The sequence below is a fragment of the Citrobacter sp. Ce104 genome, from assembly GCF_030334595.1.
Classification (GTDB): Bacteria; Pseudomonadota; Gammaproteobacteria; order Enterobacterales; family Enterobacteriaceae; genus Citrobacter; species Citrobacter europaeus.
This window is the reverse complement of the sequence record NZ_JAOWDP010000043.1, coordinates 1-89,980: the sequence shown is the minus strand read 5'-3', so window position 1 is coordinate 89,980 and position 89,980 is coordinate 1. Positions and strand designations below refer to the sequence as shown.

The window sequence follows — 89,980 nt, the reverse complement described above, 5'->3', positions numbered from 1 at the left end:
TTGTTCCGTGTCAGTGGAGGCGCATTATAGGGAGTTATTTCAGGCTGACAAGGGGAAATTTAAAATAATCTTCCGAGTGCGTATTTTTTATTCTTTACGCTTATTTTGACAACGTTTTGTTGGTTAATTGGACGATTTCTCGCGCAAAACCTGCGACCTGTTCCCAATCGGTATACACCACTTCTTTATTCGTATCCGTTTCACCGCCAGACATCTTCATTATCAGTTGGATCATAACGCGGTCATACCAGCGATAGCGGGGATACAGCAAAGCGCCGGCAATAACCGCACTGCGATCTGGCCGCCACGGCGAACTCATCAGGAACTTACGCGCATAGCTGTTGGTTTGCGGCGTACGTTTTTCCGGTTTACGGGCAACAAGGTTTACTGAGTAGAACGCACTCGGCATCGCGTTCAGCCGCGTGGCATGCTTTTTCACAAACTCCTGAAAAGCAGCATGGTAATGGCCATAGCGAATCGAAGCGCCAATCACCACGCTGTCATAATTTTGCCAGTCAGGCTCCGCGGTACGATGCAAATTTACGACATCTGCCCAAACACCCAGCTCTTTGAGCTCAGAAGCCAGATACTCGGCGATTTCACGGGTTTGTCCGTCCCGGGAAGAAAAAAGAATCAGTGTTTTCACGTGTTACTCCATTATTCACGCCAGAAGGTAGGGGTAAAGAGTACCAGCAGAGTAAAGACCTCCAGACGACCAAACAGCATATTGGCAATCAGGATCCACTTCGCCACGGGGTTCATACTGGCAAAGTTGTCAGCGACAACGCCCAGCCCTGGCCCCAGGTTATTCAGCGTCGCCACAACGGAGGCAAACGCGGAGAAGTCATCAACACCGGTCGCAATAATCGCCAGCATACTGATAATAAAGACCAGCGCATAGGCAGAGAAGAATCCCCACACAGCTTCAAGGATTCGCTCCGGTAACGCACGGTTACCCAGTTTGATACTGTAAACCGCATTCGGGTGGACCAGTCGTTTCAATTCACGGTTACCCTGCTTAAACAGCAGCAGGATACGAATCACCTTCAAGCCACCGCCCGTCGACCCGGCACAGCCGCCGATAAAAGCAGAACACAGTAACAACACCGGCAGGAACAGCGGCCAGCGGGCAATACTGTCCGTGGTAAATCCGGCGGTCGTCGCCATCGACACCACCTGGAAAAAGGCCTGGTTGATCGTCGTGAGCGCCGATCCATAGGTATTATGTATCCACAACACCAGCGTACAGATAACTACCAGCGTCAACTGCACACCAATGAACATGCGGAATTCCGGATCGCGCCAGTAGACCTTCAGACTACGCCCACTTAATAAAGAGAAGTGCAGGCCATAGTTACAACCGGAGATCAGCAAGAAGATAGCAATAATGGTGTTAATCGTGGGACTGTCGAAATACCCCACGCTGGCATCGTGTGTGGAAAAGCCGCCGATGGCAATTGTGGCAAAGCTATGACCAATGGCGTCAAACGCGGGCATCCCGGCAAACCATAGCGCCAGCGCGCACGCCACTGTCAGTAATACATAGATAAGCCACAGCGTTTTCGCCGTTTCGGCAATACGCGGGCGCATCTTATTATCTTTCAGCGGCCCGGGCATTTCTGCCCGATAGAGCTGCATACCACCCACGCCAAGAATAGGCAGGATAGCCACCGCCAGCACGATGATCCCCATCCCGCCGAACCATTGCAGCATCTGGCGATAAAAGAGAATCGCGTGTGGCAATGAATCAAGCCCCACCAGCGTCGTCGCACCCGTGGTGGTTAAACCGGAAAAGGATTCAAAAAAAGCGTCGGTTATCGTGAGGTTAGGACTTTCCGCAAAAATGAACGGTAGCGCACCCACGCTGCCCAGCACGGTCCAGAACAAGACGACAATCAGAAACCCTTCGCGTGATTTTAGCTCGCCCTTCTCTTTACGGTTTGGCCACCACAGCATAGAGCCGATAGCCAGAGCAACAAAGAAAGTTTGGGTAAATGCACGCCCTGCCCCATCACGGTAGATGAGCGCTACCAGTCCGGGGATGATCATTGTCCCCGAGAATAAGATGACCAGTAGTCCAACGATTCGGGTGATGGCGCGAAAATGCATCTCTGCCGCTTCCTTAGTTCTTTAAAATGAGGTGGGGATTATTCTTCAATCGCTAACAATTGCAATGAACCACGACTAAAATCCGCCAGTTTTGCCGAAAATTCATCCACTTTGGCATAAGGAAGCGCCACTCTGAGCCGAACAAAAGCCTGGTAATCACTAGCAACGACTTTACCGTCAAACTGCCCCAGCAAAGCTTCAATGCCTGCCAGCTGACCGTACTCACACTGCAAAGTATATTCGGTTAATGGCGTCTTGCGCTGTGTCGTTAACTGGCGCAGCGCCTGATTCACACCGCCACCGTAGGCTTTTACCAGACCACCCGTACCGAGAAGGATACCGCCGTAGTAACGCACCACCACCGCGGTAACCTCGCCGACGCCGCTCCCCATCAGCTGCGCGAGCATCGGTTTGCCTGCCGTACCCGCCGGTTCGCCATCGTCTGAAAACCCCAACTGCTGCGAGTCGTTGGGCGCACCCGCCACCCACGCCACACAATGGTGGCGGGCGTCAGGGTGTTCCGCTTTGACTGACTCAACAAACGCTTTTGCCGCTTCTACGCCGTCCGTATGGGCGAGCAACGTAATGAAGCGGCTTTTTTTGATCTCTTCAACGACGCTAACCGGCGCCGCAGGGATTAACCAACTGTCCATTACGCCAGTTTTAAATCCCGCGTCATGTTTTCGATATTGTTCTCGTGGACCACCACGTTGTCTTCAATACGAATACCGCCGAACGGTTTCAGGGCTTCAATTTTCTGCCAGTTGAAGTGTTTGCTGAATTGCCCTTCACGCCACGGTGCCAGCAGCGATTCAATAAAGTAGATACCCGGTTCGATGGTCAGAACCATGCCCGGTTGCAGAACACGGGTGCAGCGCAGGTAAGGATACTTCGACGGCGCGGCCAGATGAGTACCGCTGTCGTCCTGCATAAAACCAGCAACATCATGTACCTGCAGGCCCAGCGGGTGCCCGATACCATGCGGCATAAACGGCCCGGTAAGATCGTTTTCCACCATCGCCTCTTCACTCATATCGGTGATGATTTGATGCTTACGCAGCAGCTTCGCGATGCGCTGATGAAACTGAATGTGATAATCCACGTAGCTGGTGCCTGCTTTCATGGTAGCAATCAGCGCCAGCTCTTCGTCGTTAACGTCTTTCACCAGATGCGCATAGTCGTTGTCGCTTTTCGCCGACCAGGTACGCGTCAGGTCTGCCGCATAGCCATTGTATTCCGCACCGGCATCCAGCAGGAAGCTGCGGATTTCAGACGGAGCCTGATGATCCAGCCTAGTGTAATGAAGTACCGAGGCATGCTCGTTAAGCGCCACGATGTTGCTGTACGGTACGTCGGTATCGCGGTGACCAGTCGCAGTCAGGTAAGCGAGGTTGATGTCAAACTCGCTCATCCCGGAACGAAACGCTTCTTCCGCGGCCCGGTGTCCATTCACCGCCATTTTCTGCGCTTCGCGCATACAGGCCAGCTCGTAATCCGTTTTATAGGCGCGGTAATAATGCAGGTAGTCGATCACCCCTTTCGGGTTGATGTTGCTGGCCGCGATGTCCAGTTGCAGCGCACGTTCCGGAACCGGGCCGATGTAACCGATATTGCCGCGAGCAGCAGGCAGTTGGCTACCGATACCATCCGCTTTTGGTAGCGCGATGATCTCAATTTCTTCCGTCCAGAAGGAGGTCGGCAGCGGCTCAACGTTGTGCCAGTAATCGACCGGTAGGTAGAACCACAGTTTCGGCTTGTTCACGCCATCCACCAGCAACCAGCAGTTAGGAACCTGCGTTACAGGCACCCAGGCTTTGAATTGCGGATTGACCTTAAACGGGTACGGATGATCGTCGAGAAAGACGTTAACAAGTTCGCCTGAGTGAATAAGTAACGCATCCAGCTTAAAGCGTTCCAGCGCGTCGCGCGTCCGTTCTTGTAAGGTAACGATATGATTTTTATAGAGTGCGGCCAGTGATTCCATTTTCTATCCTTCTGTTTTTTGACCTCAAGTCTCCGCATCTTAGCACATCGCTTTGTGAGTGCGTGATTTCTGCCGAGCGTGATCGAATCGTCATTTCTTTAATCATTCATTTGCATTTTTTTAACATAAAACACACACTTCGATTCATCTGGTATGACCAGATCACCTTGCGGATTCAGGAGACTGACATGCTTTACAAAGGCGACACCCTGTACCTCGACTGGCTGGAAGATGGCATCGCCGAACTGGTGTTCGATGCCCCTGGCTCGGTCAATAAACTCGACACGGCCACCGTTGCCAGCCTGGGCCATGCGCTTGATGTGCTGGAAAAACAACCGAATTTAAAAGGGCTGCTGCTGCGTTCTAATAAAGCGGCCTTTATTGTTGGTGCCGATATCACCGAATTCCTTTCACTGTTCCTCGTGCCTGAAGAACAACTGAGCCAGTGGCTGCATTTTGCCAACAGCGTCTTTAACCGCCTGGAAGATCTCCCTGTTCCGACCCTCTCAGCAGTTAACGGTTATGCGCTGGGCGGCGGCTGCGAGTGTGTTCTGGCAACCGATTATCGTCTGGCAACGCCGGACCTGCGCATCGGCCTACCGGAAACTAAGCTGGGTATTATGCCGGGCTTTGGCGGTTCCGTGCGTATGCCACGCATGTTGGGTGCAGACAGTGCGCTGGAAATTATTGCGGCAGGTAAGGATGTTGGTGCTGAGCAGGCGCTAAAAATCGGCCTGGTCGATGGCGTAGTGAAGCAAGACAAACTGCTTGATGGCGCGATCGCGGTATTACGTCAGGCGATCAACGGCGACCTCGACTGGAAGGCCAAACGTCAGCCGAAGCTGGAGCCGTTGAAACTCAGCAAAATTGAAGCGGCTATGAGCTTTACCATCGCTAAAGGCATGGTGGCGCAGACGGCAGGTAAGCATTATCCCGCACCGATTACCGCGGTAAAAACCATTGAAGCAGCGGCCCGTTTTGGTCGTGAAGAAGCGCTAAATCTGGAAAATAAAAGCTTTGTTCCACTGGCGCACACCAGTGAAGCCCGCGCCCTGGTTGGGATTTTCCTTAACGATCAGTTCGTGAAAGCCAAAGCCAAAAAGCTCACCAAAAATATTGAGGCACCAAAGCAAGCGGCGGTGCTGGGCGCAGGCATTATGGGCGGCGGCATCGCGTACCAGTCGGCCTGGAAAGGCGTGCCGGTTGTCATGAAAGACATCAACGACAAATCATTAACGCTGGGCATGACCGAAGCGGCCAAGTTGCTGAACAAACAGCTCGAGCGCGGCAAAATTGACGGTCTGAAAATGGCGGGCGTGATTTCCACTATCCATCCAACCCTCGACTACAGCGGTTTTGAGCGTGTGGACGTGGTGGTTGAAGCGGTTGTGGAAAACCCGAAAGTGAAAAAAGCGGTACTGGCGGAAACCGAAGATCAGGTTCGCCCGGACACCGTACTGGCGTCGAATACCTCCACCATCCCCATCAACGAGCTGGCCAGCGCGCTTAAGCGCCCGGAAAACTTCTGTGGGATGCACTTCTTTAACCCGGTGCACCGTATGCCGCTGGTTGAGATCATTCGCGGCGAGAAAAGCTCGGATGAAACCATCGCTAAGGTAGTCGCCTGGGCAAGCCAGATGGGCAAAACGCCGATTGTGGTTAATGACTGCCCCGGTTTCTTCGTCAACCGCGTGCTGTTCCCCTATTTTGCCGGTTTCAGCCAGTTGCTGCGCGACGGGGCGGATTTCCGCAAAGTCGACAAAGTAATGGAAAAACAGTTTGGCTGGCCGATGGGTCCGGCTTATCTGCTGGACGTGGTGGGTATTGATACCGCGCATCACGCACAGGCTGTGATGTCCGCAGGCTTCCCTCAGCGTATGCAGAAAGATTATCGCGATGCGATAGATGCACTGTTTGATGCTAACCGTTTCGGGCAGAAAAACGGCCTCGGATTCTGGCGTTATAAAGAAGACAACAAGGGCAAGCCGAAGAAAGAAGAAGATACCACCGTTGACGGTCTTCTGGCTGAGGTCAGCCAGCCGAAACACGACTTCAGCGATGAAGAGATTATCGCCCGCATGATGATCCCAATGGTCAACGAAGTGGTGCGTTGTCTGGAAGAAGGCATTATCGCCAGCCCGGCAGAAGCCGATATGGCGCTGGTGTATGGCCTGGGCTTCCCTCCGTTCCACGGCGGCGCGTTCCGCTGGCTGGATACGCTTGGCAGCGCGAAGTATCTCGATATGGCTCAGCAGTATCAGCACCTTGGCCCGCTGTATGAAGTTCCGGCCGGTCTGCGTGACAAAGCGCGCCATAACGAACCGTATTATCCCCAGGTTGAGCCTGCCCGCCCGGTTGGCAGCCTGAAAACGGCTTAAGGAGTCACAATGGAACAGGTTGTAATTGTTGATGCGATCCGTACCCCGATGGGCCGTTCGAAAGGGGGGGCGTTTCGTCACGTGCGGGCAGAAGATCTCTCCGCACATTTAATGCGTAGCCTGCTGGCGCGTAATCCGGCGCTGGAGCCAGCCGCGCTTGATGATATTTACTGGGGCTGTGTGCAGCAAACGCTGGAGCAGGGTTTCAACATCGCCCGTAACGCCGCGCTGCTGGCGGAAGTTCCACATTCCGTTCCGGCCGTCACTGTCAACCGTCTGTGCGGTTCGTCCATGCAGGCGCTACACGATGCGGCACGCATGATCATGACCGGCGATGCTCAGGCGTGCCTGATTGGCGGCGTGGAGCATATGGGCCATGTGCCAATGAGTCACGGCGTTGATTTCCACCCGGGCATGAGCCGCAACGTGGCAAAAGCCGCGGGAATGATGGGTCTGACCGCGGAAATGCTCTCTCGTATGCACGGCATCAGCCGTGAAATGCAGGACGCCTTCGCCGCGCGTTCACACGCCCGTGCCTGGGCAGCAACGCAGTCTGGCGCGTTTAAAAACGAAATCATCCCGACCGGCGGTCATGATGCCGACGGCGTGCTGAAGCAGTTTAACTACGATGAGGTTATCCGCCCGGAGACAACCGTTGAAGCGCTCTCCACCCTGCGCCCAGCGTTCGATCCAGTTAGCGGAACGGTCACTGCCGGTACCTCCTCCGCACTCTCCGACGGCGCAGCGGCGATGCTGGTCATGAGCGAAAGCCGCGCCCGTGAGCTGGGTCTGACGCCGCGTGCCCGTATTCGTTCGATGGCTGTTGTGGGTTGCGACCCGTCAATCATGGGTTACGGTCCGGTTCCGGCCTCAAAACTGGCGCTGAAAAAAGCGGGACTCTCCACCAGCGATATCGGTTTGTTTGAGATGAACGAAGCCTTTGCCGCTCAGATCCTGCCGTGCATTAAAGATCTGGGGCTGATGGAGCAGATCGACGAGAAGATCAACCTCAACGGCGGGGCGATCGCTTTGGGTCATCCACTGGGCTGTTCCGGGGCGCGTATCAGCACCACCCTGCTCAACCTGATGGAACGCAAAGACGTACAGTTTGGCCTGGCGACGATGTGTATCGGGTTAGGCCAGGGCATCGCGACGGTATTTGAGCGAGTTTAATCAAAGCATGCCGGGGGCGCTTCGCTTGCCCGGCCTACGAAATGTTATCTCAAAGCCATTGGTGCCAGAACAAGGCGGCAAGTGAATGACAAATTCGTCAGGAACGAATTTGAACAGCCGAAGGCTGCTTTCAGTGAGGGACACGGATGTCCCTCATTCATCCCGATGAGCTTACGTGTAGTAAGTGATTCGGGTGAATGAGCGCAGCCAACACAGTTATGGTGCCAATGGCGAAGAGAGAAAGTTTAGTTGCCGTTTTTCCCGCCTGTCAGGGGCGGGTTTTTTATTTCTCTGAACTACCGCGCACCACTAACTGCACCGGCAATAGCAGATTCTCTTCCTGCTTCTCTTCCAGCAGTAAACGCAGCGCTTCACGCCCCAACTGCTTTTTATCAACCGCAATGGTGGTCAGTGGCGGGTGCGACCAGGCCGCAGCATCGATATCATCAAACCCCACCAGCGCGAGATCTTCCGGGATACGTATACCCCGCTGTGCACACACCCGCTGAACAACCAGCGCTGCCGCATCGTTATAGGCAAAAATGGCATCAGGCGGCTCCGGCAGACTGAGCAACTCCTTCACCGCCTCCACCAGAGATTGCTCGGTATCCAGCAACGGCGGTGCAACGGCGTCGTACTCTGGCGGCATTAGCAAACGGGCCTCATACAATGCCTGACGGTAACCCTTCTCGCGCTGACGGATGCTGTAGTGCGCGAGCGTGCTGGCGAGAAAAGCAATGCGGCTGCGCCCTTGCGCAATCAAATGTTGCGTGGCCAGATAACCGCCTTGAGTGTTGTCCGGATTCACGCAAGGTAAGCCCGGCGCCCAGAGATCCACCAGTACCAACGGCAATTTCATCTGTTGCAGCAGCCCAAGCAATTCAGGCTCAAAAAATCCCGCGCAGATCAGCGCATCAGGCTGATGCAGCATCACCTGCTCACTCACTGCATCACCAGGGCCGATTGAGAGAAAACTCAGCGCAATCCCGTGTTCGCGACAACGATCTTCTATGCCCAGCAGCAGCTGAGAGTAAAACGGCAAAGCCCGGCTGATATTGTGCTGGCGATGCAGTAAAAACAGGACACGTTTGATTTTGTCTGCACGCAGGCGAGAAAAATCATAACCCTGCTGCTGCGCCACTGAAATAATGCGCAGCCGGGTGTCTTCACGCAGCCCCGGCTGCCCTTTCAGGGCGCGGGAAACAGCGCCAACCGAGACACCACAAGCTTCGGCAATATCTCTGATGCGTACAGGTTTCGTCATTTCGCTCTCATTAATTTATGCTGGCTTGTTGTGCTCCCAGCCAGGCCGCGCCGCGTACGCCGCTGCTGTCGCCGTGGCGGGCCCGAACGATCGGTGTGCGGCACTGCTTACCAAATACGTACTGCGCCACTCGTGCCTGCAAGCCTGAATACAGTGTATCAATATTAGATACCCCACCTCCCAGCACGATAACATCGGGATCGAGCGTATTCACAATGCTTGCCAACGCGCGCGCCAGTTGATCGCAATAGCGTTCCCATAACAAACAGGCATCTGCATCGCCCGATTCTACCCGTTGCATAATTTGTGGCACACCCGCATGTTGCGCGGTGTAATTCAAATACTGGCGTTCCAGCCCGCTGCCTGAAATAAAGCTCTCAATACAGTTCAACTGTCCGCAATAGCAAGTCACTCCAGCCCCGTCCTGAGATTCGTGGTAGCGCGGTAATGCATTATGCCCCCACTCACCCGCACAGGCGTTAGGGCCGGAGATCAATCGGTTATCGATGCATACTCCACCGCCGCATCCGGTACCAAGGATCACGCCAAATACCACGCTATGCCCACGCCCACTGCCGTCCATCGCTTCTGACAGGGTAAAGCAGTTGGCATCATTGGTAACCGGCACTGGCATTCCTGATGCTCGCTCAAGGTCTTGCGCAAAGGCCTGCTGATTCAGCACCAGGATGTTCGAATTCTTAATCAAACCTTCGCTATCCACCGCGCCAGGCACCCCAACGCCAACCGATAAAGGCTGATTAACGGCCAGCCTTGCCTTAGCAATCATCTCCGTCACGGCCTGGAAAAAATCGCCGTAACTCTGCTTCGGTGTCGCGCATCGCTCGCGGTAAACAATTTCACCCGCGTTATCAATCACCACCGCTTCAATTTTAGTCCCGCCGATATCCAGTCCGAGCCTCATGGATTTTCCTCGTTTGCGTCTCGCAATGTGATGCTGTCTAGTTTGCCAATTTTGTTTACTAAACAAAAAGAGGCCTGTCACAAAACCTCAGTTTTATGATTAATAGACAGAAAAAAACGTGTTTACTAAAAATGTGCTGAAAAAGAGAAACAACGAAACCGGGCTTGCACCCTGCCAGAGGAAGTAAGGTGGGTAATGGATGCGCCGGAAGGGCTCCGGCGCACAGCGCTTAAATGAACGCGAAAGCGTCGCCAAACAGGCGATCTTCACGCGCACTGCGTTCATTACAGAACAGATCGCGCGCGATTTTGGCCATTTCGAAGCGACCGGCGATGTAGATATCATGCTCCGCCAGGGTACCGTAATCCTGCAGTACTGCCGTTAACACGGTTCCCGTACGACCACGCCAACCGTCTTCAGGCTGTTCCACCACTGGCTCAACGCGCAGATTCGGGTGGTTCACTGACAGCGCTTCCAGCTCTGAGAGATCGTAGAGATGCTTCTCTTCGCGCCCGCCCCAGTAAATGGTGATATCGCGGTTTGGATTGCGCGCCAGTGCAGTAAGCAGAATAGAACGCACGTAAGAGAACCCTGTACCACCGGCAATCAGGATCAGCGGGCGCTCGTCTTCATCGCGCAGCCAGGCCTCGCCATGCGGAATGTCGACCTTGATTTCCCGGTCTTTCAGAATGCGATCCATCACGGCCATGGCATAAAGATTTAGCTCAGAGGCGCCAACGTGCAGCTCAATGAATCCTTGCTCGTCCGGCGTTGATGCCATGGAGAACGGACGCTTATCCCTTTCGTCCATCACGACCATTAGATACTGGCCGGCACGAAAGGAAAACGCCGCGTCTGGCACTAAACGAACGCGATATACGGTGTCAGTGATAGCTTCTACCGAGGTCACTTTACAGCTTAAGGTTGTCATGCGCTCTCTCTGTCGGATCAATAGGCAAAACGATCGCGCCTCAGGCGCTTTTGCCGTCATTAAAGATGGCCAGTTCATCCCAAATTGCGTCAATACGCGCAGTTACTTCAGGATCTTTTTTAATCGGACGTCCCCATTCGCGTTGGGTTTCGCCCGGCCATTTATTAGTGGCATCCAGCCCCATTTTTGAACCAAGACCGGAAACCGGCGAGGCAAAGTCCAGGTAATCAATTGGGGTATTCTCTACCAGTACCGTATCCCGGGCAGGGTCCATACGGGTAGTAATTGCCCAAATCACATCATTCCAGTCGCGTGCGTTGACGTCATCATCGCAAACAATAACAAATTTGGTGTACATAAACTGGCGCAAAAACGACCAGACACCCATCATGACGCGTTTGGCATGACCAGCGTACTGTTTTTTCATCGTCACTACGGCCAGACGATATGAACAGCCTTCCGGAGGCAGGTAAAAATCGACAATCTCCGGGAACTGCTTTTGCAGAATAGGAACGAAAACTTCGTTCAGCGCCACGCCGAGTACCGCGGGCTCATCTGGCGGACGTCCGGTATAGGTAGAGTGATAAATCGCATCTTCGTGCTGGGTAATGTGCGTGACGGTAAAGACCGGGAAGCTATCTACTTCGTTGTAGTAGCCGGTATGATCGCCATACGGCCCTTCCGGGGCCAACTCACCCGGTTCGATATACCCTTCCAGCACGATTTCAGCGCTGGCAGGCACTTCCAGATCGTTGGAAATACATTTGACCACTTCGGTCTTGGTGCCGCGCAACAGTCCGGCAAATGCGTATTCAGATAACGTATCCGGGACAGGTGTAACAGCGCCCAGAATTGTTGCCGGGTCTGCTCCCAAGGCCACAGAAACCGGGAAGCGTTCACCCGGATGCGCCGCGCACCACTCCTGATAATCAAGCGCGCCGCCGCGATGGGACAACCAGCGCATAATAAGCTTGTTTTTACCAATCAGCTGCTGGCGATAGATGCCCAGATTCTGCCGCTCTTTATGCGGGCCACGCGTTACGGTTAGCCCCCAGGTAATCAGTGGCGCGGCATCTTCCGGCCAACAGGTCATAATCGGAATTCGGTTTAAATCGACGTCATCGCCTGAGTAGATTTTTTGCTGACAAGGCGCACCGCGTAACCGCTTAGTCGGCATGTTCAACACCTGCTTAAACTGCGGCAGCTTATCAAACAGATCGCGGAATCCTTTCGGCGGCTCTGGCTCTTTCAAAAACGCCAACAGTTTACCGACTTCCCGTAGCGCCGAGACATCTTCTTGCCCCATCCCCATCGCAACACGCTTTGGTGTGCCAAACAGGTTACACAGCACCGGCATTGAATAGCCTTTCGGATTCTCAAACAGTAACGCAGGCCCACCGGCACGCAGTGTGCGATCGGCAATTTCAGTAATTTCCAGGTGGGGATCCACCTCAAGCGAAATGCGTTTGAGCTCGCCCTGCTGTTCAAGCAGCGTCAGGAAGTCGCGTAAATCGTGATATTTCATGGCGTCCATTGTGGCCTCTTCGTAAGCGCTTCATTATACGGCGTTCATCATTGCGATGCTGTATTTTTGTTAAATTAGCGTGAACTCTGGCGATACATATAAGCCCCGGGAGTATATACCCATTGGGTTTCAGCCTGCTTTGAGGCGGGTATAATTAACTTAACTCATGGCTTTTGCTATGCTGGCGCTCAGAACAAGCGGATAAGAGTTATTATGCAATCCTGGTATTTACTGTACTGCAAACGTGGGCAACTTCAGCGAGCCCAGGAACACCTGGAAAGGCAGGCGGTGAACTGCCTGACGCCTATGATCACCCTGGAAAAAATAGTGCGCGGTAAACGTACCACAGTCAGTGAACCACTATTCCCTAATTACATGTTTGTCGAGTTCGACCCGGAAGTGATCCACACCACCACCATCAACGCCACGCGTGGTGTCAGCCATTTCGTCCGTTTTGGCGCGACGCCTGCAACTGTCCCTTCTCCCGTTATTCACCAGCTTTCTATCTACAAGCCTGAAGGTATTGTGGATCCGCAAACGCCGCAGCCTGGGGACAGTGTGATTATCACTGAAGGGGCGTTTGAAGGGCTAAAAGCGATCTTCACCGAACCGGATGGCGAAGCGCGTTCCATGCTACTGCTTAACCTGTTGAATAAAGAGATTAAGCAGAGCGTGAAAAACACCGGTTTTCGAAAAATATAAGGCGGTTAGAAGGTCACTTCAAACAGCGTTCTGACGTTGGCATCAATGGTGGCTGACAGCCATTGAGGATCTTCCCCGCGCCAGTGGGCAATACGCTCAAGAATATGCGGCAGGTGCGCCGGTTCATTGCGTCGTGACGTCGGCTTAGGCGTTAAGTCGCGAGGGAGTAGATAAGGCGCATCGGTTTCTACCAGCAGTCGTTCTACCGGAATAAACGGCAGCAGCTCACGCAGTTCCATTCCCCGGCGCTCATCACAGACCCACCCGGTGATACCAATATAAAGCCCTCGGTCCACGCAGTCCTGCATCTCCTGGCGCGAGCCGGTGAAACAGTGCAGCACCGCGCCGGGCAGGCTGTCCAGCCACGGTTCCAGCAACGTCAGAAAACGCTCATGGGCGTCCCGACAATGCATGAAAATCGGCATCTGCAGTTCAGCAGCAATGCGCAGCTGCGCCTCAAAAGCACGTTCCTGCTCCTGCGGCGTGGAGAAATTTCGATTGAAATCCAGGCCGCACTCACCAATTGCAACCACCTTAGACTGGTTTGCCAGCGCGATAATCTCGTCTTCCGTTGAGGATTGCCATTGGCTGCTGTCATGCGGGTGCACGCCAGCCGTAGACCAGCAATGTGGATAATGCTGCGCCAGCTTTAAAGCCTGCTGACTTTCGTGCAAGTTTGTTCCGGTCAGAAGCATACCGTTTACGCCCGCAGCAAAGGCCCGCGCCACGACCTCATCCCGGTCTTTTGCAAATTGTGAACTGGTTAAATTAACGCCAATATCAAACATGCTTCCTCCCATATGACAACCGCCCTGACGGGCGGTTGAGTTTATTCTTCAGTTTTCTCGGTGGCTTCGGCTTCTTTTGCTTCTTCAGCCTCGTTGTCCTCATCTCGCGTACGTCGCTTACCGACATAGAAACGAGAGAAGAAAACCCCCACCTCGAACAGGCAGTACATCGGTATCGCCAACAGCGTTTGCGAGAAGACATCTGGCGGGGTCAGTAGCATCCCGACGACAAATGCGCCCACCACAACGTAAGGGCGTTTCTTGCGTAAATCATCAGGCGTCGTAATGCCCATCCAGCATAGCAGCACGATGGCGACCGGAACCTCAAAAGAGACACCGAAAGCCATAAACAGCGCCATTACGAAACTGAGATAGCTGGCAATGTCCGTCGATACCTGCACGCCTTGCGGAGCCGTGTTGGCCAGAAAACCAAACGCCAACGGAAAGACGACAAAATAGGCGAATGCCATGCCGATGTAGAACAACAACGAACTGGAAACCAGCAGCGGCACAACCAGTCGACGTTCATGTTTATACAAAGCAGGCGCAATAAATGCCCACACCTGGTAGAGGATCACTGGCGCTGACAGGATCAGCGACACCATGAAGGTCAACTTTATCGGGGTAAAGAACGGCGAGGCCACATCGGTGGCGATCATCGTTGCACCCTGCGGCATCTGTTTAATCAGCGGCGCCGCAACCATATGGTAAATATCGTTGGCAAAGTAAACCAACGCCAGAAAGATCACGATTACCGCAATGATGCAGTTCAGGAGTCGCTTACGCAGTTCAATAAGATGCGTAATGAGCGGTTGGGTATCTTCTACAGCCATGTTTACGGTTTATCACTCGACGAGGGGGAGGATTCGACAACAGGTGCGGCAGCTTTCTTTTCTGCATCCATTAACGTAGCGGAAGTGTTTTCCGTTGGCTCTGGCGTTTTAGCACCCGTGGATTCCGGTTTTTGCTCCGGCGAACTGGCCTGGTTTTCTGCGGCGGCAGGGGTAACCCCTTCTCGCTGCGCTTCCGCTTCTTTCACTACCGGGTTATGGATAGTGTGCGCTTCATCGCTCGCTTTCTCAGGATCGTGCACGCTGTAAGAACGCTTCATCGACTCTGCCGCTTCACGCAGCTCATCCATTGAGGCTTTCAGCTCCGGGGTCAGATTTGTCAGGCTCGCTTTCTCTACTTTCTTCAGGCTGTCCTGAAACTCCTGAAGCTTAAGCTCCTGGGTCAGTTCATTCTGAACAGTAGTCGCCAGGGAACGCAAAGCACGAACCCAGCCAGCAACCGTTTTTACCGCTACGGGTAATCGTTGCGGCCCCAGGACGATGAGGCCGATAACGAACACCAATAACAGTTCGCTAAAACCGATATCAAACACGGATTATACCTGCTCTTTATCTTGGCTTTTGGCGTCTTCCTTTTTCACTTCGCCCTGCTTATCGGTGATGGATTTAGCAGTAAAATCAGCGTCCTGGCTGGTTTTATCTTGCTTAGGCTCATCATCACCCATCGCTTTTTTAAAGCCTTTAATCGACGCGCCAAGATCGGAACCGATGGAGCCGAGTTTCTTGGTGCCAAATAGCAGTACAACGATGACGGCAATGATCAACAACTGCCAAATACTGATACCACCCATACATGTTCCTCTGTCATAGATGATGAATTAATAAGGCCGTAGTATACGTTACACGACCTGCCTTGGGCGATGAAAAATTCAGCGCATTTTGCGCCAGCCGACCAACCAGGCTAAGACGCCGCCTGCCATTAACCAACCCGGCATAAGCCCCCACTCAGGACGGCTTACCAGCAGGAATGTTCCACTTAGCAACAATGTTGCGCCAATGCCCAATAAATAACGGGATTGTCCCTGGCGTACATGATTAGCGTGAAGCTCGCGGGCAATCTTATCAACACTGTGCTGTAAATATTTGCCCTGGCGCAAACTGTCATACACCAGTTCAGGTATTTCTGGCATTTTTTCGACCCAGAACGGTGCTTTTTCTTTAAATGCTCTGACAAGCGCCGGAATACCGACCTGATCTTTGATCCAGGACTCGAGGAAAGGCTTGGCCGTTTTCCATAAATCTAACTGCGGGTAGAGCTGTCGTCCGACGCCTTCAACGTACAGCAACGTCTTCTGTAGTAAGACCAGTTGAGGCTGAACTTCCATGTTGAATCGGCGCGCAGTGTTGAACAGATTCAACAGCACATGACCAAAGGAAATCTCCGCCAGCGGTTTTTCAAAAATCGGTTCGCACACGGTACGAATGGCGAATTCAAACTCTTCTACGTTGGTATCCGGCGGAACCCAGCCAGAATCAACGTGCAGTTCAGCAACTTTGCGGTAGTCGCGGTTAAAGAACGCGATGAAGTTTTCAGCCAGGTAACGCTTATCTTCTTTGTTTAAAGACCCCACAATCCCACAATCAATACCAATGTATTTCGGGTTTTCAGGGTGCTCATAACTCACGAAAATGTTCCCAGGGTGCATGTCCGCATGGAAAAAGCTATCGCGGAATACCTGAGTAAAGAAGACCTGAACACCCCGTTCAGCCAGCAGCTTCATATTGGTGCCATTCTTCTCAAGCGTGGTGACATCTGAAACGGGAATACCATAAATGCGCTCCATCACCATCATATTCTGACTGCAATAGTCGGAGTACACTTCCGGGATGTACAGCATTGGGCTGTCTTCAAAATTACGTCGCAGTTGAATTGCGTTCGCCGACTCACGCAGCAGATTCAGCTCATCAATCAACGTTTTTTCATATTCACGGACCACTTCGGTTGGTCGCAGGCGGCGGCCATCTGGGAGCAGACGAGGAACCCAACGAGCAAGGCGGTAGATCAGTTTCAAATCCGCTTTGATTACCGGCAGTATGTCCGGGCGAATAACTTTGATCACCACCTCTTTGCCATTCGATTTCAGTCGCGCGGTGTGAACCTGAGCAATAGACGCAGATGCCAGCGGCGTGATCTCAAAATCATCAAACCATTCCTCGACGGGTAGCCCACCCATCGCCTCTTCGATTTGTTCTTTGGCTCTTTGCCCATCGAATGGGGCAACCCGATCCTGCAATAGCGCTAGCTGATCGGCGATGTGCGGAGGGAAAAGGTCACGACGGGTAGAGAGCATTTGCCCAAATTTGATCCACACCGGGCCGAGTTCCTGCAAAGCGAGCCTCAGCCTTTCTCCCAGCGGTTTGTCTTTATGTCGGTTGGGCATCCAGAACAGCGAGTAGCGCCATAACCGGATCGGCAGCGTGATACGCATTTTGGGGATGAGTTCATCAAGGCCGTAGCTTAAAAAAGTGCGAATGATGAAATAAAGGCGCCGTACTTCACCTGGCGTCATTTGGCCTCCAGTTTTTCCAGCCGTTTAGCCAGGGATTCGACCGCACGCTCAACGGCTGCCGTTTCCTCTGCAAACCATGCAACCTCAAGCGGACCCGGGGCCATACGCCACTCTTCGGTGATCGCTTCGGCAACATAGCGCTGCTGGCGCTGAATGTTATGGCGCAGGAACTTCGCTCCACCACGCAATACTTTGCTAACCCCTTCCGCGACAATATCGCCGGTATAGGGCGCTAACAGTTCTGCGGGATCAAACTCCGCCAGATCGGCCAGTGCGACAAAATTCTGCACGACCTGGATATCGCCCTGAACTTCCAGCTCACCGCTGCGGATAAGCGTGGTAAGTTGCTGCCGGTCGCGTAATTTCGGTAACACGCTGGCATGTGTGATTACGGTGCAATCGGCTTCGCCTTCCCATGCCCCCAGCACATCGACCTGGCGCTCACTAAACACCAGCACTAACGGTGTTGAAAATCCTTTGAGCTCAACACGCAGAACTTTGCCCTGTAAGCGCGTTCTGGCTGACTTAAGCGCAGGAGAACGGTACAGAAAGCTGTTGAGCAAATTTTCAACGCCGGCGGTCACTAAGGGTTTTAAAGGCATCCCCAATCTCCTGTCAGAACTTGTAACCACGATGCAGCGCAACGACACCTGCCGTCAGGTTGTAATAATCAACGCTTTCGAACCCGGCATCTTGCATCATAGCTTTTAAGGTGTCCTGATCGGGATGCATGCGGATAGACTCCGCCAAATAGCGATAGCTATCTGCGTCGCTTGCCACCATGGAACCAATGCGTGGCAGAACATGGAAAGAGTAGGCGTCGTAAGCTTTGCTCAGCGGTTCGATAATCGGTTTGGAGAACTCCAGCACCAGTAAGCGTCCGCCCGGTTTCAACACGCGATACATGGAGCGTAATGCTTTGTCTTTATCCGTTACGTTACGCAGACCGAAAGAGATGGTGATGCAGTCAAACGTGTTGTCAGGGAAAGGCAGTGCTTCCGCGTTCGCCTGAACGTACTCAACGTTACCCACTACGCCGATATTACGCAGCTTTTCGCGTCCCATTTTGAGCATTGAGTCATTGATATCCGCCAGCACAACTTTGCCGGTTTCGCCTACCATGCGAGAGAATTTTGCCGTCAGATCGCCGGTACCGCCCGCCAAATCGAGAACGGTTTGCCCGCGACGCACGCCACTGCAGTCAATGGTGAAGCGCTTCCACAAACGATGAATGCCAAATGACATTAAGTCATTCATAACGTCATATTTAGACGCCACAGAATGAAAAACGTGGGCCACCATGTCAGCTTTCTGCTCTTTAGCGACGGTCTGAAAGCCAAAGTGCGTCGTTTCTTGTGAATTATCCACCATCTCAGTGCCTGCTCATCCAAAAAATGTTCGAGAAGTGTAACAGATTGGGCCAATTTGCCCTACCCTTCTGCCCGGTTCAACTACCCCAAACGAACTAGTTTGATTGCTGATTTACCGCTTCATCATCAGGGTAAGGTTCATCCTGTTGCGTCTCAGGGACCGAGCGCAAGCGGTATTCTTCATCCTGCGTAGTGGCTTGTTCAGCCAGCTCAGGATTAATCTCGCGCTTAATTTCTACACCTAAACTGCGAAACGCTTCTGCCTGCGACAGGACGTTTCCACGGCCTGAAGAAAGTTTTTTCATCGCCTGTCGGTAGTTATCCTGGGCTTTATCCAGGCTTTGGCCAATTGCCGACATATCATCCACAAACAATCGCATCTTGTCATAAAGTTTGCTGGCCCGATCGGCAATTTGTTGCGCATTACGACTCTGATGCTCGTAGCGCCACAGGTTGGCGATCGTGCGCAACGCCACCAACAGCGTGGTAGGGCTCACCAGCATAATGTTATTTCTAAGCGCTTCGGTAATCAGTTCGGGCTGTCTGTCGAGCGCCAGTAAAAAAGCAGGCTCAACGGGGATAAACATCAGCACATAATCAAGCGTGCGCAGCCCCGGAAGCTGCTGATAGTCTTTGCGCCCCAGCAAACGAATATGGTTTCGCACCGAGGCAATGTGCTCCTGCAACGCGCTCTCGCGGGTGTATTCATCTTCAGCGTTAAAATAGCGTTCATAGGCGACCAGCGTCATTTTCGCATCGATCACCACATCTTTACCCTGCGGCAGCCGGACGATGACATCAGGCTGCATCCGCGAACGGGCGTCGTTCTCGATACTGACCTGGGTTTCGTATTCATAGCCTTCGCGCAGACCAGAAGCCTCAAGCACCCGCGTGAGTACGACCTCACCCCAGTTGCCCTGCGTTTTGTTATCGCCTTTTAATGCCCGCGTCAGGTTTACCGCTTCCTGCGCCATCTGCGCGTTCAGTTGCTGTAGATTACGAATTTCGTGCGCCAGGGTATGGCGCTCCTGCGCCTCTTTACCAAAGCTATCCTGAACCTGACGTCGAAAACCGTCCAGTTGTTCGCGAAGCGGTGCCAGCAGGCTGTTCAGACTTTGCCGGTTTTGCTCATCTACGCGACGGTTACTGTGCTCAAAAATACGGTTCGCCAGATTTTCAAACTGTTCGCTCAGCCGCTGTTCGCTGTTGATCATCTGGCGGATTTTATCTTCCGCATGCTGCTGCGTCGCTTCCAGCCGGGTGGTGACTTCACGGAGATCGGCTTCGAGAGAGGTGTTGATGCTGTGCAGGCTGCGCAATTCGTTATTGAGGAGTTCGCACTCATCACGCCAGTGAGCTTCCTGAGAAAGCTGCTGGCGGGCGGCGCTTAGCGCAATATCTATTTCACGTCGCTCTTCGATGAGGTCGGCACGGATCCTGTCGGCGTGCGCTTTTGTTGCGAGCCATCCCACCAACAACCCTGCGGCTAACGCCAGCACGGCACTCATCATAATTGAAATATCCACAACGCTCCCCTTACAGCAACGGCTTACCCGCACAAAATAGAATTGTGCTGTATAAACGTCCAGTTTAAAAGGAATTTCCTGCGAGGCACTACGCAAAATAAAAAGGCCGAACGCGTCGGCCTTTTTGAATAGACGGGAGAATTACAGTAAACGACGCGCGGCTTCCACCACGATTTTCACCGCGTGGCTTTCCGTTTGTTTCATCGTTTCCGCATTAGGGATCTCTTGCTGAGTACGGTTCACGATAACACCCGCAACCATACCGGCACGCAGACCCTGGCTTGCGCACATGGTCAGCAACGTCGCAGATTCCATTTCGTAGTTCATGACGCCCATAGACTGCCACTCTTCCATTGAGCCTTTGAAACGGCTCACGACGCGACCAGAGAAGGTGTCATAACGCTCCTGTCCCGGATAGAAGGTGTCAGAAGACGCGGTAACGCCCACGTGAGTGGTAGCGCCGATAGATTTCGCTGCTTCCACCAGCGCGGTGGTGCACTCGAAGTCCGCAACGGCCGGGAATTCCATTGGCGCGAAATGCAGGCTTGCACCGTCCAGACGAACAGATGCAGTGGTAACCAGTACATCACCCACGTTGATATGCGGCTGGATAGCGCCAGTCGTACCGATACGCAGGAAGGTACGAATGCCCAGTTGTGCCAGTTCTTCTACGGCAATAGAGGTGGACGGGCCGCCGATACCGGTAGAGCACACGATCACGGCTTTACCATCCAGCTCAGCACGCCAGGTAGTGAACTCGCGATGAGATGCCAGCTTAACCGGCATATCCATCAGCGCGGCGATCTTTTCCACACGCTCCGGGTCGCCAGGGACGATAGCAAGCGTAGCCCCTTGTAAATCGTTCTTAGTGAGGCCGAGATGAAAAACATCAGACTTAGACATAAAAACTCCTCTGTGAATCGGTTTTGTCAGAAGAAGCAAAAACACACTTTACCGAAGGCATAAACATATTTTCGTGACAGTCATCACTATGATGTAAATCAATTGCATTCAATTACCATAAAATGGTGATGCATATCACATAAATGATGCGATGTAAGGAAGCCTTGCACAAAAGATAGACCGTTTAAGGCAATGTGGTTCGTTGCATGTGTCTATAGTTAACAATGCGCTTTTTGGCTGAATATTTAAGGGTACGGAGAATACCATGACAACACGACAACCTGGCTTTGCACCTGCTGTATCTCCACCGACGTCTACCACGGTCCACACTCCGGATAACGCAGTTATCGCCGGGGTAACGTCCATACCGTCACAAGGCGATGATATGCCAGCGTATCACGCACGACCAAAACAGACCGATGGCCCCCTGCCCGTGGTTATTGTCGTGCAGGAAATTTTTGGCATTCATGAACACATTCGTGACGTTTGCCGCCGTCTGGCTCTGGAAGGGTATCTGGCTATCGCACCAGAACTCTATTTTCGCGAAGGCGATCCCAATGACTTTGCCGATATCCCTACGCTACTCAGCGGTCTTGTCGCCAAAGTGCCTGACTCTCAGGTATTGGCCGATTTGGATCATGTCGCCAGTTGGGCATCGCGAAATGGAGGAGATGCCCACCAGTTGATGATCACCGGATTCTGCTGGGGTGGACGCATCACCTGGCTGTATGCCGCACATAATCCGCAGTTAAAAGCGGCGGTGGCGTGGTACGGCAAGCTGGTAGGTGATAAAACCCTCAACTCGCCGAAACATCCCGTTGATATCGCGACCGATCTTAACGCCCCCGTTCTGGGACTGTATGGCGGCCAGGACACCAGTATTCCGCAAGATACCGTTGAAACAATGCGTCAGGCGCTGCGCGCCGCCAATGCAAAAGCGGAAATCGTAGTGTATCCCGATGCCGGACATGCTTTTAACGCCGATTATCGCCCGAGCTATCACGAAGAGTCCGCGAAAGACGGCTGGCAGAGGATGCTGGAGTGGTTCGCGCAATACGGCGGGAAGAAATAAACGTTAATTGCCCGGTGGCAGTAACACCTTACCGGGCCTACAACTGTTGCGATTTCCAATAACCCGGGCAAGCGCCAGCGCTTCCCGGGCACCGAATTACGCCTGACGCAGATTCTGCGCTGCTTTGACCATGTTAGCCAGCGCCGCCCGCGTTTCCGGCCAGCCGCGCGTTTTCAGGCCGCAATCCGGGTTCACCCACAGACGCTCAGCCGGAATACGCTGCTCGGCTTTCTTCAGCAGGGCTTCAATCCACTCCACGCTCGGGACGTTCGGCGAGTGAATATCGTATACGCCCGGCCCGATTTCGTTCGGATAGTCGAACTCTTCAAACGATTCCAGCAGTTCCATATCAGAGCGTGACGTCTCAATGGTGATCACGTCCGCGTCCAGCGCCGCAATGGAATCCATGATGTCATTGAACTCGCAATAACACATGTGGGTGTGGATCTGGGTTTCATCCTTCGCCACCGCCGCGTTAATGCGGAAGGCTTCCACGCCCCACTCCAGATACGCTGCCCAGTCGCTGCGGCGCAGCGGCAGACCTTCGCGCAGCGCCGGTTCATCAATCTGGATGATGCCAATACCCGCCGCTTCCAGATCCGCTACCTCGTCACGCAGCGCCAGCGCAATCTGCTTAGCGATGGTTTCACGCGTCACGTCTTCACGCGGGAATGACCAGCAGAGAATGGTCACCGGACCCGTCAGCATGCCTTTTACCGGTTTGTCGGTCAGCGACTGGGCATACTTCGCCCACTCAACGGTGATCGCTTCCGGGCGGCTGACATCGCCAATCACCACCGGCGGCTTCACGCAGCGAGAGCCGTAGCTCTGCACCCAACCGTTTTGGGTAAAGACGAAACCGTCCAGGTGTTCGCCAAAGTACTCGACCATGTCGTTACGCTCGGCTTCACCGTGCACTAGCACATCGAGCCCCAGACGTTCCTGTTCAACGATCGCTTGTTTGATATGTTCTGCGATACCGGTGCGGTAGTTACCGGCATCCAGGTTGCCCTTTTTGAAGTCCAGACGCAGACCACGAATTTCGGTGGTTTGCGGGAATGAGCCGATAGTCGTGGTCGGCCATGCCGGCAGATTAAAACGGGCACGCTGTGCCTCGGCACGAACTGGATAAGCGTTGGCGCGCTGGCTGTCCTGGACGGTGATCGCCGCCAGACGTTTTTCCACTGCGGCGTTGTGTACGCGGGTAGAGTGACGACGCGCCTGGATCGGTGCGCTCCATTCCACAATTGCCGCCGTATCGCCGCTGTTCAACGCATCGCGCAGCAGCGCCAGCTCGCCACATTTTTGCAGCGCGAAGGCAAACCAGCTCTTCACTTCTGCATCAAGGCGAGTTTCCACGCTGAGATCGATTGGGCTGTGCAGCAGAGAGCAGGAGGAAGCCACCCACAGGTCACGTTTCCCGACGATATCTTTAATTTGCGCATATTTTTCGCTGAGATCGGCACGCCAGACGTTGCGACCGTTCACCAGACCCGCTGACAGCAGCCAGTCGGCAGGCAGACGTTCATGCAGCTCGGCGACATCATCTTTGCCGTGCACGAAGTCAACGTGCAGCCCCTGCACCGGCAGCGCGGTAATGGTATCCAGGTTTGGCGTTACGCCTTCGAAGTAGGTGGTCAGTAGCAGCTTCACCTGGCCTTGCAGGGCGTCATAAGCCGGTTTAAAAGCATCCAGCCACGCTTGCGGCAGCTCCAGTACCAGAGCAGGTTCATCAATCTGCACCCACTCAATACCGCGTTTCGCCAACTCAGCCAGCACCTGCTGGTAAACCGGCAGAATATCGTTCAACAGGCTCAGGCGGTCAAACTGTTCGCCCTTCACTTTCCCCAGCCACAGATAAGTTACCGGTCCCAACAGCACAGGCTTCACCTTGTGACCGAGCGCCAGCGCTTCGTCCACTTCATCCAGCAGTTGGGTCCAGGTCAGTTTGAACTGCTGACCTTTGGTGAACTCGGGCACCATGTAGTGATAGTTGGTGTTAAACCATTTGGTCATTTCTGCCGCCGCCGCGGGTTCACCCGTTGGTGCGCGGCCACGACCAATGCGGAATAAGGTGTCGATATCGACAGAGCCATCTTTATTTTGATGACGAGCCGGAACGTTGCCGAGCAACAGACTGGTGGTCAGGACGTGATCGTACCAGGCAAAATCGCCCACCGGCAGCAGGTCAACCCCCGCCTGCTTTTGCTGCTCCCAGTGGCGGGCACGCAGCTCGCGGCCAACTGTCAGCAAATCTTCACGGGAGGAATTTCCCGCCCAGTAGCTTTCTTGCGCTTTCTTCAACTCGCGACGCAGGCCAACGCGAGGGAAACCGAGGGTGTGATTCAATATTGTCATTTTTCTTCCTCTAATTATATGTAAATCCTATGGATTTTGAATTTAGGGAAGGCGGCAAGTTTACTCATCCCCAGGAGCTTACTGAAGTAAGTGACTGAGGTGGGGAAACGAAGCCAACGCACCATAAATTTAAAAGACGAAGGATTTTAGCCGTCCAGATGTTTACACATCCATAATTGGCGGTTACTGTATATTCCTCAAGCGCAATTTGTTCATGCCGAAGTGAAGGACTTTCATGATCGAGATTAAACACCTGAAAACGCTACAGGCGTTGCGGAATAGTGGTTCTCTGGCAGCCGCAGCGGCAACGTTGCATCAGACCCAATCCGCCCTTTCTCACCAGTTCAGCGATCTGGAGCAGCGCCTTGGCTTTCGACTTTTTATCCGTAAAAGCCAGCCTCTGCGCTTTACGCCGCAGGGGGAAATCCTGCTGCAGTTAGCTAATCAGGTGTTGCCGCAAATTGGTCGTGCGCTGCAGGCTTGCAACGAACCACAGCAAACCCGGCTGCGAATCGCGATTGAATGCCACAGCTGTATCCAGTGGCTGACGCCCGCGCTGGAGAATTTTCGTGCCAACTGGCCGCAGGTGGAGATGGACTTTAAATCCGGCGTGACGTTCGATCCGCAACCGGCGCTACAGCAGGACGAGCTGGATCTGGTGTTAACCTCCGACATCCTGCCGCGCAGCGGATTGCACTACTCGCCGATGTTCGATTTTGAAGTCCGTCTGATATTGGCGCCGGACCATCCGCTGGCCAACAAAACGCAAATTACGCCGGAGGATTTAGCCAGCGAGACGCTGCTTATTTACCCGGTGCAACGGAGTCGACTGGATGTCTGGCGACACTTCCTGCAGCCTGCGGGCGTGAGTCCTTCGCTAAAGAGCGTGGATAACACCCTGCTGCTGATTCAGATGGTTGCAGCCAGAATGGGTATTGCGGCTTTACCACACTGGGTGGTGGAGAGTTTTGAACGCCAGGGTCTGGTGGTGACTAAAACTCTGGGCGATGGATTGTGGAGCCGACTGTACGCCGCCGTACGTGATGGCGAGCAGCGACAGCCGGTCACAGAAGCGTTTATTCGCTCAGCGCGGAATCACGCCTGCGATCACCTGCCGTTTGTACGGAGTGCGGAACGACCCACTTTCGATGTACCCACAGTGAGGCCACTATCACAGCCGCCCCAATGATGAAGCTTGGCCAGTGAGGCTGTTGATGCCAGATAGCCAGATTAACCAACAGCCCGGCCGGCACATGCATATTGTTCATGATACCCAGCGTACCCGCATCCACCTGGGTCGCGCCATAGTTCCACATAAAGTAACCAATGCCGGACGCCGCCACGCCAAGAAATACCAGAATTCCCCACTGTAGCGTAGTTGCAGGCATTTTCTGCGCATTACCCAGCATGAACCAGGCAACTACTGCCACCATAAAGGCGCCCATATAAAACCAGGCAAAGGCGTTGTGCTGCGGCATTGGCCGCGTTTCCATCAGACGTTTATAGCCCACCATACCAATGGCAAAGCTGATATTGGACAACTGCACCAGCAGCAGGCCGGTCCAGAAGTGACTGGTCACCTGATCGTAACGAATGATCCCTGCGCCAATCACCGCCAGCAACGCACTGAAGGCATAGCTCCAGCGCAGACGACGTCCACTCATCAGATCGTAAATCAGCGTAATGTAGAGCGGCGTCAGCACGGTAAAGAGCAGCAGTTCTGAAACCGTCAGGTACAGATAGGCGTGAAAACTCAGCATATACATGATACCAAGCTGCATGGCCCCCACCAGCATATACAACGCGATCGTTTTTACGCTGTGACCACGGGTACGTAGAAACGGCAGGAACACCAGCGCCGCCAGCCCAACACGCACCAGCACCGCAAAATAGCTATCGACATGACCGGCAAGGTACTCGCCAAACAGGCTAAAGGAAAAGGCCCACAGAATTGTGGTAATGATGAGTAACGCCACAATGGATGTCTCTTAACAGAAGGTACACCCATTGTAGCGAAGTTTTTAGTTGACGACTGGTCAACTAACGAACAACAAAGTTATTGCAAAAACAGCTCACGCAGATAGTGCGGGACGGCATCGTCGGCATTAAGACCAATGACTTCCAGTTCCGGGTGCAGATCCTTCAGGCGCTGGTGGGCGTTGCCCATGATGCAGCCTTTACCTGCCATGGAGAGCATTTCCGCGTCGTTCATCCCATCGCCAAAAGCGATGCAGTCTTTCAGGCTGTAGCCCATCGCTTTCGCTACCGCTTCCAGCGCATGACCTTTCGATACGCCGCCAGCCATGACTTCCAGACAGGTAAGCGTAGAAAAGCTGACGTTGACACGATCGCCCCAGCGGGCGTTAATCGCCTGCTCCAGCGGCAGCAGCCTTTCGTGAGAATCGGTGGTGAAGAACACTTTGCTGACGCCTTCAGGCTCCAGTAACGCAGGTTCAAACAGGGAATAGTTAAATACCGCTTCTTTAAAAAAGCGCATTTCGTCCGGCCGGTGGCGGTTCATAAACCACTCATCATCGCGATAAACGTTGGTCACGATGTCCGGATTTGCATTCACTACGCCAAACAGGTCGCTGGCAATGTCGCGATCCAGATTATGCGAAAACACCAGATTCCCGTCAGAATCATGCACGCGCGCGCCGTTAGACGTGATCATGTAGGTTTTAATGCCGAGGTTATCGCGAATTTGCCCCACATCAACATGATGACGGCCTGTCGCAAACACGAAGTTAACGCCGCGAGCGGTCAATAACTTCAGCGTCTCTTTGGCATAAGGGGACAAAGTATGGTCGGGAGAAAGCAGCGTACCGTCTAAATCAGACGCAACAACCTGATACATAAGAAAATTCAACCTCTAGGCAAAGCGGGTTCCGCTGGATGAGTTATGCTTGTCGAAGAATTCGACAATAGCGTTAAGCGCGACTGAGCGCATTGCGTCCTTTTCAAAAAGGATCTCATGGTACGCGCCTTTGATGACAAGCGGCTGCCCCCCTTCTACAGGATGGCCTGCTGCGGCGCGGAGTTCACAAAAACGATCGTGCATGCGGTTATCTACCACCCGCTCTTCTTCAGCCTGAATCAGCAGCGTCGGCGTCGCGTCGTCTCCTGCTCCGGCCAGAACCTGTTCGCCTGCCAGAATACCTTCACGAACCCAGTGGTAGGTGGGGCCGCCAACGCGCAGTCGCGGCTCATCCGCATAGAAGCGCAGATTGCGCCGATAGCGCTGTCGACTATGCGTTAACGCATTCATACCGAATGGCAGCGCCCGCCAGCGCCCGGTTCCCATCGCATAGCCTTCGCGGATCCGCGGATGCCCTTCAGCCCAGTCCAGAATATGGCGCACCATCCAGTCGGGAAAGCGCATCACAATACCAAACATCGGCGCACAAAGCGCGATAGCATCACACTGATTCGGGTGGCGCTGCAGGAACAATGTGGCAATCGCACCGCCCATAGAATGCGCCAGTATATAGCGTTTTCTCCACGGACCGGGTAGCACTTCCTGCTGCCAGAAGGCGGTTAAATCATCGACATAGTCATTAAAGTTATCGACATGACCACGATGCGGATCCGAAAGCATACGCCCGGAACGGCCCTGCCCACGGTGATCGATAATGAGGACGTCAAAACCAGAGTGAAACAGGTCATACGCCAGTTCAGCGTATTTCACGTAGCTTTCAATGCGTCCAGGACAGACGACGATGACGCGATCGTTTTTTTCTGCATGAAAACGAACAAAATGTACGGGGATATTATCCACGCCCGTAAATTCCGCTTCTTCCCGCTGACGCCAGAAATCTGTCAGTGGCCCCATGGAAAAAGCAGCAAACGCGTTTTCTCTTGTTTCCCAGTCTTTTTGCTGCTGAAACATCGGGTATCCAGCCTCGCTGACCAAGTAAAATCGTTTTTTTCGCCGTCGCTGGCACAACCTAACGGCAGTAGAGTATTGTGGCATAAAAATAGACAATCCGGGAGTTTCTCATGACCTTTGAATGGTGGTTCGCCTACCTGCTGACCTCTATTATTTTGAGCTTGTCTCCAGGCTCTGGCGCAATCAACACCATGACCACCGCCATCAGTCACGGCTATCGCGGTGCAAGCGCGTCGATTGCGGGTTTACAGACCGGGTTGGGCATTCATATCGTTCTGGTTGGCGTAGGACTGGGAACGCTATTCTCACGTTCGGTGATCGCATTTGAGGTGCTGAAGTGGGCGGGAGCGGCCTATCTGATTTGGCTGGGTATCCAGCAGTGGCGCGCGGCGGGCGCTATCGATCTGAATACCATGGCGAATACGCAATCGCGCAGCCGCCTGTTCAAACGCGCAGTCTTTGTTAATCTGACCAACCCCAAAAGCATTGTTTTTCTTGCCGCTCTGTTCCCGCAGTTTATCCTGCCGCAGGAACCACAGCTGATGCAGTACGTGGTGCTTGGCGTTACGACCATCGTGGTCGATATCATTGTGATGATCGGTTACGCGACGCTGGCCACGCGCATTGCAGGCTGGATTAAAGGACCAAAGCAAATGAAGGCGCTCAACAAAGTGTTTGGCTCGCTATTTATGCTGATAGGCGCTCTGCTGGCATCGGCAAGGCATGCCTAGCAAATGGAACAACGCTCGCAATGAAATGCTAACTGTAAGAGCGTCTGAACATGACTGTTCGTACTTCGCCGCAAAGGGAGAAAAGTCTTTCATTCTGCACTGTTAGACGTTGATTGCTAATGCCAGAATGCTGCCACATTCACCACTCACGGATGATGGACGATGGCGGAAGCAACGACACCACATGATTCAGTATTTAAGACCTTCCTCTCCCGCGTGGAAACCGCGCGGGACTTTATTGAACTTCATCTTCCACCCTCGTTAATCAAAATCTGCAAGCTGGAAACGCTCCGCCAGGAATCAGGCAGCTTTGTGGAGGACGATCTGCGCCCCTATTTCAGCGATATTCTCTACTCACTGGAAACCACCAGCGGGCATGGCTATGTACATGTGCTCATTGAGCATCAAAGCTCACCGGACAAACATATGTCATTTCGCCTGATGCGCTACGCTATCGCCGCGATGCAACGTCATCTTGAGGCGGGAAACGACACATTACCGCTGGTTATTCCTGTGCTCTTTTACCATGGCAAGCAAAGCCCCTGGCAAGGTTCGATGAACTGGCTGGATCACTTTGAGGATTCGGGTACTGCCCTTCAACTTTACAGCGCACCGTTCCCGTTGGTGGATGTGACGGTTATTCCAGATGATGAGATCATGCAGCATCGCAGTATGGCAGCGCTGACATTAGTACAAAAACACATTCGCCAGCGCGACATGGCGCAGCTGCTGGATAAACTTACCCGTCTGTTTATGCTGGAGAAGATGAGCGGACAACAAATAACCGTGCTGGTAAACTACATGGTGCAAGCAGGGAATACACAAGATGTTCAGACATTATTGTATAAGCTGGCACAGCGTGTGCCGCAGCATGGAGACAAACTGATGACAATGGCGGATCAACTAAAACAGATAGGCCGTGAAGAAGGGAGGCGCCTTGCCCTTACTGATGTAGCAAAAGCAATGCTCAAACGGGGTCTCGATACCGATGCGATTATGGAAATGACCGGCCTTTCGAAGGATGAACTACAGAAACTTGCGCAATAAACCGCATTCCGCCTGGGACGCCCAGGCGGGTAACAAATTTAGCGCGAAATAATCAGATGGATACCGAAGCCTGCAAACAGCGCGCCGGCAAAACCATCAATCCACTTCGCCAGACGCTGATAGCCACGACGCATTTTCGGCAGTGCAAACAGGCTGGCGACCACGGTGAACCACGCCAGTGTTTCCACGATGATCAGGGCAAAGATCCCCCAGCGCGCGCCCGTGCCCACGTTGTCGCCAACGAACAATGAGAATACGGAGCCAAAATAGATAATGGCTTTAGGGTTCGCCAGATTGGTCAGCAGACCTTTCAAAAAGCTGCGTCCGCTCTGCGCCAGCTCCACCTGCGGAGTGGGAGCCGCAACATCCTGTTTTTTAAACGCGCCGCGCAGCATCTGATAACCCATCCAGCACAGATACAGCCCCCCGCCCACCATAATAATGGTGTGCAGCCAGGCCATTTTTTCGATAATCAGATGCAGGCCGAGCAGCGCCACGCCAGCCCAGACCATGACGCCACAGGTAATACCCAGCACGCCCATCATAGCTTCTTTGCGCGAACGACTAACCGCAGTTTGAGAAACAAAGAAAAAATCGGGGCCGGGGCTCATCAGCGCAACGATATGCACCAACGCAACGGTGAAAAATAGCGTTAACATAACAATGACTCGCGGGGGAATAGTTCAGTGAGTCACCATCCTGGCACTTTTTTGCCCGGCTGACTACTCTTCGTCGTCACCATCAACGTGCGCACGAATAAGCGCCATAAACTCTTTGCCAAAACGCTCAAGTTTACGCATCCCCACGCCGTTGACGCTCAGCATTTCGCTCGGCGAAACCGGCATCTGCTCGGCCATTTCAATCAACGTGGCGTCGTTAAAGACGACATACGGCGGGATATTCTCTTCATCGGCAATGGCTTTACGCAGCTTACGCAATTTGGCGAACAGTTTGCGGTCATAGTTGCCACCGAAGGATTTCTGCATCGCACGCGGTTTCAGCGCCACAATACGCGGTACCGCAAGCTGTAGCGCAACGTCACCACGCAGCACCGGGCGCGCGGCTTCAGTTAGCTGTAACGCGGAGTGATGGGCAATATTCTGCGTCACCAGACCAAGATGAATAAGCTGGCGAATAACGCTAACCCAATGTTCATGGCTTTGCTCACGGCCAATGCCATAGACCGGCAGCTTGTCATGGGCCAGTTCGCGAATACGCTGGTTATTCGCTCCGCGCAGAACCTCCACGACGTAACCCATACCAAAGCGTTGATTCACACGGTAGATAGTCGACAGCGCTTTGCGCGCATCCATAAGTCCGTCGTACTGTTTTGGCGGATCGAGGCAGATGTCGCAGTTACCACAGGGCTCCTGCCGCCCTTCGCCAAAATAGTTCAGCAGCACCAGACGACGACAGGTTTGCGCCTCGGCAAATGCCCCCATCGCATTGAGCTTGTGCCGTTCAATATCCAGTAGCTGTCCTGCGGGTTTCTCTTCAAGGCAACGGCGCAACCATGCCATATCCGCCGGATCGTAAAACAGCATCGCTTCCGCTGGCAGGCCGTCACGTCCGGCACGGCCTGTTTCCTGGTAATAGGATTCGATATTGCGCGGAATATCGAAATGCACCACGAAGCGTACGTTAGGTTTGTTGATTCCCATACCGAACGCCACGGTCGCTACCACGATTTGCAGGTCATCGCGCTGGAATTTCTCCTGCACTTCAGCGCGTACGGCGTTTTCCAGCCCGGCATGATAAGCCCCGGCGCTGATACCCCGGCTTTGCAAACGCGCGGCGGTATCTTCAACTTTGGCGCGGCTGTTGCAGTAGATAATTCCAGACTTACCGCGCTGCTCTTGCACGTAGCGCATCAGCTGATCGAGCGGCTTAAATTTCTCCATCAGCATGTAGCGAATATTCGGGCGGTCAAAGCTGCTGATCTGAATTAACGGATCGTTGAGCCCCAGCAGACGCACAATATCCAGCCGGGTGGTTTCATCCGCCGTTGCGGTCAGCGCCACAAACGGCAGGCTCGGGAAACGCTGGCGCAACTGTCCCAGCGCGGCGTATTCCGGGCGGAAATCATGCCCCCACTGCGAGATACAGTGCGCTTCATCAACGGCCAGCAATACCGGATTCCAGTGCGCCAGATTTTCAAGGAAGTTATCCAGCATCAGACGTTCTGGCGCAATGTACAACAAGCGAATCTGCCCGCTGCGACAACCTGCCATGACCTCAAGCTGCTGCTCACGACTTTGGGTGGAGTTCAGACATGCAGCCGCCACGCCGTTGGCCAGCAGTTGATCGACCTGATCTTTCATCAGGGAAATCAGCGGAGAAACAACAACGGTGAGCCCGTTAAGCAATAATGCGGGAATTTGATAGCACAGGGATTTACCGCCACCGGTCGGCATAACGACCAGGCAGTCGCGACCAGAGATCACGGTATCAATGATTTCTTCCTGACCGGGGCGAAACTGTTGGTAGCCAAAGGTTTCCTGCAAAACCTGTTTAGCGCCCATTTCCAGATTCAACACTTCCGCCTGCGCCACATTAACCCCATTAGCCTGAAATAAAAACAGGCGCTATTTTCAGCGCCTGAGAGAGAAACTGCAATGATTAAAATACTCTCAATATCTGTCAGAAGATATCGTTGAGCATCACACCCACGCCAACACGAGTCTGATTGAAGTTGTAGTCAATCAGCGATTCGCCGTAACCGCTGTACACCTGGGTGTAAAGACGCACATGTTTCGTAATAGGATAGCTGGCACCAAGCTCTGCGCCGCCATAGCCGGTATTCCAGTTGTACTGGCCTTTCACACTGATGACCGCGTCACCCAGGTGATAGCCCATTTTCAACTGATAGTAGCCCATATATTTGGTGATGTCGGGGTTATCATCGGTACTGCCAATGACGTACCACGGCTTTACTTCCACCAGCCAGTTGCCGTTTTCTGCCATCAGGCGGGTATACAGGCGGTTCCAGCTACGCGAAGTAGGATCGGAACGGCCGTTGGAGTCATGGTTATAACCCATTTCGATATCACGGAGCGTCCAACCGGCAAAGCGATAGTCGGTGGCAAAACCAAGGAACAATTGCGGTTCATAGTTGGTCTCGCGAAACGGTGAGGACTCTTCACTGTTCGAAAGCTGCCACCATGACTTTTGGGTATAAGAGCCGCCGAGTACCGAATTCGGCCCTAATATCCCACGCCAGAGCGGAAACGCCAGGCTTAGCTGAAACTTAACCTCATCTTTGCGCGCATTTTCGGACCAGCTATAGCTGCTGATCGCCTCTTTGTTCATGTCGCTGGTATTGGTGTAGATGAGATAGTTGGTGTCATAAGGGTAAAGCGTGAAAGGATTGTCATGTTCCTGCAGCATGTTAGCGATAATACTGCCGCGAACCGCCGGTGCATCATGAATCTCTTTCACTGTCGCTTCCTGCGCATAAGCGGTCAACGGCAGCATGACTGCTGGTAGTAACCATCCCAGAATCGCCCGCATCGGTAATGTTCTCCTGAACCAAAATATTGATGAATTGTATAATTATCTGGCAAGCATTCTATACCCTAAATAATTCAAATTGCAGGAAGGCGGCAAGTCTGTAAACCCCAGGAGCTTACTAAAGTAAGTGACTGGGGTGAGCAGACGCTGCCAACGCACATGCAACTTGAAGTATGACGGGTATACATACTTAGCGATTTCCTCGTTAGTCATCCGGTCTTAAAGTAGAAAACAACAAATAATAAGCATAATATCAACATTTCATTAACCATTGAGGTGTAGGGATCGTATGTCTGCCGTACTTACTGCTGAGGAAGCGCTGAAGTTAGTGGGTGAAATGTTTGTCTATCATATGCCGTTTAATCGGGCGCTGGGACTGGAGCTTGAACGCTATGAGAAAGAATTTGCTCAATTAGCCTTTAATAACCAACCGATGATGGTCGGCAACTGGGCGCAAAGCATTCTGCATGGCGGCGTGATCGCCTCGGCGCTGGACGTCGCTGCTGGGCTGGTGTGCGTTGGGAGTACGCTGACCCGCCATGAAACGATCAGCGAGGATGAGCTGCGTCAGCGGATGTCACGTATGGGGACAATCGATTTACGCGTTGATTACCTGCGTCCGGGAAGAGGGAATCGCTTTACCGCCACCAGTAGCCTGCTGCGGGCGGGTAATAAAGTCGCCGTTGCGCGCGTGGAATTGCATAACGAAGAACAACTTTATATTGCCAGCGCAACCGCCACTTATATGGTGGGGTAAGTGTCCAAAAAAAGGTAAACTGCTGTTACATTTCTGCAATGAGTTTTCCCGATGGATGCTAAACAAACGCGGCAGGGCGTGTTACTCGCTCTTGCTGCTTATTTTATTTGGGGTATCGCTCCTGCCTACTTCAAGCTGATTTACTATGTCCCGGCAGATGAGATCCTGACGCACCGCGTCATCTGGTCGTTTTTCTTTATGGTGGTACTGATGAGCATCAGTCGCCAGTGGTCGGGCGTCAAAACGCTACTACAAACGCCAAAGAAGATTTTCCTGCTGGCGCTCTCTGCCGTGCTCATCGGCGGAAACTGGCTGCTGTTCATTTGGGCGGTCAATAATCACCATATGCTGGAAGCCAGCCTGGGTTATTTTATCAACCCGCTGGTGAATATTGTGCTGGGAATGTTATTCCTCGGCGAGCGCTTTCGTCGCATGCAGTGGCTGGCGGTACTGTTAGCCGCCTGCGGTGTACTGGTGCAGCTGTGGACCTTTGGATCGCTGCCAATAATCGCGCTGGGACTCGCGTTCAGCTTTGCCTTCTATGGCCTGGTGCGCAAGAAGATTGCCGTCGAAGCACAAACTGGCATGCTGATCGAAACCCTGTGGCTTTTACCCGTTGCGGCCATCTATCTGTTTGGCATTGCGGACAGCTCAACCAGCCATATGGGGCAAAATCCCATGTCGCTTAACCTGCTGCTGATTGCTGCGGGCGTCGTGACCACCATTCCGCTGCTGTGCTTTACCGGCGCGGCAACCCGTCTGCGTCTTTCAACGCTGGGTTTCTTCCAGTATATCGGACCTACGTTGATGTTCCTGCTGGCAGTCACCTTTTACGGTGAAGTTCCGGGAGCGGATAAAATGGTCACGTTTGCGTTTATCTGGGTAGCGCTGGCGATTTTCGTGATGGATGCGATTTATACGCAACGACGGGTTCGTCGAAGCTAGAAGATTGCCGGATGGCGCTTCGCTTATCCGACCTACAAAAGCACATCTCCGTAGGTCGGATAAGTCACAGCCATTACAGCCAGTTCTTGCGCTTAAAGTACAGATACGGCGCCAGACCCGCGAGCATCATAAAGACAATCGCTCCTGGATAACCGAAGCTCCAGTGCAGTTCCGGCATGAATTCAAAGTTCATCCCGTAGCTGGAAGCCACCAGCGTCGGCGGCAGGAACACCACAGAGACCACCGAGAAGATCTTGATGATGCGGTTCTGCTCGATATTGATAAAGCCCATCGCCGCTTGCATCAGGAAGTTAACCTTCTGGAACAGCGATTCATTGTGCGGCAGCAGGGATTCGATATCGCGCAGGATCTCACGCGCCTGCTCCAGCTGACTGCCCGGCAAACGCGCTTTACGCACCAGGAAGTTTAGCGCGCGCTGGGTATCCATCAGACACAGACGAACCTTCCAGCCGATATCTTCCAGTTCCGCCAGCGTCGACAGCGCTTCGTCATATTCATCGCCCTGACGCCCTTCCATGATCACACGGCTGAGTTTTTCCAGGTCGCTGTAGATGTTTTCGATCTCATCCGCCAACTGTTCAATTTTGGTTTCGAACAGGTCAAGCAGCAGCTCGTAGGCGTTGCCATCCACCATCGCCTGATTACGCGCACGCATGCGGTACAGGCGGAAAGCCGGCAGTTCGCGCTCGCGCAGGGTAAACAGGCGGCCTTCGCGAATGGTAAATGCGACGGTTGAGTTACCCGCGTGATCGTCGGCATCTTCATAAAAGAAGAAGGAGTGAATGTGCAGACCGTCTTCGTCTTCAAAAAAACGTGCGGATGCTTCGATGTCTTCCAGTTCAGGGCGCGTAGCCAGATTCTGGCCCAAGTCCTTTTGCACACGGTTTCGTTCTTCGTCATCCGGCTCGACTAAATCGACCCAAACCGAACTGGCCAGGTGCTCGATCTCGTCTGCCTCAAGGCGAGTTAAACGATTGTTTTCCAGTTGAAATGCGCTCAGCATGACCGGGACTCCCAATGCAAAAAATTATCGGACAGTTCGGAGGGCACACAGAAACAAATTGGGTTTCAGACCATTAAACAGCCTGACTCAGCGCGACGGGAAAAAAACAGAAGGTCGCTGACAACCGCGAAGGCTATCAGCAAAAAGGGATAGCCTTAGGAGTTGATCCTGGATGACAGGATAATGAGCCAGTATCTACTGGGTGTGTCCAAGGCGAATGTCCTCTTAGCGTAATCGTGCGCGCATGTTACGCCAGCAAAATTTTGACGTCAACACGCAACGGATGGCGAAAAAGTAATAATTTCCCCTTATACAGAAAGGTTAGCAGAGGGGAATTATTTATCTATGATTTCAGAATATTAACCGACAGGTTGCCGGATGTCGGCTTGGCCTTATCCGGCAAAGCCGAACCGATTAAACCGTTTCCAGTCTGGCGTAGGCCGCTACCAGCCATTTGATCCCCTGCCCCTGGAACGCGACCTGCAAACGACTGTGCTCGCCGCTTCCTTCCAGGTTGACGATGGTGCCCTCGCCAAATTTAGCATGGCGCACGCGCTGACCGAGCTTGTAGCCGGTATCGTTTTCCGCCATTGGCGTGCCCATCCGCTGATGGCTCACCGGACGGCTGACCGTGGCGCGCAGGCGAACCTCTTCAACGCACGCTTCCGGCAGTTCGCCGATAAAGCGCGACGGACGATGGTAAACCTCTTTGCCGTACAGACGACGCGTTTCGGCGTAGGTCAGCGTCAGCTTTTGCATCGCGCGGGTCACGCCAACGTAAGCCAGGCGGCGCTCTTCTTCGAGGCGACCACCTTCGTCCAGCGACATCTGGCTGGGGAACATGCCTTCTTCCATCCCCACGATAAACACCTGCGGGAATTCCAGACCTTTCGCCGAGTGCAGCGTCATCAGCTGTACCGCGTCCTGCCAGGTATCCGCTTGCCCTTCGCCTGCTTCCAGCGCGGCGTGAGACAGAAACGCCTGCAGCGGCATTAAGTCTTCGTCTTCTTCGTTGTAGCTGAACTGGCGCGTTGCCGTCACCAATTCGTCTAAGTTTTCGATACGCGTCTGGCCCTTCTCGCCTTTTTCCTGCTCGTACATCATGCGCAGGCCGGAGTCTTTAATCACCCGGTCAGTCTGCACGTGCAGCGGCATATCCGCGGTCTCCTGGGCCAGTGCGTCAATCAGCTCCATAAAGCGCTGTAAGGCGCTGGCGGCGCGACCCGCGAGAGCTTTTTCCTGCAGCAGCTCACGACAGGCCTGCCACAGCGTTAGCTGACGGTCACGAGAGGTCTGACGCACCACATCTAAAGTACGATCGCCAATCCCGCGGGTTGGCGTATTCACCACGCGTTCAAACGCGGCGTCGTCATTGCGATTAGCGATCAGGCGCAGGTAAGAGAGCGCATCTTTGATTTCCTGGCGTTCGAAGAAGCGCATCCCGCCATAGATCCGATACGGCATGCTGGCTTGTAACAGCGCCTCTTCCAGTACGCGCGACTGGGCGTTGCTGCGATACAGAATGGCGCATTGTTCCAGCGCACCGCCGTTGTCCTGCCAGGTTTTGATACGATTGACCACAAAGCGCGCTTCATCGAGTTCGTTGAACGCGCAGTAAAGCGAGATCGGTTCGCCATCAACGCCATCAGTCCACAGCTTTTTACCCAGACGCCCATTATTGTTTTCAATCAGGGCGTTAGCCGCGCTGAGGATGTTGTTGGTCGAACGGTAGTTCTGCTCCAGACGAATGGTTTCTGCGCCCGGGAAATCCGTGAGGAAGCGCTGGATGTTTTCCACCTGCGCTCCGCGCCAGCCGTAGATCGACTGATCGTCATCACCCACGATCATCACTTTGCCGGTATCGCCCGCCAGCAGGCGGATCCACGCGTACTGAATGTTGTTGGTATCCTGGAATTCGTCCACCAGGATATTGGTAAAGCGTTCGCGGTAGTGCTGCAGGATATGCGGCTTGTTAAGCCACAGTTCATGAGCGCGCAGCAGCAGCTCGGCGAAATCCACCAGCCCCGCGCGGTCACACGCTTCCTGGTAAGCCTGATACACTTTCTGCCAGGTTTGCTCAACCGGGTTACCGTAGCTTTGCAGATGATGCGGACGCAGACCTTCGTCTTTCTGGCTATTGATGAACCACATCGCCTGACGCGGTGGCCACTGCTTCTCATCAAGGTTCATCGCCTTGATCAGACGCTTAAGCAAACGCAGTTGGTCTTCGCTGTCGAGGATCTGGAAATCCTGCGGCAAGTTTGCATCCATATGGTGCGCGCGCAGCAGACGGTGCGCCAGACCGTGGAATGTACCCACCCACATACCGCCCTGGCTGGTTCCCATGATCTGACCAATACGGTGGCGCATTTCCGCCGCCGCTTTGTTGGTAAAAGTCACCGCCATAATGGAGTACGGCGAGTTGTTCTCAACCGTCAGTAACCAGGCGATACGGTGCACCAGCACGCGCGTTTTACCACTCCCCGCGCCTGCCAGAACCAGCATGTTGCTGCGTGGCGCGGCCACCGCTTCACGCTGTTTATCATTAAGGCTGTCGAGCAGGTAAGAAACGTCCATTGGCACCGCCGCGTAAAAGTAGGTAAGGCGGAAAAGCGTAGCGCCATCCGCCAAAAAGCTGGGTATATATACAGAGTTCTGCTGGTGATTATATCAGCGAGGTCAGAGATGCCAACTGTGAAATTTCGATATGCGGCAGCAAACGGCTGTCTGCGGTTTGCATCAGGTCGGCATTTTCCGGTTTGATCCAGCAGGCCTGCATACCGCAACGGATGGCCCCCGCCACGTCAGTCGTCAGGTCGTCGCCCACGTGCAGGATTTCCTCTACGGGCATTTTCAGTTTTTCCGCCGCCAGCGCGTACATGTCGCTGAACGGTTTTGAGCGCCCGTCGGGACCGGCGCGCAGCACAAACTCAAAATAATCGCCCAGGCCAAACAGTTCCGGCTGCGCATTACCGTTGGTGATCGCCACCAGCGGCCATTTGCGGGCCAGCGCCTTCAACGTATCATGCGTTGACTGCGGGACATCAATACGGCTACGCCATTTGGCAAAATTCATCATCGCCGCATTCGCCCCCATTTTGGCTTCTGCCTCTGACAACCCCGCCTCCAGCATAGCGCGCTCTACGGCACGGTGACGCCATTGGGTAACATCGTGGTAGATTTCCGGCTCGGCGTCGCGAACGGCCTGACGTAGGCGCTGTAGGTCGCTATTTTGCAGCGAATTCAACGCCGGATGGTAATTCTGTACAAACGCGAGCGCTTCCTGCTCGGTGCGAGTGATAACGGGACGGTTATCGTAAAGGGTGTCATCAAGGTCAAAGGTGAGCGCAGATATGCGCCCCAAAGGCCGGTAAAAACGCATTATTTCCCCCGTTTGGCGCGCGGATGCGCCGCATCGTACACTGAAGCCAGGTGTTGAAAATCAAGATGGGTATAGATTTGAGTCGTGGAGAGATTGGCATGACCCAATAACTCCTGCACTCCGCGCAGATCGCCGCTCGACTCCAGCATATGCGTCGCAAAGGAGTGGCGTAATTTGTGGGGATGTACGTGGCTGTTCAGCCCCTGCTTGATACCCCATTCCGCAAAGCGTTTCTGCACGTTGCGCGCCGAGATACGTTTGCCCAGTTTTGACAAAAATAGCGCATCGTCATCGCTGCCAAATAGCCCGCGCAGATCCAGCCAATGCTCAATCCACGCCACCGCATTGCGGCCAATTGGCAGACGCCGCTCTTTACTGCCTTTGCCCATCACCCACACTTCGCCGGTGTCGAGATCGAGATGTTTAATATCCAGCCCAACCAGTTCAGATAAACGCAGCCCCGCGCCGTACATTACTTCCAGCATTGCCCGATCACGCACGGCAAGGGGGTCGTTGAGATCGATATCCAGCAGACGATTAACGTCGTCGACATCGATATTTTTTGGCAGATGACGCGGTGCTTTCGGCGCGGAAACGCTTTTTGCCGGATTGGCTTTCAGTTCGCCCTGATTAACCAGCCAGTCGAAGAAACTGCGCAACGCGGAGAGGCGCAGCGCCAGACTCGCCGGCCCCAGCCCTTTACGACGGCTGCGTACGGCAAAACTGCGTACCATCGCAGCGTCACATTGTTGCCAGCTTTGCAGACCGGTTTCTCCGGCTAACGCAATGATGGCATCAAGCTGACGCTGATAATTAAGCAATGTGATCGGGCTAAGCTGACGCTCAACGCCCAGATAGCGCAAAAAGCGCGCCACATCCTGAGAAAGGGGTGAATCTGTCATACGCGTTCAATCCAGCGCTCCAGCAGTTCCGGCAACATCAGCGAGATTTCCTGCAGTAATTGCGTACCTTGCCCCTGCTGGTAATGATTAACGTCACGGCTGCTGAACAGCATCACGCCCAGGGATCCATCTTGCCCGAGCATCGACATCGCCACCGAGCCTATCGCTTTCGCCTCCGGCATCATGACCAACAGTTCCGGACCATTGAGCGGCCCAAGATAATGCCGAGACTGGCCCAGACGCTGGATACGCAGCGGTTCAAAGGCCTGACGGCTTAATGCCAGATGGGTGAATTTTGATGGTGCGCCAAGTCGCCAGCGATCCGGGAACAGACGAACCGTCGCCCCGGCCAGGCCTAACTCACGCGCCCAGCGATGAAATCGCATCAGCATGTCGTCAAGACTGCTGGCCGACACCAGCCGTCCTTGCAGATTTAGCAGACGATAGAACAGGCTTTCATTGGCGTTGGCTTGTTCCATCAACAGCGCCATGTTCTCTTCCAGCACGTTAATATGATTACGCGCCCGCGCCATATGCCATTCCACTAAAGAAATCGTGCCCCGCACCGGGTGCGGAACACGCATCGCTTCAACGGCCTGGGCATTACGGATAAAAAACTCAGGATTACGTTGCAGGTAATCGACGACCGCCCGGTCGTCCAGCTCCATGAGCGTTTCCTGTAGTTCTTCCCCTGGTTGCTTCATAAGTGAATAAATCCGTCGTAGACATGTGCCGCCGGGCCAGTCATATACAGCGGATGACCCGGACCTTTCCAGGCGATATCAAGTCGACCGCCCGGTAATTCCACCCTTACTTCTTCTGCCAGCAGCCCCTGCTGGATACCGACCGCAACGGCGGCGCACGCACCGCTGCCGCAGGCCTGCGTTTCACCCGCGCCGCGCTCATAGACGCGCAGCCGGATATGCTCGCGTTTTACCACCTGCATAAACCCGATGTTAGCGCGTTCAGGGAAGCGTTCGTGGCTTTCCAGAACCGGTCCCAGGGTTTCTACCTTGGCCGTATCTACATCATCAACCTGAATCACGCAGTGCGGGTTCCCCATTGAAACCACGCCGCACAATACTGTCTGTTCAGCCGCGCGCATAATATAGGTCTTCTCTGCTTTGTTGGCGCGAAACGGAACCTGCGAGGGTTCAAAGTTGGGTTCACCCATATTCACCCGCACCAGCTCGTCGTCGGTTACGGTTAATACCATACGACCATTCGCGGTACTGACGCGGATATCACGCTTATTGGTCAGCCCTTTCAGGCGAACAAAGCGGGCAAAACAACGGGCGCCATTGCCACACTGTGACACTTCACTGCCGTCAGCATTAAAAATACGGTAGTGGAAATCCAGCTCCGGGTCGTACGGAGGTTCAACCACCAGCAGTTGATCAAATCCAACGCCGAGATGCCTGTCGGCCAGGCGGCGAATCAGCTCTGGTGAGAAAAAAACATTCTGCGTTACCGCGTCGACGACCATAAAATCGTTGCCAAGGCCATGCATTTTAGAGAATTGCATCATTCACTCCGTTCACGCGGGTACAGAAATGTAACTCTATTCCTGCCGTCAGTAATTCACCTGAGAAGGTCCGTCGCTAATCCCACGATCGTTTTTCTCAGGCGTGGTGGATTGCGATTGCGGCTGAACGCTCTTGGTCGGAGGCGGCGCGGTTTTATCTGCTGGCGGAAAATAGAGCGGGCCTTTTAGCCCACAGCCCGTCAGGCTGAACAGAGTAAAAATGACAGCGAGTGGCTTTAACACGTTTTTCATTATCGGTTGCCTGTAAAGTTCATGCTTTCTGTTTTCTATCATCGCAGGAGAAGGCGTAAAAGCAAGAGTTAGCCTGTAATCTGCAACGCGTTTTGTTTCAGGTTATACTGCCGTCATCACGAAAAACAGGATAAGAAAATGAACGACAGTGAATTTCATCGCCTTGCTGACACCCTGTGGATGACCATTGAAGAGCGTCTGGACGACTGGGATGGCGACAGCGATATCGATTGTGAAATCAACGGCGGCGTGCTGACCATCAGCTTCGAAAACGGCAGCAAAATTATTATTAACCGTCAGGAGCCGCTGCACCAGGTGTGGCTGGCGACCAAACAGGGCGGCTACCACTTTGACCTGAAAGGCGACGAGTGGATCTGCGACCGTAGCGGCGAAACGTTCTGGGATCTGCTGGAACAGGCGGCAACGCAGCAGGCGGGTGAAGAGGTAAGTTTCCGTTAAGTTTTAGTGCCGGATGCGCTTCGCTTATCCGGCCTACTTTGGCCCGGTAAGCGTCGCGCATCCGGGCAAGTTAACTCACGAGAAATACTGCTGTAACAGCGGCGTTTCGCTGTCCTGACTGACTGGCGGAACGGCGCTAATTGGCTGGGTACGGAACGGGATTACCTGCGCGCGCCCGTCTGTTTTCACAATCTGATAGAACTGCGGCAGGTTAAAGTTGATGAAGCTGGAGCCGTAGGTAAAGCGATCGTGCGATGATGAGTAGAAACGGCTGACATCGCGTACCAGTTCCTCTTTGCTACCTTCGCAGTGGTGATACACCTCGGCCCGATTACTCTCGTCCAGAATGTAGATATTAAAGCCCTGCTCATCACCCGTTTCTTCGAAAAAGAACTGAATAATCCCTTCGCTGGCAAAACCGTCTACCACCGACGGCAGTTTCACATGGTTAGTCTCAACCTGAACGGAAAGCCCGTGCAGTTTGTTATGTGAAATCGCGCCATAGAATTCAATCGCGTTTTCCAGCTTCTGTACCGAAACGTTCAGGCGCTCGAAGAACAGTCCCCACGTCTGCCCGGAAACGCGCAGCGCTTTGAAGCGTCCGGTTTCCTGACGAGTGCTGGAGAGGCGTAATTCGATACACTCAGACACCAGTTGCTGCACACGGGTGCGAATTAAACCGCGCAGATGCTGGCTATAGCAGAAGACCTCAACGCTATCCGGCGGCGCGGCATCCTGGTGCATTTTGCCCAGAATCGTTTTTAACGCTTCAATCATCGCCTGCTCGCCGTTGAAGTGCAGGGTACGCACTTCATTCCACGAGTTGCGGTACAGCAGGTCGACGCTACCCACCAGGCAATTTTGTTCTTCGCCAAAGCTGAAGACGTCCAGCTTACGGAAATCAAAATGCACCACCTGATTGCGAAACGCCGCCGTCGGGTCATATTCAAGGTTAACGATAATCGCCAGATGGCGAATTTCGCATGGGCTATAGAGCGCTTTCGGCGTTGGCGCGGGCAGTCGCAACGGGAAGTGGTGCGACACGTCGGCGACCATTTCCTGCAACTTCGGCAAATCAACAATGCCGTTACCCTTAATAAACAAATGCGTACGCGAGGTCAGCAGGCCGTTGAACCAGGCCCACGCCACCAGCTTATTGAGATAGCGGTTATATTCCAGCGGCTGATGGCTGATGATCGAGTCCATGTTAGGCGCGCGGTTATAGAGATACCAACCCGAACGGTTGGCACGACCTGGCGGCACATGGATAAAGGTCAGATTCGGTTCCGAGAGATCCGGAGATATCTGTGGGTTCACCAGCGTAACTTTACCCGGCAACGCTTCAAAGGCGGCATACAGCTTACGGGTCAGCACGCCGATATCCTGCGGACTGGCGCTGACGCTGAGGTTATTGCGCCGCGCAAAGCGGATCAGATTACGATAGCTCTGCATCATCGCATCGAGCAGTTCGTTATGCGCTTCGCGTACCTGGTCAATCTTCCAGTTAGCGCGGTTATCCAGCATAGTCAGACGCGCGTCATCCCAGCCCCACTCATTCACTAACTGACTTAATACTTCACGACGCCAACCCACGCAGGCGCGCTCGCGGCTCAGTTTCTCACACACTTTTAAGTAGAAACATCGACGCACTAAATCCAGGCGCGTCGGGTCTTCAATGGCCGTGAGGTACTCGGTCACGCGCTCCAGCATCATGCAGTAAGGGTCGAGACCAAAAGAGACGATCTCGCCATCGTGCAGACGCTGTTTTATATCTTTCGCCAACAGGCGCGGATTGGGGTATTCCCAGGAATAGGCTTCCAGCAGCAGCGTTTTCAGCACCGCTTTGTACGGGGAGTCGATACTCTTGTACAGCTGCCACAGGCTGGCGCCAAAGTACTCTTCGGCGGAGAGCGAACTGAGTCCGCCGAGATCCAGCCATTCATTTGGTGTTAACACCCCCTGAGCGTAGAGCGTCATGACGTAATCGTCGTAATGCTCTTCTTCATCTCCCGGCACCATATTCCACAGAATACGTTTACCCGCGAGGCGCACAGCGGTGCGATAGAATTCATCAAGCAACAGGATATGTTGCGTCGAGCCACAGTCTTCGCCACCGAGACTGCCGCTTTCATTGTGACGGAAACGGTTTTCATCAATCAGGAAGAAGCTGACTTCCACGCCCAGCGAGGCGGCCCAGCTTTCGAGCAGGCTACATTTACGCTGCAGCAGCTGGCGCTCTTCGCTATCCAGCCAGGATTGATGGCAGACCCAGATATCAAGGTCAGAGGAACAGCTTTGCCCTACCGAAGAGGTGCTGCCCATTGAGTAAACGCCGGTGATCGGCAGCTCGCCCTTGGGAGGATCCTGCGGCGACATACCGCGGTACAGTTCCAGTTCGTTCAGGTAGTGGCGTTGGGTTTCATCAGGCGTGTAAAGACATATGCCTTTGGGAACGTTACCATCGAGGTAACCCGGCATCAGCGGATGGTGGTAGTGCAATAATGTCGGCAGCAGACTGTATACCTGCTGGAAGGCAGGTCCCATGGCAGCAAGCGCGCGATCCACACGCAGTTGATTTATGGCATCCAGTCTCTGTTTCAGAGTCTCAATATAGAGGTACAAGACGTATCGCCTGATGTTGCTACCCGTCATGTTGGCGATTGCTGCGGCGCAAGCGCGCACAATAATCGTCATCAATTCGGATAAACCGTATGTCAAAAATAACCGTTACCTGTTTTTCGGCCATATTTTTTTATGCTGTACAGCCGAAAAAATGGTCTAAAACGTGATCAATTTAACACCTTGCTCATTGACCGTAAAGAAAGATGCGCTACATACAAGTGTAGCACCGTTCGTTACGTGTAAATTCCTTCATACGGTCGGGAGGTTTCTCGTCATTATTCACTGCCAGTGATGATGCAGCGCCTTTTTCCTCTCACTTACGTTTGAGCGTAACGCTGACATCCCTTTGATAAGGATGTTAGGATGGTCAATGATTGATAATGACGGTAACAAGCATGTTAGACAATGTTTTGAGAATTGCCACACGCCAAAGCCCCCTTGCGCTCTGGCAGGCACATTATGTCAAAGACGCCTTAATGGCAAACCACCCCGGTCTGATCGTGGAACTGGTTCCTATGGTAACCCGTGGCGATGTGATCCTTGATACCCCGCTGGCGAAGGTTGGAGGGAAAGGGTTGTTTGTTAAAGAGCTGGAAGTCGCACTGCTGGAAAAACGCGCCGATATCGCCGTGCATTCCATGAAGGATGTGCCGGTTGAATTCCCTGACGGCCTTGGACTGGTGACCATTTGCGAGCGAGAGGATCCGCGTGATGCTTTCGTCTCAAATAAGTACAACACGCTGGATGAACTCCCCGCGGGCAGCATCGTCGGGACATCCAGTTTGCGTCGCCAGTGCCAGTTGGCAAAGCGACGCCCGGATCTCGTCATCCGTTCGCTGCGCGGCAACGTAGGCACCCGTCTCGGCAAACTGGATAACGGCGATTATGACGCTATTATTCTGGCGGTCGCCGGACTAAAACGTTTAGGTCTTGAGTCGCGAATCCGTACCGCTCTGCCGCCGGAAGTCTCCCTGCCCGCTGTCGGGCAAGGCGCAGTAGGCATAGAATGCCGACTGGATGATATGCGCACTCAGGCGCTGTTAGCGCCGCTCAATCATGAAGAGACCGCCCTACGCGTTAAAGCCGAACGCGCGATGAACACCCGCCTGGAAGGGGGCTGTCAGGTCCCGATCGGCAGTTATGCGGAACTCATCGACGGTGAGATTTGGCTGCGGGCGCTGGTCGGCGCGCCTGACGGTTCGCAGATGGTATGCGGAGAGCGTCGCGGTGCGGCGCAGACTGCTGAACAAATGGGCATCTCTCTGGCTGAAGAGCTACTGGAGAACGGTGCACGCGCCATTCTGGCTGAAGTTTACAACGGAGAAGCCCCCGCATGAGTATTCTGGTCACCCGCCCGTCTCCCGCAGGGGAAGAGTTAGTGAGCCGTCTGCGCGCACTGGGGCAGGTGGCCTGGAGTTTTCCGCTCATCGAGTTTTCACCGGGTCGGGAACTGGCAACGCTTGCTTCCCGACTGTCAGCGCTGACGGAGAACGATCTGGTCTTCGCCCTTTCGCAGCATGCCGTTACCTTTGCAGATGCTGAGCTTCAGCAGCAGAGGAAAAGCTGGCCCTCACTTCCGGGTTATTTTGCCATTGGCCGCACAACGGCGCTGGCGCTGCACACCGTTAGCGGTTTCAATATTCACTACCCTCTGGATCGGGAAATTAGCGAAGTCTTGCTACAATTACCTGAATTACAAAATATTGCGGGAAAACGCGCGTTTATATTACGCGGCAACGGTGGCCGTGAGCTGATAGGTGAAACCCTGACAGCACGCGGAGCTGATGTCGATTTTTGTGAATGTTATCAACGCAGTGCAAAATATTACGATGGTGCAGAAGAAGCGATGCGCTGGCAATCTCGTGGCGTGACCACGGTGGTTGTTACCAGTGGAGAGATGCTACAACAGCTCTGGTCGCTCATTCCGCAGTGGTATCGTGAGCACTGGTTACTACGCTGTCGGCTGCTGGTCGTCAGTGAGCGTCTGGCGCACCTCGCCCGGGAACTGGGCTGGCAAGATATTAAGGTCGCTGATAACGCCGACAACGATGCGCTACTACGCGCATTACAATAACTCTCATAATGGGATGCCATAATGACGGAACAAGAAAAATCCTCCGCCGTGGTTGAAGAGACCAGGGAGGCCGTGGAAACCACGTCACAGCCAGTCAATACTGAAAAAAAGAGTAAGAGCAGCACGGCGCTGATTCTGAGCGCTGTGGCGATTGCTATTGCTCTGGCAGCAGGCGTTGGGCTTTATGGCTGGGGGAAACAGCAGGCAACAACGCAGACGGCAACCAGCGATGCGCTGGCGAACCAGCTGACGGCGCTGCAAAAAGCGCAAGAGAGTCAAAAAGCTGAGCTGGAAGGCATCATTAAACAGCAGGCAACGCAGCTGGATGAAGCCACACGCCAGCAGGCCGCGCTGGTCAAACAGCTTGACGAAGTCCAGCAAAAGGTCGCCACTATCTCCGGCAGCGATGCCGGGACATGGCTACTGGCGCAGGCTGATTTTCTGGTGAAACTGGCCGGTCGCAAATTATGGAGCGATCAGGACGTTACTACCGCCGCAGCGCTGCTGAAAAGCGCTGACGCCAGCCTTGCGGATATGAACGATCCGAGCCTGATCGCCGCCCGTCGCGCGATTACCGACGATATCGCGAGCCTCTCCGCGGTGACTCAGGTCGACTATGACGGCATTATCCTGAAAGTGAATCAGCTATCTAACCAGATCGATAACCTGCGTCTGGCCGACAACGACACCGACGATTCGCCGATGGATTCCGACAGCAGCGAGCTTTCCAGCTCGATCAGCGAATGGCGCGTCAATCTGCAAAAAAGCTGGCAGAACTTTATGGACAGCTTTATCACCGTTCGCCGTCGTGATGAAACCGCCGTCCCGCTGCTGGCACCAAACCAGGACGTGTACTTACGGGAAAACATCCGTTCCCGCTTGTTAGTAGCCGCCCAGGCCGTGCCACGTCATCAGGAAGAAACATATCGCCAGGCGCTGGAAAACGTCTCCACCTGGGTGCGCGCCTACTACGACACTGACGATGCAGCAACGAAAGCTTTCCTGGAAGAAGTAGACCAGCTGAGCCAACAAAGCATCAGCATGGACGTACCGGATACGCTGCAAAGCCAGGCTCTTCTCGACAAGTTAATGCAGACCCGCGTACGTAATTTGCTGGCACAACCCGCCACAGCACCTGCACCTGCACCTGCACCTGCACCTGCACCTGCACCTGCAGCAGACGCTCCGACAACTGCGCCGCAAGGAGAATAATGATGCTAAAAGTATTATTGCTCTTTGTGCTGTTGATCGCCGGGATCGTTGTCGGTCCGATGATTGCCGGTCATCAGGGCTACGTGCTGATCCAGACGGATAATTACAATATTGAAACCAGCGTGACGGGCCTGGTGATCATCCTGATCGTCGCCATGGTCGTCCTGTTCGCGATTGAATGGCTACTGCGCCGAATTTTCCGCACAGGCGCGCATACCCGCGGATGGTTTGTCGGTCGGAAGCGTCGTCGCGCCCGTAAGCAAACCGAGCAGGCGCTGCTCAAGCTGGCAGAAGGCGATTATCAGCAGGTTGAAAAGCTGATGTCGAAAAACGCCGATCACGCAGAACAGCCGGTAGTGAATTACCTGCTGGCGGCAGAAGCGGCTCAGCAGCGCGGTGACGAAGCTCGCGCCAACCAACACCTTGAGCGTGCTGCTGAACTGGCTGGAAATGATACGATCCCGGTAGAAATCGCTCGCGTTCGCCTACAGCTGGCGCGTAATGAAAATCACGCCGCGCGCCACAGTGTAGATAAACTGCTGGAAGTGACGCCACGTCATCCGGAAGTGCTGCGTCTGGCTGAACAGGCCTACATTCGTACCGGCGCATGGAGTTCGCTACTGGATATCATTCCATCCATGGCGAAAGCGCGCGTGGGTGATGACGAGCACCGCGCTATGCTGGAACAACAGGCATGGGTTGGTCTGATGGATCAGGTTCGCGCCGATCAGGGCAGCGAAGGGCTACGCGCATGGTGGAAAAACCAGAACCGTAAAACCCGTCACCAGGTTGCCCTGCAGGTGGCGATGGCTGAACATCTGATTGAGTGTGACGATCACGATACGGCGCAGCAGGTCATCATTGATGGTCTGAAACGCCAGTATGACGACCGCCTGGTGCTGCCGATCCCGCGTCTGAAAACCAATAACCCGGAACAGATAGAAAAAGTGCTGCGCCAGCAGATTAAAGCCGTCGGCGATCGCCCGTTGCTGTGGAGCACGCTGGGTCAGTCGCTAATGAAGCACGGCGAATGGCAGGAAGCCACGCTCGCCTTCCGTGCAGCCCTCAAGCAGCGCCCGGATGCCTATGACTACGCCTGGCTTGCTGACGCGCTGGACAGACTGCATCAGCCGGAAGAAGCCGCCACCATGCGTCGTGATGGCCTGATGTTGACGCTGCAGAACAACAACTCCCCGCAGTAACTCCTGAATGCCCGGTGGCGCTTTCGCTTACCGGGCAATCGTATACACAAAATCATTCAAGATGCATAAAAAAACGCCCGCTCTTTTGGAGCAGGCGTTAAACAGGTCTGTATGACAACATAAATGGGTGCTTCACTCAACGTTATGTCCATGGTGTTTGATGAGGCTATATGCTTCATCCTTCACGCTGTCTCTTCGTTGGCTGCACACGCTCACCCCTGTCACTTACCTTTGTAAGCTCCGGGGGATTCCCGTGCTGGCCGTCTCGACACATCATGAATGATTTAGCATATAAGATGCGACATCTGTCTGTGGACGATAAGCACCGTAAATGGCTCTGCATCATTCCTGAGTTTATGAGGCCAGATGGCGAACATAAGAGATGGAATGAGCATCTACCTGCATATTATTGCACAAGGCATGCCACGATTGCACTGCAAAAACCATGGATCCGGACTTTTTAAGACATCAGGTAATTCGCGGGAATAAAGGCTGAGAAGGGGAAATCAGAAAACAAAAAACCCCGCCGAAGCGGGGTTCAAAATTGGTCGGCGAGAGAGGATTCGAACCTCCGACCCACTGGTCCCAAACCAGTTGCGCTACCAAGCTGCGCTACTCGCCGTTTTACTGCTTTTTGAATTTTTAGTTCAATTCTTTAAGTCGTGGTGCGAGGGGGGGGACTCGAACCCCCACATCCTAAGGACACTAACACCTGAAGCTAGCGCGTCTACCAATTCCGCCACCTTCGCATTTCACAACTTTAAATTAATGGGGTGGCTAATGGGATTCGAACCCACGACAACTGGAATCACAATCCAGGGCTCTACCAACTGAGCTATAGCCACCACTGCAAATCTTTTACGCGGTATTAAAACCACCGCAGCTCCGGCACCTAACTTAATGGTGCGCCCGACAGGATTCGAACCTGAGACCTCTGCCTCCGGAGGGCAGCGCTCTATCCAGCTGAGCTACGGGCGCTTAGCGCCGTTGCGGGGCTGGATATTACGGAGGTCTCGGTCTTCTGTCTAGTGCTTTTTTAAAATAAATTATCGTTTGGTCATGGTTTGTGCGTTTTGTCGCTTATTCCCGCAATTTATGGGCTGCACCATGACGATTCAGACCAAAAACCTTATAAATGAGCGTCACGGCCAGTAAGAAGATAATGCCAACAAACAGCGACATTCGGGTATCTTCATTAAAATACATGCCGATTAGTACGCAAATCAGGAACGCCATCGTCAAATAATTCGCCCACGGGAACAAAATCGAGCGGAAAGGATGACTGGCGATCGCCGCTTTATGCGCCTGACGGAAACGCAGCTGGCTTATCAGGATCACAAACCACGGCACCATCCCCGGCAGCACGCTGGCGCTATAAACATACACAAACACACGCTGCGGGTTGGGAATGATGTAGTTCAGGCACGAACCAATCAGCAGGATCGCGATAGAAATAGCCACACCGGCAACCGGAACGCCATGACGAGATACTTTTCCAACAACGGCAGGAAGCTGGCGATTCTTTGCCAACGCGTAGAGCATCCGCCCACAGCTGTACATGCCGCTGTTACAGCCAGATAGCGCCGCCGTCAGCACCACAAAGTTAATAATCCCCGCTGCGGCGGTGATACCAATTTTGGCAAAGGTCAGAACGAACGGACTACCGTTGCTGCCAATCTCATTCCACGGGAAAATAGTGACGATAACAAAAATCGCGCCAACGTAGAAAATCAGGATACGCCACAGCACTTTACCCACCGCGCTTCGCAGAGTGACCTGCGGATTCTTCGCTTCACCCGCAGTAATACCGATCAGCTCTACGCCCTGGTAAGACGCCACAACAATACACAATGCCGTCAGGAAGCCCTTCCAGCCGCCGGCAAAGAAGCCGCCGTGCTCGGTCAGGTTGCCAAAGCCGATTGCCTGACCACCGTTGCCAAAGCCAAAGAAAATCACCCCTAATCCAATGACGATCATCACAATGATAGTGGTCACTTTGATCATGGCAAACCAGAACTCAATTTCACCATACAGACGAACTGCGGCGAGGTTTGCCAACGCAACCAGTCCGACAGCAATCAGTGCGGGTATCCATTGCGCCATCTCCGGGAACCAGAACTGAACGTACACCCCGATGGCGGTAATCTCTGATATCCCCACCGCCATCCACATAAACCAGTATGACCAGGCGGTGAGATAGCCAAAGAAGGGGCTCATATAACGATGGGCGTAAACAGCGAATGAACCGGCAACCGGCTCGAGGAACAACATCTCTCCCATAGAACGCATAATGAAAAAGACGAACAGCCCGGCGACGATATACGCCAGCAAGACCGAAGGCCCCGCCCATTTCAGGGTACTGGCGGCCCCCATAAACAGCCCAACGCCAATAGTGCCCCCAAGGGCAATTAATTCGATGTGACGAGCCTCCAGCCCACGCTGAAGCTCAGGTTTGTTCTCGGCCATAAATCCTCTTGTTGTGTTTGCATATTGTCCGGTACTACCGGTTCTCGTTATGGGTACATCTTGTTATTCCATCACAGGCCATACGGCACCGACCGCATAACGGTTGGCGCTAAAAACACCGCGGCACTGCAATGATTGTTGCGAATGGTTTCCTAAAATCGCTTAAATGGCAATTAAAGCATTCAAAAAATAAATAGATTGTGCGAGAAAGCAGCGATAATGTTGTGAATAAGTAGCGTAATTAGCAGATAACGCTACTTATCAGAGGAGAGAGGGCGTCAGAGGTTGCCGGTATAGTGCCAGCGGAGATAGCGTAATAAGCGAAGTTGACGAGAGATGCGGCTTGGCTGTGACAGTAAACGATACAGCCACTCCAGCCCCAGATTTTGCCAGATTTTAGGCGCACGCTTCACATGACCGGTAAAGACGTCGTAGGTCCCCCCGACGCCCATATACAGTGCGTCGGGATGAATCTTCCGGCAATCACGCATAAAGATCTCTTGTTTCGGCGAGCCCATCGCCACCGTCACAAATTGCGCGCCGCTGGCGTGGATACGCTCAAATAACGCCTGACGCTGCTCCGGCGTAAAATAACCGTCCTGGCTACCCACAATGTTCACGCGCCACTGAGCACGTAGTTTGGCTTCAGTTTGCGCCAGAACTTCAGGCTTGCCGCCAATCAGGAAAACAGGCGTTCCTTCCTGCCCGGCTCGCGCCATCAGCGCTTCCCAAAGATCGGCCCCCGCCACGCGTGATACCTGCGCCTGCGGGTATTTTTTACCCAAGGAGCGCACAACGCTAATTCCATCTGCATATTTAAATTCAGCAGCATCAATCAGTGTGCGGATCTCTGGGTTATCCTCCGCTGTCAGCATTTTCTCAGCATTAATAGCCACCAGCGTTCCCCGTCTGAGATGCCCCTCTGCAAACAGGTAATTCAGCGCATGCTGCATATCACGCCAGCCAATCAGTTGTAATCCACGCAGTGAATACAGCGGCGCAGTATTATTATCCGTCATTACGATCCTTCAACCTGTGTCCGGGGCACCGACTTTATTCGCTTATGAATGAGTCCCGCACTATCAAACAGCCAGAATAACAATTTTGCCACCAGCAGACAGACACCGAAAATCACGAGGAAAAAGACCACTCGTGAGACAAACGAATCTAACCCTTCACGTGCCAAAACGATCATATTAAAAATGGCACCGAAACAGAAACTGTGCAAAATCGCCGACTTATAGCGATTAGTTTCTCGGTTACCTAATTCATACAGCCAATCAAACCATTTGATGATTAACCCGACGACAATCGCGCCTAACGGTATAAAAAACGCCCCGCCCATCACCACCAGCGAGCCAATTAACGTCGGCGAGATCGCCAGACCCGAGTGGTTGTTCAACACTTCCCAGGTAAAGTAATTCGCTGAATTGAGTACAATACTCGGCCGCCCTGGCCACAGCCAGGAGGGGATAAAGACGTAGAAGTCACGGACAATCGGCGCCAGCCCCTGGAACTCAATATTGTTGTAGTTCTGCAGCAACAGCGCCAGATTCTCCCACGGCGAGAAGGTGTCACGCGTGAGATACAGGAAAGTATAGAACGCCTCGTCACCGCTCACGTTCATCCCGTAGCGCTTCAGCGCCAGCCAGAACATCCCGATGATACCCAGTACGCCCGCGGCGGCCAGCATCCACAGTGAAATCCAGCCGCGAATGATGCCGATAAACAGGAAAATGGCAAACGCGATAATGATATTGGCGCGTGTTCCGCCCACAATCATATAGGTCAGTAAACCAAACGCGACGGTGCTCACCAGGAAGAACAACCACGCTTTGCTGTCCTGACGCAGGAAATAGACCACCAGCATTGCCGGAATGAAGAAGTAGAAGAAACGCTTCAAAGCGACCCCAGAGACTTCACTGGAAAAAATCTGGCTATAGGATTGCAGTCTGAACAACAGGAACCCGTTGTGCATAAAGAAGATGCCCACGCTCACCAGCGCAATCGCCATCAGGATAATCCAGGTCAAATGGGCTTCAACACGATTGATGGTAAACAGCGGCCTGCGCGGCTTATTCTCTACTCGCTTGCGCAGACGCGTTTTATACGTCACGTAGTAGACGGCATAGAAACAGGCAGCTGATAGCAGAGCCTGCAGCAGGATCTCCGGCGGAGCGACTGCCACATCAAAGCGGAACACCAGGATGCTGGTCAGCGGGAACCCAAAGAAAAACGTCAGCAAAAACAGCAACGAGAAGAAAACATTGAAGTTAAAGCGCACGCGACGGAATTCAAACCAGGTCAGCGTGGCGATAAACAAGGTGGAGAGCAGCCAGACCACCAGCAGACCGCTGAATTGCATCAGGCTCATACGATTTCTCCTGAAGCAACGCGCAGCGCGTTATGCCATGGCTGCAGATAATTCGGGCTAAAAAAGGTGATTGTATTTTTATCTACCGATGCCAACTGGCGCTGCGCTTCGCGTACAACGCCTTCATTGAGTTCATCAGTGGTAAATAATACCGGGAGATTCTGTTCCACCATATCCTGCCAGAAGGGATTTTCTCGGTTGAGCACGCACGGAATACCTGCCTGGATCAGCAAACACAGGGTTCCGATCCCTTGCTGGCGGGCAAAAATAAAGTAACCCAAATCACACTGACGCAATAATGCCAGATAGGCATCAAATTCCAACTTTTCGCTTAAAATTTGCAGATTATCAGCGCTAAACAATGCCAGGCCCGCCTGGCGAACCTCGTCGATATAGGCGGTATTATTGGCAGGATAACCCATCGGCACGATCACATTCACCGTGTCGCCGAACTGCTGATGCACGGCGCGTAGCGCGGCAACATGCTCATTACTACGATCGCCAGAGTTACCAACCAGCACCGTCATCTTGCCGCTGCGTGGGCACTCACTGCTCATATTATTGAGCGACGGATCCATCCGCGTTGGGAAATAGAGCAACTCACCACGCACACGCGGGTGTTGTTCGGCGAAATAGTGTAGATCACCCCGCGTGGCAAACACGCATCCCACGCGATTCTGCGCCATACGCCGAATCGGGTAAAACAGGCGGAATTTCAGTCCACTGGAGACTTCATATAAATCCGCCCCCCAGATATGCCAGTAAAACTGCTCTGATTTAATCCCCCCACTCAGCAACGCTAACCACAAGCTGATGTTGAACTGACCGTGGAAGAAAAATCGCTGTTGGCGATCCGCTTTCGCCTTCGCAATAACCGCTTCAGCCAACGCCTTTTTCCCGTCGTAGAAACTCAGCGATAATGCCGGGCAGCTCTCACTGAACCCCGTATCCTGGCCTGCTACCATAAACGTGCGTGCGTGCTCGCTCGTTGCGGCCAGCGAGTCGTTGAAAAACCGCAGCACGGTTTGGTTATGGTGAGGGATATCCGATCCCAGAACGTGAATCAGTACAGTCATGCCCGCCTACGCCAGAGTAAAAACACGCCACAACAAAGAGAAAAATAGACAATGTACGTTGCCATGTAAGCCTGCGCCGCGCCCAACGCGCCGTGTACAGGGATCAGCCAATGGGCAAACGCCGTCAACAATACGAACTGGCTAATTTCAGCCAAAATATAAAACCGCAGTGACGCTTTCGCGATTACCAGATAACCAAAAACGTAGGCGCCGACTTTCAGCACATCGCCGACCAGTTGCCAGGCGAACAGGTCGCGCATGGCGGTAAATTTAGCGGAGAAAAGCAGCCAGATCGCAAAATCGCGCAGGAGCCAGACGGTAAGGCTCGCGGCGGCAACCGCCGGTAACACAAACTTTAACGACTTGATCACCTCGCGTGTAATGTCGCGCTTTTCGGTCAAACGCGACAACGTTGGCAGCAAGTAAACGCTGAATGAGGCGGTGATAAATTGCAGATAAGCATCTGAAATACTGCTCACCCCCTGCCAGATCCCCACATCATCCCAGCTATACTGCGCCGCCAGCAGATTTCGCATCATCACGTATGCCACAGGCAGCGTTACGGAAGTTATCAACGCCATCAGCGTAAACTTGCTCAACTGTCCTGCCAGACCATTGTCCCACGAGGGTTTCAGGTAGTGCAGGGGGATCGCCCCGCGCTTAACCAGCATAATAGCGGCAGGGATAACAACCAGCGCAGGTACCAGTGCCAGACCCAGCAAGGCGCCTTCATATCCTCCCAGGCGATAACAGCCATAATAAGCCGCCACGCCCACCAGGCTCCCCACAATCAACGACAGCGCGTTACCCGCCGCATCGCGGAAGCCCTTCATCAGTGCCAGCAGCAGGTTCGCCCAGGCAATACCCATCTGCACCAGCGCAACCAGCCTAACCAGCCCCTGGTAATGTGTATGACCAAATAACCCCTGACTGATAGGCGCGGCCGCCAGCAGGAAAATCACCGCCATCAGCGTAGAGAATCCCAGCACCATCGCGGAAGATGTACCGACCACCTTACGGAGCCGGCTCGGATCGTCATGATGCTGCGCAACGTATTTCGTGACGCCGTTGAAAATGCCGGCTCCCGCCAACACGCCAAGCACGGTGACCATCTGGCGGAAGTTACCCGCCTGCCCCACGCCTGCCGGGCCAAACGACACCGCCAGCAGCTTCACGACCAGCAAACCTGCACCGATTTTTACCAGCGTACTAGCCGCCGTCCATAAGGACGCTTTTGCAAGCGACATATCAGGCGAAATAGTTGAGTAAGGTCGTAATGACGGTACGTTGGTTCACCGGCGACAGATTGTAGAACAGCGGCAAACGCAGCAGGCGCTCGCTCTCTTTGGTGGTGTAACGATCAACACCGGAGAACACGCCAAATTTATCGCCAGCCGGGCAATCATGCAGCGGGATATAGTGGAATACCGCCATAATTTCAGCTTCTTTCAGGAAGTTAATCAACGCAGTGCGATCGTCGATATCACGCAGCTTGATGTAAAACATATGGGCATTCTGCACGCAGTTTTCCGGGACAGAAGGCAGATCAATGCGCCCGGCGCGCGCCAGCGGCTCGAGGGCATCGTAATACTTTTGCCACAGTGCCAGACGCTGCTCGTTAATACGGTCCGCTGCTTCCAGCTGCGCCCACAGATAAGCGGCCTGCAGATCGGACATCAGATAGCTGGAGCCGATATCACGCCAGGTATACTTATCGACCTGCCCGCGAAAAAACTGACTGCGATTCGTCCCTTTTTCACGGATGATCTCTGCACGTTCGACTAATTTTTTATCATTAATCAGCGTCGCACCACCTTCACCGCCTGCGGTATAGTTTTTGGTCTCATGGAAGCTAAAGCAGCCGATGTGGCCAATCGTCCCCAGCGCACGACCTTTGTAAGTCGACATGACGCCCTGAGCCGCATCTTCCACCACATACAGGTTATGTTTATCGGCCAGCGCCATAATGGTATCCATTTCACAGGCTACGCCCGCGTAATGTACCGGCACAATAACGCGGGTTTTGTCGGTGATCGCCGCTTCAATCAACGTTTCGTCAATGTTCATGGTATCCGGGCGGAGATCAACAAAGACAATTTTCGCGCCGCGCAGAACGAAGGCGTTAGCCGTGGAAACAAACGTGTAGCTCGGCATAATAACTTCATCGCCAGGCTGGATATCCAGCAGCAATGCCGCCATCTCAAGCGATGCGGTGCAGGACGGCGTCAGCAGCACTTTCTCGCTGCCAAAATGCTGCTCCAGCCACTGCTGACAGCGGCGGGTAAAGCCACCGTCACCACACAGTTTGCCGCTGTTCATTGCGGACTGCATGTAATCGAGTTCAGTTCCCACCACCGGCGGTGCGTTAAATGGAATCATCATGTCACCTGTATAACCAATACGCGGTGCTTTCCACATTCGCACCACTGTGTATGTAACGTTTAAGCGCGGCGGTGTTGCCCATTTGGGTCGCCACACGCAATGTTGTTTTTCCGCGAGCCTGTGCCCAGCAAAGCGCCGCCTGCATCAGTTCTGCACCCGCGCCACGCCCGGCCAGCAGGCCAATTCTCGCCTCGGTCGCATTCAGTTCACGTAGCGAGACATAGCCACGAATCTCCCCTGTCGGCGTACGAAAAACGAGACACTGATGGTCAAACGTGCCCAGTACTGCATTTTCAATCCACTGCGCGTAAAAACGCGCGCTGGCATCAGCGGCATACCACGGCGCGCGAAAACGACTTAGCGCAAACGCCTGTCCTGCCAGATAGCGTAATGCAGGGATATCCGAAGATTGCGCGACCTGCGCGCCGGGGTCGCCACTGGCACACGTTACCGGCAGTACAAAATCCACTTCACCTTCGACCAGTGAAAAGCCCAACTGCTGCAGGGCGTCTAATTCCAGGGTATTACCGGCAGGTATTTTTGCCTGTACCCGCGACCAGGGCAGCAATGCATCCGTGGTCAGAACCGGCGCGCGTTGGTCAAAACGGACAATGGCGCTATTGACGCCAAAGAACGTATTTTCCCAGCTAAGCGGTTCAATACTGGCGCGGACGAGCACGGAGCAGCTCCAGCAGATATTGACCATAACCCGTTTTGGCCAGCGAACTGGCGGCACGCTTCACGCCTTCGTCATCCAGCCAGCCGTTACGCCAGGCGATTTCTTCCAGACAGGCTATTTTAAAGCCCTGACGTTTCTCCACCGTCTGCACAAACGTGCTCGCTTCGATCAAACTGTCATGCGTACCGGTATCCAGCCAGGCAAAGCCACGCCCAAGCAATTCGACCGTCAGATGTCCGTCATCAAGATACATTTGGTTGATAGACGTAATCTCCAGCTCCCCACGCTCAGAAGGTTTCACGCGTTTTGCGTATTCCACCACTTTGCTGTCATAGAAATAGAGCCCGGTCACCGCCCAGTTGGACTTTGGTACTTTCGGCTTCTCTTCCAGAGAGACTGCGCGAAAATTGTCATCAAACTCAACCACACCAAATCGCTCAGGGTCCATTACCTGATAACCAAACACCGTCGCGCCTTGCGTTCTGGCAGCGACATGACGCAGTTTTGGACTGAATCCCTGACCAAAGAAGATGTTGTCCCCTAGCACCAGGCACGATGGTTCACCGTTGAGAAACGTTTCACCGATAATAAAAGCCTGCGCTAATCCATCCGGGCTCGGCTGCTCAGCATAGTGCAGTTCAATGCCGAACTCAGACCCATCACCCAGCAGACGCTGGAAATAGCCTTTATCTTCCGGTGTAGTGATAATCAGGATTTCGCGAATTCCCGCCAGCATTAGTACTGATAGCGGGTAGTAAATCATCGGCTTATCGTAAATGGGCAATAGCTGCTTCGATACGCCACGCGTAATGGGATACAGGCGAGTACCTGAGCCACCCGCCAGAATGATACCTTTCATGCGTTGTCTCCTCCGGGAGCCAAAACCAGGCTGTTAGCCCTTCAGACCTAAACGTTCGCCCTGGTAACTGCCGTCCTGCACGGGTTTCCACCATGCCTGATTATCCAGATACCACTGCACGGTTTTGCGCATTCCGCTTTCAAACGTTTCCTGCGGCATCCAACCTAGTTCACGCGCAATTTTTGAAGCGTCAATGGCGTAACGCAAATCATGGCCAGGGCGATCGTCCACAAAAGCGATCAAATCGCGGTACTGTGCAATGCCCTGCGGTTTATGCGGCGCCAGCTCTTCCAGCAGGCTGCAAACTGTTTCGACGACATCCAGGTTTTTACGCTCGTTATGACCACCAATATTATAGGTTTCTCCAACCACGCCCGCCGTCGCCACGCAATAGAGCGCCCTCGCGTGATCTTCTACATACAACCAGTCACGGATCTGTTGACCATTGCCGTACACCGGCAACGGTTTCCCCGCCAGTGCGTTGAGGATCATTAGCGGAATCAGTTTTTCCGGGAAATGGTACGGACCATAGTTGTTAGAACAATTGGTAATCAGCGTTGGCAGACCGTAGGTACGCAGCCAGGCGCGGACAAGATGATCGCTGCTGGCTTTCGACGCGGAATAAGGACTGCTTGGCGCATACGGCGTGGCTTCGGTGAAGAAATCATCTATGGAATGGAGATCGCCATACACCTCGTCAGTCGAAATATGGTGGAAACGAAACGCCAATTTTTTCTCGCTGGCCAATGCGTTCCAGTAAGCGCGCGCCGCTTCCAACAGCGTGTAGGTTCCCACAATGTTGGTTTCGATAAAGGCAGCCGGACCGTCGATTGAGCGATCGACATGGCTTTCAGCAGCCAGATGCATCACGCAGTCCGGCTGATAGTGTTGAAACACCCTGTCGAGCGATACCCGATCGCAAATATCCACTTTCTCAAAGGCAAAACGGGAATTCTGCGCAACTGGCTCCAGCGACATCAGGTTTCCGGCGTAGGTCAGCTTATCGACCACAACCACTGCATCCTCGGTATCATGAATGATATGCCGCACAACCGCCGAGCCGATAAATCCCGCTCCGCCAGTAACAAGAATTCGTTTCATTAGCGCCAAACCCCTTTGGTATCAACGATGTACTGCTGTTGAACCCCATCGCCTTTGATGGCTTTAAATTCATTATGGTCAACCAGCATGACCAACACATCGGCACTTGCCAACGCATCGTCCAGCGCCGCCAGTTGGCAAAGACCATCCAGTTTTTTCGGCAGTTGATGGATGTTCGGTTCCACCACCAGCGTTTCGCCTTTGTGCCATTGCGCGATGTTTTGCGCAATTCCCATCGCCGGGCTTTCACGCAAATCATCAATATTGGGTTTGAATGCCAGACCGAAACAGGCAATTTTCACTTCGCTGGCCCGTTTATTGGTCTCCGCCAGACAGTCAGCTACGGCAGCCTTCACCCGATCGACCACCCAATGAGGCTTACCATCGTTTACCTCACGCGCGGTGCGGATCAATTTCGCCTGCTGCGGATTCTGCGCCACGATAAACCACGGATCGACCGCGATACAGTGTCCACCCACGCCGGGGCCGGGTTGCAAAATATTCACGCGCGGATGGCGGTTTGCCAGGCGAATAAGCTCCCAGACGTTGATCCCCTGATCGGCGCAAATCAGCGACAGTTCATTGGCGAAAGCAATATTAACGTCGCGGAAGCTATTTTCCGTCAGCTTACACATTTCGGCGGTGCGGGCGTTGGTTACCACACATTCACCTTCGAGAAAGATGTTGTACAGCTCACTGGCCCGCGCGGAACAGACGGAGGTCATTCCACCAATTACGCGGTCATTTTTAATCAGTTCGACCATTACCTGGCCCGGCAGCACGCGCTCTGGGCAATAAGCAATGTTAATATCTGCTTGTTCACCGACCTGCTGCGGAAAAGTCAGGTCAGGACGCATTTCAGCCAGCCATGCGGCCATCTGTTCAGTTGCTCCGACAGGTGAAGTGGATTCCAGAATCACCAACGCACCTTTTTTCAGTACTGGCGCAATAGATTTAGCCGCGGCTTCTACATAGACCATATCGGGTTCATGATCTCCCTTGAACGGGGTAGGTACCGCAATCAGATACGCATCAGCGTCTACGGGTGTCGTGGTTGCACGCAGAAATCCATCTTCGACCGCCGTTTTCACCACCGCACCCAGATCGGGCTCAACGATGTGAATTTCACCGCGATTAATGGTATCCACCGCATGCTGGTTTACATCTACGCCAATCACATGTTTTTGACGGGAAGCAAAGGCAGCCGCCGTTGGCAGTCCGATATAACCCAGCCCAATGACAGAAATGGTCGTAAAACTCATAGCGATATCCGATTATTTTTTAACGCGTGTAAAATGCGGTCACATGCCTGCCCGTCACCATACGGATTATGGGCACGGCTCATGGTCTGATATTCATCGTCGTCTTGCAGCAAACGCGTGACTTCTTCTACAATACGCTGCGGGTCAGTCCCCACCAGACGCACAGTTCCTGCGGTTATCGCTTCCGGGCGCTCCGTTGTCTCACGCATTACCAGCACGGGTTTTCCCAGAGACGGCGCTTCTTCCTGAATCCCGCCGGAATCGGTAAGGATCAGCCAGGCGTGATTCATAAGCCAGACGAATGGCAGGTAGTCCTGCGGTTCGATTAAAACCACGTTTTCAACGTGACCCAGGATGCGATTGACCGGCTCGCTGACGTTAGGGTTCAGGTGTACCGGATAGACAATCTGCACATTCTGGTTAGATGCGGCTATCTCCGCCAGGGCATGGCAGATTTGCTCAAAACCGCGACCAAAGCTTTCCCGACGGTGACCGGTAACGAGGATCATCTTTTTATCAGCATCCAGGAAAGGATAACGCTCAGCCAGCTCCGCACGCAGCGTCTCATTGCCCAGTACACGATCCCGAACCCAGATCAACGCATCAATAACCGTATTACCCGTGACGAAAATACGATCGTCAGGAATAGCTTCCCGCAACAGATTTTGGCGCGAATTTTCTGTCGGGGCAAAATGATACATCGCCAGACGCCCGGTCAGCGTGCGGTTCGCCTCTTCCGGCCATGGTGAAAAGAGGTCACCTGTACGTAAACCAGCCTCTACATGCCCCACCGATATGCGCTGATAGAACGCGGCCAGACTGGCGGCAATGGTGGTTGTGGTATCACCATGAACCAACACTACATCAGGTTTAAAATCAGCCAGAATTGGCTTTAACCCTTCCAGAATGCGGCAGGTTATTTCGGTTAATCCCTGACCTGGCTGCATAATATTGAGATCGTAGTCAGGTACAATGGAAAAGAGATTCAACACCTGATCGAGCATCTCCCGATGCTGCGCCGTGACGCAAACTTTCGCCTCAAAATCAGGGTCTTTTTCCAGCGCATGAACCAGAGGAGCCATCTTAATGGCCTCCGGTCGCGTGCCAAATACAGTCAGTACTTTCACATCGATTCTCTTCGGATTGGCAGCGAGGGCCCAGCCCCTCACTGCAACGGCATTGCTAAATCGGACGGCGACGGGTTAACGCGACACCAGCACCGATCAGAGCCCCGACAATACCCCACATAATCATCAGGAAGGCGCGACGAGGGCTGTCACGTTTTACCGGTTCTTCCGGCGTCCTCAAATAACGATAGGTCTGAAAACGGGGATCTAAAGTTGGCCCGACATTCAGGGTGTTCAGCATGGCTCTGTTCTGAAAATAGTCCAGATCGAAATCCGGACCAATTGACTGCAAATTCTCGAGTCGAGCCTGCAACATAGGACGTCCGAGTAAGAACAATTCTGAATCTGGCAACTCATCAGCTGGAACATCTGTGGAAGTACGCGAAATATTATGTTGCTCGGCAATTTTAAGCGCTTGTTCAATGCTGTGGACGCGGCGAGAGAAAATGGATTTTGCTACTTCTTCCTGGCGTTTAACCTGCGCTTTCATTTGCACCGTGCGTGCGGCCCATGCGCCTTTTAACTCATCGTTAAGATGACGTGCCGCGCGCTGGCTGGCAAACGCCACGTACTGGCGCAGCAGATTGTTGGCATCCGGCGCCGTCTCGGCAATCAGCTTCACGCTGTCATTGGTGTTACGCAGCGCATCGCCAGGCAAAAACTGAATGTTATTGATCAGTTCATCCAGCATCGCCGCATCGGCTTTGCTGTTACCGACCATACGTTGCTTGTAATAATCAGTCTGCTGCCAGAATTCTCGGCGTGTATCCCAGGAAGCAAGCTGCATGATGAATTCTTTATAGGCTTCATCCATTACCGACGGTTGGTCGGCAGATGCGAGACTGGCCTTTATATCCAGGTTACGTAAAAACTGTTGTTGAGAGTAAAACCCCCCCAACATATTGACCGTTGGCCTGTCAGTAATCGCTGTTGCACTCCACTCCTGACGAGCAAAAAATGTATAGGCGAGAGCCACTATCGCGAAGGCGAGAGCCATACCGACGATCCACACCTTCCCTGCCCACAAGGTACGAAACAACCCACGGATATCCAGTTCATTTTCAGCGCTCACGGCGTCTTCCCCCGGTAATGGTTGTCTCATTGCATCCTCAATTTACTTGGTTAAGTTTGGTTTGCCTTCACGAACTCTTCGCAATCTGCGCTTCACTCGCTTGATAAATCTCGCTACCTTCCAGGCGCGCTTGATACAGTAACCGTAGAGGCCAAAGGCCAGTAAAAAAAGCAACAACATGGCCCATTCAGGGACTAAGCGAAAATATTCAGCCAACACGCCGATAGACGCCAGAACCGCCGCAGCCAGCGTAATCAGAACAAATGCCTGTCGGGAAGTAAACCCTGCCCGCATCACCAAATGATGTATGTGCTGGCGGTCCGCTGAGAAAGGACTCATGCCTTTTCGCAAGCGTCGGTACATGATTGCCACCATATCCATTAACGGAATGGCTATAATCCACAGTGCTGTGACCGGACTAATAGGATGCGTTTTGCCTTGAGTAGTTTCGAGCAGGATCCAGATCACTGTGAAGCCGATCAGCGTACTGCCCGCATCACCCATAAAAACTTTATAGCGACGTCCAAGAATGCCCAGATTTAGCAGAATATAAGGCAGAATGGCGGCGATCATGGCAAAACACCAGATAGCCAGGCTCGTCTGCCCATCGAACCACAAAATGAACCCCATCGCCGCAAATGAAACGCTGGACAACCCGCCCAGCAGACCATCAATCCCATCCACCATATTAAAGGCGTTTATCGCCGCCCAGACGGCAAACAGAGTAAGTAGATAACCGAACGGACCGAGCACCATCTCCCAGGGGCCAAAAATATACCCAAGGCTAAGCAGATAGAGTTTACCAACTGACATCATGATAATGCCGATTGCGGCCTGGATAACTGCACGAATTTTTACACTAATATCAAAGCGATCGTCTAACGCGCCGACCAAAACCAATACTCCAGCACAAGCCAGATAGAGAGAAGCATGCGGGATGTAATAGTCAGCAATGGCAAACGTAAAACATACACCCGCGTAAGCCGAAATCCCCCCAACCAACGGAATCAGTCCCTGATGCCGTTTACGGAAGTTGGGTTTATCCACTAAACCAATCTTTTTTGCGACCTTGCGGGCAAAGAAAAGAAACAGTGTTGTGAATAAAAAAATACTGATGAGATCAGTGCTTACTGTCAGTAAATTCACAATGCATGCTCTCAGAGAATATTAATAGCAGAAGTATAACCACGAAGACCTTTATTCAGAAGGGAAACCCGACTTCATATCCAATGGTTTTGTATAATTATCAACCACAAGATACAGATTACGAATCTTTTTCTACTTGTTGGTAAGTCATACCGTATTATCGTTATTGTGTCGTTAAGATTACAGCCATAAAAGCAAAACGCCACGTAAAAACGTGGCGTTTTCAGATGATGCCTGAATCAGGAACGCTTCATCATGTCGAAGAAGTCGTCGTTAGTCTTGGTCATCGCCAGCTTGTTAATGAGGAATTCCATTGCATCGATCTCACCCATCGGATGGATGATTTTACGCAGGATCCACATTTTCTGCAGCTCTTCCTGAGTGGTGAGCAGCTCTTCTTTACGGGTACCGGAACGGTTGTAGTCGATAGCCGGGAAGACGCGTTTTTCCGCAATCTTACGAGAGAGATGCAGTTCCATGTTGCCGGTACCTTTAAACTCTTCGTAGATAACTTCATCCATTTTAGAGCCGGTATCGATCAGCGCAGTGGCGATGATGGTCAGGCTGCCGCCCTCTTCCACGTTACGCGCCGCACCGAAGAAACGCTTCGGACGATGCAGGGCGTTGGCATCCACACCACCGGTCAGAACTTTACCGGAAGCAGGTACCACGGTGTTATAAGCACGCGCCAGACGGGTGATGGAGTCGAGCAGAATGATAACGTCTTTCTTGTGTTCAACCAGACGTTTCGCCTTCTCGATAACCATTTCCGCAACCTGGACGTGACGGGAGGCGGGTTCGTCAAAGGTAGACGCAACCACTTCACCTTTCACCAGACGCTGCATCTCGGTCACTTCTTCCGGACGTTCGTCAATCAGCAGCACCATCAGCACGCAGTCTGGATGGTTGTAAGCAATGCTCTGCGCAATGTTCTGCAGCAGCATGGTTTTACCTGCTTTCGGCGGAGCAACAATCAGACCACGTTGGCCGCGACCGATCGGTGATGCCAGATCCAGTACACGCGCCGTTAAGTCTTCAGTAGAACCGTTACCACGTTCCATACGCAGACGAGAGTTTGCGTGCAGCGGGGTTAAGTTCTCAAAGAGGATTTTGTTACGGGCGTTTTCTGGTTTGTCGTAGTTAACTTCGTTAACTTTCAACAGCGCAAAGTAGCGTTCACCTTCTTTCGGCGGGCGAATCTTACCAGAAATGGTATCACCAGTGCGGAGGTTGAAACGGCGGATTTGGCTGGGAGAAACGTAGATGTCATCAGGACCGGCGAGGTAGGAGCTGTCTGCAGAGCGGAGGAAACCAAATCCATCCTGCAATATCTCCAGCACACCGTCACCAAAGATATCTTCGCCACTCTTTGCGTGCTGCTTCAGGATGGCAAAAATAATGTCCTGCTTGCGCATACGAGCCAGGTTTTCAAGGCCCATATTTTCGCCGAGAGTGATCAGCTCAGAAACCGGCGTATTCTTTAATTCGGTAAGATTCATAATGGTGTGAGTTCTTAAACTTGGGGTAAATCTCGAACTTAATGTTGTGAATGGTATGGCAGGGTCATCCATGCCTGTTTACGGCCATCAACTCATGTCTGTTCGCTGTCTGGTCACAGGAAAGTACACAGAACTGAAACGACAAGACGGATTGAGTGACAAGCCAGGAATCTGTCCACTTCTCGCGCGAGAAACTACGGGAAGTATTGGATATAACTAGATTCAAACTTAATAAGGTATGTTTAATACGAAGTCAACACTAACTTAGCACGACTCAAGTCGGGCGTCCAGTCATCCGAATCATTTCGAAGTATGGTCGCCCGATCATGAGACTTCCTTACGCTAAATTAGCGTCGAGGAATTCTTTCAACTGACCTTTGGACAGTGCGCCGACTTTCGTCGCCGCAACTTCGCCGTTTTTAAACAGCAGCAGGGTCGGGATGCCACGGATACCATACTTCGGCGCGGTGCCTGGGTTTTGGTCAATGTTCAGTTTAGCAACCGTCAGTTTGCCCTGATATTCGTCAGCGATTTCATCCAGAATTGGAGCGATCATTTTGCACGGACCGCACCACTCTGCCCAGAAATCAACAAGGATAGCTCCGTCCGCTTTGAGTACATCCGTGTCAAAACTGTCGTCAGTCAGGTGAATAATTTTATCGCTCATATTAACTCCACAGGAATAAGCCTGGTGCGTTGGTGTACTCTTAATCAACGACGTGTTGATGTAGCATTAACCAACTAAAGGTTGACTTTATTTCACCGGATACGCTTTCGTAAAGCAATAGTAAGCTGATATTCTACCACACTATGAGCAAAACACATTTAACAGAACAGAAGTTTTCCGACTTCGCCCTGCACCCAAAGGTGATAGAAGCCCTTGAAAATAAAGGCTTTCATAACTGCACGCCCATTCAGGCCCTCGCGCTGCCGCTAACGCTGGCAGGTCGTGATGTTGCAGGGCAGGCGCAAACCGGTACCGGAAAAACGATGGCGTTCCTGACGTCAACGTTTCATTATCTTCTCTCTCATCCCGCGATTGCCGATCGCAAGGTGAACCAACCGCGTGCGTTAATTATGGCGCCAACGCGTGAGTTAGCCGTGCAGATCCACGCCGACGCAGAACCACTGGCGCAGACCACCGGTCTGAAATTAGGCCTGGCTTATGGCGGCGACGGTTACGACAAACAGCTGAAAGTGCTGGAAAGCGGCGTCGATATTCTTATCGGCACGACCGGTCGTCTCATCGACTATGCAAAACAGAACCATATTAACCTGGGCGCGATTCAGGTCGTGGTGCTGGATGAAGCCGATCGTATGTACGATCTGGGCTTTATCAAAGATATCCGTTGGCTATTCCGTCGTATGCCGCCAACCACCCAACGTCTGAACATGCTGTTTTCTGCAACTCTCTCTTACCGCGTTCGCGAACTGGCGTTCGAACAGATGAATAACGCCGAGTACGTTGAAGTCGAACCAGAACAGAAGACAGGTCACCGTATTAAAGAAGAGCTCTTCTATCCTTCCAACGAAGAGAAAATGCGTTTACTGCAAACGCTGATTGAAGAAGAGTGGCCAGATCGCGCCATCGTCTTTGCTAACACCAAGCATCGCTGTGAAGATATCTGGGGCAGTCTTGCCGCTGACGGTCATCGCGTCGGTCTGCTGACCGGTGACGTGGCGCAGAAAAAACGTCTGCGTATTCTGGATGAATTCACCCGTGGCGATCTCGACATTCTCGTTGCGACGGATGTCGCCGCGCGTGGTCTGCATATCCCAGCCGTAACGCATGTATTTAACTATGACCTGCCGGATGACTGTGAAGATTACGTTCACCGTATCGGTCGTACCGGACGCGCAGGAGCAAGCGGTCACTCTATCAGCCTGGCCTGTGAAGAATACGCGCTGAATTTACCCGCAATCGAGACCTATATCGGCCACTCGATCCCGGTCAGCAAGTACAACCCGGATGCGCTGATGACCGATCTGCCGAAGCCATTACGCTTAACGCGTCCACGCACAGGCAATGGCCCACGCCGTACCGGTGGTGCTCCGCGTAATCGTCGTCGTTCAGGTTAAGAAAAGTTATGCCATACACAAAATCATTCAGCCTGTATCAAGGCGGCAAGAAAACGAATCCCGATGAGCTTACTTTAGTAAGTGATTCGGGTGAGAGAACGCAGCCAACACAGATACAGGTTGAAGGATGAAGTGTATGAATTCTACTTCGCTGTACGCCGCAATCGATTTAGGCTCGAATAGTTTTCATATGCTGGTTGTACGCGAGGTGGCGGGAAGCATTCAGACGCTTACGCGTATTAAACGCAAGGTGCGTCTGGCCGCTGGGCTCAACAGCGACAACGTTCTTTCCGTTGAAGCCATGGAGCGCGGCTGGCAATGCCTGCGCCTGTTTGCTGAACGTCTGCAGGATATCCCTCAGCCGCAAATACGCGTGGTTGCAACAGCAACGTTACGCATCGCGGTAAACGCCGATGAGTTTATCGCCAAAGCGCAGGAGATCCTCGGCTGTCCTGTACAAGTTATCAGCGGTGAAGAAGAAGCGCGCCTGATTTATCAAGGTGTTGCCCACACCACTGGCGGTGCCGATCAGCGTCTGGTCGTCGACATTGGTGGGGCCAGCACTGAGCTGGTTACCGGTTCTGGCGCGCAAACCACTTCCCTGTTCAGCCTGTCAATGGGTTGCGTCACCTGGCTCGAACGCTATTTCACCGATCGTAATCTGGCACAGGAAAACTTTGACGAGGCCGAGAAAGCCGCTCGCGAAGTTCTGCGCCCGGTCGCCGACAAACTGCGTTTTCATGGCTGGAAAGTTTGCGTTGGTGCCTCTGGCACCGTCCAGGCGTTACAGGAAATCATGATGGCGCAGGGTATGGATGAGCGCATTACGTTGGCCAAACTTCAGCAGCTCAAACAGCGCGCCATCCATTGTGGTCGTCTGGAAGAGCTGGAAATCGAAGGGTTAACGCTGGAACGCGCGCTGGTTTTTCCCAGCGGGTTGGCCATTCTGATCGCCATTTTCACCGAACTGAATATTCAGTGCATGACTCTGGCCGGCGGCGCACTTCGTGAAGGTTTGGTCTACGGTATGCTGCACTTGCCGGTTGATCAGGACATTCGCAGCCGTACGCTGCGTAATATTCAGCGTCGATTTATGGTCGATACCGATCAGGCGAATCGCGTCACGCAGTTGGCTGTTCATTTGCTCGAACAGGTGAAAGATGAGTGGCATCTTGAAGCCATTAGTTGCGAACTGCTGCAAAGTGCCTGTCAACTGCATGAGATAGGGCTGAGCGTGGAGTATAAGCAGGCACCGCTGCACGCCGCCTGGCTGGTACGTAATCTCGATCTCCCGGGCTTCACTCCCGCGCAGAAAAAACTGTTAGCCACGCTGTTGCTCAACCAGACCAACCCGGTCGACCTCTCTTCGCTCCACCAGCAAAACGCAGTGCCACCGCGCATCGCGGAGCACCTTTGCCGTTTACTACGCCTGGCGATCATCTTCGCCGCTCGTCGTCGCGACGATTTAGTGCCACATATCACCCTGCAAGCTCAGGATGAGGATCTGACGCTAACGCTGCCGGAAGGCTGGCTGGAACATCATCCATTAGGTACAGAGCTGATCGATCAGGAAATACAGTGGCAAAGCTATGTCCACTGGCCGCTGGAAGTGCGTTAGATGCTGGCTGCCGGATGGCGCTTACGCTTATCCGGCCTCCAAATATTACTTCTCTTTGGCTTTCGCCATCATTGCCCGAATATTAGCGATGCTGGCCTGCCCTTTTTGCATCCGCTCCTCGGCGCTGACCACTTTACGCTCCTGTTCCCAGATAACGTCATCCTGCGGCAGTTCCAACAGGAAACGGCTCGGTTCCGGTCGCACCAGCTCACCGTACTGGCGACGTTCTTTACACAGCGTGAAGATAAGTTCTTTCTGCGCACGCGTAATTCCGACGTAAGCCAGACGACGCTCTTCATCGATGTTGTCTTCATCGATGCTGCTCTGGTGCGGCAAAAATCCTTCTTCCATTCCCACCATAAATACGTACGGGAACTCCAGTCCTTTTGAAGCGTGCAGCGTCATTAACTGCACCTGATCCAGCTCTTCCTCGCTCTCTCCGCGCTCCATCATGTCGCGCAGGGTAAAGCGGGTAACGACCTGAGTCAGTGTCATTGGCTCTTCCAGTTCACTGCCTTCCAGCATCTCCGTCATCCAACTGAACAGCGTGTTGACGTTTTTCATACGCATTTCAGCCGCTTTCGGGCTCGGCGAGGTTTCATACAGCCAGGATTCGTAATCAATGCCATGGATCAGATCGCGCACGGCGGCAACCGGCTCGCGCTCCGCCAGGCGTTGAATTTCACCCAGCCAGTGCGTAAAGCGGGTCAGAGAATCATACCCGCGCCCGGTCAGCGTTTGGCTAAGCCCCATATCAAAGCTGGCGGTAAACAGGCTTTTATTACGCGTCATCGCCCATTCCCCCAGCTTTTGCAGCGTGGCCGGGCCGATTTCACGTTTTGGTGTGTTTACGATGCGCAAAAATGCGCTGTCGTCATCCGGGTTGCTCAGCACGCGCAGGTAAGCCAGCAGATCTTTAATCTCCGGGCGCGAGAAGAACGACGTCCCGCCGGAAATTTTGTACGGGATGCGGTTCTGCATCAGAAACTTTTCGAACACGCGCGACTGATGGTTGCCGCGATACAGGATGGCGTAGTCTTTATATTGCGTCTTGTTCACAAAGTGATGGGCAATTAATTCCCCGGTCACTCGTTCAGCTTCATGCTCTTCATTATTTGCGCTCAGCACCTTCAGCTCAGCACCGTAGCCCAGCTCAGAAAAGAGCCGCTTTTCAAAGACGTGTGGGTTGTTCGCAATGAGGATGTTCGCCGCCTTCAGGATACGCCCTGATGAGCGGTAGTTTTGCTCCAGTTTAACCACCTGCAAGGCCGGGAAGTCTTTGCTCAACAGCACCAGGTTCTGCGGACGCGCGCCGCGCCAGGAGTAGATCGACTGATCGTCATCGCCCACGACGGTGAAGCGCGCCCGTTTCCCCACCAGCAACTTCACCAGCTCGTACTGGCTGGTGTTGGTATCCTGATATTCATCCACCAGCAGGTAACGAATTTTGTTCTGCCAGCGCTCACGCACTTCTTCATTGCGCTGAAGCAGCAGCGTGGGGAGCAGGATCAGATCGTCAAAATCGAGAACGTTACACGCCTTCATGTGTGCGTCATACAGACCATAGCAGTGAGCAAAAATACGATCCCGCTCGCCCTTTGCGCTGGCTGCCGCCTGCGCCGGGGTCATCAGATCGTTTTTCCAGTTGGAGATCGTCGAGATCAGCTGTTGGAGAATAAGCTTATCGTCTTCAATTAGCCCTTCAGTCAGTTCCTTAAGCAGGGCCACCTGGTCGGTATCATCAAACAACGAGAAGTTCGACTTCATCCCCAGCGCCGCATATTCACGCTTAATGACATCCAATCCCAGAGTGTGGAAAGTGGAGATCATCAATCCGCGTGCCTCTTTACGACCCAGCGTTTGCGCCACACGCTCTTTCATCTCGCGCGCAGCCTTATTGGTAAAAGTTACGGCCGCAATATGTCGTGCCTGATAGCCACATTCACGAATCAGATGGGCGATTTTGTTAGTGATAACACGCGTCTTGCCGGAACCCGCACCCGCCAGCACCAGGCAAGGTCCGGTGACGAATTCGACGGCTTGTTGTTGTCCGGGGTTCAAACGCATAAAGGATTGCTCAATCTGTAAACACGGGGAGATGGATTGTAGCAGAAAGAGGGAGAGAAAGAGTAACGGGCTACCCGTGCGGGTAGCCAGAAAATCGGGTCAATCAGGAAACAGTCGCGGCAAGCGGTGTAGAGCCGTTTCGCTGCGCACTCTTGATCCAGCTATACGATCCCATCACCGCAATCACCGTCAGCAGGACATACTCAAGCGACATGGCGTAAACGCCCTGCACCGCGTAAATAACCACGCTAATCAAATCGATAAGTACCCACAGCAGCCAGTTTTCGACGAACTTGCGCGTCATCAGGACCATGGCCGCAATCGACAATACCAGCATGGTGGAATCCCAGAACGGGAAGGCATCGGGCTGGAGGTCAGGCATAGCGACCTGCATACCAAATGTTTGCAGCAGGGCAATCATGATGCGGGTGAGCGCCGCAAACACCGGGTCGATAAACAGCGTCATCAGAACAATCGCCACCGCACAAACGCCGCCTAATGCCAGGGTTTGCTGACGGGAAAGCCAACGTACTTTGAGCGCTGCTTCCTGCGCCTCATTTTGCCGGCTCCATGCATACCAACCGTAAATGTTAGCGGCGAAGAAAAACACCTGCAGCAACAGACTGGCATAAAGCTGAATCTGGAAAAAAATTGCCGCAAACAGCGTGACGTTAATCAGACCAAACAGGTAATTGATGATTTTTTCCCGGCTGGCGCACCAGATACATAGCAGACCAAATACGGTACCAATGGCTTCAATCCACGATAGCGCATAGCCGCCTTGGCCGAGAGGAATGTTAACCATGACATTGTTAATGCTGAAAAAATCCATCACTTACCTCCTGGCTGACTAGCGGAATAAATGGCGCGTAGCGCCAGGGTAATTTGCCGTTCTTCACCCTGCTGACACAGCGCGTCCTGCTGAACATAATCATTGATACTGCTATCCAGACAACCGTTGTGGGCAACCACCACATTGAGTAATGACGCCGTACGTAACCCGCGCAGCGCGCCGATGGTCATCAAAGCGGCGCTCTCCATATCCGCGCCCAGAACGCCGAGTGCCGACCACTGCGCATCCAGTTCCGTTTCCCGGTCGGTATAAAAACTATCGTGGCTTCGAACCAGGCCACACGCGGCGGGGATATTCATCTGGCGCGCCTGCGCCATCAGTTCCCAGGTTAACTGCGGGTCGGCGCAGGCCGGATAGCCCGCAGGCGCATAGGTACGGCTGGTCCCGTCATCCGTTACCGCGGCATGGGCGATAATCACGTCGCCGAGCGCAAGATTATCCTGCAATGCCCCACAACTGCCGATACGAATCAGGGTCGTTACGCCGATCTGACGCAGTTCTTCAATAGCAATCGCAGTAGACGGCCCACCGATTCCGGTAGAGAGCACCAAAATCTCAACACCCTGATACCAACCTCGCGCGGCGCGAAATTCGCGGTTTTGACCAAGCGGTTCTGGGTTATCAAGAAAATTGGCGATGCGATCGACCCGCAACGGATCACCCGGAAGTAGCGCATAGCGTGCGCCGGTCATCTCCTTGCTTAACTGGATATGGGGTTGCAGCGACATTCTCCCGCCTCCTTCACTCTTGCGGTTATCCGATATCAGCCTCCCGCTTTAATTTTTCAGGGGCTGACAACACAATACTTTCACCATCGGTATCAATAATCTGTAACGCTTTCAGGTCATGTAAAATACGGTTAATACTGCGTGTCGTCGCCGCCAGTTCCTGGCTGAGGTTAAGCTTATCCAGCAAGATTTCATTCGTTCCATCTTGTTGATAACGCAGCCATAACGCCTGACACACTCGCTGATGCAGCGAGTAAAGATTGTCACTGCTGGCCTTTTTTGACAGCTGATAATATTGCTGACTAAAGAAGCGCAGCATCCGCTGGTTAAAATGGTTATCTAAGGCCAGCCAGCGGCAAAAATATTCCTGCGACAAACTCAGGAGCTGCACATGCCCTACCGCCACCACCGAACAGATGTAATGACGCGACTCAAAGATCTCGAGCTCACCCAGCATGTCGCCTTTCTGGTAGCGGGCCTGACGATAACGACGTCCATCTTCAGCCTCATAGAACACATCCACTTCACCGGAAATAATCAGCGAAAAGCGCTGACACATTTCCCCCTGTCGGCAAATAAAGGCTCCGCGCTGGCGCTCTTCAAAACGCCATCGCTGCATGATTTCCAGAGGGCAATATTTCAGTAATTCGTAGAGCTGTGGATCGCCAACAATATCACTAAGCCCGGAAAGCCAGCCGACTGAAAATTCAGGTTTTTTCATTGTATCCATGTTATCTCGCTCCACGGCTTCAGGGACAGGACGGCTGTCCCCGGCAGGAAGGAATAGGGCAGATAAAAGTGTCGCTTATCTCCCGCTTCCATACATCAGGCGAGACATCTGTCCCGCGATGGCGAAGAGTATATGTTCACGGCGAAGGCGGGTGATAAAGTAACAGGACATCTTTGAGACATGAGAACAAAATAATGGCTAAGCACGCGGCAGCCCTGCATATCCTGGTAAAAGAAGAAAAACTGGCGCTGGAGATCCTAAGCAAGCTGGATCGCGGTATTAGCTTCGATCACCTGGCAAAACGCTACTCTCGTTGTCCATCCGGGCGTAACGGTGGCGATCTGGGTGAATTCAAACAGGGGATGATGGTGGGACCATTTGATGCCGCCGTATTTAGTTGCCCACTACTTAAACCTTACGGGCCGGTCAAAACCAAATTTGGCTATCACATCATCAAGGTGCTGTATCGCCGATAAGCCATGCTAAAATCGCCAGCCTTACTGACTCCCTTTTGAAGGCACGATCATGGCAAAAACAGCAGCAGCAGTGCATATCCTTGTTAAAGAAGAGAAACTGGCACTGGATCTTCTGGAACAGATTAAAAACGGCGCCGACTTCGGCAAGCTGGCGAAGAAACATTCCATCTGCCCATCAGGCAAACGCGGCGGTGATTTAGGCGAATTCCGCCAGGGCCAGATGGTTCCGGCGTTCGACAAAGTGGTCTTTTCCTGCCCTGTGCTGGAGCCAACCGGCCCGCTGCACACTCAGTTCGGTTACCACATCATTAAAGTGCTGTACCGTAACTAATAGAAAGCCCGGTGTTTAAACACCGGGCTTTTTTTGCCGGATGGCGCTTCGCTTATCCAGCGACTGCAATACGTTTCATATCAGTCATGTAGCCACGCAGTTTCTGGCCCACTTTCTCGATAGCATGGCCGCGAATTGCGTCATTCACGTCGCGCAGTTGCGCGTTATCTACCGCGCCTTCGGCAATCGCTTTACCCAGATCGCCGGTCTGCAGGGTGGTCATGAACTCTTTCAGCAGCGGTACGCAAGCGTAAGAGAACAGGTAGTTACCGTATTCGGCGGTATCAGAGATAACCACGTTCATTTCGTACAGACGCTTACGGGCGATGGTGTTGGCGATCAGCGGCAGCTCGTGCAGTGATTCGTAGTAAGCGGATTCTTCGATGATGCCGGAATCCACCATAGTTTCGAACGCCAGCTCAACGCCCGCTTTCACCATCGCGATCATCAGCACGCCTTTATCAAAGTACTCCTGCTCGCCGATTTTGCCTTCATACTGCGGAGCGGTTTCGAACGCGGTTTTGCCGGTTTCTTCACGCCAGGTCAGCAGTTTCTTATCGTCGTTAGCCCAGTCAGCCATCATGCCGGAAGAGAATTCGCCGGAGATGATGTCATCCATGTGTTTCTGGAACAGCGGCGCCATGATCTCTTTCAGCTGTTCGGACAGCGCGTAAGCACGCAGTTTCGCCGGGTTAGACAGACGGTCCATCATCAGGGTGATGCCGCCCTGCTTCAGCGCTTCGGTAATGGTTTCCCAGCCGAACTGAATCAGTTTTTCCGCATAAGCCGGGTCGGTGCCTTCTGCCACCAGCTTGTCGAAGCACAGCAGAGAACCGGCCTGCAGCATACCGCACAGGATAGTCTGCTCGCCCATCAGGTCAGATTTCACTTCCGCAACGAAAGAAGATTCCAGTACGCCCGCACGGTGACCGCCGGTGGCCGCAGCCCAGGCTTTAGCAATCGACATACCTTCGCCTTTCGGATCGTTTTCCGGGTGAACGGCGATCAGCGTCGGAACACCGAAACCACGTTTGTACTCTTCACGCACTTCGGTACCCGGGCATTTCGGCGCTACCATCACCACGGTGATGTCTTTACGGATCTGCTCGCCCACTTCAACGATGTTGAAGCCGTGGGAGTAGCCCAGCGCCGCGCCATCTTTCATCAGCGGCTGTACAGAACGTACAACGTCGGAGTGCTGTTTGTCTGGCGTCAGGTTAACCACCAGGTCAGCCTGCGGGATCAGCTCTTCGTAGGTGCCTACTTTGAAGCCGTTTTCGGTCGCTTTACGCCAGGAAGCGCGCTTCTCAGCAATCGCTTCTTTACGCAGGGCGTAGGAGATATCCAGACCGGAGTCACGCATGTTCAGGCCCTGATTCAGACCCTGAGCGCCACAGCCGACGATGACCACTTTTTTACCCTGAAGGAAGCTCGCGCCGTCGGCGAATTCGTCGCGGCCCATAAAGCGACATTTACCCAGCTGTGCCAGCTGCTGGCGCAGGTTCAGTGTATTAAAGTAGTTAGCCATGATGGTGTACTCCGTGATGTTGTGTGTCTTATTGTTCGGTTCGCTTTTCAGCGAGAATAGACTCACATTACAACAGGAAATTTATTGCGGAAATTGATATATTCACAACGTCACATTGCAATATCTGCAACGTCAAAATAAAGAGGTTCGCCGGTGGATTTACGCGATCTGAAAATGTTCCTGCATCTGGCGGAAAGCCGCCACTTTGGCCGCAGCGCGCGGGCGATGCACGTCAGTCCCTCCACGCTCTCCAGGCAGATTCAGCGGCTGGAAGAAGATCTCGGGCAGCCGCTGTTTGTGCGCGATAACCGCACGGTCACGCTGACTGAAGCCGGTGAAGAGCTGCGGGTGTTTGCCCAGCAGACGCTGTTGCAGTACCAGCAGTTACGCCACACCCTTGACCAGCAGGGGCCGTCGCTGTCCGGCGAACTGCATATTTTCTGCTCGGTAACTGCCGCCTACAGCCATCTGCCACCCATTCTCGATCGTTTCCGCGCCGAGCATCCATCGGTGGAGATTAAGCTCACCACCGGCGACGCCGCCGATGCGATGGACAAAGTGGTCACCGGTGAGGCCGATCTGGCGATTGCCGGTAAGCCCGAAACGCTGCCCGGCGCGGTGGCGTTCTCGATGCTGGAGAACCTGGCGGTGGTGCTGATCGCCCCGGCGCTGCCCTGCCCGGTGCGTAATCAGGTTTCGGTCGAAAAGCCAGACTGGTCGACGGTGCCGTTTATCATGGCCGATCAGGGGCCGGTACGCCGCCGCATCGAGCTGTGGTTCCGCCGTCACAAAATCAGCAACCCATCGATTTACGCCACGGTGGGTGGCCACGAAGCGATGGTTTCAATGGTGGCGCTGGGCTGCGGCGTAGCGCTGCTGCCGGAAGTGGTGCTGGAAAACAGCCCGGAGCCAGTACGTAATCGCGTGATGATTTTAGAGCGCAGTGACGAAAAAACACCGTTCGAACTGGGCGTCTGCGCGCCGAAAAAGCGGCTGCATGAACCGCTGATCGATGCGTTCTGGAAAATTGTTCTGGAACGTAAATCCGCCGAGTAGCGCCACCGTCAGGCCTAAAATCAGTGGTAGATTCAGTATTGGCGCTCCTTTTCTGTATAATGTCCCGTGCCATAATAGATGTGGGGGGCTTGTTAACCATCACGTTTAGCAAGCCAGAACAGACGGTGTCATTGCGCACTTGACAGCGAAAATACAAACTTAATTAGCCATCATTATGATAATCAAACCAAAAATTCGTGGATTCATCTGTACAACGACCCATCCGACTGGCTGCAAAGTCAATGTGGAAAAACAGATCGATTATGTGAAGAAAAACGGGAAAATCGCTAACGGCCCTTCCCGCGTGCTGGTCATCGGTGCTTCCACCGGTTACGGCCTTGCTTCCAGAATTTCCGCCGCGTTCGGCAGCGGTGCCGCCACTATCGGCGTATTTTTCGAAAAACCGGGCACGGACACCAAACCAGGTTCCGCGGGCTGGTATAACTCGGCGGCTTTTGATGAAGCAGCCAAGCGTGAAGGTCTGTATTCCAAAAGCATCAACGGCGACGCGTTTTCCGATGAGTGCCGCGACGAAGTGATCAAACTGATCAAAGAAGACCTGGGTCAGATTGACCTGGTGGTTTACTCACTGGCTTCCCCGGTGCGTAAAATGCCGAAAACCGGTGAAATCGTCCGTTCTGCGCTGAAGCCAATCGGTGAGGTTTACACCTCTAAAGCGATCGATACCAACAAAGATCAGATCATCACCGCCAGCATTGAGCCGGCAACCGAAGAAGAAGTTCAGAACACCGTTACCGTGATGGGCGGCGAAGACTGGGAACTGTGGATGGGCGCGCTGAGTGAAGCAGGCGTGCTGGCTGACGGCGTGAAAACCGTAGCCTACTCCTACATCGGTACCGACCTGACCTGGCCAATCTACTGGCACGGCGCGCTGGGCAAAGCGAAAGAAGACCTCGATCGCGCGGCGGGTGAACTGCGTAACCAGCTGGCGCCGCTGAACGGTTCCGCGAACGTTGCCGTACTGAAATCCGTCATCACCCAGGCATCTTCTGCGATTCCGGTAATGCCGCTGTACATCTCCATGGTGTTCAAGTTGATGAAAGCGCAGGGGATTCACGAAGGTTGTATCGAGCAGATCAACCGTCTGATGACCACCAGCCTGTATGGCGACAAAGTGGCGCTTGATGATAACCAGCGTATCCGTATGGATGACTGGGAACTGCGTGACGACATTCAGCAGGCATGCCGCGATCTGTGGCCGCTGATCACCACCGAAAACCTGGCGCAAGAAACTGACTATGCAGGTTACAAGCAGGAATTCCTGAACCTGTTCGGTTTTGCCCTCGACGGTGTGGATTACGATGCTGACGTGAATACCGAAGTCGAATTCGACGTCATCACGCTGTAATCTGCTGATACAGTAGCAAAAAGGGTTCATGTTTTTACATGAACCCTTTTTTAATGGCTGCCGCTAACCTGCCAGGAAGAACCTGAACGCCGGGTTATGCGTTTCATCGTGGCAGTCATAGCCCAGTTCATTCAGCCGCGTTTCGAAATCAGGCTCGTGTTCGCCCAGCTCAAACGCCGCCAGTACGCGACCATAATCGGTGCCGTGACTGCGATAGTGGAACAATGAAATATTCCAGTGCGTCCCCAGGGTATGCAGGAATTTGAGCAGCGCTCCCGGAGATTCCGGGAATTCAAAGCTGTAGAGCCGCTCCTGTAAGGGTTTCGACGGACGCCCGCCAACCATATAGCGCACGTGCAGCTTCGCCATTTCGTCGTCGGACAGATCCACCACGCTATAGCCTCCCTCGCTGAGCAACTGGAGGATTTCCTTACGCTCTTCCAGCCCACGGCTCAGGCGTACGCCGACAAAAATGCAGGCGTCTTTCGCATCAGCAAAACGGTAGTTAAACTCGGTCACCGAACGGCCACCCAACAGTTGGCAAAACTTCAGGAAGCTGCCCTTTTCTTCCGGAATGGTTACTGCCAGTAAGGCTTCGCGCTGTTCCCCCAGCTCGCAGCGTTCGGAAACGTAGCGCAGGCCGTGGAAGTTAACGTTAGCGCCGGAAAGAACATGCGCCAGACGCTCGCCGCGAATATTATGCTGGGCGATGTATTTTTTCACCCCCGCAAGCGCCAGCGCCCCGGAAGGCTCCGCCACCGCGCGCACGTCTTCGAACAGGTCTTTCATTGCCGCGCAGATAGCATCGCTATCGACGGTGATGATGTCGTCGAGATATTCCTGACACAGGCGGAAGGTCTCATCGCCAATACGTTTCACCGCCACGCCTTCGGCAAAGAGACCCACACGCGGTAGATCCACCGGATGGCCCGCATCCAACGCCGCTTTCAGGCAGGCGGAATCTTCGGCTTCCACGGCAATCACTTTGATTTGCGGCATCAGCTGTTTTATCAGCACCGCCACGCCCGCCGCCAGACCACCGCCGCCAACTGGCACAAAAACGCGGTCAAGGTGAGCATCCTGCTGAAGTAACTCCAGCGCCAGCGTGCCCTGCCCGGCAATCACCATCGGATGATCGAACGGCGGAACCCAGGTAAAACCCTGCTGCTGCGACAATTCAATCGCTTTGGCTTTGGCCTCATCAAAATTCGCGCCGTGCAGCAATACTTCACCGCCGAAGCCGCGAACGGCATCGACTTTGATATCGGCGGTAGCCGTTGGCATGACAATCAGTGCCTTCACACCTAATCGCGCAGAAGAGAACGCGACGCCCTGGGCATGATTACCAGCCGACGCGGTGATGACACCATGCGCTTTTTGCTCTTCGGTCAGGCCCGCCATCATGGCATAGGCTCCGCGCAGCTTAAAGCTGTGAACGGGTTGACGGTCTTCGCGCTTCACCAGAATCACGTTATCGAGGCGCGAAGAGAGTTTTTCCATTTTTTGTAGCGGCGTTACTTGCGCCGCTTCATAAACCGGTGCTCGCAGTACCGCTCTGAGATACTCGGCGCCTTCTGGCGCGCCGGAAAGGGGTTGAGAATCCGCCATGGTCATTATCCCCCGAGTTTCGACTTATCGCGCACCGCTCCTTTGTCGGCGCTGGTAGCCAGGCTGGCGTAGGCGCGCAGTGCAAAGGAGACCTGACGCTGGCGATCTTTTGGCGTCCAGGCTTTTTCACCGCGTGCTTCCTGCGCTTCACGGCGCGCAGCGATTTCCGCATCACTCAGTTGCAGTTGAATGCCACGATTCGGGATATCGATGGCAATCATGTCGCCGTCTTCGATAATCGCAATATTACCGCCGCTTGCCGCTTCCGGAGAAACGTGACCAATGGAAAGCCCCGAAGTACCGCCGGAGAATCGACCATCGGTTATCAGCGCACAGGCCTTGCCGAGGCCCATCGATTTCAGGAAGGTGGTTGGGTAGAGCATTTCCTGCATGCCCGGCCCGCCTTTCGGCCCTTCGTAGCGAATGACAACCACGTCGCCAGCTACCACTTTACCGCCGAGGATGGCTTCAACCGCATCGTCCTGGCTTTCATACACTTTTGCCGGGCCGGTGAACTTCAGGATGCTGTCATCCACGCCTGCGGTTTTTACGATACAGCCGTTTTCCGCGAAATTACCGTACAGAACTGCCAGTCCGCCGTCTTTGCTATAAGCGTGCTCCAGCGAGCGAATGCACCCTTCAGCGCGGTCATCATCCAGAGAGTCCCAACGGCAGTCCTGTGAGAACGCCTGGGTGGTACGGATGCCGGCCGGGCCTGCGCGGAACATTTTTTTCACCGCGTCGTCTTTGGTCAGCATAACGTCATATCGATCAAGCGTTTGCGGCAAAGTCAGTCCCAGCACGTTTTTCACGTCGCGGTTCAGCAGCCCGGCTCTGTCCAGCTCGCCTAAAATGCCCAATACGCCGCCTGCACGGTGCACGTCTTCCATATGGTATTTCTGCGTACTCGGCGCAACTTTACACAGCTGAGGGACTTTGCGGGACAGCTTATCAATATCACTCATGGTGAAGTCGATTTCCGCTTCCTGCGCGGCCGCCAGCAGGTGCAGAACGGTGTTGGTGGATCCGCCCATGGCGATATCCAGCGTCATAGCGTTCTCAAACGCCGCCTTGCTGGCAATGTTGCGCGGCAGGGCAGAAGCGTCATCCTGCTCGTAGTAGCGTTTGGTCAGCTCGACGATACGTTTACCCGCGTTGAGGAACAGTTCTTTGCGGTCGGCGTGAGTCGCCAACAGCGAACCATTACCCGGCTGCGACAGACCCAGCGCTTCGGTCAGGCAGTTCATCGAGTTGGCGGTGAACATCCCGGAACACGAGCCGCAGGTCGGACAGGCGGAACGCTCAACCTGCTCACTTTGCGAGTCGGAGACTTTCGGGTCAGCGCCCTGAATCATGGCATCAACCAGGTCGAGCTTGATGATTTGATCAGAAAGCTTGGTTTTCCCGGCTTCCATCGGGCCGCCGGAAACAAAGATCACCGGAATATTCAGGCGCAAAGAGGCCATTAACATACCGGGGGTGATTTTGTCGCAGTTGGAAATGCAGACCATCGCGTCGGCGCAGTGGGCGTTAACCATATACTCCACTGAATCGGCGATCAGCTCGCGCGACGGCAGTGAATACAGCATGCCGCCATGACCCATGGCGATACCATCATCCACAGCAATGGTGTTGAACTCTTTCGCCACACCGCCTGAGGCTTCGATTTGTTCGGCAACCAGCTTACCAAGATCGCGCAGGTGGACATGACCCGGCACAAACTGGGTAAAGGAGTTCACCACAGCGATAATCGGTTTACCGAAGTCATCATCGGTCATCCCGGTGGCGCGCCACAGCGCGCGGGCACCCGCCATATTGCGGCCGTGAGTGGTGGTGGCAGAACGATACTTAGGCATGCTTGATTAACTCCCGTCTGTCTTTCCCCTGCATACTTCACGCCGCAGGTGCGTTGGCTGCCTCGCTCACCCCAGTCACTTACTAAAGTAAGCTCCATGGGACTCGCTGCGTTGCCGTCTTCCTGCAACGTGAATTATTTTGGGGAAATATTAATTTTGTTATTGGTTTACTGAATCCAACCAGCCGTATTTATCTTCCGTTTCACCGGTAAAGAGGCCGAAGAAGGCCTGCTGGATGCGTTTGGTGACCGGACCGCAGCGGCCTTCGCCCACCTGGATACCATCGACGCTGCGTACTGGGGTGATTTCGGCTGCGGTACCGGACATGAACACTTCGTCGGCCAGATACAAAGATTCACGAGACAGCACCTGCTCACGCACTTCGATATCGAGATCTTTCGCCAGCTTAATGATCGCGTCACGGGTGATACCCGGTAGCGCGGAAGAGGTAAACGGCGGGGTAAACAGAATGCCGTCTTTTACTTCAAACAGGTTTTCGCCCGCGCCTTCGGAGATGTAGCCATTCACGTCCAGCGCAATGCCTTCCTGATAGCCATGACGACGCGCTTCGCTACCCACCAACAGCGAAGACAGGTAGTTACCACCAGCTTTAGCAGCGGTAGGGATGGTGTTCGGCGCAACGCGGTTCCAGGAAGAAACCATCGCGTCGATCCCCTGCTCCAGCGCTTCAGCACCGAGGTAAGCCCCCCACGGGAACGCAGCGATAATCACATCGGTGGTGTATCCCGCTGGCGGGTTAACGCCCATCCCCACGTCGCCAACAAACACCAGCGGACGGATATAGGCGCTGGTCAGATTGTTTTTACGAATCACCTCACGGCAAGCTTCCATCAGCTCATCAACGCTCTGAGAAACCGGAAAACGATAGATCTTGGCTGAATCACGCAGACGCTGCATGTGTTCGCGATGACGGAACACCACCGGCCCTTTGTGAGAATCGTAGCAACGGATGCCTTCAAATACAGAAGTACCGTAATGCAGCGCGTGGGACATCACGTGAACCTTCGCGTCTTCCCAACGAATCATCTCGCCATTAGACCAAATGTAATCAGCTTTTTTCGTCGTCATTTTTCTTCCTTTTGCGCTCAGGCGCGGATTTGTTGTGATGTGGTTGTGCTCTGGCAGATAGCAACATGTGCAACGTCTACCAGTTTACTTAACTGACTAAACAGTAAGTCGACCGACCGGGGGCTGGCAACGGTCAATTCGATATTTATATTCTGCGCATCGCTGGCGGCTTCCATATTCATGGAGCACACCTGAAAACCACGATGGCGTACCACGCGTAAAACGCGTTCTAACGTTTCCGGATTGAAGCGAGCCTCAACGGCGACCTGATGTTGCATCATGATAATTTCTCCAGCATTTCTGAGTTGCTGGCGCCAGGTGGCACCAGAGGCCAGACATTCTCAAGTTCGTCGATTGAGACATGAAGCAGGTATGGCCCCTCGCTGTTCAGCATGGTGTCGAGTGCCGCTTCAACCTGGTCTTTATGGGTGATGTGTTGACCAGGTATGCCGAAGGCGCTGGCCAACATGAGGAAATCGGGGTTATCGGTAAGAGTGGTTTCGCTATAACGTTCCTGGAAAAACAGCTGCTGCCATTGTCGCACCATGCCTAACCGCTGGTTGTCGAGTAAAACTATCTTCAGCGGCAACTGCTTACGTTTTACGGTGCCCAGCTCCTGCACATTCATCATGAAGGAGCCGTCACCGGAGATACAGATTACCGTATCGTTAGGGCGAGCAACCTGCGCACCAACCGCAGCAGGCAGGCCAAAGCCCATCGTACCCAGACCGCTCGACGTGATGAAATTTTCCGGGCGGGTGTAGGTCATATGCTGGGCCGACCACATCTGATGCTGGCCAACATCCGTGGTCACTACGCTGTCCGCTGGTTTGCGATCGGACAACTGCTTTAACAACAATGGCGCATAGATAGCTTCACCTGGATGATCATAGCGCCAGGTATGTTCTGAGCGCAGTTCTGCACTGTGCTGACGCCATGCATCAATCTTCAGCGATTGCTGCAATGCCGGCAGTAGAGAATTTAAATCACCCTGCAGGGCGACGTGCGCCTGGCGCAGTTTGTTCATTTCCGCCGGATCGATATCCATGTGGATAACGCTGGCGTTCGGTGCGAAGGTATTCAGCTTCCCGGTCACCCGGTCATCAAAACGCGCGCCCACTGCAATCAGTAAATCACACTCTTGCACGGCGAAATTTGCCGCTTTAGTGCCATGCATTCCCAACATGCCCAAATAGTACTGGTAGTCAGCATTTACTGCGCCCAGACCTTTCAGCGTACAGGCGACTGGCATTTGGGTTACGGCGATAAACTCACGCAGGGCCGGGACCGCCTGCGCCATACCAACGCCGCCACCGACGTACAGGACCGGTTTCTGCGCCTGCGCGAGCATTTTACGCGCCTGTTCAACGTCAGCGTGCGGGAAAGCCTCAACGTTTTCGACGGTCGTAAAATACGGCTCCAGCGTACCGCTGGCTAATTGGATGTCTTTCGGGATATCAACCAGAACCGGACCCGGACGACCGGAATTCGCCACGGCGAAAGCCTCAGCCATGATGCGCGGCAGCTCTTCCAGCGACTGCACCAGGAAACTGTGTTTGGTGCAGGACAGCGACATCCCCAGAACGTCCACTTCCTGGAACGCATCCGTTCCGATAAAAGGTGATGCCACCTGACCGGTGATCGCTACAACAGGAACAGAATCTAACAGCGCATCAGCAAGGCCCGTGATCAGGTTGGTAGCACCTGGACCGGAAGTTGCGATACAAACGCCGGTTTTACCGGTCGCACGGGCATAGCCAATCGCCGCCATCGCTGCGCCCTGCTCGTGTCGGCACAACAGGTGCTCTACGCCGCCGTCATACAATGCATCGTAAACCGGCATAATTGCGCCACCGGGATAACCAAAGACGGTTTGAACCCCTTGTGCACGCAACGCATGTACCACCCACTGTGCCCCATTCATAGTTACATCCCCGCCGTAAATCTTGAGAAACAGAATTTTATGCTACCGTTCACTTTCTGCTCCTCGTGTATGTTTTTAAGGTCAAAAAAAACCCCCGGACCTTTCGGTGCGGGGGTCTTAGTTCGTTAAGGCTTGTTTTCTAAGCCTTTCCTCGTCCAAGTGCAGCCCCGCACGGTGGGATAATAATCACCACCACGCTAATCACGACCAGGCTAATCACTCGTAGAAGGGCTGTCATTTTTGTATTTTCTTGCATCTTGTTCGAAGGAATACCTAAAGAGTTACCATAGAATTTGCAAATGACACAAGATATTTTTTTATTCGTTTTTCTGACGCCGTTAACGGTTTAGATAAATACCATTGTTTTTTATACAAAAAATCAAAAATGAAAATATTTCACGTTTCAGGCGATTGTCGACATCCCAATCCCCAATAAAAACGCCATTCCAAAGCATTTGCGGCCCTCATTCCAGGCTAAATGCAAGCAACTATCTGTTGCACAAAAATACGGGAATCAGCATTTAAAAACCGCAATTACATTAAATCTTGCCGCGATGTATTGCGACATAATGCTTCCATCAGGAGGGATTATGTCACTATCGATTGTTCACACACGCGCCGCGCTGGGCGTGAATGCGCCAGCCATTACTATCGAGGTGCATATCAGCAACGGATTGCCTGGCTTAACCATGGTGGGGCTACCCGAAACGACGGTGAAAGAGGCACGCGACCGGGTACGTAGTGCGATTATAAATAGCGGTTATGAATTCCCGGCGAAGAAAATAACCATAAACCTCGCTCCGGCCGATCTTCCGAAAGAAGGGGGGAGATATGATTTACCTATCGCTGTTGCGCTTCTGGCCGCTTCTGAGCAGCTTACAGCCCACAATCTCGATACCTACGAGCTGGTAGGGGAATTAGCGCTTACAGGCGCATTACGCGGCGTTCCCGGCGCGATATCAAGCGCAACCGAAGCCATTCGTGCAGGCAGGCGAATTATTGTCGCCAAAGAGAACGCCGCTGAAGTTGGACTCATACATGGCGAAGGATGCCTGATCGCCGAACACCTGCAGACCGTATGCGCATTTCTTGAAGGTAAGCACGATTTAGATAAGCCCTCATCCGCAGATTTTACGCCCAACGCATTAGTCGATGATCTGAGCGATGTTATTGGCCAGGAACAGGGTAAACGGGGGCTGGAGCTTACCGCAGCTGGCGGTCACAACCTCTTGCTTATCGGCCCGCCGGGCACAGGCAAGACCATGCTCGCCAGCCGCCTCAGAGGGCTGCTCCCGCCACTTAGCAATGATGAAGCACTGGAAAGCGCCGCGATACTCAGTCTGGTTAATTCAGACACAATACAAAAACAGTGGAAGCAACGCCCTTTTCGTTCGCCGCATCACAGTGCTTCATTGACCGCGATGGTCGGTGGAGGCTCAATTCCTGCGCCAGGCGAGATCTCTCTGGCGCATAACGGCATACTGTTTCTGGATGAACTACCCGAGTTTGAGCGACGCACGCTGGATGCGCTGCGCGAACCCATCGAGTCCGGGCAGATCCATCTCTCCCGCACCAGAGCAAAAATAACCTACCCCGCGCGCTTTCAACTCATAGCTGCGATGAATCCAAGCCCGACAGGCCATTATCAGGGAAACCATAACCGCTGTACCCCGGAACAGACGCTGCGTTACCTCAATCGATTGTCAGGTCCATTTCTTGACCGCTTCGATCTCTCCCTCGAAATTCCCTTACCACCGCCTGGCATACTCAGCCAGAGCGCAGTAAAAGGGGAAGATAGCGCCACGGTGAAGCAACGCGTTATGGCAGCACGAGAGCGTCAGTATCAGCGGCAAAATAAGTTAAACGCGCACCTGGGTAGTCAGGATATCCATAAATACTGCGTACTACACAGCGACGATGCGCAGTGGCTTGAAGAAACGCTCGCACATCTCGGATTGTCTATCCGCGCCTGGCTGCGCCTGATAAAGGTCGCACGAACAATTGCGGATATCGAACAATGTGATCACATCTCTCGCCAACACTTACAGGAAGCTGTTGGGTACCGGGCGATAGACAGATTACTCATTCATTTGCAGAAACTACTGGCATAAAAAAAGGGCTTTCGCCCTTTTTTCTTAATCATCAGATTCGGTGTAATCTTCTGCACCTTCCACCTGAGGTTTCCCGCCAGACAGCGTGTGGAAGCGTTTTGGACGCTTAATACGCGTCATGTACTTAGACCACACACGTTCAGCTTCGGTAACCGGCTCACGTTCGCCACGACATACCGCAACAAACAGTTTTTCTTCTTCAGTTACCGGCTCACGCTTGCCCAGATCCAGCTCGTTGAAAGCATAACCGTGACGCTCAAGCAGTTGTGCTTCTTTAATGGTGAAATCACCATGACGGGAGAATCCGCGGGGATAATATTTATTATCGAAATATCGATTAGTCGTCGTAAAGCTTTCCGCCATCCTGCACGCTCCTAATTCTTTGGCCGAGCTATTTATGGCGCGGAGTATTAGTTACGCTTGACAGAGCGTCAAACAAAAGATTTAAATCATAACGACAAATAATTTTATGGAGCGAGTTGTGGATACGGAATTGTTAAAAACTTTCCTGGAAGTTAGCCGGACACGCCATTTTGGCAGGGCTGCTGAAGCGCTCTATCTGACCCAATCAGCGGTTAGTTTCCGGATAAGACAACTGGAAAATCAATTGGGTGTAAACCTGTTCACCCGGCACAGAAACAATATCCGTTTAACCGCTGCAGGTGAAAAATTATTGCCTTACGCTGAAACGTTGATGAATACGTGGCAAGCCGCACGTAAGGAAGTCGCGAATACCTCGCGGCATAACGAGTTTTCTATCGGTGCCAGCGCCTCTCTTTGGGAGTGCATGCTTAATGACTGGTTGAGGCGTTTGTATCAATCTCAGGAGCCACAGTCCAGCCTGCAGTTTGAAGCGAGGATCGCTCAGCGCCAGTCGTTAGTAAAACAGCTTCATGAACGACAGCTTGATCTACTGATTACGACCGAAACACCCAAAATGGACGAATTTAGCAGCCAGCTGTTGGGGTATTTCACGCTGGCGCTCTATTGCAGCTCTCCTTCACAAACCAAAGATGAATTGAATTATCTACGCCTGGAATGGGGACCCGATTTTCAACAACACGAAGCGGGATTGATTGCGGGAGATGAAGTGCCGGTACTCACCACCAGTTCGGCAGAATTGGTCAGGCAGCAACTTTCAGTGATTAAGGGCTTTAGCTGGCTTCCCGTGCACTGGGCCAAAACCAAAAGCGATCTCCATACGGTTACCGACAGTACAACGCTTTCACGCCCTTTATATGCAGTTTGGCTACAAAACAGCGATAAACATGGACTGATTTGCGATCTGCTGAGAACGAATATTCTGGAAGATTAAATAAATACGGGCAAGGATGCCGGGAATAAAACAGCAGGAAGGCACAGATCAAATTGCAGGTAAAAAAAAATCCTTAGCAAAAATGCTAAGGATTGTTTCTGGCAGGGGCGGAGAGACTCGAACTCGCGACACCCGGTTTTGGAGACCGGTGCTCTACCAACTGAGCTACGCCCCTAAATTTTCTTATCATTAAGCCTGCTTGGTAGCAGGCTTAATTTTCTAATAAGTGGCGGAACGGACGGGACTCGAACCCGCGACCCCCTGCGTGACAGGCAGGTATTCTAACCAACTGAACTACCG

General features: G+C 53.3%; 83 protein-coding genes and 5 tRNA genes. 22 read left to right on the top strand and 66 right to left on the bottom strand.

The genetic code is table 11. The features are described from left to right. Positions 1-100 precede the first annotated feature (100 nt). From hemG to pepQ, 4 genes are read right to left on the bottom strand one after another with little or no spacing between them, the layout of a single operon-like run. Positions 101-646, bottom strand: a complete 546-nt coding sequence (gene hemG / locus OGW16_RS02545; protein ID WP_075145426.1) for a menaquinone-dependent protoporphyrinogen IX dehydrogenase — start codon at positions 644-646, stop codon at positions 101-103. Positions 647-657: 11 nt separating this feature from the next. Continuing rightward, entirely contained in the window at positions 658-2,109 is a 1,452-nt protein-coding gene (gene trkH / locus OGW16_RS02540) for a Trk system potassium transporter TrkH (protein WP_047407543.1), read from the bottom strand. A gap of 38 nt (positions 2,110-2,147) precedes the next feature. Beyond that, on the bottom strand, positions 2,148-2,762 hold the full coding sequence (locus tag OGW16_RS02535) for an IMPACT family protein (protein ID WP_080625912.1): 615 nt from the start codon (positions 2,760-2,762) through the stop codon (positions 2,148-2,150). Then, positions 2,762-4,093: a Xaa-Pro dipeptidase gene (gene pepQ / locus OGW16_RS02530; RefSeq protein ID WP_043019008.1), complete on the bottom strand. Its 1,332-nt coding sequence runs from the start codon at positions 4,091-4,093 to the stop codon at positions 2,762-2,764. Before pepQ ends, OGW16_RS02535 begins: the two co-directional genes overlap by 1 nt. A gap of 188 nt (positions 4,094-4,281) precedes the next feature. On the opposite strand from pepQ, the gene fadB reads away from it, so the two are divergent. Both fadB and fadA read left to right on the top strand, forming a co-directional pair. After that, positions 4,282-6,471, top strand: a complete 2,190-nt coding sequence (fadB, locus tag OGW16_RS02525) for a fatty acid oxidation complex subunit alpha FadB (protein WP_043019007.1) — start codon at positions 4,282-4,284, stop codon at positions 6,469-6,471. Positions 6,472-6,480: 9 nt separating this feature from the next. Beyond that, complete coding sequence (gene fadA, locus OGW16_RS02520) at positions 6,481-7,644, top strand: acetyl-CoA C-acyltransferase FadA (protein WP_043019006.1); 1,164 nt, start codon at positions 6,481-6,483, stop codon at positions 7,642-7,644. Between the two features lie 283 nt (positions 7,645-7,927). Here fadA and OGW16_RS02515 read toward each other — a convergent pair whose 3' ends face one another. The 4 genes from OGW16_RS02515 to ubiD form a co-directional block, all read right to left on the bottom strand. Continuing rightward, on the bottom strand, positions 7,928-8,908 hold the full coding sequence (locus OGW16_RS02515) for a LacI family DNA-binding transcriptional regulator (RefSeq protein WP_043019005.1): 981 nt from the start codon (positions 8,906-8,908) through the stop codon (positions 7,928-7,930). 10 nt (positions 8,909-8,918) lie between these two features. Beyond that, on the bottom strand, positions 8,919-9,830 hold the full coding sequence (locus OGW16_RS02510; RefSeq protein ID WP_043019004.1) for an ROK family protein: 912 nt from the start codon (positions 9,828-9,830) through the stop codon (positions 8,919-8,921). A gap of 229 nt (positions 9,831-10,059) precedes the next feature. Further along, a complete protein-coding gene (fre, locus tag OGW16_RS02505; RefSeq protein ID WP_003828903.1) occupies positions 10,060-10,761 on the bottom strand; it encodes an NAD(P)H-flavin reductase in 702 nt (233 codons plus the stop codon). 40 nt (positions 10,762-10,801) lie between these two features. Then, the gene (gene ubiD / locus OGW16_RS02500; protein WP_286517708.1) at positions 10,802-12,295 is read right to left on the bottom strand and encodes a 4-hydroxy-3-polyprenylbenzoate decarboxylase; all 1,494 of its coding nucleotides are present in this window, start codon (positions 12,293-12,295) and stop codon (positions 10,802-10,804) included. A 204-nt stretch (positions 12,296-12,499) separates the two neighbouring features. Here ubiD and rfaH point away from each other — a divergent pair, with 204 nt between their 5' ends. After that, complete coding sequence (rfaH, locus tag OGW16_RS02495) at positions 12,500-12,988, top strand: transcription/translation regulatory transformer protein RfaH (protein WP_043019003.1); 489 nt, start codon at positions 12,500-12,502, stop codon at positions 12,986-12,988. A gap of 5 nt (positions 12,989-12,993) precedes the next feature. Here rfaH and tatD read toward each other — a convergent pair whose 3' ends face one another. The 9 genes from tatD to udp all read right to left on the bottom strand — a co-directional run bounded on the left by tatD (position 12,994) and on the right by udp (position 20,936). Beyond that, positions 12,994-13,776 carry a 3'-5' ssDNA/RNA exonuclease TatD gene (gene tatD / locus OGW16_RS02490; RefSeq protein ID WP_043019002.1) on the bottom strand — a complete coding sequence of 261 codons (783 nt, stop codon included), beginning with the start codon at positions 13,774-13,776 and terminating at the stop codon, positions 12,994-12,996. A gap of 41 nt (positions 13,777-13,817) precedes the next feature. Then, positions 13,818-14,609 carry a Sec-independent protein translocase subunit TatC gene (gene tatC, locus OGW16_RS02485; protein ID WP_016155142.1) on the bottom strand — a complete coding sequence of 264 codons (792 nt, stop codon included), beginning with the start codon at positions 14,607-14,609 and terminating at the stop codon, positions 13,818-13,820. A gap of 2 nt (positions 14,610-14,611) precedes the next feature. Beyond that, entirely contained in the window at positions 14,612-15,160 is a 549-nt protein-coding gene (tatB, locus tag OGW16_RS02480; RefSeq protein WP_006686090.1) for a Sec-independent protein translocase protein TatB, read from the bottom strand. Between the two features lie 3 nt (positions 15,161-15,163). After that, positions 15,164-15,418 carry a Sec-independent protein translocase subunit TatA gene (gene tatA, locus OGW16_RS02475; protein ID WP_003017888.1) on the bottom strand — a complete coding sequence of 85 codons (255 nt, stop codon included), beginning with the start codon at positions 15,416-15,418 and terminating at the stop codon, positions 15,164-15,166. Positions 15,419-15,496: 78 nt separating this feature from the next. After that, the gene (gene ubiB / locus OGW16_RS02470) at positions 15,497-17,137 is read right to left on the bottom strand and encodes a ubiquinone biosynthesis regulatory protein kinase UbiB (protein WP_286517704.1); all 1,641 of its coding nucleotides are present in this window, start codon (positions 17,135-17,137) and stop codon (positions 15,497-15,499) included. After that, the gene (gene ubiJ / locus OGW16_RS02465) at positions 17,134-17,739 is read right to left on the bottom strand and encodes a ubiquinone biosynthesis protein UbiJ (protein WP_100193791.1); all 606 of its coding nucleotides are present in this window, start codon (positions 17,737-17,739) and stop codon (positions 17,134-17,136) included. The genes ubiB and ubiJ overlap by 4 nt, the downstream gene beginning before the upstream one ends. A 13-nt stretch (positions 17,740-17,752) precedes the next feature. Then, a complete protein-coding gene (gene ubiE, locus OGW16_RS02460) occupies positions 17,753-18,508 on the bottom strand; it encodes a bifunctional demethylmenaquinone methyltransferase/2-methoxy-6-polyprenyl-1,4-benzoquinol methylase UbiE (RefSeq protein WP_003017897.1) in 756 nt (251 codons plus the stop codon). Positions 18,509-18,602: 94 nt separating this feature from the next. After that, the gene (gene rmuC, locus OGW16_RS02455; protein ID WP_087052392.1) at positions 18,603-20,033 is read right to left on the bottom strand and encodes a DNA recombination protein RmuC; all 1,431 of its coding nucleotides are present in this window, start codon (positions 20,031-20,033) and stop codon (positions 18,603-18,605) included. A gap of 141 nt (positions 20,034-20,174) precedes the next feature. Continuing rightward, complete coding sequence (gene udp / locus OGW16_RS02450) at positions 20,175-20,936, bottom strand: uridine phosphorylase (RefSeq protein ID WP_286517701.1); 762 nt, start codon at positions 20,934-20,936, stop codon at positions 20,175-20,177. Positions 20,937-21,201: 265 nt separating this feature from the next. Between udp and OGW16_RS02445 the strand changes: the two genes are divergently transcribed. After that, a complete protein-coding gene (locus OGW16_RS02445; RefSeq protein WP_286517698.1) occupies positions 21,202-22,008 on the top strand; it encodes a dienelactone hydrolase family protein in 807 nt (268 codons plus the stop codon). A gap of 96 nt (positions 22,009-22,104) precedes the next feature. On the opposite strand, the gene metE is transcribed toward OGW16_RS02445, so the two are convergent. After that, on the bottom strand, positions 22,105-24,366 hold the full coding sequence (gene metE / locus OGW16_RS02440) for a 5-methyltetrahydropteroyltriglutamate--homocysteine S-methyltransferase (RefSeq protein WP_286517696.1): 2,262 nt from the start codon (positions 24,364-24,366) through the stop codon (positions 22,105-22,107). Between the two features lie 235 nt (positions 24,367-24,601). Between metE and metR the strand changes: the two genes are divergently transcribed. Continuing rightward, entirely contained in the window at positions 24,602-25,555 is a 954-nt protein-coding gene (metR, locus tag OGW16_RS02435) for an HTH-type transcriptional regulator MetR (RefSeq protein WP_043018995.1), read from the top strand. Here the strand turns inward: metR and OGW16_RS02430 are convergent. The 3 genes from OGW16_RS02430 to pldB form a co-directional block, all read right to left on the bottom strand. Further along, entirely contained in the window at positions 25,443-26,342 is a 900-nt protein-coding gene (locus OGW16_RS02430) for a carboxylate/amino acid/amine transporter (protein ID WP_016157852.1), read from the bottom strand. The two genes, metR and OGW16_RS02430, sit on opposite strands and share 113 nt — an antisense overlap. An 80-nt stretch (positions 26,343-26,422) precedes the next feature. Then, positions 26,423-27,223, bottom strand: a complete 801-nt coding sequence (gene yigL, locus OGW16_RS02425) for a sugar/pyridoxal phosphate phosphatase YigL (protein WP_008787091.1) — start codon at positions 27,221-27,223, stop codon at positions 26,423-26,425. Between the two features lie 15 nt (positions 27,224-27,238). Then, complete coding sequence (gene pldB / locus OGW16_RS02420) at positions 27,239-28,255, bottom strand: lysophospholipase L2 (RefSeq protein WP_043018994.1); 1,017 nt, start codon at positions 28,253-28,255, stop codon at positions 27,239-27,241. A gap of 110 nt (positions 28,256-28,365) precedes the next feature. On the opposite strand from pldB, the gene rhtB reads away from it, so the two are divergent. Together rhtB and OGW16_RS02410 are read left to right on the top strand one after the other, a co-directional pair. Beyond that, complete coding sequence (gene rhtB / locus OGW16_RS02415) at positions 28,366-28,986, top strand: homoserine/homoserine lactone efflux protein (RefSeq protein WP_003828938.1); 621 nt, start codon at positions 28,366-28,368, stop codon at positions 28,984-28,986. A 162-nt stretch (positions 28,987-29,148) separates the two neighbouring features. Continuing rightward, complete coding sequence (locus OGW16_RS02410) at positions 29,149-30,033, top strand: Rpn family recombination-promoting nuclease/putative transposase (protein WP_087052395.1); 885 nt, start codon at positions 29,149-29,151, stop codon at positions 30,031-30,033. A gap of 38 nt (positions 30,034-30,071) precedes the next feature. Here OGW16_RS02410 and rhtC read toward each other — a convergent pair whose 3' ends face one another. The 3 genes from rhtC to pldA form a co-directional block, all read right to left on the bottom strand. Next, the gene (gene rhtC, locus OGW16_RS02405; protein ID WP_003828942.1) at positions 30,072-30,692 is read right to left on the bottom strand and encodes a threonine export protein RhtC; all 621 of its coding nucleotides are present in this window, start codon (positions 30,690-30,692) and stop codon (positions 30,072-30,074) included. A gap of 63 nt (positions 30,693-30,755) precedes the next feature. Continuing rightward, positions 30,756-32,585 carry an ATP-dependent DNA helicase RecQ gene (gene recQ / locus OGW16_RS02400; RefSeq protein WP_043018992.1) on the bottom strand — a complete coding sequence of 610 codons (1,830 nt, stop codon included), beginning with the start codon at positions 32,583-32,585 and terminating at the stop codon, positions 30,756-30,758. A gap of 88 nt (positions 32,586-32,673) precedes the next feature. Further along, a complete protein-coding gene (gene pldA / locus OGW16_RS02395) occupies positions 32,674-33,543 on the bottom strand; it encodes a phospholipase A (protein WP_047407588.1) in 870 nt (289 codons plus the stop codon). A gap of 289 nt (positions 33,544-33,832) precedes the next feature. Here pldA and yigI point away from each other — a divergent pair, with 289 nt between their 5' ends. After that, positions 33,833-34,300, top strand: a complete 468-nt coding sequence (gene yigI, locus OGW16_RS02390) for an acyl-CoA thioesterase YigI (RefSeq protein ID WP_003017917.1) — start codon at positions 33,833-33,835, stop codon at positions 34,298-34,300. A 51-nt stretch (positions 34,301-34,351) separates the two neighbouring features. Then, a complete protein-coding gene (rarD, locus tag OGW16_RS02385) occupies positions 34,352-35,245 on the top strand; it encodes an EamA family transporter RarD (protein ID WP_043018990.1) in 894 nt (297 codons plus the stop codon). Positions 35,246-35,318: 73 nt separating this feature from the next. On the opposite strand, the gene corA is transcribed toward rarD, so the two are convergent. The 8 genes from corA to lptM form a co-directional block, all read right to left on the bottom strand. After that, a complete protein-coding gene (gene corA, locus OGW16_RS02380; protein ID WP_003017920.1) occupies positions 35,319-36,269 on the bottom strand; it encodes a magnesium/cobalt transporter CorA in 951 nt (316 codons plus the stop codon). 155 nt (positions 36,270-36,424) lie between these two features. Next, positions 36,425-36,481: a YsgD/CorL family protein gene (gene ysgD / locus OGW16_RS02375; protein WP_212723238.1), complete on the bottom strand. Its 57-nt coding sequence runs from the start codon at positions 36,479-36,481 to the stop codon at positions 36,425-36,427. A 202-nt stretch (positions 36,482-36,683) separates the two neighbouring features. Beyond that, positions 36,684-38,846: a DNA helicase II gene (uvrD, locus tag OGW16_RS02370; protein WP_003828957.1), complete on the bottom strand. Its 2,163-nt coding sequence runs from the start codon at positions 38,844-38,846 to the stop codon at positions 36,684-36,686. An 88-nt stretch (positions 38,847-38,934) separates the two neighbouring features. Further along, positions 38,935-39,651, bottom strand: a complete 717-nt coding sequence (yigB, locus tag OGW16_RS02365; protein ID WP_087050441.1) for a 5-amino-6-(5-phospho-D-ribitylamino)uracil phosphatase YigB — start codon at positions 39,649-39,651, stop codon at positions 38,935-38,937. Continuing rightward, on the bottom strand, positions 39,651-40,553 hold the full coding sequence (xerC, locus tag OGW16_RS02360) for a tyrosine recombinase XerC (protein ID WP_032945700.1): 903 nt from the start codon (positions 40,551-40,553) through the stop codon (positions 39,651-39,653). Before xerC ends, yigB begins: the two co-directional genes overlap by 1 nt. Then, positions 40,550-41,257, bottom strand: coding sequence for a DUF484 domain-containing protein (locus OGW16_RS02355; RefSeq protein WP_043018988.1), 708 nt, complete (start codon positions 41,255-41,257; stop codon positions 40,550-40,552). Before OGW16_RS02355 ends, xerC begins: the two co-directional genes overlap by 4 nt. After that, positions 41,254-42,078, bottom strand: coding sequence for a diaminopimelate epimerase (gene dapF, locus OGW16_RS02350; RefSeq protein ID WP_286517710.1), 825 nt, complete (start codon positions 42,076-42,078; stop codon positions 41,254-41,256). The genes OGW16_RS02355 and dapF overlap by 4 nt, the downstream gene beginning before the upstream one ends. Before the next feature lie 48 nt (positions 42,079-42,126). Continuing rightward, complete coding sequence (gene lptM, locus OGW16_RS02345) at positions 42,127-42,330, bottom strand: LPS translocon maturation chaperone LptM (protein WP_003017937.1); 204 nt, start codon at positions 42,328-42,330, stop codon at positions 42,127-42,129. A 138-nt stretch (positions 42,331-42,468) separates the two neighbouring features. On the opposite strand from lptM, the gene cyaY reads away from it, so the two are divergent. Further along, complete coding sequence (gene cyaY, locus OGW16_RS02340) at positions 42,469-42,789, top strand: iron donor protein CyaY (RefSeq protein ID WP_003828967.1); 321 nt, start codon at positions 42,469-42,471, stop codon at positions 42,787-42,789. A gap of 75 nt (positions 42,790-42,864) precedes the next feature. Here the strand turns inward: cyaY and cyaA are convergent, their stop codons facing one another. Further along, positions 42,865-45,411, bottom strand: coding sequence for a class I adenylate cyclase (gene cyaA / locus OGW16_RS02335; protein ID WP_043018987.1), 2,547 nt, complete (start codon positions 45,409-45,411; stop codon positions 42,865-42,867). A gap of 395 nt (positions 45,412-45,806) precedes the next feature. On the opposite strand from cyaA, the gene hemC reads away from it, so the two are divergent. Genes hemC through hemY form a run of 4 tightly spaced genes read left to right on the top strand, consistent with a single transcriptional unit; the run spans position 45,807 to position 49,899 of the window. Next, on the top strand, positions 45,807-46,748 hold the full coding sequence (hemC, locus tag OGW16_RS02330; protein ID WP_100194900.1) for a hydroxymethylbilane synthase: 942 nt from the start codon (positions 45,807-45,809) through the stop codon (positions 46,746-46,748). Further along, entirely contained in the window at positions 46,745-47,485 is a 741-nt protein-coding gene (gene hemD / locus OGW16_RS02325; protein WP_286517691.1) for a uroporphyrinogen-III synthase, read from the top strand. Before hemC ends, hemD begins: the two co-directional genes overlap by 4 nt. Before the next feature lie 21 nt (positions 47,486-47,506). Next, on the top strand, positions 47,507-48,697 hold the full coding sequence (hemX, locus tag OGW16_RS02320) for a uroporphyrinogen-III C-methyltransferase (protein WP_286517689.1): 1,191 nt from the start codon (positions 47,507-47,509) through the stop codon (positions 48,695-48,697). A 2-nt stretch (positions 48,698-48,699) separates the two neighbouring features. Further along, entirely contained in the window at positions 48,700-49,899 is a 1,200-nt protein-coding gene (hemY, locus tag OGW16_RS02315) for a protoheme IX biogenesis protein HemY (RefSeq protein WP_043018983.1), read from the top strand. Positions 49,900-50,444: 545 nt separating this feature from the next. On the opposite strand, the gene OGW16_RS02310 is transcribed toward hemY, so the two are convergent. The 20 genes from OGW16_RS02310 to trxA form a co-directional block, all read right to left on the bottom strand. Continuing rightward, positions 50,445-50,521, bottom strand: a tRNA-Pro gene (locus OGW16_RS02310). 41 nt (positions 50,522-50,562) lie between these two features. Next, positions 50,563-50,648 (bottom strand) — tRNA-Leu (locus OGW16_RS02305). Positions 50,649-50,668: 20 nt separating this feature from the next. After that, a tRNA-His gene (locus tag OGW16_RS02300) sits at positions 50,669-50,744 on the bottom strand. 56 nt (positions 50,745-50,800) lie between these two features. After that, positions 50,801-50,877 (bottom strand) — tRNA-Arg (locus tag OGW16_RS02295). Positions 50,878-50,979: 102 nt separating this feature from the next. Further along, positions 50,980-52,365 carry a bifunctional threonine/serine APC transporter ThrP gene (gene thrP, locus OGW16_RS02290; protein WP_043018982.1) on the bottom strand — a complete coding sequence of 462 codons (1,386 nt, stop codon included), beginning with the start codon at positions 52,363-52,365 and terminating at the stop codon, positions 50,980-50,982. A 278-nt stretch (positions 52,366-52,643) separates the two neighbouring features. Continuing rightward, positions 52,644-53,384 (bottom strand): lipopolysaccharide N-acetylmannosaminouronosyltransferase, encoded by a 741-nt coding sequence (gene wecG / locus OGW16_RS02285; RefSeq protein WP_047407609.1) that lies wholly within the window; start codon positions 53,382-53,384, stop codon positions 52,644-52,646. After that, positions 53,384-54,739, bottom strand: coding sequence for an ECA oligosaccharide polymerase (gene wzyE, locus OGW16_RS02280; protein ID WP_043018980.1), 1,356 nt, complete (start codon positions 54,737-54,739; stop codon positions 53,384-53,386). Before wzyE ends, wecG begins: the two co-directional genes overlap by 1 nt. Continuing rightward, the gene (locus OGW16_RS02275; protein WP_043018979.1) at positions 54,736-55,815 is read right to left on the bottom strand and encodes a TDP-N-acetylfucosamine:lipid II N-acetylfucosaminyltransferase; all 1,080 of its coding nucleotides are present in this window, start codon (positions 55,813-55,815) and stop codon (positions 54,736-54,738) included. Before OGW16_RS02275 ends, wzyE begins: the two co-directional genes overlap by 4 nt. Continuing rightward, complete coding sequence (gene wzxE, locus OGW16_RS02270) at positions 55,812-57,062, bottom strand: lipid III flippase WzxE (protein WP_286517688.1); 1,251 nt, start codon at positions 57,060-57,062, stop codon at positions 55,812-55,814. The genes OGW16_RS02275 and wzxE overlap by 4 nt, the downstream gene beginning before the upstream one ends. Before the next feature lies 1 nt (position 57,063). Further along, positions 57,064-58,194: a dTDP-4-amino-4,6-dideoxygalactose transaminase gene (rffA, locus tag OGW16_RS02265; protein WP_080626352.1), complete on the bottom strand. Its 1,131-nt coding sequence runs from the start codon at positions 58,192-58,194 to the stop codon at positions 57,064-57,066. 4 nt (positions 58,195-58,198) lie between these two features. Further along, complete coding sequence (gene rffC / locus OGW16_RS02260) at positions 58,199-58,876, bottom strand: dTDP-4-amino-4,6-dideoxy-D-galactose acyltransferase (RefSeq protein WP_043018977.1); 678 nt, start codon at positions 58,874-58,876, stop codon at positions 58,199-58,201. After that, positions 58,854-59,735 (bottom strand): glucose-1-phosphate thymidylyltransferase RfbA, encoded by an 882-nt coding sequence (gene rfbA / locus OGW16_RS02255; RefSeq protein WP_043018976.1) that lies wholly within the window; start codon positions 59,733-59,735, stop codon positions 58,854-58,856. Before rfbA ends, rffC begins: the two co-directional genes overlap by 23 nt. A 33-nt stretch (positions 59,736-59,768) precedes the next feature. Then, positions 59,769-60,836, bottom strand: coding sequence for a dTDP-glucose 4,6-dehydratase (gene rffG / locus OGW16_RS02250; RefSeq protein ID WP_286517686.1), 1,068 nt, complete (start codon positions 60,834-60,836; stop codon positions 59,769-59,771). Then, complete coding sequence (wecC, locus tag OGW16_RS02245; RefSeq protein ID WP_080625921.1) at positions 60,836-62,098, bottom strand: UDP-N-acetyl-D-mannosamine dehydrogenase; 1,263 nt, start codon at positions 62,096-62,098, stop codon at positions 60,836-60,838. Before wecC ends, rffG begins: the two co-directional genes overlap by 1 nt. After that, a complete protein-coding gene (gene wecB / locus OGW16_RS02240; protein ID WP_286517684.1) occupies positions 62,095-63,225 on the bottom strand; it encodes a non-hydrolyzing UDP-N-acetylglucosamine 2-epimerase in 1,131 nt (376 codons plus the stop codon). The genes wecC and wecB overlap by 4 nt, the downstream gene beginning before the upstream one ends. A gap of 55 nt (positions 63,226-63,280) precedes the next feature. Next, on the bottom strand, positions 63,281-64,327 hold the full coding sequence (gene wzzE / locus OGW16_RS02235; protein ID WP_043018972.1) for an ECA polysaccharide chain length modulation protein: 1,047 nt from the start codon (positions 64,325-64,327) through the stop codon (positions 63,281-63,283). Between the two features lie 12 nt (positions 64,328-64,339). Further along, entirely contained in the window at positions 64,340-65,443 is a 1,104-nt protein-coding gene (gene wecA, locus OGW16_RS02230; protein ID WP_043018971.1) for a UDP-N-acetylglucosamine--undecaprenyl-phosphate N-acetylglucosaminephosphotransferase, read from the bottom strand. A 239-nt stretch (positions 65,444-65,682) separates the two neighbouring features. Then, positions 65,683-66,942 carry a transcription termination factor Rho gene (rho, locus tag OGW16_RS02225; protein WP_002437993.1) on the bottom strand — a complete coding sequence of 420 codons (1,260 nt, stop codon included), beginning with the start codon at positions 66,940-66,942 and terminating at the stop codon, positions 65,683-65,685. Positions 66,943-67,029: 87 nt separating this feature from the next. After that, positions 67,030-67,149, bottom strand: coding sequence for a rho operon leader peptide (locus OGW16_RS02220; RefSeq protein ID WP_072033422.1), 120 nt, complete (start codon positions 67,147-67,149; stop codon positions 67,030-67,032). A 130-nt stretch (positions 67,150-67,279) separates the two neighbouring features. Further along, on the bottom strand, positions 67,280-67,609 hold the full coding sequence (gene trxA / locus OGW16_RS02215; RefSeq protein WP_001280776.1) for a thioredoxin TrxA: 330 nt from the start codon (positions 67,607-67,609) through the stop codon (positions 67,280-67,282). 143 nt (positions 67,610-67,752) lie between these two features. Between trxA and rhlB the strand changes: the two genes are divergently transcribed. Continuing rightward, positions 67,753-69,021, top strand: coding sequence for an ATP-dependent RNA helicase RhlB (gene rhlB / locus OGW16_RS02210; RefSeq protein ID WP_003829013.1), 1,269 nt, complete (start codon positions 67,753-67,755; stop codon positions 69,019-69,021). 136 nt (positions 69,022-69,157) lie between these two features. Beyond that, complete coding sequence (gppA, locus tag OGW16_RS02205) at positions 69,158-70,639, top strand: guanosine-5'-triphosphate,3'-diphosphate diphosphatase (RefSeq protein ID WP_047407638.1); 1,482 nt, start codon at positions 69,158-69,160, stop codon at positions 70,637-70,639. 45 nt (positions 70,640-70,684) lie between these two features. On the opposite strand, the gene rep is transcribed toward gppA, so the two are convergent. The 4 genes from rep to OGW16_RS02185 form a co-directional block, all read right to left on the bottom strand. Beyond that, a complete protein-coding gene (gene rep / locus OGW16_RS02200; protein WP_049270478.1) occupies positions 70,685-72,706 on the bottom strand; it encodes a DNA helicase Rep in 2,022 nt (673 codons plus the stop codon). A 103-nt stretch (positions 72,707-72,809) separates the two neighbouring features. After that, positions 72,810-73,538, bottom strand: coding sequence for a nicotinamide riboside transporter PnuC (gene pnuC, locus OGW16_RS02195; protein ID WP_043018970.1), 729 nt, complete (start codon positions 73,536-73,538; stop codon positions 72,810-72,812). Continuing rightward, positions 73,538-74,287: a nucleoside phosphorylase gene (locus OGW16_RS02190; protein WP_043018969.1), complete on the bottom strand. Its 750-nt coding sequence runs from the start codon at positions 74,285-74,287 to the stop codon at positions 73,538-73,540. The genes pnuC and OGW16_RS02190 overlap by 1 nt, the downstream gene beginning before the upstream one ends. 25 nt (positions 74,288-74,312) lie before the next feature. Further along, positions 74,313-75,017: a Crp/Fnr family transcriptional regulator gene (locus tag OGW16_RS02185; RefSeq protein WP_047407647.1), complete on the bottom strand. Its 705-nt coding sequence runs from the start codon at positions 75,015-75,017 to the stop codon at positions 74,313-74,315. Between the two features lie 194 nt (positions 75,018-75,211). Here OGW16_RS02185 and ppiC (OGW16_RS02180) point away from each other — a divergent pair, with 194 nt between their 5' ends. Beyond that, a complete protein-coding gene (gene ppiC, locus OGW16_RS02180) occupies positions 75,212-75,493 on the top strand; it encodes a peptidylprolyl isomerase PpiC (protein ID WP_043018967.1) in 282 nt (93 codons plus the stop codon). 49 nt (positions 75,494-75,542) lie between these two features. Then, the gene (ppiC, locus tag OGW16_RS02175) at positions 75,543-75,824 is read left to right on the top strand and encodes a peptidylprolyl isomerase PpiC (RefSeq protein WP_003017999.1); all 282 of its coding nucleotides are present in this window, start codon (positions 75,543-75,545) and stop codon (positions 75,822-75,824) included. Between the two features lie 52 nt (positions 75,825-75,876). Here ppiC (OGW16_RS02175) and ilvC read toward each other — a convergent pair whose 3' ends face one another. Then, positions 75,877-77,352 carry a ketol-acid reductoisomerase gene (gene ilvC, locus OGW16_RS02170; RefSeq protein ID WP_087052400.1) on the bottom strand — a complete coding sequence of 492 codons (1,476 nt, stop codon included), beginning with the start codon at positions 77,350-77,352 and terminating at the stop codon, positions 75,877-75,879. A 153-nt stretch (positions 77,353-77,505) separates the two neighbouring features. Between ilvC and ilvY the strand changes: the two genes are divergently transcribed. Both ilvY and fabV read left to right on the top strand, forming a co-directional pair. Then, positions 77,506-78,408, top strand: a complete 903-nt coding sequence (gene ilvY / locus OGW16_RS02165; protein WP_043018964.1) for an HTH-type transcriptional activator IlvY — start codon at positions 77,506-77,508, stop codon at positions 78,406-78,408. A 175-nt stretch (positions 78,409-78,583) separates the two neighbouring features. Continuing rightward, a complete protein-coding gene (gene fabV, locus OGW16_RS02160; protein WP_172862524.1) occupies positions 78,584-79,777 on the top strand; it encodes an enoyl-ACP reductase FabV in 1,194 nt (397 codons plus the stop codon). A 63-nt stretch (positions 79,778-79,840) separates the two neighbouring features. Here fabV and ilvA read toward each other — a convergent pair whose 3' ends face one another. The 6 genes from ilvA to ilvL all read right to left on the bottom strand — a co-directional run bounded on the left by ilvA (position 79,841) and on the right by ilvL (position 86,492). Then, a complete protein-coding gene (gene ilvA / locus OGW16_RS02155) occupies positions 79,841-81,385 on the bottom strand; it encodes a threonine ammonia-lyase, biosynthetic (protein WP_286517680.1) in 1,545 nt (514 codons plus the stop codon). A gap of 5 nt (positions 81,386-81,390) precedes the next feature. After that, a complete protein-coding gene (ilvD, locus tag OGW16_RS02150; RefSeq protein ID WP_286517678.1) occupies positions 81,391-83,241 on the bottom strand; it encodes a dihydroxy-acid dehydratase in 1,851 nt (616 codons plus the stop codon). A gap of 159 nt (positions 83,242-83,400) precedes the next feature. Continuing rightward, the gene (locus tag OGW16_RS02145) at positions 83,401-84,330 is read right to left on the bottom strand and encodes a branched-chain amino acid transaminase (protein ID WP_003829030.1); all 930 of its coding nucleotides are present in this window, start codon (positions 84,328-84,330) and stop codon (positions 83,401-83,403) included. A gap of 17 nt (positions 84,331-84,347) precedes the next feature. Next, complete coding sequence (gene ilvM, locus OGW16_RS02140; protein WP_003018017.1) at positions 84,348-84,611, bottom strand: acetolactate synthase 2 small subunit; 264 nt, start codon at positions 84,609-84,611, stop codon at positions 84,348-84,350. Beyond that, complete coding sequence (ilvG, locus tag OGW16_RS02135) at positions 84,608-86,254, bottom strand: acetolactate synthase 2 catalytic subunit (RefSeq protein ID WP_100193779.1); 1,647 nt, start codon at positions 86,252-86,254, stop codon at positions 84,608-84,610. The genes ilvM and ilvG overlap by 4 nt, the downstream gene beginning before the upstream one ends. Positions 86,255-86,393: 139 nt before the next feature. Further along, positions 86,394-86,492, bottom strand: coding sequence for an ilv operon leader peptide (gene ilvL / locus OGW16_RS02130; protein WP_001311244.1), 99 nt, complete (start codon positions 86,490-86,492; stop codon positions 86,394-86,396). Between the two features lie 352 nt (positions 86,493-86,844). Between ilvL and OGW16_RS02125 the strand changes: the two genes are divergently transcribed. Then, a complete protein-coding gene (locus tag OGW16_RS02125; RefSeq protein WP_286517676.1) occupies positions 86,845-88,365 on the top strand; it encodes a YifB family Mg chelatase-like AAA ATPase in 1,521 nt (506 codons plus the stop codon). Between the two features lie 24 nt (positions 88,366-88,389). Here the strand turns inward: OGW16_RS02125 and maoP are convergent, their stop codons facing one another. Next, positions 88,390-88,728, bottom strand: coding sequence for a macrodomain Ori organization protein MaoP (maoP, locus tag OGW16_RS02120; RefSeq protein ID WP_003018025.1), 339 nt, complete (start codon positions 88,726-88,728; stop codon positions 88,390-88,392). Positions 88,729-88,834: 106 nt separating this feature from the next. On the opposite strand from maoP, the gene hdfR reads away from it, so the two are divergent. Continuing rightward, positions 88,835-89,680, top strand: coding sequence for an HTH-type transcriptional regulator HdfR (hdfR, locus tag OGW16_RS02115; RefSeq protein WP_286517674.1), 846 nt, complete (start codon positions 88,835-88,837; stop codon positions 89,678-89,680). 99 nt (positions 89,681-89,779) lie between these two features. On the opposite strand, the gene OGW16_RS02110 is transcribed toward hdfR, so the two are convergent. Further along, positions 89,780-89,855 (bottom strand) — tRNA-Trp (locus OGW16_RS02110). Positions 89,856-89,980: the final 125 nt, after the last annotated feature.

Excerpts from the sequence above, each read along its gene's own strand:
- hemD (WP_286517691.1), top strand. The coding sequence starts at position 46,745 with ATGAGTATTCTGGTCACCCGCCCGTCTCCCGCAGGGGAAGAGTTAGTG.
- rhtC (WP_003828942.1), bottom strand. The coding sequence starts at position 30,692 with ATGTTAACGCTATTTTTCACCGTTGCGTTGGTGCATATCGTTGCGCTG.
- rffG (WP_286517686.1), bottom strand. The coding sequence starts at position 60,836 with ATGAAACGAATTCTTGTTACTGGCGGAGCGGGATTTATCGGCTCGGCG.
- ubiE (WP_003017897.1), bottom strand. The coding sequence starts at position 18,508 with ATGGTGGATAATTCACAAGAAACGACGCACTTTGGCTTTCAGACCGTC.
- tatD (WP_043019002.1), bottom strand. The coding sequence starts at position 13,776 with ATGTTTGATATTGGCGTTAATTTAACCAGTTCACAATTTGCAAAAGAC.
- rho (WP_002437993.1), bottom strand. The coding sequence starts at position 66,942 with ATGAATCTTACCGAATTAAAGAATACGCCGGTTTCTGAGCTGATCACT.
- pnuC (WP_043018970.1), bottom strand. The coding sequence starts at position 73,538 with ATGGATTTTTTCAGCATTAACAATGTCATGGTTAACATTCCTCTCGGC.
- uvrD (WP_003828957.1), bottom strand. The coding sequence starts at position 38,846 with ATGGACGTTTCTTACCTGCTCGACAGCCTTAATGATAAACAGCGTGAA.
- OGW16_RS02185 (WP_047407647.1), bottom strand. The coding sequence starts at position 75,017 with ATGGATACAATGAAAAAACCTGAATTTTCAGTCGGCTGGCTTTCCGGG.
- dapF (WP_286517710.1), bottom strand. The coding sequence starts at position 42,078 with ATGCAATTCTCTAAAATGCATGGCCTTGGCAACGATTTTATGGTCGTC.
- xerC (WP_032945700.1), bottom strand. The coding sequence starts at position 40,553 with ATGACAGATTCACCCCTTTCTCAGGATGTGGCGCGCTTTTTGCGCTAT.
- wzzE (WP_043018972.1), bottom strand. The coding sequence starts at position 64,327 with ATGAGACAACCATTACCGGGGGAAGACGCCGTGAGCGCTGAAAATGAA.
- fre (WP_003828903.1), bottom strand. The coding sequence starts at position 10,761 with ATGACAACCTTAAGCTGTAAAGTGACCTCGGTAGAAGCTATCACTGAC.
- wzxE (WP_286517688.1), bottom strand. The coding sequence starts at position 57,062 with ATGTCGCTTGCAAAAGCGTCCTTATGGACGGCGGCTAGTACGCTGGTA.
- yigI (WP_003017917.1), top strand. The coding sequence starts at position 33,833 with ATGTCTGCCGTACTTACTGCTGAGGAAGCGCTGAAGTTAGTGGGTGAA.
- fabV (WP_172862524.1), top strand. The coding sequence starts at position 78,584 with ATGATAATCAAACCAAAAATTCGTGGATTCATCTGTACAACGACCCAT.
- rffA (WP_080626352.1), bottom strand. The coding sequence starts at position 58,194 with ATGATTCCATTTAACGCACCGCCGGTGGTGGGAACTGAACTCGATTAC.
- wzyE (WP_043018980.1), bottom strand. The coding sequence starts at position 54,739 with ATGAGCCTGATGCAATTCAGCGGTCTGCTGGTGGTCTGGCTGCTCTCC.
- wecG (WP_047407609.1), bottom strand. The coding sequence starts at position 53,384 with ATGACGGATAATAATACTGCGCCGCTGTATTCACTGCGTGGATTACAA.
- OGW16_RS02510 (WP_043019004.1), bottom strand. The coding sequence starts at position 9,830 with ATGAGGCTCGGACTGGATATCGGCGGGACTAAAATTGAAGCGGTGGTG.
- thrP (WP_043018982.1), bottom strand. The coding sequence starts at position 52,365 with ATGGCCGAGAACAAACCTGAGCTTCAGCGTGGGCTGGAGGCTCGTCAC.
- pldB (WP_043018994.1), bottom strand. The coding sequence starts at position 28,255 with ATGTTTCAGCAGCAAAAAGACTGGGAAACAAGAGAAAACGCGTTTGCT.
- OGW16_RS02515 (WP_043019005.1), bottom strand. The coding sequence starts at position 8,908 with ATGACGAAACCTGTACGCATCAGAGATATTGCCGAAGCTTGTGGTGTC.
- ubiB (WP_286517704.1), bottom strand. The coding sequence starts at position 17,137 with ATGACGCCAGGTGAAGTACGGCGCCTTTATTTCATCATTCGCACTTTT.
- ubiJ (WP_100193791.1), bottom strand. The coding sequence starts at position 17,739 with ATGCCTTTAAAACCCTTAGTGACCGCCGGCGTTGAAAATTTGCTCAAC.
- ilvC (WP_087052400.1), bottom strand. The coding sequence starts at position 77,352 with ATGGCTAACTACTTTAATACACTGAACCTGCGCCAGCAGCTGGCACAG.
- ppiC (WP_043018967.1), top strand. The coding sequence starts at position 75,212 with ATGGCTAAGCACGCGGCAGCCCTGCATATCCTGGTAAAAGAAGAAAAA.
- metE (WP_286517696.1), bottom strand. The coding sequence starts at position 24,366 with ATGACAATATTGAATCACACCCTCGGTTTCCCTCGCGTTGGCCTGCGT.
- yigL (WP_008787091.1), bottom strand. The coding sequence starts at position 27,223 with ATGTATCAGGTTGTTGCGTCTGATTTAGACGGTACGCTGCTTTCTCCC.
- ppiC (WP_003017999.1), top strand. The coding sequence starts at position 75,543 with ATGGCAAAAACAGCAGCAGCAGTGCATATCCTTGTTAAAGAAGAGAAA.
- tatA (WP_003017888.1), bottom strand. The coding sequence starts at position 15,418 with ATGGGTGGTATCAGTATTTGGCAGTTGTTGATCATTGCCGTCATCGTT.
- trxA (WP_001280776.1), bottom strand. The coding sequence starts at position 67,609 with ATGAGCGATAAAATTATTCACCTGACTGACGACAGTTTTGACACGGAT.
- OGW16_RS02145 (WP_003829030.1), bottom strand. The coding sequence starts at position 84,330 with ATGACGACGAAAAAAGCTGATTACATTTGGTCTAATGGCGAGATGATT.
- cyaY (WP_003828967.1), top strand. The coding sequence starts at position 42,469 with ATGAACGACAGTGAATTTCATCGCCTTGCTGACACCCTGTGGATGACC.
- yigB (WP_087050441.1), bottom strand. The coding sequence starts at position 39,651 with ATGCGTTTTTACCGGCCTTTGGGGCGCATATCTGCGCTCACCTTTGAC.
- rhlB (WP_003829013.1), top strand. The coding sequence starts at position 67,753 with ATGAGCAAAACACATTTAACAGAACAGAAGTTTTCCGACTTCGCCCTG.
- ilvM (WP_003018017.1), bottom strand. The coding sequence starts at position 84,611 with ATGATGCAACATCAGGTCGCCGTTGAGGCTCGCTTCAATCCGGAAACG.
- pepQ (WP_043019008.1), bottom strand. The coding sequence starts at position 4,093 with ATGGAATCACTGGCCGCACTCTATAAAAATCATATCGTTACCTTACAA.
- hemC (WP_100194900.1), top strand. The coding sequence starts at position 45,807 with ATGTTAGACAATGTTTTGAGAATTGCCACACGCCAAAGCCCCCTTGCG.
- trkH (WP_047407543.1), bottom strand. The coding sequence starts at position 2,109 with ATGCATTTTCGCGCCATCACCCGAATCGTTGGACTACTGGTCATCTTA.
- rfbA (WP_043018976.1), bottom strand. The coding sequence starts at position 59,735 with ATGAAAGGTATCATTCTGGCGGGTGGCTCAGGTACTCGCCTGTATCCC.
- hemX (WP_286517689.1), top strand. The coding sequence starts at position 47,507 with ATGACGGAACAAGAAAAATCCTCCGCCGTGGTTGAAGAGACCAGGGAG.
- OGW16_RS02445 (WP_286517698.1), top strand. The coding sequence starts at position 21,202 with ATGACAACACGACAACCTGGCTTTGCACCTGCTGTATCTCCACCGACG.
- rhtB (WP_003828938.1), top strand. The coding sequence starts at position 28,366 with ATGACCTTTGAATGGTGGTTCGCCTACCTGCTGACCTCTATTATTTTG.
- rep (WP_049270478.1), bottom strand. The coding sequence starts at position 72,706 with ATGCGTTTGAACCCCGGACAACAACAAGCCGTCGAATTCGTCACCGGA.
- OGW16_RS02275 (WP_043018979.1), bottom strand. The coding sequence starts at position 55,815 with ATGACTGTACTGATTCACGTTCTGGGATCGGATATCCCTCACCATAAC.
- ubiD (WP_286517708.1), bottom strand. The coding sequence starts at position 12,295 with ATGGACGCCATGAAATATCACGATTTACGCGACTTCCTGACGCTGCTT.
- lptM (WP_003017937.1), bottom strand. The coding sequence starts at position 42,330 with ATGAAAAACGTGTTAAAGCCACTCGCTGTCATTTTTACTCTGTTCAGC.
- OGW16_RS02125 (WP_286517676.1), top strand. The coding sequence starts at position 86,845 with ATGTCACTATCGATTGTTCACACACGCGCCGCGCTGGGCGTGAATGCG.
- OGW16_RS02535 (WP_080625912.1), bottom strand. The coding sequence starts at position 2,762 with ATGGACAGTTGGTTAATCCCTGCGGCGCCGGTTAGCGTCGTTGAAGAG.
- OGW16_RS02410 (WP_087052395.1), top strand. The coding sequence starts at position 29,149 with ATGGCGGAAGCAACGACACCACATGATTCAGTATTTAAGACCTTCCTC.
- gppA (WP_047407638.1), top strand. The coding sequence starts at position 69,158 with ATGAATTCTACTTCGCTGTACGCCGCAATCGATTTAGGCTCGAATAGT.
- rarD (WP_043018990.1), top strand. The coding sequence starts at position 34,352 with ATGGATGCTAAACAAACGCGGCAGGGCGTGTTACTCGCTCTTGCTGCT.
- ilvA (WP_286517680.1), bottom strand. The coding sequence starts at position 81,385 with ATGGCGGATTCTCAACCCCTTTCCGGCGCGCCAGAAGGCGCCGAGTAT.
- wecC (WP_080625921.1), bottom strand. The coding sequence starts at position 62,098 with ATGAGTTTTACGACCATTTCTGTCATTGGGCTGGGTTATATCGGACTG.
- udp (WP_286517701.1), bottom strand. The coding sequence starts at position 20,936 with ATGTCTAAGTCTGATGTTTTTCATCTCGGCCTCACTAAGAACGATTTA.
- tatC (WP_016155142.1), bottom strand. The coding sequence starts at position 14,609 with ATGGCTGTAGAAGATACCCAACCGCTCATTACGCATCTTATTGAACTG.
- maoP (WP_003018025.1), bottom strand. The coding sequence starts at position 88,728 with ATGGCGGAAAGCTTTACGACGACTAATCGATATTTCGATAATAAATAT.
- OGW16_RS02355 (WP_043018988.1), bottom strand. The coding sequence starts at position 41,257 with ATGAAGCAACCAGGGGAAGAACTACAGGAAACGCTCATGGAGCTGGAC.
- OGW16_RS02190 (WP_043018969.1), bottom strand. The coding sequence starts at position 74,287 with ATGTCGCTGCAACCCCATATCCAGTTAAGCAAGGAGATGACCGGCGCA.
- pldA (WP_047407588.1), bottom strand. The coding sequence starts at position 33,543 with ATGCGGGCGATTCTGGGATGGTTACTACCAGCAGTCATGCTGCCGTTG.
- corA (WP_003017920.1), bottom strand. The coding sequence starts at position 36,269 with ATGCTGAGCGCATTTCAACTGGAAAACAATCGTTTAACTCGCCTTGAG.
- metR (WP_043018995.1), top strand. The coding sequence starts at position 24,602 with ATGATCGAGATTAAACACCTGAAAACGCTACAGGCGTTGCGGAATAGT.
- ilvD (WP_286517678.1), bottom strand. The coding sequence starts at position 83,241 with ATGCCTAAGTATCGTTCTGCCACCACCACTCACGGCCGCAATATGGCG.
- hdfR (WP_286517674.1), top strand. The coding sequence starts at position 88,835 with ATGGAGCGAGTTGTGGATACGGAATTGTTAAAAACTTTCCTGGAAGTT.
- ilvL (WP_001311244.1), bottom strand. The coding sequence starts at position 86,492 with ATGACAGCCCTTCTACGAGTGATTAGCCTGGTCGTGATTAGCGTGGTG.
- fadA (WP_043019006.1), top strand. The coding sequence starts at position 6,481 with ATGGAACAGGTTGTAATTGTTGATGCGATCCGTACCCCGATGGGCCGT.
- fadB (WP_043019007.1), top strand. The coding sequence starts at position 4,282 with ATGCTTTACAAAGGCGACACCCTGTACCTCGACTGGCTGGAAGATGGC.
- rfaH (WP_043019003.1), top strand. The coding sequence starts at position 12,500 with ATGCAATCCTGGTATTTACTGTACTGCAAACGTGGGCAACTTCAGCGA.
- hemY (WP_043018983.1), top strand. The coding sequence starts at position 48,700 with ATGCTAAAAGTATTATTGCTCTTTGTGCTGTTGATCGCCGGGATCGTT.
- ilvG (WP_100193779.1), bottom strand. The coding sequence starts at position 86,254 with ATGAATGGGGCACAGTGGGTGGTACATGCGTTGCGTGCACAAGGGGTT.